At 64.8% G+C, this 115,343-nt stretch carries 101 protein-coding genes (2 of these 101 cut by a window edge); 79 read left to right on the top strand and 22 right to left on the bottom strand.

Translation table 11 applies throughout. The features are described 5' to 3' along the window. A protein-coding gene (locus ACEN9F_RS17380; protein WP_413421653.1) for an Ig-like domain-containing protein crosses the window boundary here: on the bottom strand, positions 1-3,171 show its 5' portion. 900 nt of this gene lie to the left of the window's left edge; 3,171 of the gene's 4,071 nt are visible here — the first part of the coding sequence; the start codon lies at positions 3,169-3,171; its stop codon lies beyond the left edge, outside the window. Between the two features lie 114 nt (positions 3,172-3,285). After that, positions 3,286-4,020, bottom strand: a complete 735-nt coding sequence (locus ACEN9F_RS17375) for a substrate-binding periplasmic protein (RefSeq protein ID WP_413421651.1) — start codon at positions 4,018-4,020, stop codon at positions 3,286-3,288. A 151-nt stretch (positions 4,021-4,171) separates the two neighbouring features. On the opposite strand from ACEN9F_RS17375, the gene ACEN9F_RS17370 reads away from it, so the two are divergent. Continuing rightward, entirely contained in the window at positions 4,172-5,092 is a 921-nt protein-coding gene (locus tag ACEN9F_RS17370; protein WP_413421649.1) for a hypothetical protein, read from the top strand. A gap of 127 nt (positions 5,093-5,219) precedes the next feature. Beyond that, complete coding sequence (panD, locus tag ACEN9F_RS17365; RefSeq protein ID WP_413421647.1) at positions 5,220-5,579, top strand: aspartate 1-decarboxylase; 360 nt, start codon at positions 5,220-5,222, stop codon at positions 5,577-5,579. Between the two features lie 41 nt (positions 5,580-5,620). On the opposite strand, the gene ACEN9F_RS17360 is transcribed toward panD, so the two are convergent. After that, the gene (locus ACEN9F_RS17360; RefSeq protein WP_413421645.1) at positions 5,621-6,244 is read right to left on the bottom strand and encodes a Crp/Fnr family transcriptional regulator; all 624 of its coding nucleotides are present in this window, start codon (positions 6,242-6,244) and stop codon (positions 5,621-5,623) included. Positions 6,245-6,474: 230 nt separating this feature from the next. On the opposite strand from ACEN9F_RS17360, the gene ACEN9F_RS17355 reads away from it, so the two are divergent. Then, the gene (locus ACEN9F_RS17355) at positions 6,475-8,097 is read left to right on the top strand and encodes a methyl-accepting chemotaxis protein (RefSeq protein WP_413421643.1); all 1,623 of its coding nucleotides are present in this window, start codon (positions 6,475-6,477) and stop codon (positions 8,095-8,097) included. Here the strand turns inward: ACEN9F_RS17355 and aqpZ are convergent. Both aqpZ and ACEN9F_RS17345 read right to left on the bottom strand, forming a co-directional pair. After that, the gene (gene aqpZ / locus ACEN9F_RS17350) at positions 8,094-8,786 is read right to left on the bottom strand and encodes an aquaporin Z (protein ID WP_413421641.1); all 693 of its coding nucleotides are present in this window, start codon (positions 8,784-8,786) and stop codon (positions 8,094-8,096) included. The two genes, ACEN9F_RS17355 and aqpZ, sit on opposite strands and share 4 nt — an antisense overlap. 79 nt (positions 8,787-8,865) lie before the next feature. Continuing rightward, positions 8,866-10,416 (bottom strand): response regulator, encoded by a 1,551-nt coding sequence (locus tag ACEN9F_RS17345; RefSeq protein WP_413421639.1) that lies wholly within the window; start codon positions 10,414-10,416, stop codon positions 8,866-8,868. A gap of 307 nt (positions 10,417-10,723) precedes the next feature. Here ACEN9F_RS17345 and ACEN9F_RS17340 point away from each other — a divergent pair, with 307 nt between their 5' ends. The 13 genes from ACEN9F_RS17340 (at position 10,724) to ACEN9F_RS17280 (ending at position 24,485) form a co-directional block, all read left to right on the top strand. Beyond that, positions 10,724-11,887, top strand: coding sequence for a methyl-accepting chemotaxis protein (locus ACEN9F_RS17340; protein WP_413421637.1), 1,164 nt, complete (start codon positions 10,724-10,726; stop codon positions 11,885-11,887). A gap of 9 nt (positions 11,888-11,896) precedes the next feature. Next, on the top strand, positions 11,897-12,265 hold the full coding sequence (locus ACEN9F_RS17335) for a response regulator (RefSeq protein WP_413421635.1): 369 nt from the start codon (positions 11,897-11,899) through the stop codon (positions 12,263-12,265). 18 nt (positions 12,266-12,283) lie between these two features. Then, entirely contained in the window at positions 12,284-12,580 is a 297-nt protein-coding gene (locus tag ACEN9F_RS17330) for an STAS domain-containing protein (RefSeq protein ID WP_413421633.1), read from the top strand. Positions 12,581-12,608: 28 nt separating this feature from the next. Then, positions 12,609-14,780 (top strand): chemotaxis protein CheW, encoded by a 2,172-nt coding sequence (locus ACEN9F_RS17325; RefSeq protein WP_413421631.1) that lies wholly within the window; start codon positions 12,609-12,611, stop codon positions 14,778-14,780. A gap of 15 nt (positions 14,781-14,795) precedes the next feature. Beyond that, positions 14,796-15,347 carry a chemotaxis protein CheW gene (locus ACEN9F_RS17320; protein WP_413421629.1) on the top strand — a complete coding sequence of 184 codons (552 nt, stop codon included), beginning with the start codon at positions 14,796-14,798 and terminating at the stop codon, positions 15,345-15,347. A 13-nt stretch (positions 15,348-15,360) separates the two neighbouring features. After that, positions 15,361-16,167 carry a CheR family methyltransferase gene (locus tag ACEN9F_RS17315; protein ID WP_413421627.1) on the top strand — a complete coding sequence of 269 codons (807 nt, stop codon included), beginning with the start codon at positions 15,361-15,363 and terminating at the stop codon, positions 16,165-16,167. Beyond that, a complete protein-coding gene (locus tag ACEN9F_RS17310; protein ID WP_413421626.1) occupies positions 16,164-16,706 on the top strand; it encodes a chemotaxis protein CheD in 543 nt (180 codons plus the stop codon). The genes ACEN9F_RS17315 and ACEN9F_RS17310 overlap by 4 nt, the downstream gene beginning before the upstream one ends. A 2-nt stretch (positions 16,707-16,708) precedes the next feature. Continuing rightward, entirely contained in the window at positions 16,709-17,782 is a 1,074-nt protein-coding gene (locus ACEN9F_RS17305; protein ID WP_413421624.1) for a protein-glutamate methylesterase/protein-glutamine glutaminase, read from the top strand. An 8-nt stretch (positions 17,783-17,790) separates the two neighbouring features. Beyond that, positions 17,791-19,068: an EAL domain-containing protein gene (locus tag ACEN9F_RS17300; RefSeq protein ID WP_413421622.1), complete on the top strand. Its 1,278-nt coding sequence runs from the start codon at positions 17,791-17,793 to the stop codon at positions 19,066-19,068. Between the two features lie 34 nt (positions 19,069-19,102). Continuing rightward, on the top strand, positions 19,103-20,686 hold the full coding sequence (locus ACEN9F_RS17295) for a methyl-accepting chemotaxis protein (RefSeq protein WP_413421620.1): 1,584 nt from the start codon (positions 19,103-19,105) through the stop codon (positions 20,684-20,686). Further along, on the top strand, positions 20,686-21,192 hold the full coding sequence (locus ACEN9F_RS17290; protein WP_413421618.1) for a chemotaxis protein CheW: 507 nt from the start codon (positions 20,686-20,688) through the stop codon (positions 21,190-21,192). Before ACEN9F_RS17295 ends, ACEN9F_RS17290 begins: the two co-directional genes overlap by 1 nt. 9 nt (positions 21,193-21,201) lie before the next feature. Next, the gene (locus tag ACEN9F_RS17285; protein WP_413421617.1) at positions 21,202-22,884 is read left to right on the top strand and encodes a methyl-accepting chemotaxis protein; all 1,683 of its coding nucleotides are present in this window, start codon (positions 21,202-21,204) and stop codon (positions 22,882-22,884) included. Positions 22,885-22,994: 110 nt separating this feature from the next. After that, positions 22,995-24,485, top strand: coding sequence for a methyl-accepting chemotaxis protein (locus ACEN9F_RS17280; protein ID WP_413421615.1), 1,491 nt, complete (start codon positions 22,995-22,997; stop codon positions 24,483-24,485). A gap of 6 nt (positions 24,486-24,491) precedes the next feature. Here ACEN9F_RS17280 and ACEN9F_RS17275 read toward each other — a convergent pair whose 3' ends face one another. After that, the gene (locus tag ACEN9F_RS17275) at positions 24,492-25,304 is read right to left on the bottom strand and encodes a class I SAM-dependent methyltransferase (RefSeq protein ID WP_413421613.1); all 813 of its coding nucleotides are present in this window, start codon (positions 25,302-25,304) and stop codon (positions 24,492-24,494) included. Positions 25,305-25,680: 376 nt separating this feature from the next. Here ACEN9F_RS17275 and ACEN9F_RS17270 point away from each other — a divergent pair, with 376 nt between their 5' ends. From ACEN9F_RS17270 to ACEN9F_RS17225, 10 genes are read left to right on the top strand one after another with little or no spacing between them, the layout of a single operon-like run. Continuing rightward, a complete protein-coding gene (locus ACEN9F_RS17270; protein WP_413421611.1) occupies positions 25,681-27,318 on the top strand; it encodes a TldD/PmbA family protein in 1,638 nt (545 codons plus the stop codon). 18 nt (positions 27,319-27,336) lie between these two features. Continuing rightward, the gene (locus tag ACEN9F_RS17265; protein ID WP_413421609.1) at positions 27,337-28,674 is read left to right on the top strand and encodes a TldD/PmbA family protein; all 1,338 of its coding nucleotides are present in this window, start codon (positions 27,337-27,339) and stop codon (positions 28,672-28,674) included. A gap of 57 nt (positions 28,675-28,731) precedes the next feature. Continuing rightward, positions 28,732-30,369 carry a TldD/PmbA family protein gene (locus ACEN9F_RS17260; protein WP_413421607.1) on the top strand — a complete coding sequence of 546 codons (1,638 nt, stop codon included), beginning with the start codon at positions 28,732-28,734 and terminating at the stop codon, positions 30,367-30,369. Positions 30,370-30,372: 3 nt separating this feature from the next. Next, on the top strand, positions 30,373-31,710 hold the full coding sequence (locus ACEN9F_RS17255) for a TldD/PmbA family protein (RefSeq protein WP_413421606.1): 1,338 nt from the start codon (positions 30,373-30,375) through the stop codon (positions 31,708-31,710). 21 nt (positions 31,711-31,731) lie between these two features. Next, complete coding sequence (locus tag ACEN9F_RS17250) at positions 31,732-32,352, top strand: DUF4159 domain-containing protein (RefSeq protein ID WP_413421604.1); 621 nt, start codon at positions 31,732-31,734, stop codon at positions 32,350-32,352. A gap of 5 nt (positions 32,353-32,357) precedes the next feature. Further along, on the top strand, positions 32,358-33,362 hold the full coding sequence (locus ACEN9F_RS17245; protein WP_413421602.1) for an AAA family ATPase: 1,005 nt from the start codon (positions 32,358-32,360) through the stop codon (positions 33,360-33,362). Next, entirely contained in the window at positions 33,362-34,279 is a 918-nt protein-coding gene (locus tag ACEN9F_RS17240) for a DUF58 domain-containing protein (RefSeq protein ID WP_413421601.1), read from the top strand. The genes ACEN9F_RS17245 and ACEN9F_RS17240 overlap by 1 nt, the downstream gene beginning before the upstream one ends. Further along, positions 34,276-35,385, top strand: coding sequence for a BatA domain-containing protein (locus ACEN9F_RS17235; protein ID WP_413421599.1), 1,110 nt, complete (start codon positions 34,276-34,278; stop codon positions 35,383-35,385). Before ACEN9F_RS17240 ends, ACEN9F_RS17235 begins: the two co-directional genes overlap by 4 nt. Beyond that, entirely contained in the window at positions 35,369-37,405 is a 2,037-nt protein-coding gene (locus ACEN9F_RS17230) for a DUF4175 family protein (protein WP_413421598.1), read from the top strand. The genes ACEN9F_RS17235 and ACEN9F_RS17230 overlap by 17 nt, the downstream gene beginning before the upstream one ends. Next, entirely contained in the window at positions 37,402-39,069 is a 1,668-nt protein-coding gene (locus ACEN9F_RS17225) for a hypothetical protein (RefSeq protein ID WP_413421596.1), read from the top strand. Before ACEN9F_RS17230 ends, ACEN9F_RS17225 begins: the two co-directional genes overlap by 4 nt. 72 nt (positions 39,070-39,141) lie before the next feature. On the opposite strand, the gene ACEN9F_RS17220 is transcribed toward ACEN9F_RS17225, so the two are convergent. Next, a complete protein-coding gene (locus ACEN9F_RS17220) occupies positions 39,142-41,844 on the bottom strand; it encodes a TonB-dependent receptor (RefSeq protein WP_413421594.1) in 2,703 nt (900 codons plus the stop codon). A gap of 202 nt (positions 41,845-42,046) precedes the next feature. Beyond that, positions 42,047-42,697 carry a pyridoxamine 5'-phosphate oxidase family protein gene (locus ACEN9F_RS17215; RefSeq protein WP_413421592.1) on the bottom strand — a complete coding sequence of 217 codons (651 nt, stop codon included), beginning with the start codon at positions 42,695-42,697 and terminating at the stop codon, positions 42,047-42,049. A 90-nt stretch (positions 42,698-42,787) separates the two neighbouring features. Between ACEN9F_RS17215 and ACEN9F_RS17210 the strand changes: the two genes are divergently transcribed. Further along, on the top strand, positions 42,788-44,290 hold the full coding sequence (locus ACEN9F_RS17210) for a PLP-dependent aminotransferase family protein (RefSeq protein ID WP_413421590.1): 1,503 nt from the start codon (positions 42,788-42,790) through the stop codon (positions 44,288-44,290). Between the two features lie 9 nt (positions 44,291-44,299). Here ACEN9F_RS17210 and ACEN9F_RS17205 read toward each other — a convergent pair whose 3' ends face one another. Next, positions 44,300-46,741: a TonB-dependent receptor plug domain-containing protein gene (locus ACEN9F_RS17205; RefSeq protein ID WP_413421588.1), complete on the bottom strand. Its 2,442-nt coding sequence runs from the start codon at positions 46,739-46,741 to the stop codon at positions 44,300-44,302. A 272-nt stretch (positions 46,742-47,013) separates the two neighbouring features. Continuing rightward, on the bottom strand, positions 47,014-47,772 hold the full coding sequence (locus ACEN9F_RS17200) for a spermidine synthase (protein WP_413421586.1): 759 nt from the start codon (positions 47,770-47,772) through the stop codon (positions 47,014-47,016). Between the two features lie 529 nt (positions 47,773-48,301). Here ACEN9F_RS17200 and ACEN9F_RS17195 point away from each other — a divergent pair. Further along, complete coding sequence (locus ACEN9F_RS17195; protein ID WP_413421584.1) at positions 48,302-49,006, top strand: hypothetical protein; 705 nt, start codon at positions 48,302-48,304, stop codon at positions 49,004-49,006. A gap of 86 nt (positions 49,007-49,092) precedes the next feature. Then, a complete protein-coding gene (locus ACEN9F_RS17190) occupies positions 49,093-49,440 on the top strand; it encodes a hypothetical protein (RefSeq protein WP_413421582.1) in 348 nt (115 codons plus the stop codon). Positions 49,441-49,579: 139 nt separating this feature from the next. Here ACEN9F_RS17190 and ACEN9F_RS17185 read toward each other — a convergent pair whose 3' ends face one another. The 6 genes from ACEN9F_RS17185 to ACEN9F_RS17160 are packed head-to-tail and all read right to left on the bottom strand — an operon-like array spanning position 49,580 to position 56,911. After that, positions 49,580-50,953 carry a sensor histidine kinase gene (locus ACEN9F_RS17185; RefSeq protein ID WP_413421580.1) on the bottom strand — a complete coding sequence of 458 codons (1,374 nt, stop codon included), beginning with the start codon at positions 50,951-50,953 and terminating at the stop codon, positions 49,580-49,582. Beyond that, positions 50,953-52,296 (bottom strand): sigma-54-dependent transcriptional regulator, encoded by a 1,344-nt coding sequence (locus tag ACEN9F_RS17180; RefSeq protein ID WP_413421578.1) that lies wholly within the window; start codon positions 52,294-52,296, stop codon positions 50,953-50,955. The genes ACEN9F_RS17185 and ACEN9F_RS17180 overlap by 1 nt, the downstream gene beginning before the upstream one ends. Positions 52,297-52,315: 19 nt before the next feature. Further along, a complete protein-coding gene (locus ACEN9F_RS17175) occupies positions 52,316-53,551 on the bottom strand; it encodes an ABC transporter permease (protein WP_413421576.1) in 1,236 nt (411 codons plus the stop codon). A gap of 12 nt (positions 53,552-53,563) precedes the next feature. Beyond that, positions 53,564-54,880: an ABC transporter permease gene (locus ACEN9F_RS17170; protein ID WP_413421574.1), complete on the bottom strand. Its 1,317-nt coding sequence runs from the start codon at positions 54,878-54,880 to the stop codon at positions 53,564-53,566. A gap of 10 nt (positions 54,881-54,890) precedes the next feature. Next, a complete protein-coding gene (locus ACEN9F_RS17165; protein WP_413421572.1) occupies positions 54,891-55,613 on the bottom strand; it encodes an ABC transporter ATP-binding protein in 723 nt (240 codons plus the stop codon). A gap of 29 nt (positions 55,614-55,642) precedes the next feature. After that, positions 55,643-56,911 carry an efflux RND transporter periplasmic adaptor subunit gene (locus ACEN9F_RS17160; protein WP_413421570.1) on the bottom strand — a complete coding sequence of 423 codons (1,269 nt, stop codon included), beginning with the start codon at positions 56,909-56,911 and terminating at the stop codon, positions 55,643-55,645. Positions 56,912-57,105: 194 nt separating this feature from the next. Here ACEN9F_RS17160 and ACEN9F_RS17155 point away from each other — a divergent pair, with 194 nt between their 5' ends. The 9 genes from ACEN9F_RS17155 (at position 57,106) to ACEN9F_RS17115 (ending at position 65,660) form a co-directional block, all read left to right on the top strand. Further along, entirely contained in the window at positions 57,106-58,680 is a 1,575-nt protein-coding gene (locus ACEN9F_RS17155) for a MutS-related protein (RefSeq protein WP_413421568.1), read from the top strand. 67 nt (positions 58,681-58,747) lie between these two features. Further along, on the top strand, positions 58,748-60,355 hold the full coding sequence (locus tag ACEN9F_RS17150) for a methyl-accepting chemotaxis protein (RefSeq protein ID WP_413421566.1): 1,608 nt from the start codon (positions 58,748-58,750) through the stop codon (positions 60,353-60,355). 55 nt (positions 60,356-60,410) lie between these two features. Beyond that, positions 60,411-60,938: a GbsR/MarR family transcriptional regulator gene (locus ACEN9F_RS17145; RefSeq protein ID WP_413421564.1), complete on the top strand. Its 528-nt coding sequence runs from the start codon at positions 60,411-60,413 to the stop codon at positions 60,936-60,938. A gap of 1 nt (position 60,939) precedes the next feature. After that, on the top strand, positions 60,940-61,347 hold the full coding sequence (locus ACEN9F_RS17140) for a thiol-disulfide oxidoreductase DCC family protein (protein ID WP_413421563.1): 408 nt from the start codon (positions 60,940-60,942) through the stop codon (positions 61,345-61,347). 46 nt (positions 61,348-61,393) lie between these two features. Next, a complete protein-coding gene (locus tag ACEN9F_RS17135) occupies positions 61,394-61,846 on the top strand; it encodes a cell division protein (RefSeq protein ID WP_413421561.1) in 453 nt (150 codons plus the stop codon). Continuing rightward, positions 61,843-62,463, top strand: a complete 621-nt coding sequence (locus ACEN9F_RS17130; RefSeq protein ID WP_413421559.1) for a DUF4166 domain-containing protein — start codon at positions 61,843-61,845, stop codon at positions 62,461-62,463. The genes ACEN9F_RS17135 and ACEN9F_RS17130 overlap by 4 nt, the downstream gene beginning before the upstream one ends. Beyond that, the gene (locus tag ACEN9F_RS17125) at positions 62,460-63,905 is read left to right on the top strand and encodes a TIGR01777 family oxidoreductase (RefSeq protein ID WP_413421557.1); all 1,446 of its coding nucleotides are present in this window, start codon (positions 62,460-62,462) and stop codon (positions 63,903-63,905) included. Before ACEN9F_RS17130 ends, ACEN9F_RS17125 begins: the two co-directional genes overlap by 4 nt. 14 nt (positions 63,906-63,919) lie before the next feature. Then, positions 63,920-65,191 carry an SDR family oxidoreductase gene (locus ACEN9F_RS17120; protein ID WP_413421555.1) on the top strand — a complete coding sequence of 424 codons (1,272 nt, stop codon included), beginning with the start codon at positions 63,920-63,922 and terminating at the stop codon, positions 65,189-65,191. Between the two features lie 4 nt (positions 65,192-65,195). Beyond that, positions 65,196-65,660 carry a DUF2269 family protein gene (locus ACEN9F_RS17115; RefSeq protein WP_413421553.1) on the top strand — a complete coding sequence of 155 codons (465 nt, stop codon included), beginning with the start codon at positions 65,196-65,198 and terminating at the stop codon, positions 65,658-65,660. Positions 65,661-65,683: 23 nt separating this feature from the next. Here the strand turns inward: ACEN9F_RS17115 and ACEN9F_RS17110 are convergent, their stop codons facing one another. Both ACEN9F_RS17110 and ACEN9F_RS17105 read right to left on the bottom strand, forming a co-directional pair. Next, positions 65,684-66,433 (bottom strand): carbon-nitrogen hydrolase family protein, encoded by a 750-nt coding sequence (locus ACEN9F_RS17110; RefSeq protein WP_413421551.1) that lies wholly within the window; start codon positions 66,431-66,433, stop codon positions 65,684-65,686. A gap of 11 nt (positions 66,434-66,444) precedes the next feature. Further along, complete coding sequence (locus ACEN9F_RS17105) at positions 66,445-68,376, bottom strand: phosphoethanolamine transferase (protein ID WP_413421549.1); 1,932 nt, start codon at positions 68,374-68,376, stop codon at positions 66,445-66,447. Between the two features lie 301 nt (positions 68,377-68,677). On the opposite strand from ACEN9F_RS17105, the gene rpsL reads away from it, so the two are divergent. The 6 genes from rpsL (at position 68,678) to ACEN9F_RS17075 (ending at position 74,072) form a co-directional block, all read left to right on the top strand. After that, positions 68,678-69,061, top strand: a complete 384-nt coding sequence (gene rpsL / locus ACEN9F_RS17100) for a 30S ribosomal protein S12 (protein WP_008444270.1) — start codon at positions 68,678-68,680, stop codon at positions 69,059-69,061. Positions 69,062-69,174: 113 nt separating this feature from the next. Beyond that, complete coding sequence (rpsG, locus tag ACEN9F_RS17095; RefSeq protein WP_008444271.1) at positions 69,175-69,645, top strand: 30S ribosomal protein S7; 471 nt, start codon at positions 69,175-69,177, stop codon at positions 69,643-69,645. Between the two features lie 114 nt (positions 69,646-69,759). Beyond that, positions 69,760-71,865: an elongation factor G gene (gene fusA / locus ACEN9F_RS17090; RefSeq protein ID WP_413421547.1), complete on the top strand. Its 2,106-nt coding sequence runs from the start codon at positions 69,760-69,762 to the stop codon at positions 71,863-71,865. A 72-nt stretch (positions 71,866-71,937) separates the two neighbouring features. Then, positions 71,938-73,128, top strand: coding sequence for an elongation factor Tu (gene tuf / locus ACEN9F_RS17085; RefSeq protein ID WP_413421545.1), 1,191 nt, complete (start codon positions 71,938-71,940; stop codon positions 73,126-73,128). A 126-nt stretch (positions 73,129-73,254) separates the two neighbouring features. Further along, positions 73,255-73,572, top strand: coding sequence for a 30S ribosomal protein S10 (rpsJ, locus tag ACEN9F_RS17080; protein WP_005663509.1), 318 nt, complete (start codon positions 73,255-73,257; stop codon positions 73,570-73,572). A gap of 119 nt (positions 73,573-73,691) precedes the next feature. Further along, positions 73,692-74,072 carry a hypothetical protein gene (locus ACEN9F_RS17075; protein ID WP_413421542.1) on the top strand — a complete coding sequence of 127 codons (381 nt, stop codon included), beginning with the start codon at positions 73,692-73,694 and terminating at the stop codon, positions 74,070-74,072. 9 nt (positions 74,073-74,081) lie between these two features. On the opposite strand, the gene ACEN9F_RS17070 is transcribed toward ACEN9F_RS17075, so the two are convergent. Further along, positions 74,082-75,356, bottom strand: coding sequence for an ROK family transcriptional regulator (locus ACEN9F_RS17070; protein WP_413421541.1), 1,275 nt, complete (start codon positions 75,354-75,356; stop codon positions 74,082-74,084). A 346-nt stretch (positions 75,357-75,702) separates the two neighbouring features. Between ACEN9F_RS17070 and ACEN9F_RS17065 the strand changes: the two genes are divergently transcribed. From ACEN9F_RS17065 to ACEN9F_RS17040, 6 genes are all read left to right on the top strand, one after another. Continuing rightward, positions 75,703-78,672: a TonB-dependent receptor gene (locus ACEN9F_RS17065; RefSeq protein WP_413421539.1), complete on the top strand. Its 2,970-nt coding sequence runs from the start codon at positions 75,703-75,705 to the stop codon at positions 78,670-78,672. 109 nt (positions 78,673-78,781) lie between these two features. Further along, a complete protein-coding gene (locus ACEN9F_RS17060; RefSeq protein WP_413421537.1) occupies positions 78,782-80,338 on the top strand; it encodes a tryptophan halogenase family protein in 1,557 nt (518 codons plus the stop codon). Between the two features lie 21 nt (positions 80,339-80,359). Beyond that, the gene (locus tag ACEN9F_RS17055) at positions 80,360-81,070 is read left to right on the top strand and encodes a SapC family protein (RefSeq protein ID WP_413421535.1); all 711 of its coding nucleotides are present in this window, start codon (positions 80,360-80,362) and stop codon (positions 81,068-81,070) included. Then, entirely contained in the window at positions 81,063-82,067 is a 1,005-nt protein-coding gene (locus ACEN9F_RS17050; protein ID WP_413421533.1) for a cupin-like domain-containing protein, read from the top strand. The genes ACEN9F_RS17055 and ACEN9F_RS17050 overlap by 8 nt, the downstream gene beginning before the upstream one ends. A gap of 10 nt (positions 82,068-82,077) precedes the next feature. Further along, positions 82,078-83,574, top strand: a complete 1,497-nt coding sequence (locus ACEN9F_RS17045) for a tryptophan halogenase family protein (RefSeq protein ID WP_413421531.1) — start codon at positions 82,078-82,080, stop codon at positions 83,572-83,574. Positions 83,575-83,619: 45 nt separating this feature from the next. Beyond that, positions 83,620-84,465 carry a DUF817 domain-containing protein gene (locus ACEN9F_RS17040; RefSeq protein WP_413421529.1) on the top strand — a complete coding sequence of 282 codons (846 nt, stop codon included), beginning with the start codon at positions 83,620-83,622 and terminating at the stop codon, positions 84,463-84,465. Between the two features lie 43 nt (positions 84,466-84,508). Here ACEN9F_RS17040 and ACEN9F_RS17035 read toward each other — a convergent pair whose 3' ends face one another. Next, complete coding sequence (locus tag ACEN9F_RS17035) at positions 84,509-96,607, bottom strand: Ig-like domain-containing protein (protein ID WP_413421527.1); 12,099 nt, start codon at positions 96,605-96,607, stop codon at positions 84,509-84,511. Between the two features lie 349 nt (positions 96,608-96,956). Between ACEN9F_RS17035 and rplC the strand changes: the two genes are divergently transcribed. From rplC to rplQ, 28 genes are all read left to right on the top strand, one after another. Beyond that, positions 96,957-97,613 carry a 50S ribosomal protein L3 gene (gene rplC, locus ACEN9F_RS17030; protein ID WP_090325842.1) on the top strand — a complete coding sequence of 219 codons (657 nt, stop codon included), beginning with the start codon at positions 96,957-96,959 and terminating at the stop codon, positions 97,611-97,613. 3 nt (positions 97,614-97,616) lie between these two features. Next, positions 97,617-98,237 carry a 50S ribosomal protein L4 gene (rplD, locus tag ACEN9F_RS17025; RefSeq protein WP_413421525.1) on the top strand — a complete coding sequence of 207 codons (621 nt, stop codon included), beginning with the start codon at positions 97,617-97,619 and terminating at the stop codon, positions 98,235-98,237. After that, complete coding sequence (gene rplW / locus ACEN9F_RS17020) at positions 98,234-98,548, top strand: 50S ribosomal protein L23 (protein WP_008444291.1); 315 nt, start codon at positions 98,234-98,236, stop codon at positions 98,546-98,548. The genes rplD and rplW overlap by 4 nt, the downstream gene beginning before the upstream one ends. Then, a complete protein-coding gene (rplB, locus tag ACEN9F_RS17015; RefSeq protein ID WP_008444293.1) occupies positions 98,548-99,375 on the top strand; it encodes a 50S ribosomal protein L2 in 828 nt (275 codons plus the stop codon). The genes rplW and rplB overlap by 1 nt, the downstream gene beginning before the upstream one ends. Before the next feature lie 10 nt (positions 99,376-99,385). Beyond that, positions 99,386-99,661 carry a 30S ribosomal protein S19 gene (gene rpsS / locus ACEN9F_RS17010; protein WP_008444295.1) on the top strand — a complete coding sequence of 92 codons (276 nt, stop codon included), beginning with the start codon at positions 99,386-99,388 and terminating at the stop codon, positions 99,659-99,661. Next, positions 99,658-99,990 (top strand): 50S ribosomal protein L22, encoded by a 333-nt coding sequence (gene rplV / locus ACEN9F_RS17005; protein WP_176362469.1) that lies wholly within the window; start codon positions 99,658-99,660, stop codon positions 99,988-99,990. The genes rpsS and rplV overlap by 4 nt, the downstream gene beginning before the upstream one ends. A 10-nt stretch (positions 99,991-100,000) precedes the next feature. Continuing rightward, a complete protein-coding gene (rpsC, locus tag ACEN9F_RS17000) occupies positions 100,001-100,807 on the top strand; it encodes a 30S ribosomal protein S3 (RefSeq protein WP_413421522.1) in 807 nt (268 codons plus the stop codon). Between the two features lie 2 nt (positions 100,808-100,809). Then, a complete protein-coding gene (gene rplP, locus ACEN9F_RS16995) occupies positions 100,810-101,229 on the top strand; it encodes a 50S ribosomal protein L16 (RefSeq protein WP_019923487.1) in 420 nt (139 codons plus the stop codon). Between the two features lie 12 nt (positions 101,230-101,241). Further along, the gene (gene rpmC / locus ACEN9F_RS16990; RefSeq protein WP_019923486.1) at positions 101,242-101,433 is read left to right on the top strand and encodes a 50S ribosomal protein L29; all 192 of its coding nucleotides are present in this window, start codon (positions 101,242-101,244) and stop codon (positions 101,431-101,433) included. Next, the gene (rpsQ, locus tag ACEN9F_RS16985; RefSeq protein WP_166097829.1) at positions 101,430-101,702 is read left to right on the top strand and encodes a 30S ribosomal protein S17; all 273 of its coding nucleotides are present in this window, start codon (positions 101,430-101,432) and stop codon (positions 101,700-101,702) included. Before rpmC ends, rpsQ begins: the two co-directional genes overlap by 4 nt. Before the next feature lie 265 nt (positions 101,703-101,967). Then, positions 101,968-102,336, top strand: coding sequence for a 50S ribosomal protein L14 (gene rplN, locus ACEN9F_RS16980; RefSeq protein ID WP_099789560.1), 369 nt, complete (start codon positions 101,968-101,970; stop codon positions 102,334-102,336). A gap of 9 nt (positions 102,337-102,345) precedes the next feature. After that, a complete protein-coding gene (rplX, locus tag ACEN9F_RS16975; RefSeq protein ID WP_209723690.1) occupies positions 102,346-102,660 on the top strand; it encodes a 50S ribosomal protein L24 in 315 nt (104 codons plus the stop codon). A 6-nt stretch (positions 102,661-102,666) separates the two neighbouring features. After that, positions 102,667-103,206 (top strand): 50S ribosomal protein L5, encoded by a 540-nt coding sequence (rplE, locus tag ACEN9F_RS16970; RefSeq protein WP_090325878.1) that lies wholly within the window; start codon positions 102,667-102,669, stop codon positions 103,204-103,206. A 7-nt stretch (positions 103,207-103,213) separates the two neighbouring features. Further along, the gene (gene rpsN, locus ACEN9F_RS16965; protein ID WP_056404282.1) at positions 103,214-103,519 is read left to right on the top strand and encodes a 30S ribosomal protein S14; all 306 of its coding nucleotides are present in this window, start codon (positions 103,214-103,216) and stop codon (positions 103,517-103,519) included. Positions 103,520-103,533: 14 nt separating this feature from the next. Further along, a complete protein-coding gene (gene rpsH / locus ACEN9F_RS16960; protein ID WP_008444325.1) occupies positions 103,534-103,929 on the top strand; it encodes a 30S ribosomal protein S8 in 396 nt (131 codons plus the stop codon). A gap of 10 nt (positions 103,930-103,939) precedes the next feature. Continuing rightward, positions 103,940-104,473 carry a 50S ribosomal protein L6 gene (gene rplF, locus ACEN9F_RS16955; protein WP_413421518.1) on the top strand — a complete coding sequence of 178 codons (534 nt, stop codon included), beginning with the start codon at positions 103,940-103,942 and terminating at the stop codon, positions 104,471-104,473. Between the two features lie 13 nt (positions 104,474-104,486). Further along, a complete protein-coding gene (gene rplR / locus ACEN9F_RS16950) occupies positions 104,487-104,849 on the top strand; it encodes a 50S ribosomal protein L18 (protein WP_090325886.1) in 363 nt (120 codons plus the stop codon). 9 nt (positions 104,850-104,858) lie between these two features. Beyond that, positions 104,859-105,377: a 30S ribosomal protein S5 gene (gene rpsE, locus ACEN9F_RS16945; RefSeq protein WP_413421515.1), complete on the top strand. Its 519-nt coding sequence runs from the start codon at positions 104,859-104,861 to the stop codon at positions 105,375-105,377. Between the two features lie 10 nt (positions 105,378-105,387). Beyond that, a complete protein-coding gene (gene rpmD, locus ACEN9F_RS16940) occupies positions 105,388-105,570 on the top strand; it encodes a 50S ribosomal protein L30 (protein WP_413421513.1) in 183 nt (60 codons plus the stop codon). A gap of 27 nt (positions 105,571-105,597) precedes the next feature. Further along, on the top strand, positions 105,598-106,029 hold the full coding sequence (gene rplO / locus ACEN9F_RS16935) for a 50S ribosomal protein L15 (RefSeq protein WP_166097815.1): 432 nt from the start codon (positions 105,598-105,600) through the stop codon (positions 106,027-106,029). A 32-nt stretch (positions 106,030-106,061) separates the two neighbouring features. Next, positions 106,062-107,396: a preprotein translocase subunit SecY gene (gene secY, locus ACEN9F_RS16930; RefSeq protein WP_413421511.1), complete on the top strand. Its 1,335-nt coding sequence runs from the start codon at positions 106,062-106,064 to the stop codon at positions 107,394-107,396. 21 nt (positions 107,397-107,417) lie between these two features. Beyond that, on the top strand, positions 107,418-107,636 hold the full coding sequence (gene infA / locus ACEN9F_RS16925; RefSeq protein WP_005663428.1) for a translation initiation factor IF-1: 219 nt from the start codon (positions 107,418-107,420) through the stop codon (positions 107,634-107,636). A gap of 32 nt (positions 107,637-107,668) precedes the next feature. Further along, positions 107,669-107,782 (top strand): 50S ribosomal protein L36, encoded by a 114-nt coding sequence (rpmJ, locus tag ACEN9F_RS16920; protein WP_005663407.1) that lies wholly within the window; start codon positions 107,669-107,671, stop codon positions 107,780-107,782. A 27-nt stretch (positions 107,783-107,809) separates the two neighbouring features. Next, complete coding sequence (gene rpsM / locus ACEN9F_RS16915; RefSeq protein ID WP_019923475.1) at positions 107,810-108,175, top strand: 30S ribosomal protein S13; 366 nt, start codon at positions 107,810-107,812, stop codon at positions 108,173-108,175. A 14-nt stretch (positions 108,176-108,189) separates the two neighbouring features. Further along, positions 108,190-108,594 (top strand): 30S ribosomal protein S11, encoded by a 405-nt coding sequence (gene rpsK / locus ACEN9F_RS16910; RefSeq protein ID WP_008444339.1) that lies wholly within the window; start codon positions 108,190-108,192, stop codon positions 108,592-108,594. Between the two features lie 239 nt (positions 108,595-108,833). Then, positions 108,834-109,457 carry a 30S ribosomal protein S4 gene (rpsD, locus tag ACEN9F_RS16905; RefSeq protein ID WP_176655254.1) on the top strand — a complete coding sequence of 208 codons (624 nt, stop codon included), beginning with the start codon at positions 108,834-108,836 and terminating at the stop codon, positions 109,455-109,457. Positions 109,458-109,568: 111 nt separating this feature from the next. Beyond that, positions 109,569-110,546: a DNA-directed RNA polymerase subunit alpha gene (locus tag ACEN9F_RS16900; protein WP_008444343.1), complete on the top strand. Its 978-nt coding sequence runs from the start codon at positions 109,569-109,571 to the stop codon at positions 110,544-110,546. A gap of 181 nt (positions 110,547-110,727) precedes the next feature. Beyond that, on the top strand, positions 110,728-111,126 hold the full coding sequence (gene rplQ, locus ACEN9F_RS16895; protein ID WP_413421507.1) for a 50S ribosomal protein L17: 399 nt from the start codon (positions 110,728-110,730) through the stop codon (positions 111,124-111,126). A 313-nt stretch (positions 111,127-111,439) separates the two neighbouring features. Here rplQ and ACEN9F_RS16890 read toward each other — a convergent pair whose 3' ends face one another. Further along, on the bottom strand, positions 111,440-113,110 hold the full coding sequence (locus ACEN9F_RS16890) for a M20/M25/M40 family metallo-hydrolase (RefSeq protein WP_413421505.1): 1,671 nt from the start codon (positions 113,108-113,110) through the stop codon (positions 111,440-111,442). Between the two features lie 135 nt (positions 113,111-113,245). Between ACEN9F_RS16890 and dsbD the strand changes: the two genes are divergently transcribed. Then, positions 113,246-115,159: a protein-disulfide reductase DsbD gene (gene dsbD / locus ACEN9F_RS16885; RefSeq protein WP_413421503.1), complete on the top strand. Its 1,914-nt coding sequence runs from the start codon at positions 113,246-113,248 to the stop codon at positions 115,157-115,159. A gap of 6 nt (positions 115,160-115,165) precedes the next feature. Here the strand turns inward: dsbD and ACEN9F_RS16880 are convergent, their stop codons facing one another. Next, a protein-coding gene (locus tag ACEN9F_RS16880; RefSeq protein WP_413421501.1) for a Spy/CpxP family protein refolding chaperone crosses the window boundary here: on the bottom strand, positions 115,166-115,343 show its end. It continues 311 nt past the right edge of the window; the window shows 178 of its 489 coding nt (coding positions 312-489); the start codon falls outside the window, past its right edge — the gene reads right to left on this strand; the stop codon is at positions 115,166-115,168.

The raw sequence follows: 115,343 nt of genomic DNA, 5'->3' as shown, positions 1-115,343 counted from the left end.
GGACTGCAGCCAGAAGTTCACGCCGCCCAGATCGGCAGTGCGGCCGAACGCGGCGGCGTACAGCGTGGCCAGCCCTTGCAGCATGGCGGCGCTGGCGCCGGTGAAGGCCAGCGCCGCCACGCTGTGGTCCAACTCGGCGGATGCCAGCGCTTCGGTGGCCTTGGCGTCGGCCAGCAGCGTCTGGTGCTGCGCGCCGACCTGGCCTTGCGCGTTGAGGTAGAAGGTCCATTGGCCGGCGTCGCTGCGCCCGCCCTGCACCACGTCGTCGCCGGCGCCACCGGCGAGCGTGTCGTTGCCGATACCGCCGAACACGATGTCGTTGCCGGTGCCGCCGTCGATGCGGTCGTTGCCGCCGGCGCTGCCGACGATGTCGTTGCCACCGCCACCGAACAGCACGTCGTCGTCCGGGCCCAGCAGGATGTTCTGGGCGCTGTTGTCGCCGACCACCACGTTCTGGCCCAGGCCGCCGCGCAGCGTGACCGGACCGGTCACCGCCGCGAAGTCGACGTTGTCGAGCTGGATGACGGTGCCGGCCGGCAGCTGGGTGGCGTCGATGATCAGGCCGACCACGCTGCCGCCGGCCGCGCCGCCGCTGATGATGATGGGCTGGCCCGGCGTGGCGCCCGGCGCGATCGTCAGCACCAGCGTCTTGACCGCCACCGGCGTGCCGTCGGCCAGCGCGTCCAGGAAGCCCTGGGCGGCCGTGCTCATGGCGCCGCTATCCGGCGAGCCCGTGCTGTGTATGCGCTGCAGCAGGTCTTGCCGCGCCTGGGTGTCGTTGAGCAGCAGGTTGGCGCCGCTGCTCTGGATGCCGGTACCGACCGGCAGGCTGACCAGCAGGTCGACCGCGCCGGCGCCGGCGCCCACGGTCAGCGGGATGTCGGCCAGGCCGGGGTGGGCCGAATGCGGGCCGTCGCTGACGGCGGTGATCAGCGGCACGTTGACCACGACGTTGTCCAGCCCGGTCACCGGGTCGCGCACGACCTGGGTCTGGACCTGGACGCCATCGATGGTGGTGACGCTGCCGGGCGGCGTGTCGTCCGGCAGCGGCGTGGTGCTGTTGGACGTGCTGCCGGCGCCGGCGTTGCCGGCCGTGTCCGTAATGCCGGCCTTGACGACGGTGACGACCACGCTGGCGCTGTTGACGGTGCTGGCGGCGGTGAAGGTGGCGGTCCAGGTGACGCCGCCATCGGAGGTGGCGACGGCCGACAGCGTGCCGCCGGCGACGGTGATGTCGGCGTTGTCGAAGCCGGAGACGGCCTCGGAGAACGCGAACGTCACCAGCGAGCTCTGGCCGCTGGTCAGCGTATTGTCGGCCAGCGTGACGGCCACCGTTGGCGCCACCGTGTCCACCGCGTAGTTGTTGGAGTCGGTCGTGCCGCTGCCGGCATTGCCGGCCGCATTGGCGAGGCCGGTGTTGTCCAGCGTGACCAGGTTGCTGCTGTCGGTGACGCTGGCGTCCGCTGTCAGCGTCGCGGTCCAGGTGATGTTGTCGCTGGTGGTGAGGTTGCTCAGCGTGCCGCCGGTCGCCGTCAGGTCTTCGCTGCCGAAGCCGCTGACCGCTTCCGAGAAGGTGATGGTCACGGTGCTGGCCTCGCCGGCCTTCAGCACGGTGTCGGCGACGACGATGGTGGCGGCCGGGCGCACGGTCTGCACCGTGTAGTTGGCGGACGCGGCGCCGCCGCCGGTGTTGCCGGCCGTATCGGTGTAGCTGGACGCGGCCAGCGCGACGGCGTTGGTGGCGTTGGCGATGTCGGCGGCCGGCGTGTAGGTCGCGGTCCAGGTGACGCCGCCGTCGCCGGTGGCGACGTTGGACAGCGTGCCGTTGTCGACGTTCAGGTCGGTGTTGTCGAAGCCGCCCACCGCCTCGGAGAAGGTGATGGTCACGGTGGTGCTCTGGCCGGCCAGCAGCGCGCTGCTGCCCAGCACCACGGTGGCGGTCGGCGCCACGGTGTCGACGGCGTAGTTGTTCGACTCGATGTAGCCGACGCCGGAATTGCTGGAAAAGTCCATCAGGTCGGCCAGGTTCAGCACGACCTTGTTGGTGGCGCTGGTGACGCCCGCCGTCGGCGTGAGCGTGGCGTACCAGGTGATGCCGCCGTCGTTGTTGGTGAAATTGCTGATCGTGCCGTTGTCGGCGCTCAGGGCGTGATTGATGTCGGCGAAGACGATGGGTTCCGAAAACGTCATCTTGACCTGGGCGCTGCCGCCGATGCGGAGATTGGTGTTGTCGACCTCGACGGTCGCGGTCGGCGTGACGACATCGACTTCGTAGTTGTTGGAGGTGGCGACGCCGGCGCCGGCGCTGCCGGCCGCGTTGGTGACGCCGCTCTTGTCCAGCGTGATGACGTTGCTGCTGTCGGTCCGGCCGGCGATCGGCGTCAGCGTCGCGGTCCAGGTGATGTTGTCGCTGGTGGCGAGGTTGCTCAGCGTGCCGTTGGGGGTGGCCAGGTCCTCGATGCCGAGGCCGCTCACGGCTTCGGAGAAGGTGATCGTCACCAGCGAATCGGTGTAGCCCGGCACCGTGCAGATGAAAATATTGTCCACCACCACGCTGGCGGTGGGGCGGACCGCGTCGACGATGAAGTTGGCCGAACTGGTGGCGCCGGCGTTGAGGTTGCCGGCGGCGTCGCTGACGCTGCCGCTGGTCAAGGTCAGCACGTTGCTGGTGTCGCGCACGTTGTTCGGCGTATAGGTCGCGGTCCAGGTGACGCCGTCGTCGGCCGTGGCCAGGTTGCTCAGCGCGCCGTTTTGCGCGGTCACGTCGCTGGCGGTGAAGCCGGTGACCGCTTCCGAGAAGGTGAAGGTCGCGGTGGCGGTCTGGTTGGCGTTCAGCGTGCCGCGGTCCAGGGCGATGGAGACGGTCGGCGGCACATTGTCGATTTCGTAGTTGTTCGATTGCGCCATCGAGCTGCCGGCATTGCCGGCGAGGTCGGTGAAGCCCGCGTAATCCACCGTCACGACGTTGCTGTGGGCGGTGACGGCGGCGTTCGGCGTCAGCGTGGCGGTCCAGGTGAGGTTGTCGCTGGTGGCCAGATTGCCCAGCGTGGCGTTGTCGGCCATCATGTCCTCCAGCCCGAAGCCGGCGACCGCTTCCGAGAAGCTGAAGGTCACGGTCGCTAGGTCGCCGGTTTTCAGCGCGCTGTCGCTGAGCGTAATGTCGAGATTCATGAGACTGCCTTATTGGGGGATGGGCGCAGAAAGGAGATTCCTCACGGCAATACTGCGTATTAGACAACATCCAAGGGGATTTGTATGTAGCGCGAACGTGCTACATGGGAGTCGCTAGCGGTAGCGCGCCAGGATCTGGTCGATGCTGCCGTCCTTGAGCATGGCGTCCAGCGCGCGCGTGACGTCGGCGAACGGCACCTTGCTGTTGCGGGACACCGCGCACTGGGTCTTGAAGGCGGCGAACACCAGCTCGGGCCGCAGCGGCAGGCTGGCGTCGGAGCGCTTCAGGTAGGCCAGCGTGGCTTCGCTGATGATGGTGTAGGGCACCGCGCCCTTGACCACCGACTGCAGGTTGTGCTCCATGCTGGGGGCGTCGACGCGGGCGAAGCGCTTGCCCAGCACCTGCTCGACGCGCGGATAGCGGTAGCCGGCCACGGTGCCGACGCGCTTGTCCCGCAGGTCCTTGAGCGAATGCAGGTGGGGCGCGTTGCCGTAGCCGACCACCATCTCGGCGTCCGGGAACAGCGGCTCGGTCCACAGGTAGTCGCCGTCGATCCACAGCGGCAGCACGTGGCACATGGCGTCGGCGCGGCCGCTGGTCAGCAGCGGCTGGACGGCGTCGGTGCCGGCGTTCAGGTAGCTGGCGCGGCGGCCCATGCGCTGGGCCAGCGCGTCGCCCATGTCCTTGAGGATGCCGCCGGCCAGCACGCCGTGCTCGAAGCGGACCATCGGCATCGTCGATTCCAGCGGCGCCAGCAGCACCAGCTCGGCCGGCGCGCCCTGGGCGGCGGCCAGCGGCAGCAAGGCGGTCAGCAGCGTGGACAGCGGAACGTGCAGGCGTTTGGGCATGGGTGGACGGTGCGGTGGGCGACGCCGCCATTATAGCGGGCGCCGCACTTTCCATCTGGCAAACGAGCGCTAGATGCGCGGATTAAGTCGTAGACTGGAATGGCGTCGATCTCATGCGTACGATCCGATACGTCTTAACCTGGAGCCCATCATGACACACACACTGGCAGCTGTATTTGAAACCCGTGCCGAGGCCAACCGAGCCAAGGACGAATTGATCCATAGCGGCTATGGCCGCGACACCATCACCGTCAGCGATTCCGGCAGCGTGGCCGGCACGCCGCGCATCAACGACGACGAGTCCATCCTCGGCAGCATCAAGCAGATGTTCAGCCAGCTGCTGGGACGCGAGCACGCGGACCGCCACGTCTATGCCGAGGCGCTCAACCGCGGCCACGTGGTGCTGACGGTGGAGACCTCCGGCATGGAGGCGGCCGACCGCGCCGCCGACATCGTCGAGGAATTCAACCCGATCGATATCGACGAACATGAAACCATGTGGCGCGCCAGCGGCTGGACCGGCGCCGAGGTGCTGCACGGCGGCGCCGGCGCGCCGCAGGCCGGCCCGGGGGCGCTGCAAAGCGCACCCGAGCAGCACGGCATCCGCCACCGCGAGGAAGCGGTGGATTTCGCCCGCTCCGAACAGGGCAAGCTGACGCCGGGCTCGATGCAGCGCGGCGACGCGGTGGCGCCGTCCATCGCCGAGGTCACCACGCCGATCTCGGAGCAGAGCACGGTGCAGCGCAGCGGCATGCGCATCTATCCGCGCGATCCCGGCCCGAACCAGGACAGCCTGCGGATCCTGCGCGGCGACGACGATGACGCCGACGTCGCGTATTTCCGCTCGCACTGGGAAAAAACCCTGTCCTACACCGGCGGCACCTACCAGGAGTTCGACCCGGCCTACCGCTACGGCGAGTCGATGGCGGGCAACCCCGGCTACCGCGACAAGCCGTGGGACGAGGCCGAGCCGGAACTGCGGTCGGCGTGGCAGTCCAGCTATCCGCAATCGAGCTGGGACAAGTTCAAGGCCGCCGTCAAAGCGGGCTGGGAGAAGGTGACCGGCGGCTAGCCCGCCGCATCAGAGATCTACGCCCTCGGGCCCGGCTAATGGTAGGATGGCGGCCTCGCGTCGCTGCCCGGCAGTGACCAGGATGCCAAGCTTGAATGATTACTATCGAGGGATGAACAAGATGTCTATGCAACGAGTTATGCTGCGCGCCAAGCTGCACCGGGTGACGGTGACGCAGGCGGATCTGAATTACGAGGGGTCCTGCGGTATCGACCTGGACCTGCTGGAAGCGGCCGATATCTGGCCGAACGAGCAGATCGAGCTGTACAACGTGAACAACGGCGAGCGTTTCGCCACCTACGCGATTCCGGGCCTGCGCGGCACCGGCGAGATTTCGCTGAACGGCGCGGCGGCCCGCAAGGCGCAGCTGGGCGACCTGCTGATCATCTGCACCTACGCGCCGATGACCGAGGCGCAGATCGCCGACTACCGGCCCAAGCTCGTGTTCGTCGACGGCAACAACAAGATCACCAGCGTCAAGAAGTAATCACAGCGGAAATAAAAAAAGCGCCCCACGGGGCGCTTTTTTTATTTCGAGGTGCCGCCGTCGTGGCGCAGCAGCTGCGACATGTATTGCGGCGTGATGCCGAGGAAGGACGCCACCACCTTCTGCGAGATGCGCTGCTCCAGCCCCGGATACTCGCGGCGGAAGGCGGTCAGCCGTCCCTGCGCCGGCGAGGCCGTCAAATACATGCGGCGGCTCTGGTCGATGATGCTGCGCTCGGCCGCGCGCAGGTAGTAGTCGCGCAGCTGCGTATGCTGGCTGTACAGCTCGCTGACATCGGCCCAGTCCAGGCGGTAGCCGTGGATCGCCGTCTCCGCCACCACGAAATTGACCGCGGGCTTGTCTTCGCGCGAGCGCAACAGGTCGTCGTGCGCGGCCGCCGGTTCGCCATCCATCAGGAAGTGCAGCGTGACTTCATTGCCGCTCTCGGTGATGAAGCCGGTGCGGGCGACGCCGCTCGACAGCCAGTACACGTGCTGGGCCGGGGTGCCGATGCGCTGCAGGTATTCGCCCTTGCGCATGCTGAAGGGCACGGCCAGCGGCGCCAGCAGGCGCGTCGCCTCGTCGTACATCTCGGGGGTGACGCCGTAGCGCTGGGCGACGACGTCCCGGTATTTTGCTCTGTGTTCTAGGAATGCGTGGGTCATGACGATGGTCTTCGGTGGTGCGGCTGGCCAAACCGGCAATGTTGTATTTTAAATCCCGGTATGAAAATGGCCGTACAAATGAAACCGAAGTGTAAACGTTTTCTCATGCACTGATGCGATATTTGTTGCAGATTAGAATGAAAAGCAAAATATATTTCAATCTTAAACAAGTTGAAGCGGGCGGTCGCTGGCGTTACTATGGTTAAACAATTCCCAGACCGGAGACCCTCATGAAGATTAGTGATCTCAGCATCGGCAGGCGTTTGTCCCTCGGCTTCGCCGTCATCCTCGCCATCCTCATCCTTAACACCGGCCTCGGCATCTACCGCCTGCAGGGCGTGGCCGAATCGACCCGCAGCATGATGGCCTTGCCGCTGGCGAAGGAGCGCCTGATCTCGGACTGGTACCGGATGGTGTATGCCGGCATACGCCGCACCACCGCCGTGGCCAAGAGCGCCGACCCGGCGCTGGCCACCTTCTTCGCCGAGGAGGCCAAGACCGCCACCGCCTTTTCCCAGGGCTTGATCAAGCAGATCGAGGACCTGTCCACCGACCAGGACAAGGCGCTGATGGCGGAGCTGGTGGAAACGCGCAAGGTCTACGTCGGCTCGCGCGACGGCCTGATGAAGGCCAAGGCGGCCGGCGACGCGGCCGAAGCCACGCGCCTGCTGGAGCAGGTGTACCTGCCGTCGGCCAAGGTGTATGAAGGCATGCTGCAACGGATACTGGACCACCAGCGCAAGGAGATCGACGCCGCCGCCGTGCGCATCGAGGCGGTGGCCAGCGACAGCCGCAACCTGCTGGCGCTGATGGCGCTGCTGGTGGTGGCGTTCGGCGTGGCCTTCGCCTGGTGGCTGACGGCCGGCATCACGCGGCCGATCAACGAGGCGGTGGCGCTGGCCGAGCGCGTCGCCGAGGGCGACCTGGTCGATCACAGCGTCCATGGCGCCGACGGCTACAGCAAGGATGAGCCGGGCAAGCTGCTGTTCGCGCTGCACCGCATGTCGAGCGGACTGGTGAGCATCGTCAGCGATGTGCGCGCGGGCACCGACACCATCGCCACCGCCTCGTCGCAGATCGCGGCGGGCAATCTCGACCTGTCTTCGCGCACCGAGCAGCAGGCCAGCTCGCTGGAGGAAACCGCGTCGTCGATGGAGCAGCTGACCAGCACCGTCAAGCAGAACGCCGAGAATGCGCGCCAGGCCAACCAGCTGGCGGCGAACGCCTCGGCGGTGGCGCAGCGCGGCGGCGCCGAAGTGTCGGACGTGGTGCAGACCATGGCCTCGATCGACCAATCGTCGAAGAAGATCGTCGACATCATCGGCGTCATCGACGGCATCGCGTTCCAGACCAACATCCTGGCGCTGAACGCGGCGGTGGAGGCGGCGCGCGCCGGCGAGCAGGGGCGCGGCTTCGCGGTGGTGGCGTCGGAGGTGCGCAGCCTGGCGCAGCGCTCGGCCAGCGCGGCCAAGGAAATCAAGGCGCTGATCGACGATTCGGTCGGCAAGGTGGCGGCCGGCACGCGGCTGGTGGGCCAGGCCGGCGGCACGATGGAGGAAGTGGTGGTCAGCATCCAGCGCGTGACCGCCATCATGGCCGAGATCAGCAGTGCCAGCAGCGAACAGACCACCGGCATCGAGCAGATCAATATGTCGATCACGCAGATGGACCATGTGACGCAGCAGAACGCCGCGCTGGTGGAACAGGCGGCGGCGGCGGCCGATGCGATGCAGGAGCAGGCCGCCAAGCTGGCCGACGCCGTCAGCATCTTCAAGCTGGGCGACGCCGCGCATCCAGCGCAGCGGCGGCCCGCGCTGCCGGCGCGCGGGCCGGCCAGGAAGCTGCTCGCTTAGACGGGGTCGGCCTTGCCGATGAAGCGGTAGATCGCCGCGCCCAGCAGCGCGCCGACGATGGGCGCGACCCAGAACAGCCACAGCTGGCCGAGCGCCCAGTCGCCCACATACAGCGCGACGCCGGTGCTGCGCGCCGGGTTGACCGAGGTGTTGGTGACCGGGATGGTGATCAGGTGGATCAGCGTCAGCGCGAAGCCGATCGGCAGCGGCGCGAAGCCCTTCGGCGCGCGGGCGTCGGTGGCGCCCAGGATCACCAGCAGGAACATCATGGTCATCACCACTTCCGCCACCAGCGCGGCGGTCAGCGAGTAGCCGCCCGGCGAGTGCGCGCCGTAGCCGTTGGAGGCGAAGCCGGCGCCGACGTCGAAGCCGGCCTTGCCGCTGGCGATCAGGTACAGCACGCCGCCGGCGACGATGGCGCCCAGCACCTGCGCGACGATGTAGGGCAGCAGCTGGTTGGCGGGGAAGCGGCCGCCGGCCCACAGGCCGACCGATACCGCCGGGTTCAGGTGGCAGCCCGAGATGTGGCCGATGGCGTAGGCCATGGTCAGCACCGTCAGGCCGAAGGCCAGCGAGACGCCGAGCAGGCCGATGCCGACGCCGGGAAAGGCCGCCGCCAGCACGGCGCTGCCGCAGCCGCCGAGGACCAGCCAGAAAGTACCGAAGAATTCCGCGCCATATTGTTTCATGCTGCCTCCGAGGTTGAATGCGAAATTTGCAATGTTAGCAATTTAGCGCGGACGGCGCGAAATGTCGAGTGACGGTTTTTCACGCCGCGGGCAGGCGCAGCAGCAGGCGGGTGCGCGCGCTGTCGTCCTGCGCGGCCAGCGTGCCGCCCTGTACCTCGGTCATCAGCCGCGCCGCGTACACCGGCAGCGCGCCGTCGCCGTCCGGGCGGTCGGCCGGACCTTGCAGGCAGGCCAGCTGCGCGGCCGGCAGCGCGCCGGCGTATTCGAGCGTCAGCGCCCAGTGGCTGTCTTCCAGCGTGGCGCCGAGCACGATCGAGGTGCCGGCCGGCGTGTTGGCGGCGGCGTTCAGCAGCAGGTGCTCGAACAGCGTGCGGCAGAAGCTGGCGTCGCCCAGCACCGTGACCCGCAGCGCCGGCAGGATCACCGGATGGGTGACGCTGCTGTCGGCCGCCGCGCGCTGCAGCAGCGGGTTGAGCTCGATCTTGTCGGCGGCCGGTTCGCTGGCGCCCTGCTCGATGCGGAACAGTCCCATCGACAGGCTGGCCTGGCGCATGGCGCGCCGCGCGGCCTGGTCCAGCGCCTGCAGCGTGGCGCGCTGCGCCAGGCCCAGCGCGGCGCCCGGATCGTCCAGCAGCTGCTCGCCGGCGGCGATCACTTCGGCCAGCGGCGTGCTGAGGTTGTAGCGCGCCAGGCGCTCGACTTCCTCGCGCAGCTGGGCGTTGCCGGCGACGGCGGCGTTCTGTTGCTTGAGCTCGGCCATCATGCCGGCCAGGCGCAGGTGGGTGCGCATGCGCGCCTTCAAGATCGCCGGGTCGACCGGCTTGGTGACGTAGTCGACCGCGCCCAGCTCGAGGCCGCCGACGATGTCGTCGGCCTGGTCCTTGGCCGACAGGAAAATCACCGGGATGTCGGCGGTGGCCGGGTCGGCCTTCAGGCGGCGGCACACTTCAAAGCCGTCCATCTCCGGCATCATGACGTCGAGCAGGATGATGTCGGGGCGGTGCAGCGGAATGATCTCGAGCGCCTTGCGGCCGGAGATCGCGACCTTGACGCCGTAGCCCTCGTCGGCCAGCATGCCGGCGATGACCTTGATGTTGGTGGCGATGTCGTCGACCACCAGCACCGTCGCTTCCTGGAGCCGTTCGTCGAGCGGGCGCTCCATGCCGATCAGCGGTGGCGGCGCCGACTGCATGGCGGCGGCGCGCATGCCGGCCGCGCGTTTGGCGGCGGCGTGGCCGCGGGTCTGGAACATCGCCTGCAGCTTGCTGTGGAAGGTGGCCAGGGTGAACGGCTTGATCAGGCAATCGGTGACGCCGGCCGCGGCCGCCGCGCGCAGGCCGTCGCGGTTGGCTTCGCTGGGCAGCAGCATGAACGGCAGTTCCTTGTCGGCCAGGTTGTCGCGCACCCAGCCCAGCAGCTGCAGGCCGTTCATGCCCGGCATGTCGAGGTCGGAGATGACGGCGGCGATCGGCCGCTCCTTGAGGATGCGGCAGGCTTCCTCGCCGCCGGCGGCCAGGAATACATTGTTCAGTCCGAGGTCGGCCAGGATGCCTTTGACCACGGAGCGCATTTGCTGGTTGTCGTCCACCACCAGCAAAGGCAGCGAGAGGTCGATATTCTTGACGGGCATAAGCGGATTCCAGCGTAAATAATCAGTGGGCAAGATTGCGGTTGCGCGGGTGCAACACGATACTAGCAAGATGGATGTCTCGTTGTACAGAGGAGCCCTTACGGCAGCACGCGCGGCGCGGCGTGCGTTCACCTATCTTAACTTTAAAAATTTCTCCTCAGAAGCAATTTACGGCGCTGTCGCATAAAACTCCAGATACAATTGATTCGCCGGCCACATTGTGGCGCGGGCTCTCTTTCTAGGATACAGTTGGACACCGGGGCGTGCTGGACAGCGCTGTCCCGAGACTATAGCGGGGTGGCGTCCAGTGAAAAACTTTACCGGCTTAGACAGCAAGATATTGGCGCCGTTCGGCTTGGCCGGCGCCGGCGCGTTGGGGACGATGGTGGCGGGTTGGAGCGCGTGGGGCTGGTACACGGTCCTGTGGTCGGCGCTGCTGCTGGCCGCCGCCGCATGGTGCGCGCGCGCGTCCGGCGCCGGCGCGCTCGGCGGCGCCGGCGACGCCGACATGATAGACAACTACCTGGCCGGCCGCGAGCGCTTCGGCGACGCCGTGCTGCCGATCTGGTGCCGCCATATCGAAAACTCGCGCACCCAGATGGAGGAGGCGGTGGCCGACCTGGCCGGGCGCTTCTCCAGCATCGTCGACAAGCTCGACAACGCGGTGCACGTCTCCAGCATGGACAGCAAGGGCGGCAGCTCGATGCCCGAGGTGTTCGCGCGCAGCGAGCAGCAACTGGGCTCGGTGGTGACGTCGATGAAATCGGCGATGTCGTCCAAGCAGGCCATGCTGGCGCAGATCAAGGACCTGGAACGCTTCACGCGCGAGCTGCGCGACATGGCCGAAGGCGTGGCCAGCATCGCCGCGCAAACCAATCTGCTGGCGCTGAACGCCGCCATCGAGGCGGCGCGCGCCGGCCCCGCCGGACGCGGCTTCGCGGTGGTGGCGCAGGAAGTGCGCAACCTGTCGAGCCGCTCGGCCGAGACCGGCCGCAACATCTCCAACCGCGTCGGCCTGATCAGCAGCGCCATCCTGGCGGCCAGCCAGGCCGCCGAACAATCGAGCGAGGCGGAAGACAAATCGATGCAGTCGGCCGAGGGCATGATCGAGTCGGTGCTGGGCAAGTTCCGCAGCATGACCGACGCCCTGGTGCAATCGTCGGACCTGCTCAAGCAGGAGAGCATCGGCATCCAGGGCGAGGTCGGCGAGGCGCTGGTGCAGCTGCAGTTCCAGGACCGCGTCAGCCAGGTGATGGCGCATGTGCGCGAGAACATGGAGCTGCTGCCGTCGCTGCTGCGCGACAACCGCGACCGCTACCACGCCGACCAGGTGCTGGAGCCGCTCGATCCCGACCTGCTGCTGCACGAGCTGCAGAAGACCTATGCGATGGCCGAGGAACACGCGGTGCACGGCGGCTCCAGGCACGCCGCGCCGGCCGCCACCGAAGCCGACGAGATTACTTTTTTCTGAGGATAAGACATGGCAAAAACCATTATGGTGGTCGATGATTCGGCTTCTCTGCGTCAGGTGGTCGGCATCGCGCTCAAGGGCGCCGGCTACGAGGTGATCGAAGGCCGCGACGGCGTCGATGCGCTGTCCAAGTGCACCGGCCAGAAAATTCACCTGGTGGTCTGCGACGTCAACATGCCCAATATGGACGGCATCACCTTCGTCAAGCAGTTCAAGCAGCTGCCGCTGTACAAATTCACGCCGGTCATCATGCTCACCACCGAATCGCAGGAGAGCAAGAAGGAAGAGGGCAAGGCGGCCGGCGCCAAGGCGTGGGTGGTCAAGCCCTTCAAGCCGGAAGTGCTGCTGGGCGCCGTCGCCAAGCTGGTCCTGCCATAAAATCCCACGGAGGCTGCGATGTCGGACCAAGTCACACGCATTGCCATTGACGGCGAGATGACCATCTACCGCGCCGCCGATCTGAAAATCACGGTGCTGGAGGCGCTGCGCAAGACGCGCGTGCTGGAGATCGACCTGTCGGGCATCACCGAACTCGATACCGCCGGCCTGCAGGTGCTGATGCTGGCCAAGCAGGCCGCCGCCGCCGACCAGCGCGAGCTGCGGCTGCTGCGGCACAGTCCCGCCGTGATGGAGATCTTCCAGATGCTGGACCTGGTCGCCTTCTTCGGCGACGCCGTACTGATACACGACTAGACCAACGATCGACCGCCGAGGGCAAGCCATGAACCTGGACGAAGCGCTACAGACTTTTATCACCGAAAGCCGCGAACTGCTGGAAGAGATGGAGAACGCGCTGCTCAACGTCGACGTCGCCGGCGACCAGAGCGAAGCGATCAACGCCATCTTCCGCGCCGCCCACACCATCAAGGGGTCGGCGGGGTTGTTCAGCCTGGACCACATCGTCGCCTTCACCCACGTGGTCGAGAGCCTGCTGGACGAGGTGCGCGACGGCCGCGTGGTGCTCAACGACGAGATGATCGTGCTGCTGCTGTCGTGCTGCGACTACCTGTCCGGCATGACAGACGCGCTGGCGGCGGGCCGGCTGGAAGCCGATCCCGATACCGCGCCGGAAGGCGAGATGCTGCTGCAGCAGCTGCGCCGCCATATGGACGGCGGCGCGCACGGGGCGGCGCCCGCCGCGGCGGCCTCGCTGGCGGTGCACGCGGAGCCGGGCGTCGAGCGCATCGACCAGGAACGCGGCGACAGCGACTACTGGCACATCTCGCTGCGCTTCGGGCGCGGCGTGCTGCAGAACGGGATGGATCCGATCGCCTTCCTGCGCTACCTGGCCAAGCTGGGCCGGGTGGTCGGCATCGCCACCGTGCCCGACGCGCTGCCGGCCGCCGAGGAGATGGACGCGGAGCTGTGCTACCTGGGCTTCGAGATCGCCTTCGACAGCAGCGCCGACCGCGACGCCATCGCCGGCGTGTTCGAGTTCGTGCAGGACGATTGCGAGATCCGCATCATCCCGCCGCACAGCCGGGTCTCGCAATACGTCGACCTGATCCGCGCCTTGCCGGAGCAGGCGGCGCGCCTGGGCGAGATCCTGGTGCGTTGCGGCAGCGTCACCCAGCAGGAGCTGGACGGCGCGCTGCAGCAGCAGTCGTCCGACAAAGAGGAGGACGCGCCGCAGCAGCAGCTGGGCAGCATCCTGGTCGGCGGCGGCAACGTGCCGCCGGTGGTGGTGGAGGCCGCGCTGGCCAAGCAGAAGCAGGTCAGCGAGCAGAAGGCGCAGGAGAGCCGCTCGATCCGCGTCGATTCCGACAAGCTCGATCGCCTGATCGACCTGGTGGGCGAATTGATCATCGCCGGCGCCCGCGCCAGCATGATCGGCCAGCATATCCAGAACACCGAGCTGCTGGAGTGCACCTCGACCCTGACCGGGCTGGTGGAGGACGTGCGCGACGCCGCGCTGGAACTGCGCATGGTGAAGATCGGCGCGACCTTCAACCGCTTCCAGCGCGTGGTGCACGACGTCGCGCGCGAGCTGGGCAAGGACATCGGCCTGATCGTCGACGGCGAGGATTCGGAGCTGGACAAGACCGTGGTGGAGAAGATCGGCGATCCGCTGATGCACCTGGTGCGCAACGCCATGGACCACGGCATCGAGCCGGCCGAGGTGCGGGTGGCCAACGGCAAGCAGGCCAAGGGCATGATCAAGCTGAACGCCTTCCACGAATCGGGCAGCATCGTGATCGAGGTGAGCGACGACGGCGGCGGCCTGCGCAAGGAAAAGATCCTGGCCAAGGCGGTCGAGCGCGGGCTGGTGGACGCCGACCGCAAGCTGACCGACAGCGAAATCTACAACCTGATTTTCGAAGCCGGCTTTTCGACGGCGGAGAAGATCACCAACCTGTCCGGGCGCGGCGTCGGCATGGATGTCGTCAAGCGCAACATCACGGCGCTGCGCGGCAGCGTCGACGTCACCAGCAAGGAGGGCGCCGGCACCACCGTCACGGTGCGCCTGCCGCTGACGCTGGCCATCATCGACGGCTTCCTGGTGCAGGTGGGCGGCTCGGTGTTCGTGATCCCGCTGGACATGATCGAGGAATGCATCGAGTACGCCACCGAGCCGGGGCAGGACTATTGCAACCTGCGGGGCCAGGTGCTGCCCTTCATCCGCCTGCGCGAGCTGTTCCGCATCGAGGGCGCGGCCACGCGGCGCGAGAGCATCGTGGTGCTGAAGTTCGGCAACCACCGCGCCGGGCTGGTGGTCGATACGCTGCTGGGCGAATTCCAGACCGTCATCAAGCCGCTCAGCCCCCTGTTCAGCGAAGTCAAATGCATCAGCGGTTCGACCATCCTCGGCAGCGGCGAAGTGGCGCTGATCCTGGACGTGGCGGCGTTGATGCACACCGTCGGCGGCAAAGGCGCCGTGGCGCTGGCCGCCTAGATTACCGGAGAGACCATGAGCACAGTCGCCAACAATGTCGTGACCTACGGTAGCAGCGCCATCGTCGCGCTGCAGAGCGGGGCCGCGCTGCCCAGCCAGTTCCTGACCTTCATGCTGGGCGAGGACCAGTACGCGGTCGGCATCCTGCACATCAAGGAGATCATCGAGTACGGCAGCCTGGCCACGGTGCCGATGATGCCGGACTGCGTGCGCGGCGTGATCAACCTGCGCGGCGCGGTGGTGCCGGTGATGGACCTGTCGGCGCGCTTCGGCCGCGCCCCCAGCACCATCAGCAAGCGCAGCTGCGTGGTCATCGTCGAAGTCGCGGGCGAGGACGGCGACGGCAAGCAGGTGCTGGGCATGCTGGTGGACGCGGTCAACGCGGTGGTGGAGATCGCCGCCGGCGATATCGAGCCGCCGCCGTCGTTCGGCACCCGCATCCGTCCCGACTTCATCGCCGGGATCGGCAAATTCAACGGCAAGTTCGTGATCCTGCTCGACATCGAGCATGTGCTGTCGAGCGAGGAAATCGTCGAGATGGCGCGCGGCACCGCGGCCGTCGCGTAGGGAGCTGCGCATCATGCCGGTAGCGACCATCACCGACCGCGAATTTTCGCAGTTCCAGCGCTTCATCTACGACGCGGCGGGCATCTTCATGGCCAACGGCAAGCAGGCGCTGGTCAGCGGCCGCCTGGCCAAGCGGCTGGCGCACTATCAGCTCGACAGCTACGGCGACTACCTGCGGCTGCTGGAGAGCCGCGCCCAGCCGGCCGAGCTGCAGGTGGCGGTCGACCTGCTGACCACCAACGAGACCTATTTCTTCCGCGAGCCCAAGCACTTCACGCTGCTGCGCGACCTGGCGCAGGACGCGCGCGACAAGGGCAAGACGCTGCGCGTGTGGAGCGCGGCCAGCTCCAGCGGCGAGGAACCGTACAGCATCGCCATGGTGCTGGCCGACGTGCTGGGCGAGGCCGCCTGGGAAGTGCTGGGCACCGACATCAGCACCCGGGTGCTGGAGCGCGCCCGCACCGGCCACTATCCGATGGAGCGCGCCAGCCAGATGCCGCCGGCCTACCTGAAGAAGTTCTGCCTCAAGGGCCAGGGCAGCGAGGCCGGCACCATGCTGATCGAGCGCTCGCTGCGCCAGCGGGTGCAGTTCCAGCACCTGAACCTGAACCAGCCCTTGCCCAAGGTCGGCAGCTTCGACGTGATCTTCCTGCGCAACGTGATGATCTACTTTAACCTGGAGACCAAGCGCCAGGTGGTGGCGCGCCTGCTGGCGCAGCTGCGCCCCGGCGGCTACTTCCTGATCGGCCACTCCGAAACGCTGAACGACATCAACGACACGCTGGTCGCGGTGGCGCCATCGATCTACCGCAAAGCATGACGGCGACGCTGACCATGGCCGACTCCAAGATCATCGATATTTTTCTGATGCCGGGCGATTACTTCGTCGGCGACGAGCAGTATCGGGTGCGCACGCTGCTGGGGTCCTGCGTCTCGATCACGCTGTGGCATCCGGCCATGCGCATCGGCGCCATGTCGCACTTCCTGCTGCCGGGCCACGGCCGCCGCAAGAACGACCGCCTGGAGGACAAGCCCGGCATGTACGGCGCCGACGCCATGCGGCTGCTGCTGGAGGGGATGGAGCGGCACGGCGTGCCGCTGATCCAGTGCCAGGGCAAGATCTTCGGCGGCGGCGCCATGTTCCCCCGCAACGGCAAGGTGCGCGACATCGGCATGCAGAACGGCGACTATGCGCGCAGCATGCTGCAGCAGCACGGCATACACGTGGTGTCCGAGAGCCTGTTTGGCGAGGGGCATCGCCAACTCATCTTCACCATCCGCAGCGGCGAGGTATTGAGCCGCCAGGTTCCGCCTGAGCCCAAGGTGGAACGCAGAAGCAACGCAGGAGCAAGGGATTAGGCATGAGTGGAATTAACGTCATGATCGTCGACGATTCGGCCGTGGTGCGGCAGGTGCTGAGCGGCCTGCTGAACGCGACGCCCGGCATCACCGTCACCCACGCGGTCGCCAATCCGCTGCTGGCGATGGAGCGCATGAAGGTGCAATGGCCGGACGTGATCGTGCTCGATGTCGAGATGCCGAAGATGGACGGCATCACCTTCCTGCGCAAGATCATGAGCGAGCGGCCGACGCCGGTGGTGATCTGCTCGACGCTGACCGAGAAGGGCGCGCAGACCTCGGTCGAGGCGCTGACCGCCGGCGCGGTGGCCATCATCACCAAGCCGCGGCTGGACCTCAAGCAGTTCCTGCACGACAGCGCGGACGAACTGGTGTCGGCGGTGCGGGCGGCGGCCGGCGCCCACGTGGGCAAGCTGGTCAACCGGCCGGCGCCGCCGCCGGTCACCGTCAAGCTGAACGCCGACGCCGTGCTGCCGCCGGCCGACTACAAGCCGATGACCGCCACCACCGAGCGGGTGGTGGCGATCGGCACCTCGACCGGCGGCACGCAGGCGCTGGAAGAGGTGCTGACGTCGCTGCCGCGCGTCTCGCCCGGCATCGTGGTGGTGCAGCACATGCCGGAGAAATTCACCGCCGCCTTCGCCGCGCGGCTCGACAGCGTGTGCCAGGTGCGCGTCAAGGAAGCGGCCAACAACGACCGCGTGCTGCAGGGGCAGGTGCTGATCGCGCCCGGCGGCAAGCACATGCTGCTGCGCCGCACCGGCGCCCAGTACTTCGTCGAGGTGGTGGACGGCCCGCTGGTCAACCGCCACCGGCCGTCGGTCGACGTGCTGTTCCGCTCCGCCGCGCGCGCGGCCGGCGCCAACGCGCTGGGCGTGATCATGACCGGCATGGGCGACGACGGCGCCGCCGGCCTGCTGGAGATGCTCAAGGCCGGCGCCCGCACCGTGGCGCAGGACGAGGCCAGCTGTGTGGTGTATGGCATGCCGAAAGAAGCCGTCAAGCGCGGCGGGGTCGAGAAATCGGTGCCGCTGAACGCGATCTACCGCGAAATCCTGCAGCAGCTCTCCTACTGACCGACATCATGCACACGCCGCCGTTCTCCGCCGCCGCCGTCGCCGACGCCCACGCCGCCCCGCTGTGGGCCGGCCGCCGCGTGCTGGTGGTGGAGGACAGCGCGGTGCAGCGCAACTACCTGGTCGGCCTGCTGCGCCAGCTCGGCTTCGGCGAGATACTGGAGGCGGGCGACGGCAACGAAGCCTTGCGGGTGCTGGAGGGCTTGCAGGGCGACCCGATGTTCCTGGTGCTGACCGACCTGGAAATGCCGGGCATGGACGGCATCGAGCTGACCTGCCAGCTGCGCGAGCGCGACCTGACGGAAAACCTGATCGTGGTCAGCGCGCGCGATCCGCGCCTGCTGGAGATCATCGAGAGCATGGGCTGCGAGGACGCTTCCATCGGCCTGCTGGGCACCCTGCTCAAGCCGGTGCAGCTGGAGCCCTTGACCCAGCTGCTGTCGAAGGCGGGCAAGGTCGCCAAGCCGCGCGGCGCCGGCCCGCAGATCGCCCAGTCTTCATTGGAGGAACTGGCGCAGGCGCTGGAGCGCGGCGAGTTCCTGCCTTACTTCCAGCCCAAGGTCTCCATGCAGAACGGCCAGCTGAAGGGCGTGGAGGCGCTGGCGCGCTGGCAGCATCCGCAGCGCGGGCTGCTGTCGCCGTTGCATTTCATCGACGCGCTGGAGGGTTCGCCGCTGATGGCGGACTTCACGCTGTCCATCGTGCAGCAGATACTGCAGCGCATCCTCGACTGGCATCGGGCCGGCCTGCCGCCGCTGACGGTGTCGATCAACCTGTCGGCCGACAACCTGTCCGACCGCGGCTTCATCGACCGGTTGACGGCGCTGGTGCTGGCCTCCGGCGTCACGCCCGCCACGCTGGTGTGGGAAGTGACCGAGACCAGCGTGATGCGCCAGCTGTCGCAATCGCTGACCAATATGGGGCGCCTGCGGCTGATGGGCTTCGGCCTGGCGATGGACGATTTCGGCATCGGCTATTCATCGATGCAGCAGTTCGCGCGCTGCCCGTTCACGGAACTGAAGATAGACCGCGCCTTCGTCAACGGCGCGGCGCAATGGCCGAACCGCCACATGGTGCTGAAAAGCGCGCTGGACCTGGGCCAGAGCCTGGGCGTGGCCACCGTGGCCGAGGGGGTGGAGACGGTCGAGGACTGGAAGCTGCTGCGGGACCTGGGCTGCGACATGGCGCAAGGCTATCTGCTGGCCAAGCCCATGCCGGCCGGGGATCTGGTGGGGTGGATCAGGCAGGACAGGCGCAGGTTGCGCGCACTGGCGGGCGAAGAGTAACTATAAAAAAAAGTTTTATCACTGGGGAGTCGGCATGTTTTCAGCTTTGAAGGTCAGGACCAAGATATTGATGTTGCTGGCGGTTGCGTTGCTGGCGTTGGCGGTGGTGGTGCTGATCGCTTTTTCCGGATTGAAGACGCAAGGGGAGATGCTGTCCGAGATCGGCAAGAACCGCCTGCCGTCGGTGCAGGCCTTGCAAACCATCAGCGAGGGCCAGACGGCGCTGCGCTCGTCCAGCCGCGCCATCGACGCGATGGCGCTGTACCCGGACGACATCGACGGCATCGCCCACGAGATCAAGCGCAAGCAGGAGGCCTGGAGCCGCATCGACAAGGCCTGGGCGATCTACGATCCGCTGCCGCAGGCGGCCGAGGAGGCATCGGTCTGGAAGACCTTCGTCAAGCAATGGGATGCGTGGAAGCAGCGCGACGCCGCCCTGACCGAGCTGGCGGGCAAGATCGCGCGGGCCGACAGCGCCAAACGCAAGGAGCTGTTCACCCTCCTGCACAACAGCATCAAGGATAACCGCACCGCTTTCCACGACGCCGAGGAAAGCCTCAACAAGCTGGTCGCGTTGAACACCCAGTACGGCGAAGACGCGGTGAAGAGCGCCGATGTCTCGTCGGCGCGCGCGCTCAGCACCATGTACATCACGGCCGGCGTCGCGCTGGCGCTGCTGGTGGTGATCGGCCTGTTCATCCTGAACGGCATCATGAAGCAGCTGGGCGGCGATCCCGGCTATGCGGCGCAGATCGTGCGCCTGGTGGCGGACGGCGACCTGAGCGTGGAGGTGGTGCTGAAAACCGGCGACACCAGCAGCCTGCTGGCGGCGATGCAGGGCATGATCGAGAAGCTGTCGCACGTGGTGCAGGAAGTGAACAACGGCGCCGAGGCGCTGGCCAGCGCTTCCGAGGAAGTCAGCGCGACGGCGCAGTCGCTGTCGCAGGCGGCCAGCGAGCAGGCCGCCGGCACCGAGCAGACCAGCGCCTCGGTCGAGCAGATGACGGCGTCGATTTCGCAGAACACGGAAAACGCCAAGGTCACCGACGGCATCGCCGGCAAGGCGGCCAAGGAGGCGGCCGAGGGCGGCGAGGCGGTCAAGTCGACGGTGGCGGCGATGCAGCAGATCGCCAAGAAGATCAGCATCATCGACGACATCGCCTACCAGACCAACCTGCTGGCGCTGAACGCGGCGATCGAGGCGGCGCGCGCGGGCGAGCATGGCAAGGGCTTCGCGGTGGTGGCGGCCGAGGTGCGCAAGCTGGCCGAGCGCAGCCAGGTGGCGGCGCAGGAGATCGAGCAGGTCGCCAGCAGCAGCGTGCAGCTGGCCGAGAAGGCCGGCCGCCTGCTGGACGAGATGGTGCCGAACATCCGCCGCACCTCCAACCTGGTGCAGGAGATCACGGCGGCGTCGGAAGAGCAGTCGGCCGGCGTGGGGCAGATCAATTCGGCCGTCACGCAGCTGAGCCAGACCACGCAGCAGAACGCGTCCAGTTCCGAGGAGCTGGCGGCGACCGCCGAGGAGATGAGCGGCCAGGCCGAGCAGCTGCAGCAGACCATGTCCTTCTTCAAGCTGGCAGGCGCATCGAATTTCGTCCATTCCAAAGCGAGGCGGTGATGAACACATTGACGGTATCCGAGCCGCGGCAGATATCTGCTGCGCCGGCGCAGTTCCTCAGTTTCATGCTGGGACAGGATATGTTCGCGATCGGCATCCTGGCGGTGCGCGAGATACTGGAATACGCGGGCGTGACGCCGGTGCCGCAGATGCCGCCGTCCATCAGCGGCGTGATCAACCTGCGCGGCACGGCGGTGCCGGTGCTGGACCTGGCGCGCCGGCTGGAGCGCGAGCCGTCCGCGCTCAGCAAGCGCACCTGCATCATCGTGGTGGAGGTGGACGGCGCGGACGGCCCTTTCGTGATCGGCATCCTGGTCGATGCGGTCAACGCGGTGCTCGACATTCCGGCCGCCGACATCGAGCCGGCGCCCAGCTTCGGCGCGCAGGTCAAGGCCGACCTGCTGCACGGCATAGGCAAGGTCAATGGCCGCTTCGTGCTGCTGCTGAACGTGCAGCACGTGGTCTCGGCCATCCATCTGACAGAACTCGTAGCGCAATTCCCTTAGGAGATAACCATGTTCGCAAATATAACAGTCAGGGCCAAGATCCTGACGCTGATCGCCGTCGCCGTGCTGGCGCTGCTGCTGGTGGTGGTGATCGCCTTCCAGGGATTGAAAAAACAAGGCGAAATGTTGTCCGAGATCGGCAAGAACCGCATGCCGTCGGTGCAGGCGCTGATGGCGATCAACGAGGGCAAGACCGGCATCCGCTCGTCCAACCGCGCTGCCGATGCGGGCGCGCTGACGCCCGATAACATCGCGGACATCGCGCAGCAGATCAAGCGCCGCGCGGAGATCTTCGCCGGCATCGACAAGGCGTGGAAAATCTACGACCCGCTGCCGCAGACCAGCGAGGAGGCGGTGGTGTGGAAGCAGTTTGTCAAGGAGTGGGACGCCTGGAAGCAGAAGGACGCGGAGTTCGGCAACCTGCTGGTGCAGATCCAGGGCGCGGAACAGGCCAAGCGCAAGGAGCTGTTCGTCGCCCTGCATACCCGCCTGACGGACAACCGGGACGCCTTCCACGCCGTGGAGAGCAGCCTGGACAAGCTGGTCGACATGAACACCAAGTACGGCGACGACGCGGTGCGCGAGGCGGATGCGTCCTCCGCCGCCGCGACCAACAGCATGTACGTGGCGTCGGCCGTGGCGCTGGCGCTGCTGGTGGCGCTGGGCCTGCTGATCCTGCACGGCATCCTCAAGCAGCTGGGCGGCGATCCGGGTTATGCGGCGGAGATCGTGCGCCTGGTGGCCGACGGCGACCTGCGCACCGAGGTCGAGCTGAAGCCGGGCGACACCACCAGCCTGCTGGCGGCGATGAAGGGCATGATCGACAAGCTGTCGCAGGTGGTGGAGGAAGTCAACAGCGGCGCCGAGTCGCTGGCCAGCGCTTCCGAGGAAGTCAGCGCGACGGCGCAGTCGCTGTCGCAGGCGGCCAGCGAGCAGGCCGCCGGCACCGAAGAGACCAGCGCCTCGGTCGAGCAGATGACGGCGTCGATTTCGCAGAACACGGAAAACGCCAAGGTCACCGACGGCATCGCCAGCAAGGCGGCCAAGGAGGCGGCCGAGGGCGGCGAGGCGGTCAAGTCGACGGTGGCGGCGATGCAGCAGATCGCCAAGAAGATCAGCATCATCGACGACATCGCCTACCAGACCAACCTGCTGGCGCTGAACGCGGCGATCGAGGCGGCGCGCGCCGGCGAGCATGGCAAGGGCTTCGCGGTGGTGGCGGCCGAGGTGCGCAAGCTGGCCGAGCGCAGCCAGGTGGCGGCGCAGGAGATCGAGCAGGTCGCCAGCAGCAGCGTGCAGCTGGCCGAGAAGGCCGGCCAGCTGCTGGACGAGATGGTGCCGAACATCCGCCGCACCTCCAACCTGGTGCAGGAGATCACGGCGGCGTCGGAAGAGCAGTCGGCCGGCGTGGGGCAGATCAATTCGGCCGTCACGCAGCTGAGCCAGACCACGCAGCAGAACGCGTCCAGTTCCGAGGAGCTGGCGGCGACCGCCGAGGAGATGAGCGGCCAGGCCGAGCAGCTGCAGCAGACCATGGCCTTCTTCAAGCTGGCCGGCGGCTCGCGCAGCGTGCGCCCGGCGCCGGTGATACGCAAGCCGGCCAAGTCCGCGCGGCTGGCGGGCGGCGTCGCGGCCAGCCGCCGCATGTCTGAAATGAGCGATCCCGACGAGTCGCACTTTGTGAAATTCTGACGTAGGCTGGACGCCACACTACGGCCGGATAGTGAGTATTGGTGAGAATTGTGGGGCGATATTGGTTCACAATGATTCGTGATCCCCGCCTCCTCAAGGAGTAATCGCTCATGCTGAATCAGATGAAAATGGAGACCCGGCTGCACGCCGGTTTCGGCGCCATCGTGCTGCTTGTGGTCCTGCTGGGCATCATCGCCTTCGCCAAGCTGACGTCGCTGCATGAGCACTGGACCGACTTTGAAACCGTCACGCTGGCGCGCAAGAACGCCGTGCTGGAAGGCGTGACGGCGCACGGCCACGCGGTGCGCCACTTCAAGAACTACGTGCTGCGCGGCGGCGACAACAACGCCAAGTTCCGCGCCGACCTGGCCGAAATCGACAAGGAGATGGCGGCCTACCGGGCCGCCGGCGGCTTGAGCGCCGAGGAGCAGACCCTGCTCGGCGATGTCATGACCGGCACCAAGAGTTATGGCGACAGCATGACCGAGCTGGAGGCCATGCGCGAGAAGGGCATGACCGTGCTGGAGATGGACAAGGCCATCAAGGGCGCCGACGAGGCCATCGCCACCGCCTTCCGCAAGCTGCTCAAGGTGAACGACGCCGAGACCAGGAAAGAATCGGCGGCCATGACCGAGGTGACCGACTCCGCCAAGCAGATGATACTGGCGGTGGACGTGGTCATCGCCGTCCTCGGTTGCGTGCTGGCGGTATGGCTGGCGCGCAGCCTGTCGGGCATCGTGCGCGAGGTGCAGATGGTGGTGAGCAGCCTGGCCGGCGCCTCGCAGGAGGTCAGCGCCACCGCGCAGTCGCTGTCGCAGGCGTCCAGCGAGCAGGCGGCGGGGGTGGAGGAGACCAGCGCCTCGATCGAGCAGATGACGGCCTCGATCGCGCAGAACACCGAGAACGCCAAGATCACCGACGGCATCGCCACCCAGGCCGCGCTGGAGGCGGCGCGCGGCGGCGAGGTGGTGAAGGCGACGGCGGCGGCGATGAAGCAGATCGCCAGCAAGATCAGCATCATCGACGACATCGCCTACCAGACCAACCTGCTGGCGCTGAACGCGGCCATCGAGGCGGCGCGCGCGCACGAACACGGCAAGGGTTTCGCGGTGGTGGCGGCCGAGGTGCGCAAGCTGGCCGAGCGCAGCCAGGTGGCGGCGCAGGAGATCAGCAAGGTGGCCTCCGACAGCGTCGACCTGGCCGAGCAGGCCGGCGTGATGTTCGACGCGCTGGCGCCGAATATCCGCAAGACCTCGGACCTGGTGCAGGAGATCGCGGCGGCCTCGGAAGAACAGAGCTCCGGCGTGCGGCAGATTAACGGCGCGGTGATCCAGCTGAGCCAGACCACGCAGGTGAACGCGGCCAGCTCGGAAGAACTGGCGGCGACCTCGGAAGAGATGAGCGCCCAGGCCGAGCAGCTGGGGCGCCTGATGGCGGTGTTCAAGCAGTACGCGGTCGACGACGGCCGGCCGGCGGTGCGGCGCGCGGCGCCGCCGCTGAGACCCGTGGCCGCCAGCGCCGCCGCGGCACCGCGCGCGGCGCGCAACCTGAACCTGGCGCCCGGCGGCTCGCCGGACGAGACCAAGTTCACGCGCTTTTGAAAGCGCCTACGGCTTGACGAACTTCAGCGTCATGCGGTCGCTCTCGCCGATGGCCTGGTACTTGGCGCGGTCCTCGTCCTTGTTGGTATAGGTCGGCGGCAGCGCCCACACGCCGCCCTTGTGGTCGGCGGTGTCCTTGGCGTTGGCGTTGACTTCCGACCTGGCGGCCAGCTTGAAGCCGGCCGCTTCGGCCAGGCCGATCACATACTTCTCATGCATATAGCCGGTGCTGGCCTCCGCGTCCTGCGTCTTCGAGGCCGGCAGGCGGTGCTCCTCGACGCCGAACACGCCGCCCGGCTTCAGCGCCGTGTAGACGCTGCCGAACAGCTCCTTGAGCTTGTCCGGGCCGATCGGTATCCAGTTGTGGATGTTGCGGAAGGTGAGCACCATGTCGACGCTGTTCGGCGGCGCCAGTTCGTATTTGCGCGGCGGCGAGAACACGCCCAGCGCCACCTTGTTGTACACCTCGGGCTTGGCGTTCAGGCGCGCGATGAAGCGCTCGGCGCCCTTGCGTTCGCCCTCGCTCGGCGACGCCAGGTCGTTGCCGGCGGTGATCAGCTTGCCGTGCTCGCGCAGGTAGGGCGCCAGGATCTCGGTGTACCAGCCGCCGCCCGGCGTCAGCTCCACCACCGTCATGGTCGGCTTGATGCCGAAGAAGCTCAAGGTCTCGTAGGGATGGCGATACACGTCGCGCTCCACATTGGCCGGCGTGCGCGACTTGGCGGCGACGGCCGCCTTCAGCGCGTCGTCCGCGTGGGCGGCGCCGGTCGCGCCGAGCAGCATGGTGGTGGCCAGTACGGCCAGTGCGTATCGTTTCATGCGGTATCTCCAGAGGGTTGTTTGGTGACGCGATCATCGGCCAAGCTTGCAAAGAGGTCAAGCGAAATGGCACACGCCGCACCGCCGCAGTGCGCCCGTGCGCTGCGGACACCCGGCGGACACTTTTCGGACACGTAAGCGGACACTTCGGACACCAAAAATCAAGGTTTACATGACGATTTCCGATGGCACACATTTTGCCTATCCCGTTCCTTAATCCGGCGCTAATATATTGCTAAAACCAAGGAAACGGCGACGGATATTCAGGTGTAACGTAAAGTAACAAGCAGTACGGTGGTAGTTCAAGCAATAAGAGCAAATAAAAAGCAGAACCCTGGGCGCCTGGCCCACAACAAGCCTTACGTTTGGAGATACGATGGAACGACGTGGATTCCTCAATATTAGTAGTCTGGCCCTGGGCACGATGCTGCTGCCCGCATTCGGCCGCGCAATCGCCGCGGAAGAGTTGCTCAAGCCGGTCGCCGTGCAGTTCAAAAAAATGCTGGCCGATACCGCGATGACCGCGGCCACGCAAGCCGGCGCGTCGTATTGCGACGTGCGCGTCGGGCGCTACCTGAACCAGTTCATCACCACCCGCGATTTGAACGTCGAGAACGTGACCAACACGGAATCGGCCGGCGTCGGCGTGCGCGTGATCGCCGGCGGCGCCTACGGTTTCGCCGCCACCAACGACATGACGCCGGACGGCGTGGCCGCCGCGGCGCGCCAGGCGGTCGCCATCGCCAAGGCCAACGCCAAGCTGCAGACCGAGCCCGTGATCCTGGCGCCGGTCAAGGGCGTCGGCGAAGTGTCGTGGGCCACGCCCATCATCAAGGACTGGCGCACCGTCGCCATCAAGGAGAAGGCCGACCTGCTGATCGCCGCCAACAAGGCCGGCATGGAGGGCGGCGCCAGCTTCATGCAATCGCTGCTGTTCCAGGTCAACCAGCAGAAGTACTTCGCCTCCACCGACGGCTCCTACATCGACCAGGACATCCACCGCATGTGGATGCCGTTCTTCGCCACCGCCGTCGACCAGAAGACCAACAAGTTCCGTTCGCGCCAGGGCCTGTCGGCGCCGGTCGGCATGGGTTATGAATATCTGGACGCGCGCAAGGAAGACAAGATCCAGGCGGCGGGCGGCGTGACCACGCTGTACACCAAATCGTATGACCTGATCGAAGACGCGCGCCTGGCCGGCAAGCAGGCCAAGGCCAAGCTGACCGCCAAGTCGGTCGAGCCGGGCAAGTACGACCTGGTGCTGACGCCGGAACACCTGTGGCTGACCATCCACGAGTCGGTCGGCCACCCGACCGAGCTCGATCGCGTGCTGGGCTACGAGGCCAACTACGCCGGCACCAGCTTCGCCACGCTGGACAAGTGGCAGTCGAAGAAATTCAAGTACGGTTCGGACCTGGTCAACATCGTCGCCGACAAGACCACCCCGGGTTCGCTGGGCGCGGTCGGCTACGACGACGAAGGCGTCAAGTGCAAGAACTGGGACATCATCAAGGACGGCATCCTGGTCAACTACCAGGCCACCCGCGATCAGGCCCACATCATCGGCGAAAAAGAATCGCACGGCTGCTCGTATGCGGACAACTGGGCCAACGTGCAGTTCCAGCGCATGCCGAACGTCTCGCTCAAGGCGGGCAAGAAGAAGCTGACGCCGGACGAAATGATCAAGGACGTCAAGAAGGGCATCTACATCGTCGGCGACGGTTCCTTCTCGATCGACCAGCAACGCTACAACTTCCAGTTCGGCGGCCAGCTGTTCTACGAAATCAAGAACGGCAAGATCGGCCAGCAGCTGGAGGACGTGGCGTATCAATCGAATACCCAGGAGTTCTGGAACGCCTGCGTCGGCATCTGCGACGAGCGCGATTGGCGCATGGGCGGCTCCTTCTTTGACGGCAAAGGCCAGCCGCCGCAGGTGTCCATCGTTTCGCACGGTGCATCCACGACGCGCTTCAACGGCATCAACGTCATCAACACGGCCCGCAAGATCGGCTAAGCCTGGAGAGAGAAGAATATGAAATTCCTGAGTCAAGAAGAGACCAAGCGCATTACCGACAAGGTGCTGTCCCTGTCCAAGGGCGACCAGTGCGAAGTGACCATCAACGGCAGCCGCAAGGGCAATATCCGCTATGCGCGCAACGCCGTGTCGACCGCCGGCCTGATCGAAGATACGCAGCTGTCGGTGTCCGTCGCCTTCGGCAAGAAGCAGGGCACGGCCGCCATCAACGAGTTCGACGACAAGTCGCTGGAAAAAGCCGTGCGCCGCGCGGAAGACCTGGCCCGCCTGGCGCCGGAAAATCCGGAGTTCATGGCGACGCCGACCAAGCAGGAATACAAGGCCACCCAGACCTTCTTCCAGAAGACCGCCGACATCGATCCCGAATTCCGCGCCCAGGTCGCGGCCTACAGCATCGAGAACAGCAAGAAGAACAAGCTGGTGGCGGCGGGCTTCTTCACCGACAGCACGCAGTTCACCGCCATCGCCAATTCCAACGGCGTGTTCGGCTACCAGCAGGACACGGGCCTGGACTTCACCGTGACCGTGCGCACCGAAGACGGCCGCGGCTCCGGCTGGGCCAAGCGCAGCGTCGGCGATGTCAGCAAGTTCGACGCCCGCTCGGCATCCGACGTGGCGATTGAAAAAGCACTGCGCTCGGTGGAAGCCAAGGCGCTGGAACCGGGCCGCTACACGGTGATCCTGGAGCCGGCCGCGACCTCCGACGTGCTGGCCTATATGTTCAACAGCTTCGACGCCCGCTCGGCCGACGAGGGCCGCAGCTTCCTGTCGAAGAAGGGCGGCGGCAACCGCCTGGGCGAGAAGCTGTTCGACGAGCAGGTCAACGTCTGGGCCGACCCGTGGGACAAGGACGTCGCGGTGCTGCCGTGGGACGGCGGCAGCATGCTGGCGCGCGAACGCCAGGACATCATCAAGGGCGGCAAGATCGCCAACCTGGACTACTCGCTGTTCTGGGCCAAGAAGCAGGGCAAGCGCGCCATCGGCACGCCGGGCAACATCATCATGGCCGGCACCAGCAAGTCGACCGAGGAGCTGATCGCCAATACCAAGAAGGGCATCTTGGTGACCCGCACCTGGTACATCCGCATGGTCGATCCGCAATCGGTGCTGCTGACCGGCTTGACCCGCGACGGCACCTTCTACATCGAGAACGGCAAGATCAAGCATCCGATCAAGAATTTCCGCTTCAACGAGAGCCCGGTGTCGATGCTGAACAACATCGAGGAAATCGGCAAGCCGGAGATCCTGTCCGGTGACGAGTCGCAGTTCCAGCTGCTGATTCCGGCGATGAAGGTACGCGACTTCAACTTCACGTCGCTGTCGGACGCGGTGTAAAGTCCCAAGGGGCCGGGAAGCAGTTTCCGGCCCCGTTTTATTTTTTCAGGAGCTAAAGTGGAACGACGTTCATTTCTAAAAATCGGCGCGGCCGCCGGCGGCAGCATGCTGATCCCGGTGTTCGGCAACGCCATCGCGGCCGAAGAGCTGCTCAACCCCATGGCCGTGCAGTTCAAGAAGGCCCTGGCCGACGCCGCCATGAACGCGGCCACCAAGGCCGGCGCCACGTATTGCGACGTGCGCATCGGCCGCTACCTGAACCAGTTCATCACCACCCGTGACATGAACGTGGAAAACATCGTCAATACCGAATCCTCCGGCGTCGGCGTGCGCGTGATCGCCAACGGCGCCTACGGCTTCTGCTCGACCAATGTGATGAACCCCGACTCGGTGGCCGACGCCGCGCGCCAGGCCGTCGCCATCGCGCGCGCCAACGCCAAGCTGCAGGCCGAACCCGTGGTGCTGGCGCCGGTCAAGGGCGTGGGCGAAGTGGCGTGGGCCACGCCGTTCAAGAAAGACTGGCGCACGGTGCCGATCAAGGAAAAGGCGGAGATGCTGCTGGCCGCGAACCGGGCCGGCCTGGACGCGGGCGCCAGCTTCATGGCGGCCAACCTGTTCCAGGTCAACCAGCAGAAGTATTTCGCTTCCACCGACGGCTCGTATATCGACCAGGACGTGCATCGCCTGTGGTCGCCGCTGACCGCCACCGCCGTCGACAAGACCGCCAACCGCTTCCGCACCCGCGACGGCCTGTCGTCGCCGGTCAGCATGGGCTATGAGTTCTTCGAGGCCAAGGCCGAGAACAAGATCAAGGCCGCCGGCGGCGTGACCACGCTGTACAAGGGCGCCTACGACATCATCGAGGATGCGCGCACCGCCGGCCGCCAGGCGCGCGAGAAGCTGAGCGCGAAGTCGGTCGAGCCGGGCAAGTACGACCTGGTGCTGTCGCCGGAACACCTGTTCCTGACCATCCACGAATCGGTCGGCCACGCCACCGAGCTGGATCGCGTGCTGGGCTACGAGGCCAACTACGCCGGCACCAGCTTCGCCACGCTGGACAAGTGGAAATCGAAGAAATTCAAGTACGGCTCGGACATCGTCAACTTCGTCGCCGACAAGACCACCCCGGGCTCGCTGGGCTGCGTCGGCTACGACGACGAGGGCGTGGCCTCCAAGCGCTGGGACATCATCAAGGACGGCATCCTGGTCAACTACCAGGCCACGCGCGACCAGGCCGCCGTCATCGGCGAGAAGGAATCGCATGGCTGCTCGTACGCGGACAGCTGGAGCAGCGTGCAGTTCCAGCGTATGCCCAACGTCTCGCTGGCGGCCGGCAAGAAGCAGCTGACGCCGGACGAGATGATCAAGGACGTCAAGAAGGGCATCTACATCCTGGGCCGCGGCTCGTTCTCGATCGACCAGCAGCGCTACAACTTCCAGTTCGGCGGCCAGCTGTACTTCGAGATCAAGAACGGCAAGATCACCAATCCGCTGGAGGACGTGGCCTACCAGTCCAACACGCAGGAGTTCTGGAACGCCTGCACCGCGCTGTGCGATGAACGCGACTGGCGCATGGGCGGCTCCTTCTTCGACGGCAAAGGCCAGCCTAGCCAGGTCAGCGCGGTGTCGCACGGTTCGCCGACGACCCGCTTCAACGGCATCAACGTGATCAACACTGCTCGCAAGATTGGATAAACAATGAAGATGCTGAACCAGGAAGAAGCAAAACGCATTTGCGACAAGGTGATGTCGCTGTCCAAGGCCGACGAATGCCGCGTGCAGCTGAGCGGCAGCCGCAACGGCAATATCCGCTACGCGCGCAACGCCGTCTCCACCGCCGGCCTGATCGAGAATACGCAGCTGACCGTGAGCGTCGCCTTCGGCAAGCGCCAGGGCACCGCGTCGATCAATGAGTTCGACGACAAGTCGCTGGAAAAGGCCGTGCGCCGCGCGGAAGACGTGGCGCGCCTGGCGCCGGAGAACCCGGAGTTCCAGCCGGCGATCAAGAAGCAGGAGTACAAAGGCTCGGCGACCTACAGCGAAGCCACGGCCGCCATCGATCCCGAGTACCGCGCCGAAGTCGCGTCCATCAGCATCAACTCCGCGCGCAAGCAGGGGCTGGTCGCGGCGGGCTTCTTCAGCGATACCACCGGCTTCGAGACGGTGGCCAACTCGAACGGCGTGTTCGGCTACCAGACGCTGAGCAACCTGGGCTTCACCGTGACCACGCGCACCGAAGACGGCCGGGGTTCCGGCTGGGTGACCCGCTCCGCCAACGATGCGAAGAAGTTCGACGCGCGCGAAGCGTCCGAGATCGCCATCGAGAAGGCGCTGAAATCGGTGGAAGCCAAGGCGCTGGAGCCGGGCCGCTACACCGTGATCCTGGAGCCGGCGGCGACCTCGGAAATCATCGGCCGCATGTTCGGCGCCTTCGATGCGCGCCAGGCCGACGAGGGCCGCAGCTTCCTGTCGAAAAAGGGCGGCGGCAACCGCCTGGGCGAGAAGCTGTTCGACGAGCAGGTCAACCTGTGGGCCGATCCGTGGAATCCGGACGTGCCGGTGCTGGCCTGGGATAACCAGTCGATGCTGGCGCGCGAGCGCACCGATGTCATCAAGGGCGGCAAGATCGAGTCGCTGGACTACACCCGCTACTGGGCGGAGAAGCAGGGCAAACGCGCCTTCGGCCGCCACGGCAACATGATCATGGCGGGCGGCGGCAAGTCGACCGAGGAGCTGATCGCCAGCACCAAGAAGGGCATCCTGGTGACCCGCACCTGGTACATCCGCATGGTAGATCCGCAATCGCTGCTGCTGACCGGATTGACGCGCGACGGCACCTTCTACATCGAGAACGGCAAGATCAAGCATCCGGTGAAGAACTTCCGCTTCAACGAAAGCCCGGTGACGATGCTGAACAATATCGAGGAGCTGGGCAAGCCGGTCGTCATCGGCGGCGACGAAGTGCGCTTCCAGATGCTGATTCCGCCGATGAAGGTCCGCGACTTCAACTTCACGTCGCTGTCGGACGCGGTGTAAGGACAAGGTTAAGGAACCCCGGTGGCCAACTACGATTTCTATTTCACGCGCCTGACGTACGAGTCGGGCGACTGGGATGTCGATATCCGCATGCCGAGCAACGTGCTCAACTCGCTGGTCGAATACACGACCTTGCGGGTTGATCCCGTCGAGCGCATCGTCGCGCTGTCCGATCCGAAGATGCTGGAGGCGCCGTTCTGCTATTTCGCCGGCCACAAGCTGGTGCAGTTCACGGCGGCCGAGCGCAAGAACCTGGAGCGCTACATCAAGGGCGGCGGCTTTTTGTTCGTGGACGACTGCAACCACGATATCGACGGGCTGTTCGCGAAATCGTTCGAGGCCGAAATCGCCCGCATCTTCGGGCCGAAGGCGCTGCACAAGATCCCGAACAACCATCCGGTGTATTCGAGCTTCTTCAAGTTCGACGGTCCGCCGAACACCGGGGTGGAGCTGAACGGCTGGGGCGACGACCTGGTGCACGACTACCTGAAGGCGGTCGAGGTCGGCGGCCGCGTGCGGCTTTTGTATAGCAACAAGGACTATGGCTGCGAGTGGGACTATGACTTCCGCAACAAGCGTTTCCTGGTCATCGACAACACCCGCTTTGCGGTCAATATTATTCAATATGCGTTGGGAGCTTAATTACTATGCCTGCTGATGGTGCAATCGCCTGGAGCGAAAATGAAATCGGCGCCTTGAGCGCCAAGGTGGCTGCGCTGAAGGCGAGCATGTCGAAGGTCATCATCGGCCAGGAGAACGTGATCGATTCGCTGATCATCTGCCTGCTGGCCGGCGGCCATGCGCTGGTCGAGGGCGTGCCGGGGCTGGGCAAGACATTGCTGGTGAAGTCGCTGTCGCAGGCGACGGAGCTGGACTTTCACCGCGTGCAGTTCACGCCGGACCTGATGCCGTCGGATATCGTCGGCACCGAGATCCTGGAAGAGGACCATGCGACGCGCAAGCGCGAGTTCCGCTTCCAGCAAGGGCCGGTGTTCACGCAGGTGCTGCTGGCCGACGAGATCAACCGCGCGCCGCCGAAGACCCAGTCCGCATTGCTGGAGGCGATGCAGGAGCGCAGCGTCACCTTCGCGGGCCAGACGCACAAGCTGCCCAAGCCTTTCTTCGTGCTGGCGACGCAGAACCCGATCGAGCAGGCCGGCACCTACCCGCTGCCGGAGGCGCAGCTGGACCGCTTCCTGCTGCGTATCGACGTGGTCTATCCGACCGAGGAAGAGGAGATCGCGATGGTCTCCGCCACCACGCACGCTGGCTTGAAGGATGCGGAGCCGGTGATGGATGTGGCGACCCTGCTGCGCCTGCAGCAGCTGGTGCGCGATATCGAGATCGGCGATCACCTTTTGAAGTATGCGACGCGCCTGGTGCGCGCCACCCGCCCGGCGCTGACGACGGTGCCGGCGGTGAAGAAGCATGTGGGCTGGGGCGCGGGTCCGCGCGCGGGCCAGGCGCTGGTGCTGGCTTCCAAGGCGCGCGCGCTGATGCATAACCGCCTGGCGGTCACGCGCGAGGATATCGGCGAGATGCTGCTGCCGGTGCTGGCGCACCGCGTGCTGCGCAACTTCGAGGCGGAAGCGGATGGCGTGGCGATCGCCGACATCCTGCTGGCGCTGCGCGAGCATATTCGTCCAGAATAATGCAGGTATCCGAGAAGGCTGCGGCGACGGCCGCCATGACCGCGATGATGGCCCAGACCAAGGATCTGGACCTGGTGATCCGTCACGTGCTGGCGGGGCTCGGCCATGGCCTGCACGCGGGCCGCGAGCGCGGCGCCGGCGTGGAGTTTTCCGAGTACCGCGCCTATGCGCCGGGCGACGAGTGGCGCCGCGTCGACTGGAAGCTGCTGGCGCGCGCCGACCGCTATTTCGTCCGCGAGGCGGAGCGGGACAGCCACGTCGCCACCTGGCTGTGGCTGGACGCGACGGCGTCGATGGCGGAGCCCAGCCGCGAGATCAACGGCATCGACAAGCTGTGGTTCGCGCGCACCGTGCTGGCGTGCGTGGCGGCGATCGCGCAGCGGCAGGGCGATGCGTTCGGACTGGTGGTGTGCAGCGGCGGCAAGGTCGAGTTCACACAGGCCACGCGCGGGCCGCGCCAGTTGCAGCGGGTGCTGGCGCAGCTGGCGAAGGTCAAGCCGGACGGCGTGCTGCCCAATGCGGAGGTGCTGAAGGCGAATCTGCACTTTGCGCGCTCGCCAAGCCTGATCTTTGCGGCCAGCGATTTTCTCGACTGGCCATCGCCGCTGAGCGAGGCCCTGCTGCGCCTGCGGAACCTGCGCCACGATGTGCGCTTGCTGACCTTGCGCACACAGGCCGAGGTGGATGCCACCTTCAAATCCGGGGCCGGATACCGCGACCCCGAACAGAACGACGGCCTGCACCGCATGAGCAACGCCGACCGCGAAAGCTACAAGCAGCAAAGCCGCGCGCATTTCGATGGCGTGGCGACCAGCTGTCGTCAGAATAATATCGTCCAGTACGAGGCATGCATCGAGCAGCCGCTGCACGCGGTGTTGCGCAGCTGGCTGCGGTTGGCGGGAGCACGGGCGAAATGATGTTGAGTTCTTATCCGTTTTGGTGGCTTGCGCTGCCGGTATTGCTGCTGCCGGTCTGGTGGCATCGCCAGAAGCGCCAGCGCCTGAAGGCCGAGCCGCTGGCCAGCGCGCGTTTCCTGCCGGCCGCCGCTCCGGAGCAACTGCGCGTCTGGCAATGGCGCGACCACATCCTGCTGCTGGTGCGCTGCCTGATGCTGCTCGCGCTGATCGCGTGGCTGGCCGCGACCATCTTCCCATGGCGCGGCGATACCGTGCTGCTGGACGCCGGCGCCGACAAGGCGTGGGCGGAGCGGCAGATCGCCGCCGCCGGCCTTGCCGCCGCACCGCGCGTCGAGCTGCCGGCCGACGCGCTGCAATGGCTGCGGCAGAACGAGCGCGATTGGCGCGCGGACGCGAAACTATTGATCGTCGCCCGCGCGAGCCAGGTCGCGATGCCGGCCCGCATGCCGCAATTCAGCCATCAGGTAGAACTACGCACGGAACTGGCCGGCGCGCCGGCCGTCGCCGCGCCGGCCGGGCATCGCATCGCGCTGGCCGCCTCACAGGAGCGCGCCGCGCCGTGGCGTGCGCTGTTCTCCGCCTTTGACCGTGCCGGCGATGGCGCCGGTCGCTACTTGCTCGCCGCCGAACCGGCGGCGGGCACCGAGTTGATCGTCTGGGACACGCCGGACGCCGCGCCGCCCGCCAATTGGCGCGCGCCGCAATGGTGGGTCGCTTCCGCTACGCCGGCCAGCGTGCCGGCCGCCATGCCGGCCGCCGCACGGACTGTCGCACGCGCCGCACCGGCCGCCTTCCCCGAGCTGGCGAACGCTTCAACGCTGATGATCAACGGCCTCGTGCTCAAGTACGCCGACAGCCCGCGCGGCCGCCTGTGGAGCTCCGACGCCTTCCCGCCGCGTGACGCCGACAGCGCCCGCGCCCTCTACGAAACCTGGCGGTTGCTGCAGGCCGCCCCGGCGCCAGCCTATCCGGCGCCATCGCAAACTTTCAGCGCCGCTCGCGCCCTGCCTGCCATCGCCGACGCCAAACCCGCCGCCTGGCTCATGCTCGTCCTGCTGGCGCTCTTCATCTTGGAACGGATACTGACTCATGCCCGGCGAAACTGACCATCTGCGCGGCCGCCTGTGGAGCGCGGTCATGCGCCGCCGCGCCCCGTACTGGCTGGCCGCGCTCGCACCGTTGGCCATCGCCGCCGCAATGCTGCCGGCCGCGCGCACGCTGGCGCTGGCCGCCATGCTCCCATGGGCCATCTGGCTCGCCATCGATATCCATCAATGGCGCAAGCGCATCGATACTCAATGGACGTCGTGGCTGAACGCCGCCATCCCCGCACTGGAGGACAGCAGCACGCTGCTCGCCGCCGACGCACCAACGCCAATCGCCAGGCTCCAGCAGCAGCGCCTGCACGCCCGCCTGGCCAGCGTACTGACGGAAGACGACTACCGCGGCATCGCCCGCACCCGCGTGCGCTTCGGCGTGCTGCCGCTCGCGCTCAGCATCGTGGCCGCCGGCGCCGCATGGGGCTATCACGGCCGGCAAGCCGCCAGCCCGGCGCCCGCCGCAACCGCGCAGGCCAACAAGGCCATCGTCGACGGCGAAGTCTATCTGCGCGTCGCACCGCCGGCCTACACCGGCGTCGCCGCATTCGACACCGGCGCGCGCGACATCCAGGTTCCGCAATTCTCCGAAGTGCGCTGGTGCGTCCGCAAACCGGCCGGCACGCAGCCGACAGTCGAGTTGGGCGACGGACAAACGCTCATCGTCGTCAAGGACTGCGCCGTCAAGCGCGTCGAAGAATCGCTGTTCTGGCGCGCACGCGGCACGGGCGGCACGCGCTACAACATCCGCGTCACACCGGACCACGCGCCTGAAATCACCATTGTCCAGCCGACCGAATTGATCCACCTGATGCGGAAGGATGTGACGGCCGTGCAGCTGGCCGTCGCGGCACGCGACGACTACGCCATCGTCCGCGCCAGCCTGCATATGACGCTGGCGCGCGGCAGCGGCGAGAACGTCCGCTTCACCGACCGCGAAGTGCCGCTGCCGCAATCGTCCGACCCGAAAAGCCGCAACTGGAAAAAGCAGTGGACGCTGGCGGAACTGGGCATGGAGCCCGGCGACGAACTGTACTTCTTCGTGCGCGCCACCGACAACGCGCCGAACAAGCCGCACACGACCCAATCGCCGACCTACACGCTGCGCCTGCCCGGACCTGAAGCGGAAAGCCTGGACTCGACCGCGCTGCCGTCCATGGTCAAGCCGGAGAACTTGCGCAGCCAGCGCCAGATCATCATCGACACCGAGCAGCTGCTGGCCGACCTGCACGCGCATCCGGACATGGCGGCGGCCACGCTGCGTTCGCGCAGCGAAGGCATCGCTGCCGACCAGTCCGCGCTGCGGCTGCGTTACGGCCAGTTCCTCGGCGAGGAATCCAGCCTGTTCGGCGACGAGCATGAGCACGAACACGAGGAGCACCATGGCGGCGGCGAAAAGCAGGGCAGCGAAATCGCGGTCATGAAAGAGTTCGGCCACGCGCACGACCAGGAGGACAACGCCACCATCTTCGATCCGCAAACCAAGGCCGTCCTGAAGCGCGCCCTGTCCGCCATGTGGGATGCGGAAAAATCGTTGCGCGCCATCGCGCCCAAGGGCGCGCTGCCGCCCGAGTACAAGGCGCTGGAAGCGATCAAGGAACTGCAGGCCGCCGAACGCGTCTACCTGCACCGCACCGCCTTCGTGCCGCCGGCGCTGAAGGAAGAGAAGCGCATGAGCGGCGATATCGTCGGCGTGATGAGCTACAAGCGCGCGCAAGGCGCCGCCGGCGACAGCGTCCCCGCCGAAGTGCGCGAACTGGTGCAGGCGCTGGCGCAGGATGGCGCGTTGCCGGCCTTGTGGAGCAAGTCGGCGCGCGACGCCATCGGCGCCCGCATCGCCGATCAGGAACAGAAACTCAGCGCCCAGCGCGCGGTGCAGGATGTGCTGGACGGCTGCGTGGCCTGCCGCGGCGAACTGCGCGCCTGGCTGCGCGGAACGTTGACCGATGCGCCGGTGCTGCTGCAGGCGCGGCCTTCGGCGGACAGCCCGTTCCGTCAGGCCTGGAGCGGCAAGGAGCAGTCGAAATGATGATGTCTACGGATTTCGCGGCGATAGCGCCGCCACTGGCCGCCTTGGCCGCCGGCGCGGCAAGCGCCGCGCTATATGGGCGCAAGCGCAAATGGACCAACGCCGCGTTGGCCGGCGTGGCCGGCGCCGCGCTGGCCCTGGCGATCGCCGACCTGCGGCAACCGGTCGCCGGCGCCGATGCGCTGGCGATCGACACCGGCACAACGGGCCAGCTTACCGATGCCGACCGGCTGGCGATTCCGCGCGCCGGCGCGATAGCATTGAGCGGCGACGGCCTGCGCAAAGCCGAATGGCGCGACCTTCCCGCGCGTCCGCTGCAATGGACGCCCGCCGCCGCCGATCTGCTGTGGCTCGATTTCCCGCGCTCGATGTCGCTGGGCCGTATCTTCACCCTGACGGTGCGCCGCGCGCAGGCGCAAGCCGGATGGCGCCTGCAACTGCTGGCCGAGAACAAGCAGGTGCTGGCGGATTCCGGTGCGGCCGCCGCGGGCAATGCGCCGCCGACGGCACAACTGTCCGTGCAATGGCTGCCGCCGGTCGCGGAGAACATGGTGCTGCAGGCGCGCCTGCTCGACGCCGCCGGCAAGACCATCGCGCAAGGCCCGATACCGCTGCAGGTCCAGGATGCGGTACCGCTGCAGATACAAGGGCGCTTCGATGCGCCATCGTTCGATGCCGGCGCGCTGAATCAACTGCTGTCCGACGGCAGCGCGATCATGGATTGGAGCGTCACACTCGGCAAAGCCATCGCCCGCAGCGAAACCGCGCGCGAGCCGTTGATCGCGCCCAACGCGATGTTCGTCGATGCGGCCTATGTCGAGCACCTGTCGCCATCCGCGCGCGCCGCATTGCTGGCGCAGACCGGGCAGGGCGTGCCGCTGGTGATCCTGGGCGGTAACGCCGCCGATGCGCCGATGTGGCGGCGCGAGTTGGGCTTGCCGCTGCATCCGCAATCGCCGACGACGGAAAAGGAAGATGTGCGCCAGTTCAGCGTCGCCGGCGCATCGCTGGCGATGCCGCCCGCCACGCTGAACCCTGCCGACAACGCCGGCGAACTGTGGTCGGTGCTGGCGCGTGACGGCAAGAAGCAGCCGTGGCTCTGGCAACGCGACCTGCGGCAGGGGCGCGTGATCTGGATCGGCGTATCGGACTGGCACCGCTATGCGATCAGCGCGCCGCAGGCCCTGACCTTGTGGTGGCAGGCGGCGATGGACAAGATCGCGCTGGCCAGCGTGCGGAAGGCCAACTGGCAGCTGCCAGACGTCATGCCGCTGCAAGGACTGCGCAGCGAAGTGTGCGTGCAAGGCGCCAAGGCCGGCGCGGCGTTGCAAGTGGAGGGCGGCCCGGCGCTGTCCTTGCAGGCGCGGATGGACAAGGCCGAGGCGTACTGCGGCGCGTGGTGGCCGCAGCGCGCTGGCTGGACGAAATTCAGCGCCGGCGGTGTTGAGGCACCGGCGCTGGCCTATGTCTACGATGTGAAGGATTGGCCTGCATGGCAGCGGGCCTTGCGGCGCGACGCCACCGCGCAGTACGCGGCGCGCGCCACGGTCGGTACCGGTGCGGTCGCGGCGGCGGAACGGCCGTTGCCGGTCGCCCCGTTCGCGCTTGTGTTCGCCCTCTGCATGCTGGGCCTGTGGTATCGCGAATCCGAACAGCGCCGCTAAAAAAGACCCTGCAGCCTTGGCCGCAGGGTCAAAGCCGGCCTGATACCCCGGCCGGCGTCCTTGGAACGTAACCTAGAACTTGTAGTTCATCCCGAACAGGACCGTGCGACCGTATTTCGCATACTCCAGCTGGCGTTCCTTGCTGTTGGCGTAGGTCTCATACGCCTCGTTGGTCAGGTTGTTCACCTGCAGCAGGATGCCCAGTCCCTTGTAGGTGCCGTCGTTGAAGGTATAGCCGATCTGGAAATCGACCGGATGGTCGCCGACCACATAACGCAGCTGGCGGTCGCCGGCGAAGTTGCCGATCTCACCCACATAGTCCGAACGGCGGCGCGTGCTCACGCGGGTCGAGAAACCCGATTTTTCGTAGTACAGCGTCACGTTGGTGACATTGCGCGACAGGCCTGGCAGCTGCAGCTTGCCGATGGTCGAGTTGACTTCCTTGATGTCGATGCCGCTCTCGGTGTACGAGCTGCTGGCCAGCAGGCCGAAGCCGTCCAGCGCCGGCGTCACCATTTCCAGCGGCAGCGACACGGTCAGCTCGGCGCCCTTCAGCATGCCGCCGTTGCCGTTGTACGAGGTGCTGTACTGGCCCATGTTGGTGATGGCGATGGTACCTGGCGTGTACTGCGAGAAATCGCGCGTCTCGGAGAAGTTATAGATGTAGGTGTCGAGCTTTTTGTAGAAGCCCGCCAGCGCCACGTAGCCCTTCTTGGCGAAGTATTTTTCCCACGAGATGTCGAAGGCCTTGGCGCGCCACGGATCGAGACGCGCGTTGCCGCCGCTGCCGCTCGGCAGGCGGGTGCCGGTATCGACGGTGAAGTTGAAGCCGGCGTTCAGCTGGTCGACGCGCGGACGGGCGATCTGCTTGGCCAGCGAGACGCGCAGCGTCTGGTCGTTGGCCAGGCCGAAGGCCAGGTTCATACTCGGCAGCACGTCGTTGTAGGTCTTGCCGTCTTCGATAGGATGGGCTGCGCCGGTCGCGTCGGCATACAGCGATTCCGACGACTGGTCGGTGCGCAGCAGCTGCGCGCCGAAGTTGCCGCGCACGGTCACGTCGCCCCACTGGCTGTCGATGTTGGCGCGGGCGTAGCCGGTGGTGATTTTTTCCGTCACGTCCCAGGCGCGGCTGATGGTGCCGGCGTTGTTGGCCAGGCTGTAGTTGATCGGATCGAAGTACTTGGCGATCACGCCCGGCACGTTCCACGACGGGACGATGCCGGCGCCGGCGAAGCCCAGGTTGACCGGCGTGTACAGCAGGTCGCTGGAGATGGTCGGATTGCCGGTGGCGAACAGCTGGCCGGATGGCTGGCGCTTGGTCTTGGTGCGGTCGCTGTAGTTGATACCGACGTCGATGCCGCCCAGGTAGCTGTCCAGCGACTCGGGCACCGGCAGCTTGGCGGCCAGCTTGAAGCTCTTCAGCGTGTCCTTCAGGTGCGGCGAGTAGGTGCTGCCGTAGCCATAGATGGAGTTACCGGTATAGAGCTTGGTCGGATCGCTGTAATTGAGGGTGCCGGCGATGGTGGCGAAGTTACCCGGCTTCCAGCCCACCGTCATCAGCGGATCGTTGAAGGCGCCGCCCGTCGCGCTTTGCAGCTGCAGGTTGTTCTCAAGGTAGGTCTCGTCGCGCTTGGCCTGCGAGTAGTTGGCGTCGGCCAGCAGCGACCAGCTGCCGAAGTTGAATTTGTTGGCCCAGCCGGCGGTGCGGATCTCGTCCTTGCGGTTGTTGTACTGGCCGCGCACCAGCGGGTAGGCGCCGGTGGCGGTACCGCCCAGCAGCGTGCCGTTGGAGATGTTGGTGCTGCTGTAGTTGAAGCCAGCCGGGTTGTTGCTGCCGTTGTAGCCGCCCAGGTTGACCTCGAACTGGTTGTTGGTGTCGACCTGCTTGAACTCGGAGGCGAAGACGTCGAGGGTACTGGTCCACTGCTTGGACGGGCGGTATTCCAGCACGCCGATCAGGCCCGTGCGCTTGAGCGTGCCGCTCTTGGCCAGCGCCTTGACGCCGGCGGTGACATAGGTGCCGGCCGGGACGCCGGACACGGTGCTGCGGTCGAACGGTTCGTAGGTGCCGGTCTCGTTGTCGAGGATGGGCGACTCCAGGCTGGCGATGCCGAGCGCCACGCCGACCGTGCGGTTGGCGAATTGGTCGATGTAGCTGGCGCTGACGCGGTGGCCGGTGTCCTTGGCGTTGGCGATCTTGCCCAGCGAGTTTTTCTCGCCGCGCACGTTGAACGACAGCGTGCGGCCGGGGAAGGTCAGCGGGCGCACGGTCTGCATGTCGATGGTGCCCGACAGGCCCTGGCCGACCAGGCTCGCGTCCGGCGTCTTGTAGACCGTGACGGCGCTCAGCAGCTCGGACGGATACTGGTCGAATTCCACGCTGCGGTTGTCGCCGGTGCTGACCTGTTCGCGGCCGTTGAGCAGCGTGGTGGCGAAGTCCGGCGACAGGCCGCGGATGCTGATCACCTGCGCGCGGCCGGCGACGCGCTGCGCCGCCAGGCCCGGCAGGCGGGCGATCGATTCGGCGATGCTGGTGTCCGGCAGTTTGCCGATGTCTTCGGCGGAGATGGTTTCGACGATCGAGGTCGAATCCTTCTTGACCGAGATGGCGTCTTCGATGCCGCGCCGGATGCCCGACACGACGACGGTCGATACCGGCGCGTCGGAGGCCTGCGGCGTGGTGCCGGTCTGGGCGTGCAGCGGCGCTGCCAGCGCCGACATCAGGATGGCGCAGGCGGCCGCCACGGGGGTAAGGGTAAGGTTGTCCAACTTCATGCGGGTGTCTCCTAGTGTTTTCGAAGGTAGTCGTTCAAGTGGCGTTCTGATGACGCCTGAGAACTATCTTGTATTAAAACTAGAAAACAAGTCAAACGAACTTTGGTGTTTTTACATCACGAAAGCTCCAGCTTAGGCGTTTGCCAGGGGCGGATGCGCTTTCGTGTTGTATTTTGGCCATTCAAACTGTAGGTAAACTACATCATCTTGCCCAGGCGACGACATAAGGGGGCGCCTCCACCGTGCAACCGCTGTCGCGCTGCGGCGTCAGCGGCGTGCGGGCCCACGGCAGCACGCCGGCCCATGCCGGCCAGCCCAGGTCTTCCTCGTCGTCGTTGGGCGCGCCGGTGCGCATCTTGCAGGCCGCCTCGTCGAGCGTGATGCGCAGCACCGTGGTCGCCGCGTATTCCTTGTCGGAGCCCGGGCGGACCTCGGCCTGGCGGCCGGGGGCCAGCTTCTCCATGAACGCTTCCATCGCGTGCCGCGCCGCCTGCCCCTCGACCGCCTCGAAGCGGCCATAGATCATCGCCGAGCGGTAGTTCATCGAATGGCTGAACGCCGAGCGCGCCATCACCAGCCCATCGAGATGGGTGATGGTCACGCAGCAGCCGCTGTCCAGCAGGCGCTTGATCATGCGGCTGCCATTGGAGCCGTGGATGTACAGGTAGGCGCCTTCGCGCCAGCAGGCGGTCGGGATGCAGTGCGCGCCGTGGTCGTCGCTGAAGGCGACATGGCACAGGTAGGCGTCGTCGATGATCGCGTGCAGCGTGGCGGTGTCGTAGTGCGCATTGCTCGCGCCACGGCGCACGCGGGTGCGGGTGCTCGGTGCGGCGGGGGAAACTGGTTCGGTCATGATCTCCATCCAAAAAGTTTGAAGCCACAATATAATGGGATGCTGGCCCCTTAAACAGGTCCAACAATAATTGATTTCATGGAGCCACGAATGGATCTCGCCCTGCTGATTGCCGGCTACACCACGGAGCACGGCCATCGCGGCTGGCCGCGCCAGCGCCTGCTGCACGAATGCCTGCGCCATGCGATCCGCAACGGCACGCTGGCGGCGGGCACGCGCCTGGCCGCCTCGCGCGCGCTGGCCGAGGAACTGGGCCTGGCCCGCAACACCGTGCTGTACGCCTACGAGCAACTGGCCAGCGAAGGTTTCGTCAGCACCGACCGGCGCGGTACCGTGGTCGCCGCGCTGGCCGCCGCGCCGGAGCGCAAGCCGGCCAGGCGGGCAGCCTCGGCGCCGCAGCCGGGCTTGTCGCGCCGCGCGCAAGCGCTGCGGCCGGTGCCGGGACCGGCCGACCGCATGGGCGCCTTCGTGCCCGGTGTGCCGGCGCTCGATCACTTCCCGCTGACGCTGTGGCGCCGCATGCTGGAGCGCGCGCTGCGCTCGATGACGGTGGCGCAGCTCAACTATGGCGATACGGCCGGCGAGCCGCTGCTGCGCGAAGCCATCGCCGACCACTTGCGGGCCTCGCGCGGCGTGGTGTGCGAGGCCGGCCAGGTGTTCATCACCGACGGCACGCAGAGCAGCCTCGATCTGTGCATGCAGGCGCTGGCGGACGCCGGCGATACGATCTGGATCGAGAACCCCGGCTACGGCGGCGCCATGGCTGCGGCGCGCGCGGCGGACCTGGTGGTGGCCGGCATCGAGGTCGACGACGACGGCATCGCGCCGGCGGCGCAGGATTGGCTGCTGCGGCCGCCGCGCCTGATCTACACCACGCCGTCGCACCAGTATCCGGTCGGCAGCGTGTTGAGCCTGCGCCGCCGCCTGGCGCTGATCGAGGCCGCGCGCGGCGCCGGCGCCCTGATCGTCGAGGACGACTACGACAGCGAATTCCGCCACGACGGCGCGCCGCTGTCGGCGATGCAGGGGCTAGCGCCGGAGGCGCCGGTGGTCTACCTGGGCACCTTCAGCAAGACCATGTTCCCGTCGCTGCGGATCGGCTTCGTGGTGGTGCCGTCGGCCTTGGCCGAGCCGTTCGCGCAGATGCGGGCGCAGTCGTTCTCGCGCGGGCGGGTGGCCGAGCAGCTGGCGCTGGCCGAGTTCCTGCGCAGCGGCCAGTTCGCGCTGCACCTGCGCCGCATGCGCAGGCTGTACCGGCAGCGGCGCGACGCGCTGGTGGCGGCGCTGGAGCGGCATCTGGGATCGGTGGCCACGGTGCACGGCGGTTCGGCCGGCATGCATCTGTCGCTGCGCTTCAAGGATGGGCGCGTGGACGATGTGGCGGTGGTGCGGCAGGCGCTGGAGCACGGCATCCTGGTCAATGCGCTGAGCAAGCATGACACGCAAGGGGAGTCGGGCTGGAAGGGACTGATGCTCGGCTACGCACAAGTGCCGGCCGGGCAGATGGAGGGCCTGGTCAAACAGTTGGCGGCGATCGTGCACCTTGCGGCCTACGCCGCCAACCGTTCAAGCCCCAAGCGGCGGGCCGCTTAGGGGGAGTGCTTAAAACGCGGTATCGACGCGCACGTACATCGAGCGGCCGTTGACGCCGATCGGGCAGGTTTCCCAGCAGCGGGTGAAGCCCAGTTTCGGGAAGTCGCCGCCGTTGGTCCACTCCGACGGCAGCTGGTCGAACACGTTGTTGACGCCGACGCTGAGGAAGGTGCGCTTGCTGAAGCCATAGCGTACCGACGCGTCGACCAGCCAGCGCGCATCCCACTTCTGCAGCGGGCTGAAGTTCTCGGCATAGACTTCGCCGTAGTAGTTGGCGCGGGTGTTCAGGTTCCACGCGCCCGCCGTGTAGTCGGCCGCGACCACGTGGTGCTTGCGCGGCTGGCCGTGTTCGATCAGCGTCACCTGCGATTTGTCGAACAGCTTCTCGCCGCTCAGCACCGTCGACGTCGAGTGGCGCTTGGTCACCTCGGTCTTGTTGAAGCCCAGCTGGCCCGACAGCACCAGCGTCGATGCGGCGAACTTGCTGGAATGCTCAGCCACGATGTCCAGGCCGCGGGTGCGGGTGTCGACGGCGTTGGTGAAGAACTGCGCCTGGCCGACGCCCAGCGGCTTCAGGATGTTGGCGATCGGGCCGCCGCCGGCTTCCGGTGCGATCTCGCTGGAGAAGACGATGCGGTCCTTGATCTTGATCTGGTACAGGTCGGCCGTCAGCGACATATTCTTCGCTGGACGGAACACCGCGCCGATGCTGCCGCTGGTCGAGGTTTCTTCTTTCAGCGGCGCGATGCCGAAGGCCTGGGTCACGGCGCTGCCCTGGCGCGCGGTCAGCGTCTCGGTCAGCACGCCGTTGTTCAGGTTGGTCGACACGGAGCTGTAGAACTCCTGCTGCACGCTCGGTGCGCGGAAGCCGGTGGACAGGCTGCCGCGGAAGCCGATCTGCTTGGTCGGGTCGAAACGGGCGCTCAGCTTGCCGGTGACGGTGCTGCCGAAGTCCGAGTATTTTTCATAGCGCACGGCGCCGGCCAGCGTCAGGTTGTCGACCGGCTTGTGCTCGGCGTCCAGGAACAGCGCGATGTTGTGGCGGCCCTCGTCGACCGCGGTGGCGGGCGTGTAGCCAGGGAAGCCCTGGATGCCGGACGACGCGGTGGCGCCGCTCGGCGTCTTGATCGCGATGGCCGGGTTGTTGGTGCGGCCGTATTGGTAAGAGACCGGATCGCCGGCGATGATCTGGTAGTTGTCCTGGCGGTACTCGAAGCCGGTGGCCAGGAAGATGCTGCCGTCGCCGAACTTGACCGGGCCCTTGATGTCGGCGTTGAAGGTGGTCTGCGAGAATTTCAGCGTGCCGGTGTCGGCTTCGCGCGGCGATTCGGCGTAGATGCCGCCGCCCGGTTTAGGCTCGTACCAGTAGCTGGTGTTCAGGCTGTTCGATTCGTGGAAGGCCAGTTCGCTGTTGCCCTGGTTGATGCTGATGTCGGCCTTCCAGTCGTTGGCCAGGTCGCGGCGATAGCCGAAGGCGAACGAGGCGTCCTTGATGTCGGTGTGGATCGCCGGCAGGAAGCCGTTCGGGTACACGGAGGGCACGGTGCGGTCGTCGCCGGCCGAGCGGAAGAAGCCGAAGGAATCGCTCTTGCGCTTGGACAGGCCGCCGAAGGCGTAGAACTCGCTGGCCTTGTCGATCGGCAGCGCGGCGTTCCACCAGAAGTAGCCGTCCTTGGTGTTGCTGTCGCCGATGTGCTGGGTCACGCGCGGCGGATTGACGCGCAGCGAATCCGGGCCGGCGCGGTTGGTCTCGCCGCGCTTGCGGGCTTCGACGGTCAGGTTGACGAAACCGCCGTCCTGGCCCAGCGCGAAGCCGGTGTTGGCGCTGCCCGAGTACAGGTCGCCGTCGCCTTCGGAGGTGGTGCCCAGCACGCCGCTCAGCGAGGTTTCGTTGACCTGCGATTTCAGCACGATGTTGATCACGCCGGCGATGGCGTCCGAGCCGTATTGGGCGGCGGCGCCGTCGCGCAGCACTTCGATGTGGTGGATCGCGGCCAGCGGAATGGCGTTGATGTCGGTACCGGCCGAGCCGCGTCCGATGGTTTGCTGGACGTTGACCAGCGCCTGCTGGTGGCGGCGCTTACCGTTGATCAGCACCAGCACCTGGTCCGGGCCGAGCGAACGCAGGGTCGCGGGGCGGATGCTGTCGGTGCCGTCGCTGATGAAGGTCGACGAGAAATTGAACGACGGGTCCAGCGTTTGCAGCAGCTTGCCCAGTTCCAGCGGACCGGCGGTCTGCATGTCCTTGAGGCTGATCAGGCCGACCGGCGCCGAGGTGTCCAGCGCGGTCTTGGCGACCGAGCGCGAGCCCAGCACCACCACGGTTTGTTCATGCGGCAGGACGTTGGCTTCGGCGTCCGCCTGCGGCGTTTGCGCGTGGCCCTGGCCCGCAGCCAACAGCAGGATAGCGCTGGCAAGCAGGGTACGTTTGAATTGCGGTGCTCTTGTCATATTTTCTCTCTTGGTGTTTTGTACGGCTGCGGGTAGCGCCGTTGAGAAAATACTATCTTGGGGTCTCCAGGAGGGGCAACGCGGCTCGCACCACTTTGTTGCGAATTATGCACATTTGCTAATATTTCGTGCTTTGTATCGCAATGTATCGTAATCTGGCCGACCGCCGTGATTGGCCGTGCCGCAAACCGGTGCAAAAGTGTGGTGCGCACGCATCGGTATGATGCAGGCGCATATCGATAGCCGAAAAACGCACTTGGCCAGTGCGCGGACTATTGCTGGTCCAGCATCCAGCCTTTGAGGCCGTTGACCCAGGATTTGGCCGGCAGGTTCAGGCTTTTCTTGATCGCGCCGGCGCGCTCGTACAGCACGCTGAAGTCCAGCACCGGCGACTGCTTGAAGGCGATGACGACGATGTTCGCGTCGTGCACTTCGGGCAGCCAGACCACCGCGTCGAACACCATTTCCATCGCCTGCAGGTTCTTGTCGTAGTTGGAGAAGTCGCCGAAGACGTTGGTGGTCATGATGCCGCCGTCGCGCAGCACGTCGGCGCAGCCCTGGTAGAACTCGGGCGAGTCCAGCACCGGGCCGCGCGCCTCCTCGTCGTACAGGTCCACCTGCAGGATGTCGACCGTGTCGTGGTTGGCCGGGTCCAGCACGAAATCCATCGCGTTCATTTCCATCACGTTCAGGCGGGCGTCGTTGGACGGCAGGCCGAACTGCGCGCCGCACATGGCGATCACGTTGGGATTGAGTTCGACGGCGGTGACGCGGGCCTCGGGCAGGCGGCGGTAGCAGAACTTGGTCAGCGCGGCGCTGCCCAGGCCCAGCTGGACGACGTGCCGCGGGCTGTCGTTAAACAGCAGCCACATCATCATCATCTGGATGTATTCGAGCTCGATGTTGTCCGGCTTGGCGATGCGCATCGCGCCCTGCACCCAGGAGGTGCCGAGGTGCAGGCTGCGCACGCCCTGGAATTCGGTGATGGTGGCCGGCGGGTGGCCGGGCTGGTCGAAACGTATTTTAGTCATGCCACAGTTTATCAGCCGGACGGAGCTGCGCCAAATGAGGGCGGTCGCAGTCAGCCAATGGAGCACGCCATATCAGCGATTCTGAAAGGCGATTTACTAGCATCAACAGCCATTGCTACATATCAAAAAGCTTCTTTGAGGCCGTGACATCATCTGCAACCAATGCTGTCGAAGGCTGCTGAACGCCGGCCGTCTATGCGATATAGATCCGCTGCTGAAATGGAGCGACTGTGGAAAGCGATAACGAATTCTTCAGCGTCCTGGGACTGGCCAAGGAACTGGTCACCAGCAACCGGCCTTGCGGCTGCGGCCTCGACCTGCCGGGAGGCCTCAACGACGACATGCTGCTGCCGCAGTGCGTGTTCGGCGTCGGAGACGCTGTGCGGCGGGATCGAATACCGCATCCGTCTGCGGCATCGCCGAGGCCAAGGGGCTGCGAGAATCGAGTCGATAGTGTCGGGACATTGTAAGTTGGAGTTCCCCGATGTGGGACACACTAGCGAAGTATCGGTATGAGCTTGGAGACCAAATGACCAAAACCGATCAAACACCTGTGCGACTGAAGGCAGGCATTACAGTCCCGGCTGAGAAACTTACAACGATACAGTTGGTGTCGCCTAGTGTCGAGCTCCTGATTGGAGGGGCATACAAGGCCGCTGATGGCATGCATACCTATGGACATATGGCTCTTAGAGTTAGCATAACGAAAGAAGAAAAAATTTATGACTTTGGCCGCTATGGTAAAACAGGAGGCGATTTCAGCGCAGAGGGCGAGGGCATCCTCAGAGTCTGGAATAACTTCAACTCGTACATTGCTGGTGAAAACTCCTATGGGCGTTCAACGAAGGGTTTCTCATACAGCGTCCCAGTAGATCAAGCCTCAAAAATTTTTTCGTATTACGCATCGCTAACCGCCGTGGCAACTAGGCGCCGTTCGAAACATCCAAATGCTGAAGAATTCAAGTTAACCAAGGACTATCATGGGATATCCAATAACTGCGCAACTATGTCGCTTGCGGGTGCACGTATTGCCTTGCCCGGCATTGATGCGAACAGCTCTATGTACAACGCGGGTAGGGGTATGAGTGACTTGGAGAAGGTCGCCGCCCGCGGATCGAACTTTGGTTTTTGGCCACCTCAAATTTTCATGCCCGCCGATGTTCAGGTGATGTTGGAAACCGAGAAGAAATACGTCCCGAAGAAAACGGTAATCTACGGGATAGCGAAAAAATGAGAAGAATTTCGCTTGTTCCTTTAGTTCTGGTTGCACTCATAGCCACATTTTTTGGCATTCTACTTTCAGAAAGAGGAGTTATCCATATGAACAGCAAGAAAGCAGTCCGCTTGGAAGAGCCCCTTCTCATTGAAGGAGAACAGCAGAACAGCTATTCGTTGCTACCCGCCGGCACAGTGATGTACTACGATAAAAGCTGGAACGAAGGTCATAGCACGTATCATGTCTACTTTCACTTTAAAGGTGAGTTCAAGTCAGTATCCGCGGATAGCGAAGGCATCGACCCCATTTGGTTGCGGACAATTGACAGTGATGAGTTGCCTAAGCTGATGTCCGACTATCCCGTCAGCAGGGATGAACTCACCGACATACTGAAAGCTAAGCGCGCGACGAAACAAGATTTAGTGCAAATCCTCCGTGATTGGAAAGACTGAGACTCAAGTGGCAACAGAGGAATATTCACCAGCTCTTGTTCCTTAGCCAAGGCGCGCCTAGTACTGTGTGCGAGCGGACGGTACAACGGCTGGTTGCTTCCTGGCTTTCATAGAGCTAAGTGCAAGAGCGCCCTGACGCTCAGCTGGATGCTCCGCTTATCGGCAGCAGCATGGTCACCGTCAGCCCGCCGCCGTCGCGGTTGGCCAGCGTGATGCGGCCGCCGTGGGCTTCGGCGATCTCGCGCGCCAGCGCCAGGCCCAGGCCCGTGCCGCTGCGCTTGGTCGAGTAGAACGGCACCAGCGCGTTGGTCAGCACCGTGTCGCTCATGCCGGGGCCGCGGTCCTGCACGTCGATGCGCACCGCGCCGTGCAGGCGCCGCACCTCCAGGCTGACCTGGTCGGCCGCCGATCCCGACTCGTGCGCGTTCTTCAGCAGGTTGAGCAGCGCCTGTTCCAGCTGGGCCGGATCGAAGGCGCATGGCTCGGCCGGCGGCTCGCCCGCCAGCGTGAAGCCGACCTGCTCGTGCAGCTGCGCCAGGAAGGCCGGCCACGCCTGCGCCTCCAGGCGCGGCGTCGGCAGCTTGGCGAAGCTGGCGTAGCCGAGGATGAAACTCTCCAGGTGCCGCGTGCGCTCCTCGATGGTGGCGAGGATCTGCGGCAGCCGCTCGGTCTGGCCGCGCCGCACCAGCTCCGCGCCGGAATGCGCCAGCGAGGTCAGCGGCGCCAGCGAATTGTTCAGCTCATGGCTGATGACGCGGATGACTTTTTTCCAGGTCTGCACCTCCTGCCGGCGCAGCTCCATCGTCAGCTGGCGCAGCAACAGCAGCTCGTGCTTGCGGCCGTTCAGGTTGAAGCTGCGGCGCGCCAGGTGGTAGACCTCTTCCTCGTCGATCTCGGTGCCCGCCTCCTTGGTGGTGAACAGGCCGTCGCCGCCGCGCGCCAGCGCTTCCAGCAGCGCCGGCGAGGCGTGCGCCAGCACGTCGTCCAGCCGGTGGCCTTCCAGCTTGCGGCCTTCGTTGAGCAGCTGGCGCGCGGCGACGTTGGCGTACACCACCGGCCCGGATTCGCTGACCAGCAGCATGGCCACCGGCGTGTTCTGCACCATCGTGTCGAGCAGCAGTTCGCGCTGCACCAGGTCCAGGCGCTGCTGGCGCAGCACGTCGCCCAGCGCGTTGTGGGCGGCCACCAGGTCGCTCAGTTCATCGTTCTGCGGCCAGTGCAGGCTGAAGGAAAAATCGCCGTCCTTGTAGCTGGTGACGGTGCCGGTCAGCGCGCGGAACAGCGACAGCATGTGCTCCAGTTGCGCGCGTATCGTGATGATGGAGATCGGCAGCACGCACAGCAGGCATATCGCCAGCACCAGGCCCGGATTGTCGGGAAAGAAGCGGGTCAGCGCCAGTGCGATCAGGATGCCGACGGTGAGCAGCGTGCCCACCATCGCCGTCCAGCGCGTGAGCAGCGAAAGGCGCAGGCCTGTGGCGCGCGGGCTGGCCGGCTTGCGATGCGCGTCCATCAGGAGCGGGCGATGCCCAGCCGTTCCATGCGGCGGTACAGCGCCTGGCGTGACAGCCCGAGTTCGGCCGCCGCCTGCGCCACCACGCCGCCGGCGCGGGTCAGGGCCAGGCCGATGGCGTCGCGGTCTGGTTCGCGGCCGGCGTCTTCCAGCGGGCCGGCCGTGGCGGCGGCAGGCAGGCCCAGATCGCCCACCTTGATGATGTCGCCGGTGGCCAGCAGGCCGGCGCGCACCATGACGTTTTTCAGTTCGCGCACGTTGCCGGGCCACGGGTGCGCCAGCAGCGCCGCCTGCGCGATCGGGTGCAGATGCTTGTCCGGGCCGAGGAAGTGCTGCGCCAGCGGCAGGATGTCCATGGTCCGCGCGGCCAGCGGCGGCAGCCGCAGCTCGATCACGTTGAGGCGGTAGAACAGGTCCTCGCGGAAGCTGCCGGCCCGTATCATCGCCTGCAGGTCGGCGTTGGTGGCGCTGACCACACGCACCTTGACCTGGCGCTCGCGGTTGGAGCCGAGCCGCTCGAAGCGGCCGGTCTCCAGCACCCGCAGCAGTTTCATTTGCCCGGCCAGCGGCAGGTTGCCGATTTCGTCGAGGAACAGCGTGCCGCCGTCGGCCGCCTCGAACTTGCCCTCGCGCGCCTTGGAGGCGCCGGTGTAGGCGCCGGCGTCGGCGCCGAACAGTTCAGCCTCGATCAGCTCCGACGGGATGGCGCCGCAATTGAGCACCACGAACGGGCCGTCGCGCACCGAGGAATTGGCCTGGATGATTTCGGCGATGCGTTCCTTGCCGGTGCCGTTCGGACCGGAAATCAGCACCGGCACGTCGGCCCGCGCCACCTGGCAGGCCAGGTGCACCACGCGCTCGGTGGCCGGGTCCTGCCACACCATGCCGCGCAGGTCGTAGCCGCGTTCCAGTTCGCGGCGCTGGCGCAGCTCCGTCTGCAGCCGCTGCTGCAAGGCGCGCTTGGCCTGTCCCAGTTCGATCAGGTTGTTGACGGTGGCGATCAGGCGGTTGTCGTCCCACGGCTTGGCCAGGTAGTCGGCGGCGCCGGCCTTGACCAGGTCGACCGCCGCGTCCAGGTGGGTCCAGGCGGTGAGCAGGATCACCGGCAGGTCCGGATGCTTTTCGCGGATGGCGCGGAACAGCGCCGTGCCTTCCTCGCCGGAGGTGGTGTCGGCGCTGAAGTTCATGTCCTGGATCACCAGGTCGACGTTCTGGCGCGCCAGCAGCGCCAGGCCGGCTTCGGGCGAGGCGGCGCGCATCGCGTCGATGTCGTGCAGCGAGAACAGCACTTCGAGCGCGATGGCGACGGCCGAATTATCGTCAATTATCAGTACGGTAGGCATGCCGCTAGCATAACATCCCTCACGCACTGCGGGTGGCGGTGGCGGGCGAGATGCTGGCCGCGCGCCAGGCCGGTCCGTACACCGCGATCACGCCCAGCGCCCAGAACACGCCGGCTCCCGCCAGCAGGTAGCCGGCCGGCAGGCGCGCCATTTCCAGCTGGCTGACCAGCAGCTGGTTCAGGCCCAGCGCCAGCAGCACCCCGGCGGCCACGCCGGCGCTGGTGATCATGACGTTCTCGGTGATGAAGTAGCGCAGGATGTCCATGCGGCGGGCGCCCAGCGCGCGCCGCACGCCGATCTGCTTGCGGCGCTGCGTGACCCACAGGCTGGCCATGCCGACGATGCCGCTCGAGGTGATCAGCAGCAGCAGCACGCTGACCGTCACCAGCATCCAGGCCAGCGCGTTGTCGGCGCGGTAGCGGCTGGTGCGGAACTCGTTCATGGTCTTGATGCGCACGATCACCGGCGTCGGCGAGGCGGCGCGCACCGCCGCTTCGGCTTCCTTGATCACGCGGTCCAGCTGGCCCGGCTCGGCGCGCAGCGTGTAGTTGTCGGAGCGGCCGCCGGTGACGCGCACCGGCAGCATGATCGTCAGTTCGCCGGTATCGGCGATTTGCGCGCCGGGCGTCTGCAATTTTTCGATCACGCCGATCACGCGCACTTCGCGCGCCGTTTCGCCGGTGCCGAAGTAGACGGTCTTGCCGACGAAGCTGGCGCTGCCCGGCCACATTTTCTCGCCCAGCTTGCGGCTGATGATGGCGGTCTTGGTGAACTCGTTGCTGGTGTTGCCGTCGATTTCCAGCACGTCGCCGGGCAGGAAGTCGCGGCCCTCGACGATCTGCAGGCCCCAGGTCTTGACCAGCGAATCGGCGGTGCGGTAGGTGCTGGCCTGGGCGGTGGAGTTGACCTGCTTGCGGTCGACCGACAGGCCGGTGTAGTTGCCCGAGCGCGACAGCGGCATCTGCGAGGTGCTGGCCACCGACAGCACGCCCGGCACGGCGCGCAGCGTGGCGGTCTGGCGGTACTGGCCGGCCAGCTGCTCTTCGTGCCCGCCCCGCTGCAGCGGGCGGATCTGCAGGGCGAACACGTCCTGCTCGTTGGCGAGGCCGCTGGTGCGGGCCGACACGGCCTGGCGCACCTGCACGATGTGCAGCGCGTTGGCCAGGATGGCCAGGCTCAGCGCGACCTGCACGGCGACCAGGACAGGGCCGGTTTTGTTGCGCAACAGCGCGGAGAGGATGGGACGGATTTCCATGATGACTCTCTCTTATTGTGATTTGAGTTGCAGGGCCGGCGTGACCTGGCAGGCGCGCCAGGTCGGCAGCAGGCCGGCCAGCACGGCCGAGGCCACGGCCATCGCGAAGGTCGTCAGCAGCATGATCCAGTCCATGTGGGCGACCACGCTCAGCGCCTTGGACTGCATGGCGATCAGCGCCAGCGCGCCGAAGGCCAGCAGCAGGCCGAGCGCGCCGCCGACCAGGCCGACCACCGTGGTCTCGATCAGGAACTGGTGGAAGATCTCGCGGCGCGAGGCGCCCAGCGCGCGGCGGATGCCGACCTCGGAGGCGCGCACCGAGAACTTGGCCAGCAGCAGGCCGATGGTGTTGACCAGGCACAGGACCAGGAAGCCGAAGGCCAGCCAGGCCGACAGCTTCCTGTCGTTGCCGACCACCTTCATGTGGTCCAGCCATTCGCGCACGTTGTACAGCATGTTGGGGGCGTTGCGCTTCAGGCGCCCCAGCTTGCGCTGTTCGATGGCGTAGCTGTCGAGGAAGCTTTGCAGTTCGGCGCGGTCGCCGGCGGTGCGGGTCTCGATCCAGCCCTGGATCCAGGTGCACTCCGAATCGAGGAAGGACTGGAAGCCGGGGGCGACGTCGCTGGTGCAGCTGGTGCTGCCGTTGCGCTGGAATTCGTGGCGGATGGCGCTGGAGAACGGGATGAACAGTTCATCCTCGTCGTCGAACGCGCCTTCGTCGTTGCCGATGATGCGGTGGAAGCGCGGCACCACGGTCCAGGTGTCGAGCACGCCGACGATCTGGTACTGGAAGCCGGACACCGTCATGCGCTGGCCGACCGGGTCGGTGTCGCCGTACAGCTTTTCGGACAGCTTGCGGCTCAGGACAATCACGTCGGCGCCGGCCTTGTCGTCGGCCGGGGTCCAGCCCTGGCCGTGCAGGAACGGGGCGTCGGCCATGTTGAAGAAATCGCCGGTCGGCGCCAGGCCTTGCGCGGTGAACGCGCCGATGTCCTTGCGCGCCGGCTCGATCGGCAGGGCCACGCCGTAGATGATGGTGCGGCGTTCGCCGGCCTTGCTGTTGAGCAGATTGGTGGCGTCGCGGTAGCTGAGCTGGTTGTCGTTCGGTTCGTCGCCGGGCTTGTAGCCTTCGGTCGGGCCGTTGTCGAACAGCGGCACGAACAGGCGGTCGCTCTTTTGCGGGATCGGGTCGCCCGACATCACGTGCAGGATGGTCAGCGTGGCGACGCTGGCGGCCACGCCGACGGCCAGGGTCAGCACCATCAGCGCGGTCAGGGCCGGGTTGCGGCGCAGGCTGCGCACTCCCAGCAGGAAGTAGTATTGGAACATGCGGGGCTCCTTACGCGACATGGGACTTGCCGTCGGCGTTGGCGTCGAACAAGGACGGCGACTTGCGCACCAGGTCCGACACCTGGCCGTCGATGATGTGGACGTTGCGCTGGGTGCGCACCGCCAGTTCCGGATCGTGGGTCACCATCAGGATGGTGGTGCCCTGGGCGTTGATCTCCTCCAGCAGCTCCATCACGCCGCGCGCCATCTGCGTATCGAGGTTGCCGGTCGGTTCATCGGCCAGCAGCAGTTTCGGCGAGCCGGCCAGCGCGCGCGCGATCGCCACGCGCTGCTGCTGGCCGCCGGACAGTTCCGCCGGGTAGTGCCGCATGCGCGAGGCCAGGCCGACCTTGGCCAGCGCGTCCTCGATGCGCTCCTTGCGCTCGGCGGCGTTGAAGCCGCGGTAGCGCAGCGGCACGTCGACGTTGTCGAACAGCGACAGGTCGGGGATCAGGTTGAAGCCCTGGAAGATGAAGCCCAGCTTCTCGTTGCGCAGGCGCGAGCGGGCGTTGTCGTCCATGCCCTTGACGTTGACGCCGTCGAGGATGTACTCGCCGTCGGTGAACTCTTCCAGCAGGCCGGCGATGTTGAGGAAGCTGGTCTTGCCGGAGCCGGAAGGACCGGTCACGGTGACGAACTCGCCCTGCTTGACGTTGATCTCGAAGCCGCGCAGCGCGTGGGTTTCGATCATGTGGGTGCGATAGACTTTGCTCAGGTTATTCATGCGCAGCATGGAAGGCCTCTTCAGGAAAAGTGATTGGGTTACTGGTTGATCGAGACGCGTTCGGCGTTCTCGAAGGTTTCGGTGCCGGCGATGACGACCTTGTCGCCTTGTTTCAGGCCGCCGAGGATCTCCACCGCGGAGACGCTGGTGGCGCCCATCTTGATCGGGGTACGGATGGCGATGCCGTCGCGGACCACGTAGGCGAAGCGGCCGCCCTCGGACTCCACGAACGGGCCGCGCTGCACCATCAGCACATTGGGTTTCTCGTCGATCAGCAGGCGCGCCGTGACGCGCTGGCTCTGGCGCAGGCCGGGCGGCTGCTCGCCGTTGAAGCGTACGCGCGCCAGCACCTGGTTCTTCACCACCTCCGGCGACAGCGCGGCCAGCTTGCCGGTGGCGGTGGCGGTGCCGACGTTGACTTCCGCCGTCATGCCCAGGCCGATGTCGGCGACGTAGGTCTCCGGCACCTCCAGTTCCACTTCGAGGCGCGACAGGTCGACCAGCGTCATCAAGGGCGTATTGGCCGGCACCACGCTGCGGTTGGCCACCGACAGCGTGCCGATGAAACCGTCGACCGGCGCCCGCACGGTCAGCTCGTCGACGCGGCGCTGGGCGTTGGACAGGGTGCTGCGCTGCTGGTCCAGCTGCTTGATCTTGGACTCCAGCTCCAGCGCCACGTTGTCGCCTTCCAGGCCGGCCGCCTGCTCCGCGTGCCTGGCGCGGATCTCGGCCGAGTTCAGCGCGTCCTTGGCTTTCTGGTATTCGATCTTGGCGATGATGCCTTCGTTGGAGACGGCGTCGTAGCGCTCCAGCGTGCGCTGGGCCGACAGGCGGTCGATCTCCGCGGTGTCGGCGTCGCGCCGCGCCAGCAGCTTCTGCTTGCGGGCCAGGATGCGCTGGCGCGCCACGTCGGCTTCGATCTGGGCGTAGGCGGCCTGCTCGCGCTTGAGCGCATCGGACAGGTCGGGCGATTCCAGCACCGCCAGGATGTCGCCCTTCTTGACCGTGTCGCCGGCGTTGACCTTCAGCGTGACGGTGGCCAGCGAGGCGGCGTACAGCGTCGGGCTGATGGCGGCGACGATGCGGCCGTTGACGGCGGCGTCGCGTATCAGCGTGCCGCGTCCCACTTCGGCGATGCGCAGGCGCGACATGCTGACCGAGTGGCCGCTGCCGCTCCAGGTGTGCAGCAGGTAGTAGCCGACGGCCACCAGCGCGAGGGCGCCGGCGGCGATGACGATGCGGCGCTTGGCGGCGTGCCCCTTGGGCGCGGTGATGGCGGCGTCTTGACTTGAGGTATCGCGGATCATGGGTCGGTAAAGAGTGAAAAGATGGGCAACTCCATGCAGAAAGCGTGCCAATGCTTAAGTGTTTGATTTGATTGGGTATAAACAGCCGTGTCCGCTGTCCGCGACTGTCCGCGTGTCCGCCGCCGCGTCCGCCTGGCTTGATATTCTGGCAATCGTGACCATGTGCGGGGCTGTCGCCATCACCTGGGTTGTCCATGTCCCTGCTTGCCTTGCTGCTGCCTGCCGAAACACCTGTCGAGGACTATCCCTTCGTGCCCAGCGATGTCGCGCTGTATCACCGGACCTTGGGCGGCGGCGACGCGCTCGATGCGCAGACCTGGGACGACATGCTGCTGCAGCCGTACAGCGCGCAGCTGGCAAAGGAGACCAGCATCTTCGGCCAGCAGGAGCTGCACCGGCGGCTGCATGCGGACGGCGACGCCGGCGCGCCCGCGGCGTCGGCTGTCCGTGTCCGCGCGCTGATGGCGGACGCCGGACAGCGGCAACTGCTGCACAAGACCTGCCACAGCCTGCGCCGCGGCGACCGCGAAATCAGCGAGCATCTGTTTGGCGCCGAGGCGCCATCCAAGCCGCGCTGGGTGCCGCTGCTGCGCTGGCTGCCGGTGGCGTTCCTGCTGTGCGCCGTGCTGGCGCTGGTCACCGGCTGGATGCCGTTGTGGGGCGTGGTGGTGGCGCTGTGGCTGCTGCTGATGGGCGTGCAGATGCGCTTCCGCGACGACGCCGAGGCATGGTTCCGCATCCATCATTCCGTGCAGCAGATGCTGCGCACGCATTCGCTGCTGGCCAGGCTGGATGCACCGCTGGCCGCGCCGTTCCGCGCGGACGCCGCGCGCGCCGGCAAGATCAACCGCGCCATCGGCCAGTCGCTGACGCGCAACCTGCCCGGCGTGCGCGAATACGCGGACTGGCTGTGGCAGATGAATATCCGCGACTACTTCAACAGCCGCGAGGTGGTGCGCCTCGACGCCGAATTCCTGCGCCACAGCTTCCGCATGGTCGCCGCGCTGGAGGCCGACGTGGCGCTGGCGCGGCATCTGGCGCAGGCGCCGCGCCATTGCTGGGCGGAGCGGGGCGATGCGCAGTGCGGCGACCTCGCGCTGACGCAAGTGGTGCATCCGCTGCTGGCCGATGCGGCGCCGCTGTCGTTTGCGCTGGGGCGGCAGGGCGCCTTCATCTCCGGGCAGAACGGCATCGGCAAGAGCACCTTGCTGCGCACGGTGGGGTTGAACCTGATCGTCGCCCGGGCCTTCGGCTTCTGCTACGCGGACAGCGCGGTCACGCCGGCGCTGGCGGTCTATTCCAGCATGCAGAGCGAGGATGCGCTGGAAGGCGGCGAGAGCCTGTACATCGCCGAACTGCGGCGCGCGCGCGAGCTGCTGGCGCTGGCCGAACGCGCGCCGGCCATCTTCATCATCGACGAGATCTTCCGCGGCACCAACCACCTCGAATCGATATCGGCGGCGACGGCGGTGCTGCACACGCTGTCGGCGTCGGGCAAGGTCATCGTCTCCTCGCACAACCTGGTGCTGGCGCCGTTGCTGGCGGACTGCCTGGCGCCGCTGTGCGTCGGCAGCGTCGATGGCCGGCTGCGGCTGGCGCCGGGCGTGCTGAAGGAAACCAACGGCATCGCGCTGCTGGGCGCGCGCGGCTTCGACGAGGCCATCTCGGCCAAGGCCAACCGCGTGTTCGCATGGCTCAGCGACTACATGGCCCATCCCGCCGATTGCGCTGACATGCGCGACAGTCTCCGCTCATCGTCTTTTGTATAGGACATTTCCAGCCTGTTCAGGTTAGAATGATTGCTCTAATGCAATTATTCTAAAGGGAGGATAGGGTATGACCAACGTCACCGTGCGCGCCAGCCTGTTGGGAGTGCTGTTGCTGTTCACCGCGATGCTGCTGGCCGGGGCGGGCCTGGGCATTTATGCGATACATCAATCCAACCAGTCGATCGCGCTGGTACACGAGGTCAGTAGCCAGGTCATCCTGATCAATGACTCGTACAAGGACACGACCCGGGTGCGGACCGCGCTGACCCGCGGCTATTCCGCGCTGAGGGAAAACGGCACCCAGGAAGCCAAGGACACGGCGCTGGCGTCGTCCAAAAAGTCGCGCCAGAAAGCCGCTGACTTCCTGGCCACGTTCCAGAAGGAGCCGGCCTACGAGGGGCAGGATCTGGAAATGAAGAAAACGCTGATCGATGCCGGCAATGCCTTGTTCGTGGTGCTGGACAAGGCCTACGACGCGCTGGCCAAGGATGACGCCGCGTCCTACTCGGAGATCAATGTCAAGGAGCTGACGCCGGCCGGCGCGGCCTTCTCCGCGGCGCTGGAAAAATTCCAGAAGCGCAGCGATGACCAGATCAATGAGCTGCTGGACCGGCGTGCGCGCGACTACCGGATCGTCATGTGGCTGGTCGCCATCGGCCTGCTGGGCGCGGCGGGCCTGGTGATCGGCGTCCACCTGCTGCTGAAGAAAATCGTGCTGTCGCCGCTGGAGCGCGCCGTCGCGCTGCTGGACCAGGTGGCGCGCGGCGACTTGACCGCGCAAATCAAGGCCTCCGGCGACAATGAAATCGCCCGCCTGCTGCTGGCGATCCAGCGCATGCAGCGGGACCTGATGTCGACGGTGTCGCGCGTGCGCCGTGGGGCGGAGTTGATCAACACCGGCTCTCAGGAGCTGGCCGCAGGGAATATGGAACTGTCCTCGCGCACCGAGACGCAGGCCAGCTCGCTGGAGGAAACCGCCGCCTCGATCGAGGAGCTGGCCAGCACCGTCAAGCAGAACTCGGACAACGCCCAGCATGCGCGCAGCCTGGTCGAAGGCGCTTCGGGCACGGCCGCGCACGGCGGCCAGGTGATGCGGCAGGTCGTCGCGACCATGACCGACATTAACGACGCCTCGCGCAAGATTGTCGATATCACCGGCGTCATCGACGGCATCGCCTTCCAGACCAATATCCTGGCGCTGAACGCCGCCGTCGAAGCCGCGCGGGCCGGCGAGCAGGGGCGGGGTTTTGCGGTGGTCGCCTCCGAGGTGCGCAACCTGGCGCAGCGCTCGGCCGCCGCGGCCAAGGAGATCAAGGGCTTGATCGACAACTCGGTCGAGAAAATCCAGCTGGGGACCGACCTGGTGCAGCAGGCCGGTACCACCATGAGCACGCTGGTCGGCGACGTCCACCAGGTCACCCAGATCGTCGGCGAGATCGCCGTCGCCAGCCGCGAGCAAAGCGAGGGCATCGACCAGGTCAACCAGGCCATCGCCCAGATGGACCAGGTCACGCAGCAGAACGCCGCGCTGGTCGAGGAAGCCGCCGCCGCGACGCAATCGCTGCAGGACCAGGCCGGCCAATTGGCGCAAACGGTCAGCATCTTCAAGATCGACGACAGCCAGGCCGGCCGCCCGGCCGGCGGCGTCACCCGCGGCCGTCTCGCGCTTGCTTGACTTTAATCCGTTGGAGTTCTATTATTTCTGTAACGACAGAAATGAAAGAATTCCAATGACCCTCGCGCCGACCATCCAGAAATACATCCTGCACTGGGGCGAGATGGGTACGCGCTGGGGCGTCAACCGCACGGTGGCGCAGATCCACGCGCTGCTGTTCCTGTCCAACCAGCCGCTGCCGGCCGAGGACATCGCCGAGACCCTGACCGTGGCGCGTTCCAACGTCAGCAACAGCCTGAAAGAGCTGCAAAGCTGGGGGCTGGTGCGGATCACCCACATCGCCGGCGACCGCCGCGACCACTTCGTCGCCTTGCAGGACGTGTGGGAAATCTTCCGCGTCATCGTCGAGGAGCGCAAGAAGCGCGAGATCGACCCCACCCTGGCCGTGCTGCGCGAATGCGCGCTGGAAGCGGAGCACGATCCGGCGCTGGAGCAGGCCACCAAGGTCAAGATGGACCAGGTGCTGGATTTCCTGGAAATGCTGACCGCCACCTACGGCGACTACAAGCACCTGCCGCCGGCCACCATGCAGCGCTTCCTCAAGATGGGCGGCAAGGTGGCCCGTCTGATGGGGGGAGACTGACATGAGCGGTGCCGAACTGACGCTGTATTACGACGGCCGCTGCGGCTTCTGCCGCACGGAGATGTCGCGCCTGCGCCGCTGGGACGGCGCTGGCCGCCTGCGCTTTACCGACATCGCGGCGCCGGACTTTTCGCCATTGCCGGTGGGGGCAAGCATGCAGGCGTTGAATACGGAGATGCATGCGCTGAGCGCCGATGGGCGTCTGCTGGTGGGCATCGACAGCCTGCTGGCCGCCTACACGCTGGTGGGGCGCGGCTGGATGGTGGCGCCGCTGCGCTGGCGCGCGTTGCGGCCGGTGTTTTCCGCCATGTACCGCAGCTTCGCGCGCAACCGCTATCTTATCTCCCGCCTGTTGGGCAGGTCCGTGTGCGCCGAGGGCGTGTGCACCGGCAGGCATCCATTTGGCTAAAAATTTCACTTTGTATTTCTGTTTTTACAGAAATAAAGGAAAAATCATGACGACAAGAATATGGCTGGTGCGTTGGATCTATGGGGTGGTGGCCGCGCATCTGGTGGTTGGCGTGCTGCTGCCCTTGTATGCCGGGGAAGCCGTCGCCGACGGCTATCGTCGTGGCATCGAAGATTTCTTCTTCGATGCGGAGGCGCCGCCTGCGGCCAGGGCGCTGCAGGTCTGGTGGCTGTCGCTGTTCGGGCCGACGGTGCAGGCGGCGGCGATCTGGATGGCCGGCCTGGCCGTGATGGGCGACAAGCAGAAAAACGCTTTCGCATGGGCCATGCTGATCCTCGGACTGCTGGTATGGGCGCCGCAGGACATGCTGATTTCGGCGCGCGCGCACTGCTGGATCAACCTGTGGATCGACGCCTTCGCGCTGGCGGTGATGCTGCCGCCGCTGCTCTGGCTGTGCAAGCTCGACCTGGGACTGAAGACTGGAAAGGCGACGTCATGATGATGCCCTCGGAAGGTGAGCTTTTCAAGAAAATCCTGGGACCGGCATGGCGCCGGCTGCATCCCGATATCCAGGCGCGCTTCGGCAAGAATCCACTGCCCGGCAAGCCGCTGCACTACCGTGGCCGCCTGACGGAGCTGACCTGCTCCGGGGTGGGAAAGGTGCTGGGCTACCTGGCCATGCCCTTGATTAAGGGCGCGCTGATGCCGTACAACGACGCCGACTTCCCGGTCGACATACAGGTCTATTCGAAGCCCGATTGCGCCTCGATTTTCAAGCAACGCATCTATCGGCTCAACGGCCGCGACCCGGTGATGTTCACTTCGTTCATGGCCGAAGGCAGCAAGGGCGAGGTGCTCGAGTACGTCGGCATGGGTCTGGGCATGAAGCTGGTACTGGATGTTCGGGACGGCAATCTGCATTTTGAAAGCGATGGATACTTCTGGGACCTGTTCGGCGTGCGCATCCCGCTGCCGGGCGTACTCACCCCGGGCAAGACCTTCCTGTGCCACCGCAATAACAGCGCCAACCAGTTCGACATCCGCATCGAGATCCGGCACGTCCTGTTTGGGACGACCTTCACACAAGCAGGGGTATTCCACGAGGTGACGGCATGAACACGCATTTACTGGCCTTGCAGTTGATGGCTTTCCAGGGTTGCCTCGGCGCCTTCGATACGCTTTACCACCACGAGCTGACGGAAGCGCTGCCCGGGCGTGCCAGCGCGCGGCGCGAATTGTCCATCCATGCGGTGCGGTCATTGATCTACAGCGCGCTGTTCCTGGGCCTCGCCGGCTGGGCGTTCCACGGCGGATGGGCGCTGGTGCTGCTGTTGGTCTTTGCGGTTGAAATCGTACTGACGCTGTGGGATTTCGTCGTCGAAGACCGTACGCGCCTGTTGCCGGCGACCGAGCGCGTCACGCATACGGTGCTGGCGATGAACGGCGGTGCGTTCATCGCGCTGCTGGCGCTGAATACGCCGCAGTGGGCGGCGATGCCGGCGGCGTTGGTCTGGCAGCCGCACGGCGCGTTGAGCGTGTTCCTCGCGGCATGCGGCGTCGGCGTGGCCTTGTCCGGCATGCGCGATGCATGGGCTGCGCGGACGATCGGCAAGCTGGCCGCGCGCGATATCGCTGCGGCGGTGCGTTTCGCCGATACGGAGCGCGGTTTCCTGGTCACCGGCGCCACCGGTTTCATCGGCCAGAGGCTGGTGCGCGCCTTGCTGCGCGATGGTCACCGCGTTACCGTGCTGACCCGCCAGGCGCGCCAGGCGGCCTGGATGTTCGACGGCCGCGTGGAGTGCGTGACGAGCATGGACCAGTTGCCGACTTCACGCCGGATCGATGTGGTCATCAACCTGGCCGGCGCGCGCATCCTGGGCTGGCGCTGGACGGCTGCGCGCCGCGCCGCCTTGCACAAGAGCCGTGTCGAGCTGACGCGCAGGGTGGTGGCGTGGATCGCGGCGGCGGAAGACAAGCCGGCCTTGATGTTGTCGGCATCGGCGATCGGCTACTACGGCATTCAACGGCGCGGCGACGACACGCCGCTGACCGAGACGCATGGCGCTCAGGCGATGTTCATGTCCGACCTGTGCCGCGAGTGGGAGCAGGCCGCGCAAGGCGCCGCTGCGCACGGCGTCGGCGTGGCCTGCATGCGCTTCGGGCTGGTGCTGGGAACGCAGGGCGCGCTGCCGATGATGCTGTTGCCGGTCAAGCTGGGGCTGGGCGGCCCCTTGGGCGGCGGCACGCAATGGCTGTCCTGGATCCACGTGGACGACCTGATCGGCGGCATCGCCCACCTGTGCCGGACAGGCGGTTCGGGCATCTACAATTTCACGGCGCCGGAGAGTCTCTCGCAGGCGCAGTTCAGCCGCGTCGCCGCCAAGGTGCTGCGGCGCCCCTATGGTTTCCCGACGCCGGGCTGGCCGATGCGGCTGATGTTGGGCGAGCAGGCCGACCTGCTGCTCGAAGGCCAGCGCGTCGCGCCGGAGCGCCTGAAGAGCAGCGGGTTCGCATTCCGCTACCCGCATCTGGAAGACGCGCTGCGTAGCCTGGCATAACTCAAGGAGATGGTATGAAAGTGCTGGTACTGGGAGCTACTGGACTGATCGGCCGCCATGCGCTGCGCGCGTTACGTGCAGCCGGCCGCACGGCGATCGGCGCCAGCCGCCATCGTCCGCCCGATGAGCGTGCCGCTGACTGGTTGGAACTCGACTTCGGCAGCATGACGCGGGAGCAGGACTGGCTGCCGTTGCTGTCCGGCTTCGATGCGGTGGTCAATTGTGTCGGCATCATCCGCGAAGAGCGCGAGGGCGATTTCGACCGCCTGCATCGCACCGCGCCGATGGCGGTGTTTGCGGCTTGCGAGCGGCTGGGCGTGCGGCGGGTGGTGCAAGTGTCGGCGCTGGGCAGCCATCCAGATGCGGCCACCGGGTACTGGCGCAGCAAGGGTGCGGCCGAAGTGGATCTGATGGCGCGCGGCTTGAGCTCGACGATTGTCCGGCCATCGCTGGTGTACGGCGACGACGGCGTCAGCAGCGCGGTGTTCCGCATGCTGGCGACTTTGCCGGTGTTGATGATGCCGATGGCGCAGGGGGCCAAAGTGCAAGCGATCCATGTCGACGACCTGGCGGCGGTGCTGGTCAAGCTGGTGATGGCGGAAAGCGTGCCGCGCGAGCTGGCGGTGGTCGGCCCGCGGGTGACGACGATGGCCGGCTATCTCGGCGCCTTGCGTGACGGGATGAAGGCGCCGCCGGCGCTGGTGCTGGACTTGCCGATGCCGGTGGCGCGGATAATCGCTCACGCGGCGGTGCTGAATCCATCCAGCCCGCTGACGCCGGAGTCGTTGCTGATGCTTGAGCAAAGCGCGGATGGCAGCAACACTGCAGACGCCGCAGCGGCCGCCGCCATGCTCGGCCGGCCGATGCGCGATCCTGCGCGGTTCGCGCGGCCGGATCATCGCATCGTCGCGGCGTGGGCTTGGGGGCGAATGCTGGCCACCGTTGCGATGGCCGTGCTGTGGCTGACCACTGCTTACGTTTCGTGGTTCGCCTGGCCGCACGCGGACAGCATGGCGTGGTTGGCCGCCTGCGGCGTGCCGGCCGGTTGGCTGGAGCATGTGCTGCTCTCGGCCAGCGTACTGGATGCTGCGATCGGCGTGTTGCTGTTGTTGCGTCCGCGCCGCTGGCTGTGGGCAGCGCAGCTGGCGCTGGTGGGCGGCTACACGGCGGTCATGAGCGCGTGCCTGCCCGGCTTCTGGCTGCATCCGTTCGGACCGTTGAGCAAGAACCTGCCGCTGCTGGCGCTGATGCTGGTGATGTGGCGCTTGAGCCCCAGGAAAGGATAAGACGATGGACTACCTTGCAATCAAATGGCTGCACATCCTGTCGGCCACGCTGATGTTCGGCACCGGCTTCGGCACGGCGTTTTATATGTTCTTCGTAAATCGCAGCGGCGACGTGCCGGCGATCGCGGTCGTCACGCGGCTCGTGGCCAAGGCGGATTGGTGGTTCACCACGCCGTCGGTGATCATCCAGCCGCTGTCGGGGTTGTGGATGATCCACCTGGCGGGTTTTCCGATGTCGTCGCAGTGGATCGTGTGGTCGATCGCGCTGTACGCGCTGGCGGGGATCTGCTGGCTGCCGGTTGTCTGGCTGCAGCTTAAGATGCGCGACATGGCTGCCGAAGCAGCGCGCACCGGCCAGCCGCTGCCCGGCCGCTACTGGCGCTACGAAAAAATCTGGACCGCGCTGGGCTTCCCGGCCTTCGCCGCGCTGCTGGTGGTGTATTGGCTGATGGTGCACAAGCCGGCCTAGTGCCAATCCGCGCAGTCCAAGAACTATAGAGCAGGCGTGACCTGGCCGCTCCAGCCATTGTGCTCCCGTGCGATGACGAGGCAGTTGCCGGGCCCTTCGGCTTGCACCAGCAGGCTGCCGCCCGGAGCCCAGAAGGCGCTGCGGCCGGCGGCTTCGTAACCGCCGGATGGCGCGGCGTGATTGGCGATCATGACGCCCATGCCGAAGTCCGCTGCGTAGCTTTGCAACTTGGCCGCATCGGCCGCGTAGCCGCCTTTGGAAATCAATACGCCTGCAAGATAGACCGAGGCGCCAGCTTCCGCCGCGGCAGCCGCATGGGCGTGGCGGGTGGTGTCGGCGCAGATGCCTTGCGCGTAGCGGTGGCCTTTCAGCGCGCGGCAGTGCGCGCCGATGGCGCCGGGTTGCGCGTAGCGCTCTTCACCGTCATGCAGGTATTGCTTGCGATAGATGGTGACCGTGCCGTCCGGCGCGAACTCGAAGCTGGCGATAAACGGCGATGCCGCGCCGTCGTCGCTGATCGGCGCGCCGACGATGATCGTCATGCCGGTTGCCGACGCGGCTGCGCGGATAGCCTTCAGTCTCCCATCGTCCGGCGTCAGCAGGCAGTCGCGCAGCAGCGGCAGCTCGTAGCCGCACAGCGATAGCTCGGGAAACAGCAGCAGCTCCACGCCCTCCGCCCGCGCGGCCTCGATAAATTGCAGATGCGTGCGGACATTGGCCTCGATGTCTCCCGCGATGGACGGCGACTGCGCCGCCGCGATACAGATGCTCATGCAGATACTCCTTATTTTTCCTGCTTGAGGGGCTTGCCTTTGTCCATCACCTCGCGGCAGTCGCCTTTGAATTTGGCATTGTCATAGTTGCTCCAGCCGTAGCTGTCGACATAGCGCTTGTGCTGCTTGAATTGCTTGTTGATGAAACTCCATTCCAGCTTTTCGTCTTCGTACTGGATGTCGCCCAGGTCCAGCAGCGTGTGGAAGATGTTTTCCGTCGCCAGCCGCGCCTTGCGGTGGCGGATCAGCTGCCGGATCTTTTCCGGATAGCGTTCCTTGTATTCGTCCGAGTACCAGACCAGCGCCGGTACGTGGAATTCGTATTGCGTGTTGTGGCCGTGGAAGGCGAGGTTGCATGTGCCGTCGTACAGCGTCTGGCCATGGTCGGCGACATACACCATCGAGGTCAGCTGCTGCGTGCCCTTCAATTGGCCGATCACCTGCGACAGGAACCAGTCCGTGTACAGGATGGAGTTGTCGTAGCTGTTGTTGAGCTGCGGCTTGATCTTGGTGTCGGTGTAGACCGGCTTGTCGACGCCGAACAGCGACGGCTGCCAGCGATCGAAATCCTTCGGGTAGCGCTGGCTGTAGTTCCAGTGGTTGCCCAGCGTGTGCAGCACGATCAGCTTTTTCGGCGCCGGGTCGGCGATCGCGTGCTGCAGCGGCTCCAGCAAGATCTGGTCGAAGTTGGAGTTGTTGGTGAAGCCACCCAGGTTCATGAACTGGATCACGTCCGCTTCCTTGGCGAACACCGACACCGGCGTGTCGAACTGGCCGAACGAGATCTGGTTCGATAGCCAGTAGGTCTTGAAGCCCGCTTCCTTGTAGGCGGTGAGGAAGGATTTTTCCGAGAAGCCGTCTTTCAGGCTTTGCATCGACGGCTTGCGCGAGATGATGACCGGCACCGACAGCCGCGTGGCCGAGACCGCCGTGATCACGTCCGGCAAGGTCACCAGGTTGGCTTCCTGCTTGAGCAGCGGGTTGGTGTCGCGCGCGTAGCCGTTGACGCTCCAGCGGTCGTAGCGCGACGATTCGCCGATCACCATGATGACGATCTCCGGGCGGTCGTTGTGCTCCGGCTGGTGCGCCTTGAAGCTGAAGCTGTTGCTGCGTTGCCCCAGTTCGGCCAGGTAGCGGCGCTCTTTGTAGAAGTCGATGCCGCGCGCCGTCAGGCCGAACGGCCAGGAGGAGGCGAGGTCGTCGAAGCCGAGCGGCGAGCGCGTCCACCACGGCATGGCGGCCCAGTGCCAGCCGCTGCGGTTGGCGCCCTCGACGGCGGCGTGCTCGGGCGGGACATCTTCTTCGGCGTCCTCTTCCTCCTCGGCGTCGGCGGCCGATGCGCTCAAGCCCATGTGGCTGAGGGCGGAACTGATGGCGGAGCCGAACGCCGATCCGGCCGGCTTGGCCGCGGCGGACGCCTTGGCGGCCTTGGGCGCCGGCTTGGCGCGCACGCCGAATTCCCAGCCATAGGTCCAGAAACCGGCCAGCACCACTAATAGAGAGAGCACGATCCAGCGCGACTTGCCGCGCCAGGCCAGTTCCGGACTGCGGCGGGCGGCGATCTGCAGCGCGATCCACCAGGCGATCACGCCCAGCATCACCGCGCCCATCAGCCATACCTTCCTGCCGAGGAATTCCATCGCTTCCTTGGGGCTGGTCTCGGCGATGATGCCCAGGTGGTGGGTGGAGATGCCCTGGCCGTAGTACATGAACAGATAGATCTCGGTCGGCAGCGCCAGGCAGGCCGGAAGCAGCAGCCAGTGGAACCAGGCCGGGCGCTGCAGCACGCCCCACACCGTCGCCCAGGCCAGCAGCTCGACCGCCAGCACATGCGCGAGCTCCGGCACTTGCCTTCCTAGCAAAATTGGCACGCAGGGAACAAGTGACAGCAGCAGGTAGCTTGCGAGGACAAACACGGGGGCGGGGCGCAACAGGGATCGCATAAGGACGGACTGAAAGAAATTGATGCTATTATCAAGTCTTTCTTGCACTTGCAGCGAGTTTTTGCAGGCCGCCTTACAGGCCGTGCCGGCCGCATGCTGCCGCGAAATAGATTGACTGGCGCCCCAACCACGTCTATACTCGCGAGTTCTCAATTTATTCTGCGCATCGTATACGCTGTTTCAAGCCGCTCCCCGCGAGTGGCTATTCGCGCCTCCTTTGCCGCCGTAGATAGAGACTAGGTTTTAGTCCCCGGACAACCGTCCGGGTGTTCAACGTTGTAATTTAGTTGGGTTTAGAACGATGCCAACCATCAATCAACTGATTCGCAATCCACGCGTCGCCCTGACCGTGAAAAGCAAATCGCCGGCGCTGGAAAACAGCCCGCAAAAGCGTGGCGTGTGCACTCGCGTGTACACCACCACTCCTAAGAAGCCTAACTCGGCTTTGCGTAAAGTCGCCAAAGTGCGTCTGACCAACGGTTTCGAAGTCATTTCGTACATCGGCGGCGAAGGCCACAATCTGCAAGAGCACAGCGTTGTTCTGCTGCGCGGCGGTCGTGTCAAAGACTTGCCGGGTGTGCGTTACCACATGGTTCGCGGTGCACTGGATACCCAGGGCGTTAAAGACCGTAAGCAAGCTCGCTCGAAATACGGTACCAAGCGCGCTAAACAAGCCAAGAAGTAATTGCAAATTAACTGAGTTGAGCCGGTCGCGAGACCGAGTAAGTGGGAGACTTTGATGGTCTGCCGCGAGTGTCCAAGCAGGTGACACTCAACTGAAGATAGGAAGGAATTAACATGCCACGTCGTCGTGAAGTACCCAAGCGCGAGATCCTGCCGGATCCAAAATTCGGCAACACGGATGTCGCCAAGTTCGTGAACGTTCTGATGCTGTCCGGTAAAAAATCGGTCGCTGAAAACATCATCTACGGTGCCTTCGAGCACATCGCCGCTAAATCCGGCAAAGACCCGCTGGAAGTGTTCGCTACCGCGATCAACAACGCCAAGCCGCTGGTTGAAGTGAAATCCCGTCGCGTCGGTGGTGCAAACTACCAGGTGCCGGTTGAAGTCCGTCCAGTGCGTCGTATGGCTCTGTCCATGCGCTGGCTGCGCGAAGCTGCGAACAAGCGCAGCGAAAAATCCATGCCACAACGCCTCGGCGGTGAGCTGATGGAAGCGGCTGAAGGCCGCGGCGGTGCGATGAAGAAGCGTGACGAAGTCCACCGTATGGCTGAAGCGAACAAGGCGTTCTCGCACTTCCGCTTCTAATAAAATCGGCCAGGCCCTTCGCGGTCTGGTTGTTATCTGTTGTTCGAGGCCGGGCTCATTTTTGTCAGCAAAAATGGCGCTCGGTTTTGTCCATTCAAAGATTTAGGAATAATTATGGCCCGCAAGACCCCCATCGAGCGCTACCGCAATATCGGTATCTCCGCTCACATCGATGCAGGTAAGACCACCACCACCGAACGCGTTCTGTTCTACACGGGCGTGAACCACAAGATCGGTGAAGTTCACGATGGCGCCGCCACCATGGACTGGATGGAACAGGAACAAGAGCGCGGTATCACCATTACCTCGGCTGCGACCACCTGCTTCTGGAAAGGCATGGCTAACAACTTCCCAGAACACCACATCAACATCATCGATACCCCAGGCCACGTCGACTTCACCATCGAAGTGGAACGTTCGATGCGCGTTCTGGACGGCGCTTGCATGGTTTACTGCGCAGTGGGCGGTGTACAGCCACAGTCGGAAACCGTATGGCGTCAGGCCAACAAGTACAAAGTGCCACGTCTGGCCTTCGTCAACAAGATGGACCGTACCGGCGCCAACTTCTTCAAGGTCTACGAGCAGATGCGCGCTCGCCTGAAGGCGAACCCGGTCCTGATCCAGATCCCGATCGGCGCTGAAGACACCTTCAAGGGCGTGATCGATCTGGTCAAGATGAAAGCGATCCTGTGGGACGACGCGTCGCAAGGCATGAAGTTCGACTACGTCGACATTCCTGCGGAACTGGCAGCGTCGGCCGCCGAGTGGCGCGAGAAGATGGTCGAAGTCGCTGCCGAAGCGTCGGAAGACCTGATGAACAAGTACCTGGAAGAGGGCGACCTGTCCGAAGCCGAGATCAAGAAAGCGCTGCGCGAACGCACCATCGCTTCCGAGATCGTGCCGATGATGTGCGGTACCGCCTTTAAAAACAAGGGCGTACAGGCCATGCTGGACGCGGTCATCGAATACCTGCCGTCGCCACTGGACATCGACGACGTCGGCGGTACCGACGAGGACGAACAGCCGACCACCCGTAAAGCATCGGACGACGAGAAGTTCTCGGCGCTGGCTTTCAAGATCATGACCGACCCGTTCGTCGGCCAGCTGGCCTTCTTCCGCGTGTACTCGGGCGCCATCAATTCGGGCGACACCGTGTACAACTCGGTCAAAGGCCGTAAAGAGCGTCTGGGTCGTATTCTGCAGATGCACGCCAACCAGCGCGAAGAGATCAAAGAAGTGCGCGCCGGCGACATCGCCGCCGCCGTTGGCCTGAAAGACGTGACCACGGGCGAAACCCTGTGCGATCCGACCTCGATCATCATTCTGGAACGCATGGTCTTCCCCGAGCCGGTGATTCAACAGGCCGTGGAACCAAAAACCAAGGCCGACCAGGAAAAAATGGGTCTGGCACTGAACCGTCTGGCTCAGGAAGATCCGTCGTTCCGCGTCAAGACCGACGAAGAGTCGGGCCAGACCATCATCGGTGGTATGGGCGAGCTGCACCTGGAAATTATCGTTGACCGCATGAAGCGCGAATTCGGCGTCGAAGCAACCGTCGGCAAGCCACAGGTTGCCTACCGCGAAACGATCCGCAAGGCCTGCGAAGAATCCGAAGGCAAGTTCGTCAAGCAGTCGGGCGGTCGTGGTCAATACGGTCACGTGGTGCTGAAGATCGAACCGCAAGAACCGGGCAAGGGCTTCGAATTCGTTGACGCCATCAAGGGCGGCACGGTTCCACGCGAATACATCCCTGCGGTTGAGAAGGGTGTGCGCGGCACGCTGAACACCGGTGTTCTGGCCGGCTACCCAGTGGTCGACGTCAAGGTCACGCTGTTCTTCGGTTCGTACCACGATGTGGACTCGAACGAAAACGCGTTCCAGATGGCCGCTTCGATGGCATTCAAGGAAGGCTGCCGCAAAGCGTCGCCAGTCATCCTGGAGCCAATGATGGCGGTGGAAGTGGAAACGCCGGAAGACTACGCCGGTACCGTGATGGGCGACCTGTCGTCCCGCCGCGGCATGGTGCAGGGCATGGACGAGATCCCAGGCGGCGGTGGCAAGATCATCAAAGCTGAAGTGCCGCTGTCGGAAATGTTCGGTTACTCGACCACCCTGCGTTCCGCAACGCAAGGTCGCGCTACCTACACGATGGAATTCAAGCACTACTCGGAAGCGCCTAAGCACGTTATCGACGCGATCGTCACTGCTAAAGCTAAGTAATTTTTGTATTTTTTGCGGCCGGGGAGGATCCCCTGGCCGCATATTTAAAACATTGTTCTAAGGAAGAATAAAATGGCAAAAGGTAAATTCGAACGGACTAAGCCGCACGTCAACGTTGGCACCATCGGTCACGTTGATCACGGCAAGACCACCCTGACCGCTGCGATCGCAACTGTTCTGTCGAAAAAATTCGGCGGCGAAGCTAAAGCATACGACCAGATCGATGCGGCACCAGAAGAAAAAGCACGCGGCATCACCATCAACACCGCCCACGTCGAGTACGAAACCGCAGCGCGCCACTACGCGCACGTTGACTGCCCAGGCCACGCCGACTACATCAAAAACATGATCACCGGCGCGGCACAGATGGACGGCGCGATCCTGGTTTGCTCCGCAGCCGACGGCCCGATGCCACAGACCCGCGAGCACATCCTGCTGGCGCGTCAGGTTGGCGTTCCATACATCGTCGTGTTCCTGAACAAGTGCGACCTGGTCGACGACGAAGAGCTGCTGGAACTGGTTGAAATGGAAGTGCGCGAGCTGCTGTCGAAATACGAGTTCCCAGGCGACGACCTGCCGATCATCAAAGGTTCGGCACGTAAGGCACTGGACGGCGACACCGGTCCTCTGGGCGAGCAAGCCATCATGGCCCTGGCCGACGCACTGGATTCCTACATCCCTACGCCAGAGCGCGCAGTGGACGGCGCCTTCCTGATGCCAGTGGAAGACGTGTTCTCGATCTCGGGTCGCGGCACCGTCGTTACCGGTCGCGTTGAGCGCGGTATCGTCAAGGTCGGCGAAGAGATCGAAATCGTCGGCATCACCGACACCGTCAAAACCACTTGCACCGGCGTGGAAATGTTCCGCAAGCTGCTGGACCAGGGTCAGGCAGGCGACAACGTCGGTCTGCTGCTGCGCGGCACCAAGCGTGAAGACGTACAGCGTGGTCAGGTTCTGGCGAAGCCAGGCTCGATCAAGCCGCACAACCACTTCACCGGCGAGATCTATGTCCTGTCGAAAGACGAAGGCGGCCGTCACACCCCGTTCTTCAACAACTATCGTCCACAGTTCTACTTCCGTACGACTGACGTGACCGGTTCGATCGAACTGCCAGCGGACAAAGAAATGGTTATGCCAGGCGACAACGTGTCGATCACCGTCAAGCTGATCAACCCGATCGCGATGGAAGAAGGTCTGCGCTTCGCGATCCGCGAAGGTGGCCGTACCGTTGGTGCAGGCGTTGTAGCGAAGATCCTGGCTTAATTTTTAAGCTGGATTGAAACCGGGCCGATATGGTGTGATACCATATCGGCCCAGTCGTACCAAACTCGTTCTTTTAAACATTGCTGGCGCTACATAGTTGCCAGTTCGCTCTTTTGAGGAATTATCATGTCCGCACCAAACCAGAAAATCCGCATTCGCCTGAAAGCTTTCGACTACAAGCTGATCGACCAGTCCGCACTGGAAATCGTTGACACCGCTAAGCGCACCGGCGCCGTTGTCAAGGGCCCAGTCCCATTGCCAACCCGCATCCAGCGTTTCGACGTTCTGCGTTCGCCACACGTCAACAAGACCTCGCGCGACCAGTTCGAAATCCGCACCCACCAGCGCCTGATGGACATCGTCGACCCAACCGACAAGACCGTTGACGCACTGATGAAGCTGGACCTGCCAGCTGGCGTCGATGTCGAAATCAAACTGCAGTAATCGATTTTAAGTGGGCAGCTTCGGCTGCCGGCTGATGATGGGGCCGGACGTGCAAGCGTCCGGCCCCGTTTTTTTTGCGGCGATTGCCATTTCAATCGCTCTGCCGTATCGTCGGGGGCATGACCTATACCTACAGCCGCCGTCTTGCCCTGGTGTTCGGCCTCTTGCTGCCGATCGCCGAAACCGTGCGCCGCTGGCACCAGATCAGCGCCGGCACGCATATCCTGTTCTGGCTGGACGACGTCCTGCTCGGCAGCCTGCTGTTGTACGCGGCCTGGCGCAGCCGCATCAACGCCGCCGACGGCCAGCGCTTCCTGTCCGCGGCATGGGGTTGCGCGCTGGGCATGGGCTACTTCAGTTTCTTCGGCAAGCTGCTCGATCCGGCCCGCGCCGAACCCGGCCCCTTGCCGGGCGTGTGGGTCGAGGTCATCGTCGGCGCCGGACTGCTGCTGTCCGTCATGGCCCTGATCGGCAGCCTGCGCAAATTGCCGCCGGCCTGAACGAACGGTTCAGCTCCAGGCCCAGAAGCCGGCCGTCAGCGCCGGCGGCAGCTCGGCCACCTTGCTGCCGCCGCGGCGGGCGACGCCCTGGCCGACGAACGGCCGCATCAGATAATGGCGCGCCATGGCGGCGCCGCCGATGGCGATGGCGTTGGCGCCGAAGTGCGGCGTGCGGATGGTCGGCGCCGGCAGCAGCGTGGCGCTGGCGCAGTCGAGCAGCACCTTGCGGCCCGGCTCGATGAAGCGGTCGCCCAGGCGCAGCGCGGCGCCGCCGATGACGATGCACATCGGGTCGAACGCCACCCACAGGTTATTCAACAGCACGCCGAGGTTGCGGCCCGCCGCCTCGACCGCCTTGCAGGCCGCCGGCTCGCCGGCCTCCGATTGCGCGAACAGCTGTTCCAGCTGCTCCGGGCCGGCGTTGCCCAGCTTGCCATACACCTCGTCCATCAGGGCCTGCAGGCCGATCAGCGCGTCGGCGCAGCCGCGCCGTCCGCACGAGCACGGCGGTCCGCCCTGCTGCAGGATGGTGTGGCCGACCTCGCCCGCGAAACCGTACAAGCCGGTCAGCAGGCGGCCGTTGACGATGATGCCGGCGCCGACGCCGTAGCCGATGCTCAGGTAGATCAGCGGGTCGGCGCCGATCTGGCCGGAAAACTCCAGCTCGGCCAGCGCCGCCACGTTCGCTTCGTTCTGGATGAACAGCGGCAGGTCCGACAGCGCGGTGCCGGCGAAGTGCGCGCGCATCTGGCTGGCCACGTCGACATTGCGCCAGCCCAGGTGGGGCGCGTAGTGCAGCACGCCGGTGGCGTCGTCGACCACGCCGTGCAGGCCGATGCCCACGCCCAGCATGGTGCGGCCGGCCAGCTCGCCGCCGGCCTGCGTCATTTCGATCAGCGCGTCCGCCATCAGGCCGATGCAGGCCGCGGTGTCGGCGGCGTCGGTGTAGGGGATGGCGCGCTCGGCCAGCACCTTGCCCAGCAGATCGGTGGCGACCACGCGCGCCGCGCCGATGCCCAGGTCGGCGCCCAGCAGCGCCAGGCGGGTGCCGTCGATGTGCAGCGGCGTGGCGCGGCGGCCCAGCGCGCCGGTGGCGCGCAGCTCGCTTTCGCCGAGCCAGCCCTCGTCCATCAGTTCGCGCACCAGCAGGCTGACGGTGGACTTGGTCAGGCCGACCTTCTCGGCCAGCGCCGCGCGCGACAAGCCCGGCTCGCTGCACAGCTGGCGCACCAGGGCCATGCGATTGATTTGCTTGAGTAGCTGCTGGTCGCCGGCGACGATCATAGGTCACGTTCTTGAGTATGGGGTCTCGGGATCATACACGAACGCCGTAACATCGACTATCAGTCGCTCAGGCCGGACGTCCGGCGGCCGCGCGCCCGCATGTGGTGCGTCCTTACAACATCGCCCAAATTCGGTGCGGCTAATTCGTTCGATCAATTGACGAATGTATTTTTTTCTCATATCCTGAGTTTGCCTTATCCATTTGTCATTCGATTTCATTAAGTCGAACAGTCTTGCCGCAGTTGTTTGTTGTGCCACCACTTCCGACCTTGCCTCGACGTGCTCGATCAGTGTCGGAGAAATATAAATACAAATAAGATGAACAGGAGATGAAGTGCATAAAAATATGAAAACGATTTCAGGAAATCCGCTGAGCCGCCGCCGGTTGATCAGCCTGGCGGTGGCGGGCGCTTGCGCCAGCTTCTCGCCAGCCTACGCTCAGGACGCGGTCAAGGCCGCCGAGGAGCCGGTCGATGCCCCTAAAGTGGTCGTGACCGGTATCCGCGCCAGTATGCAGTCGACGCTGAACCTGAAGCGCAATTCCGACGGCGTGGTCGACGGCATCGTCGCCGACGACATCGGTAAGTTCCCGGACACCAACCTGGCCGAGTCGCTGCAGCGCATTTCCGGCGTCTCGATCGACCGCAGCAACGGCGAAGGGCAGAAAGTCACCGTCCGCGGCGTCGGCCCCGACCTGAACATGGTGCTGCTGAACGGCCGCCAGATGCCGACCTCGAACCTGGGCGACCTGTCCGGCCGCGCCTTCGACTTCTCCAACCTGGCCTCGGAATCGATCTCGCAGATCCAGGTCTACAAGACCAGCCGCGCCGACACCCCGCCGGGCGGCATCGGCGCCACCATCAACATCATGACCGCGCGGCCGTTCGACCGTCCGGGCCTGCAGGCCAGCGTCGGCATCAAGGGCGTGTACGACACCTCGAACAAGCACCTGCCGGACGAGGACAAGGCATCGAACTCGCTGACGCCCGAAGTCTCCGGCATCTACAGCAACACCTTCGCCGACGGCATGTTCGGCGTGGCGGTGTCGGGCAGCTACCAAGAGCGCAACATGGGCGTCAACACGGCCGGCATCACCAACGGCTGGCGCGGCCCGTTCCGCGGCGACGAAAACAACTGGGGCACGATTCCGCAGCCGGGCACGACCGGTTCGGGCGACATCACCAACCGTCCGAAGCCGGGCGACGTGTACTCGGTGCCGCAGAACATTTCCTACTTCATGAAGGGCATGCAGCGCCAGCGCACCAACGGCCAGCTGACCCTGCAGTTCAAGCCGGTCAAGGAACTGGTCACCACGCTGGACTACACCTACTCGCAGAACAAGATCCAGACCAAGTCGCACGAGCTGAGCGCCTGGTTCAACATGGGTCCGTCGGTGAGCTCGTGGACCGGCGGCCCGATCGCTTCGCCGATCTTCTACCAGGAAAACGTCACGGCGCAGGATATCGCCATGAACGGCGGCGACTACGCCACCAAGTCGGAAAACAAGTCGCTGGGCTTCAACGCGGCATGGAAACCGAACGCCGACCTGAAGTTCATCTTCGACGCGCACCACTCGACCGCCGAATCGATGAAAGACAGCCCGTTCGGCTCGGCCAACAACCTGGCCACCGTCAGCTTCAGCCGCGGCAACACCCGCGTGGACTTCTCGCATGAGATGCCGGTGCTGAGCATCCAGGGCGCCGACTTCATCAAAGCACCGATGCAGGTGTCCGGCTCCTGGTTCCAGGAAGGCTACCAGAAGATGAAGATCGACCAGGCCCAGGCCAGCGGCAGCTGGAAGGTGGCCGATAGCTCGAACCTGAACTTCGGCCTGGCGGCGACCAAGGTCAACAACCGTTCGGCCTTCCAGCAGGTGCAGAGCGATAGCTGGGGCGGAGCCACCAAGGCCTCCGACTATCCGCAGTCGCTGTTCAAGGCCGACGACCTGCGCAAGTACTTCGGCAAGATGGACGGCGTGGACGATCCGGCACTGTTCAACCAGATCCACACCTTCAACTTCGCCGCGGTCCGCCAGGTGGTCTCGGACGCCACCGGCAAGCCGGCGCTGTACATGCCTAGCCTGGCCAATCCGGACTACGACCGCCGCACCGAGGAGAAATCCAAGTCGGCCTACGTGCAGCTGTCGACCGAGTGGGATACGGCGATTCCTATGCATACCGGCATCGGCCTGCGCTTCGAGAAGACCGACGTGCTGTCGACCGCGCTGTCGCAGACGCCGAGCGAGATACGCTGGGTGTCGCAGAACGAATTCCCGGTCACCTTCGCCGGCAAGGCGTTCACCTCGCAGAGCGGCAAGTACAACAACGTGCTGCCTAGCGTGGACTGGGATGCCGACCTGCGTTCGGACTTCAAGGTGCGCGCCAGCTACGGCGAAACCATCGGCCGGCCGCGCTACGACCAGATCCAGGGCGGCACCACCATCGGCGCCACGGCGAACGTCAACGGCGACAGCGCATCGACCGGCAACCCGGCGCTGAAACCGGTCAAGTCCAAGAACCTGGACCTGTCGGCCGAATGGTATTACAACCAGCGCAGCCTGGTCTCGCTCGGCCTGTTCAATAAAAAGCTGAACAACTACGCCGGACAGTCGGTGACCGACATCCCGCAGGCCGGCCTGCACACGCCGGTGGGCGGCAAGTACTGGAACGCGGCGCTGGCTGGCGGCTGTATCGTCACCGACACCGCCTGTATCCGTAACTTCATCTTCAAGAACTTCAACGGCCAGCCCGGCGTGGCACGCGGGCCGGACAACGAGAAAGGTGAAATCACCGGCACCATCACCGGCCAGTCGTTCGATCCGGTCATCAATTTCCAGACCACCAGCTACGTCAATGCCAAGTCGGCCAACGTGCATGGCGCGGAAATCAACTGGCAGCATATGTTCGGCAGCAGCGGCTTCGGCGTGCAGGCCAACTACACCTACGTGAAGGCTGGACTGGCATTCAACAACGCCAGCGCCGGCGACCAGTTCGCGCTGGTGGGCCTGAGCAACTCGGCCAACCTGGTCGGCATTTACGAGGACAACAAATGGAGCATCCGCGCGGCCTATAACTGGCGCGGAGAGTTCCTGTCGTCCACCACCGACCTCGCGGGCGCCAATCCGCAGTACGTGGAACCGTACGGCCAGGTCGACTTGAGCGTCGGTTATGCGATCAACAAGAACCTGAGCGTGCAGTTCGAGGCGATCAACCTGACCGACGAGTTGCAGCGGGTCCATGGCCGCACCGATATGATGGTGCTCAGCCTGGCGCAGTCCGGCCCCCGCTACATGCTGTCGGCCCGCTATAAGTTCTGATCTCTGAAGTACTAGAGGGGGAGGGGCGGGTCGTGCCGCCCCGACACTTTCAGCAGGCCGTGCCGTTCCGGCGGCCTGTTTTTTTTTGAGAGAACAGGATCAGTACGCAATGAGTACGCAAGAGCTACAACACATTGTGATTGTCGGCGGGGGCTCGGCCGGCTGGCTGAGCGCCGGCGTCATCGCCGCCGAGCACGCGGCCCATCCCGGCGCGCGGCTGCGCGTGACGCTGCTGGAATCGCCCGACGTGGCGCCGATCGGCGTCGGCGAGGGCACCTGGCCCAGCATGCGCGATACGCTGTCCCGCATCGGCGTCTCCGAAACCGACTTCTTCCGCGAATGCGACGCTTCCTTCAAGCAGGGCTCGCGCTTCAACCGCTGGGTCGACGACAGCGAGGACGACCACTATTTCCATCCCTTCGTCGTGCCGCAGGGCTACGGCGAAGCCAACCTGGCGGCGCGCTGGCGGCAGGTCCGCCCCGACGCCGCCTTTGCCGACCTGGTCAGCTTCCAGCCGCAGCTGTGCTTGCACGGCCGGGCGCCCAAGCAGGCCGTCACGCCGGAATACGCGGCCGTGTCCAACTACGGCTACCACCTCGACGCCGGCAAGTTCGGCGTGTTCCTGCGCCGGCACTGCACCGAGCGCCTGGGCGTGAGGCGGATCGTCGACCATGTGACGGCGGTGCACTCGCATGAGAACGGCGACATCGCCTCGCTGCAGACGCGGCTGAACGGCGCCATCGAGGCCGACCTGTTCATCGACTGCACCGGCGCGCAATCGCTGCTGCTGGGCCAGCACTACGGCGTGCCCTTGCTGTCGCAGCAGCACATCCTGTTCAACGACAGCGCGATGGCCTTGCAGCAAGCCTATCCCGACGATAACAGCCCGATCGCCTCGCAGACGCTGTCGACCGCGCAGGCGCATGGCTGGATCTGGGACATCGGCCTGCCGACCCGGCGCGGCATCGGCTATGTGTATTCCAGCGCGCACGCCACCGACGAGCAGGCCGAGCGCGCGCTGCACGCCTATGTGCGCCAGACCGGCGGCCCGCAGGACTTGCCGACGCCGCGCAAGCTGTCGTTCCAGCCCGGCTATCGCGAGCACTCCTGGCACCGCAACTGCGTGGCCATCGGCCAGTCGGCCGGCTTCCTCGAACCGCTGGAGGCGTCCGCGCTGGCGATGGTCGAGCTGTCGGCGGCGATGCTGGCCGACGCCATGCCGGCCAACCGCGCCGCCATGGAGCTCGCCGCGCAGCGCTTCAACGACAGCTTCCGCTACCGCTGGGAACGGGTGATCGATTTCCTCAAGCTGCACTATGTGCTCAGCAAGCGCGACGATACCAGCTACTGGCGCGACAACCGCGCCGCCGCCTCGATCCCGCCGCGCCTGCGGGAGCTGCTGGCATTGTGGCGGCACCAGCCGCCGTCGCGCTACGACCTGCAGCGCATCGAGGAGGTATTCCCGGCCGCCAGCTATCAGTACGTGTTGTACGGCATGGGCTTCGACACCGACTACGGCGACGGCCGCCGCCGCTCCGACCTGCCCGCGCTGGCCGACGCCTATTTCCGCGAAGCGCAGGAGCTGACCCGCAAGATGCTGGCCGGCCTGCCCGGCAACCGCGAACTGATTACCCACATCAAGCGCCACGGCCTGCCGCAGCGCTGATCACAACCGACACGACTTCCCATGACCCATATCGTAATGCTCAACAACGTCGACCATCAGGCCCTGCGCGTCATCACCGAGCGCGGTGCCCGGTACGGCGACAACGTCATGACCTGCGCCACCTTCCCGGCCGAGTTCCGCGACTTGCAGGCGCACTATCCGATCGTGTTCCGCCAGATCGACGATGCCGCCGGTTTCGAGCCGGTGGCGCTGCTCGGTTTCCAGGAGGGCGAGAACCTCTACCTGGGCCCGCAGGGCTGGGATGCCGGCTATGTGCCGCTGGCGATCGAGCGCCTGCCGTTCCTGATCGGCCGCTCCGGCGAGCAGCTCAACGTCCATGTCGACCTCGACAGTCCGCGCCTGAGCCGCAGCGCCGGCGAGGCGCTGTTCCTGGCGTTCGGCGGCGTCACGCCCTATCTGGAGCGCACCACCTCGATGCTGCTGCACATCCACGAAGGCTTGCAGAGCACGCCGGCCCTGATCGCCGCGCTGCGCGAGCATGACTTGCTGGAATCGTTCGTCGCCGACATCGCGCTGGAGGACGGCTCGCAGAACCGCCTGTACGGCTTCCACACCATCAACGAGGACAAGCTGCTGCACCTGTCCGGCACCGCGCTGGAAAGCCTGAACCGCGCCGGCCACCTGCAATCGATCTACATGGCGATGGCCTCGCTGTCCAACTTCCGTGGCCTGATCGAGCGCAAGCAGCGCGCCATCGCCGCCCATGGTTAAGCCGATACGCGAAATCACAGGGGTCGGCCCGCGCCAGCTGGGCGACGCGCTGCTGACCTCGACCGAACCGCTGATCCTGCGCGGCCTGGCCGCCGACTGGCCGCTGGTCAAGGCCGGCCGGACGTCGCAGCGGGCGGCCAGCGACTACCTGCGCCGCCACTATCGCGGCGAGAAGGTGGTGGCCATGCTGGGCGCGCCGGACATCGACGGGCGCTTCTTCTACAACGAAGACCTCAGCGGCTTCAACTTCGCCAACGTGCGCACCGGCCTCGGCGGCGTGCTGGACGAGCTGGAGGCGCACCGCGAGGACCAGCGGCCACCGGCCATCTACGTCGGCTCGACCGAGGTCGACCTGGCGCTGCCGGGACTGCGCGCCGAGAACGATCTCGACCTCGGCGGGCGCCAGCCCTACGTCAGCATCTGGCTGGGCAACCAGACCCGCATCGCCGCCCACTATGACTTGCCGGACAACATCGCCTGCGTGGCGGCCGGGCGCCGCCGCTTTACGCTGTTCCCGCCCGGGCAGCTGAGCAACCTGTACATCGGCCCGCTCGACTTCACGCCGGCCGGGCAGCCCATCAGCCTGGTGGACCTGCAGCGGCCCGACTTCGAGCGCTTCCCGCGCTTCGCCGATGCGCTGGAGCAGGCCCGGTCGGCCGAGCTGGATGCGGGCGACGCCATCTTCATCCCCTCGATGTGGTGGCATCACGTCGAGGCGCTGACGCCGTTCAACGTGCTGGTCAACTACTGGTGGCGGCAGTCGCCGGGCCACATGGATACGCCGACCACCACGCTGATGCTGGCGCTGATGACCATGCGCGACCTGCCGCCGGACCAGCGCGCGGCGTGGCGGGAACAGTTCCGCCACTACGTCTTCGACAGCGACGGCAGCGAGGCGGCGCACATCCCTCCGGCCGCGCGGCGGGTGCTGGCGCCGCTCGACGACGCCAGCGCGCGCGCGCTGCGCAGCCAGATCCTCAACCGCATGAACCGCTAAGGAAACCAACATGGATGCATCGAACAAACCAGTCCGCCGCGTGGTCATCGCCGGCGGCGGCACGGCCGGCTGGATGGCCGCCGCCGCCCTGTCCAAGACGCTGGGCAAGGTCATCGACCTGACCCTGATCGAGTCCGACGAGATCGGCACGGTCGGCGTCGGCGAAGCCACCATTCCGACCATGATCACCTTCCACAACCTGCTGGAGCTGAACGAGGCCGAATTCATGGCGGCCACGCAAGCCACCTTCAAGCTGGGCATCAGCTTTGAAAACTGGCGCGACGTCAAGCAGGACTACATCCACTCCTTCGGCACCACCGGCACCGACCACTGGACGGCGGGCTTCCAGCACTTCTGGCGCAAGGGCGTGGCGCGCGGCGTGGCCGGCGACTACGGCGACTATTGCCGCGAACTGAAGGCCTCGCAGCTGGGCCGCTTCGCCCACCTGCCGGACAACGGCATGAACTACGCCTACCACCTGGACGCCGGCCTGTACGCCAAGTTCCTGCGCAAGTTCAGCGAGCCGCTGGGCGCCAGGCGCGTCGAGGGCAAGATCGTCGCGGTCAACCGCGATGCGGAAAGCGGCCACATCCAGTCGCTGACCTTGGCCGACGGCGCGCGGATCGAAGGTGACCTGTTCATCGACTGCTCCGGCTTCCGCGGGCTGCTGATCGGCGAGACGCTGGGCGTCGAATATGAAGACTGGTCGCACTGGCTGTTCTGCGACAGCGCGCTGGCGGTGCAGACCGCGTCGACCGGCGCGGTGCCGCCGCTGACGCGCTCGATCGCGCACGACGCCGGCTGGCAATGGCGCATTCCGCTGCAGCACCGCGTCGGCAACGGCATGGTGTATTCCAGCCGTCACACCGACGACGACACGGCGCGCGCCACGCTGATGTCCAACCTGGCCGGCGAACCGTTGATGCAGCCGCGCCCGATCCGCTTCACGCCGGGACAGCGGCGCCAGACCTGGGTCGGCAACTGCGTGGCGATCGGCTTGTCCAGCGGCTTCCTGGAACCGATCGAATCGACCAGCATCCACCTGATCCAGCGCGGCCTGATCCGCCTGCTGCAGATGTTCCCCGGCGCCGGCATCTGCCAGAGCGACATCGACGAATACAACCAGCAGACCGCGACCGAAGTGGCACACATCCGCGACTTCATCATCCTGCACTACCACGTGACCAACCGCGAAGACACGCAGTTCTGGCGCGACTGCCGCGCGCTGGACGTGCCGGCCTCGCTGCGCCACCGCATCGAGCTGTTCCACGAGACGGGCCGGGTGTTCCGCGAGCAGAACGAGCTGTTCGCGGAAAATTCGTGGATCCAGGTGATGCTGGGGCAGGGCATCCTGCCGCAGCGCTACCACCCGATCGCCGACCGCATGGGCGACCAGGAGCTGGCGCAGTTCCTCAACGGCATCAAGTCGTCGGTGAACGCGGTGGTCGCCCAGCTGCCGTCGCACCCGGACTATATCCGCCAGTATTGCCGGGCGCCGCAGCTATAAGTTACCAGGCTGGACACTAGGGACGCGGGCCGGTAGAGTGGAACCATGCTCGCGACCTTAGACACCCATTTGCTGGACGGCAGCGCCCGTCCCGGCCTGCGCGGACCGGCGCGCTTCCTGATGGAATTCTGGTATTTCGGCATCAAGGAGGCGCGCGCCTGCCTGTTTGTCGCGCTGTTCTTTGCCTCGGTGTTCCTGGTGCCGCGCGCCGGCCTGTTCGGCGTGCCGCGCTATGACGTGCTGCTGGTGGCCGCGCTCGGCATCCAGGCGTGGATGGTGTGGTCCGGGCTGGAGACCTGGGATGAGCTGAAGGCGGTCAGCCTGTTCCACGTGGTCGGCTTCGCGCTGGAGGTGTTCAAGACCTCGGGCGCCATCCAGTCGTGGAGCTACCCGGACTTCGCCTATACCAAGCTGTTCGGCGTGCCGCTGTTCTCCGGCTTCATGTATGCGGCGGTCGGCAGCTATATCATCCAGGCGTGGCGCCTGCTGGATTTGCATATCAGGCATCACCCGCCGCACTGGATGGCGGCGCTGATCGCCTTGCTTATCTATGCCAACTTCTTTACCCATCACTATATCGGCGACTACCGCTGGTACCTGGCGGCCTGCGCGCTGGGCCTGTACGCCCGCACCACCGTCGTGTTCCGGCCGCTGGACCGTGCGCGCAGCATGCCGCTGCTGCTGGGCTTTGTGCTGACCGGCTTCTTCATCTGGCTGGCGGAAAACATCAGCACCTTCTGGGGCATCTGGCGCTACCCGAACCAGATGGGGGCCTGGTCGGCGGTCCACGTCAGCAAATGGAGCTCGTGGTCGCTGCTGGTGATCATGACCTTCACCATCGTCGCCAACCTGAAACACGTCAAGGCCCGCATCCACATCCCCGCGCAGTGAGCCGCGCAGCGGCGGCGCTGTCCAGCCGGCGCCGCCGCCCCGCTTAGCCGACCAGGACGATGTCGGCGGCGGTCAGCACGGTCACGCCAACCAGCGTCACCGCATGCCCCTCGCCCAGGTCGATCACCGTGTTGCCGCCATCGACATGGCTGTGCGCCAGCACGTCGGCCGCGGTGGTGAAGGTCAGGCCGTTCAAGGCGCGCTGCAGCAGCAGATGGTCGCCCTCGGCGCTGGAGAAGTTCAGCACCTTGAGCTGGTCCGCCTGCTGGTTCAGCACGAACTGGTCGGCGCCGCTCGTGCCCTGCAGCGTCACCACGACGGCATCGGTGGCGATGTGCTGCGCCGCCATGACGGTGCCGCCGGACGTCTTGGCGACGCCGGTTGCCGCGACGATGGTGCTGGCGGTGTTTTCGGCGGCCGTGATGACGGTGCTGTTGTCCGAGGTCACCCCGTCCAGATAGTTGGTCACCACCGTGCTCGCGCCATTGATGTAGTTGGCGTTTTGCACGGTGCTCATCTGATCCGTGAAGTATTGGGCGACCAGGGTTTTGTTGAGGGTCGTGGCGATGTCGGAATTTTGCGCGCTATCCGCCATATTCCACACCAGGCTGGCGCGCGTCAGGTCGGCCCCCGTGGTCAGTCGCGCGACCCAGTAATCGATCTCTGATTGGGCGACGCCCGCCCCGTCGCGGCCGAACAGGTTGTGGTACACGGCCCTGACCACGGCTTCATCGCTCAGACCGCCCCAGGTGTTGAGGTACTCCGGCGACCCGACAAATTCCGCGCCCATGGCGTCCAATGCCGCCTTGCGATCCGGGGCCGACATGTTGGCGATCAGCGCCAGCTTGCCACTCAAGCCGCCCTGGTCGGCGGGGCGGTTGAAGTAGCCGACATACATTTGCTGAATTTCATGGCTGTAGTCGCTGTCCGTCACCGGGTTCAGTTTCACCCAGACGTCGCCGACGCCGCCGTCCGCGACGGTGTACTGGTAGTGTCCCAGGCCGTGGGCCGTCGAGCCAGCGGTAAAGACCACGTTGCTGCCGCTGAGGGACGCCGTGCCGCCGCTGATGTTGGTCAGCGATATGATCGAGCTTGGTGGGGACGAATCGATATCGGTGTCGTTGGACAACAGCGTGGCCTTGGTCGCGCTTGCCGCGCCGTGCTCGATACCGTTGACGACGTCGCTCTGCGGCGTGGACTGGTCGTCGACCGACGTGACCGTGGCCGTGAAACTGGTGGTCGCCGTCATGCCGCCCGGATCCCTCACCGTGACGGAGACGCTGGTCGTGCCATACCAATCGGCGTCCGGATTGAAGACAACGGTGCGGTTGGCGCCGCTGCCGGCGAAGCTGACGGTTCCATGGGCGGAACTGCCGCTCAGCGTCAGTGCGCCCGGATCGCTCTCGCTGTCGCCGACGGTGAATGACAGCGCCGTCGAACGGATGTCTTCCTTGGTCGTCACATTGGCGATGGACGAGATGGTCGGTGCGGTATTGGTGTCAATGGTAAATACCACGCTGGCGCCGACGTTGCCGGCCTTGTCGGTGGCTTGTACCGTGACGTCGTGCGCACCCGGGGTCAGCAGCGCGCTGTTCGGCATGGTGATGACGCCGTTGCTGTCGATGGCGAACAGGTTGCCCGGATTGGACAGCAGGGCGTAGGTGGCGCCGCTGCCGGCACCGCTGACCGTGACGCCGACCGTGCTGTTGGCGGCCGCGCCCGTATTGGCGAAATTGGCGTTGGCGTTGCCATCGGTGAGTACCGGCGCCACGGTATCGATGGTGACGCTCAAGGTGGCGCCGGTGGCGGCGTTGCCGGCCAGGTCGGTGGCCTTGGTGATGATGCTGTGGACGCCATCCGCCAGCGTGGTGCTGGTGAACGACCAGGTGCCGTCCGCGCCGGCCAGCGTCGAGCCGAGCAGCTTGGTGCCGTCGTAGACGCTGACGGTGGCCCCGGCATCGGCCGTGCCGGTGAAGACCGGCTGCGCGACATTCGTCACGTTGTCGGTATTGACGTTGCTGTCCGAGGCGTCGGCCAGATTGGCCGCGCTGACCGCCAGCTTGGTGTCGATGGTCACGTCCAGCGCCGCCGATGGCGCGGAGAGATTGCCCGCCAGATCGACCGTGCTGGCGGTCAGGTGGTGCACGGTATCGGTCAGGGTGCCGGTGACGTAGCTCCATACGCCGGAAGCGTTGGCGGTCGCCGTGCCGAGCTTGACGCCACCGTCGAACACGGAGACCACCGCGCCGGCGGCCGCGTTGCCGGTGATGGTAGGCGTGGCCAGGTTGGTGATGTTGTCGGTGCTCGACACGCCCTTGTCGGATGCGGTCGCCAAGTCCAGGCCGGACGGCGAGTCCGGCGCGGTGGCGTCGATGGTCACGTTCAGCACGGCGGTCTTGGCCGAGCTGTTGCCGGCGGCGTCGGTCGCCTGCGCGCTCAAGCCGTGCACGCCATCGGCCAGTGGCTGGCTCAGCGTGATCTGCCAGACGCCGCTGGCATTGGCCACGCCGCTGCCGACCAGCGTCGTACCGTCGTACAGCGAGACGTTGGCGTTGGCTTCGGCCTTGCCCGACAGCGTAGGCAGCACGACGTTGGTGAGGTTGTCGGTGCTGGAGCTGCCGCTGTCGGAGGTCGCCAGCAGGTCGAGCAGGGTAGGCAGGGCCGGGGCTGTGGTGTCGATGGTGATCGCCAGCGCCGCCGACGCCGCCGACAGGTTGCCGGCGGCGTCGGTGGCCTTGACCGTCAGGCTGTGCGCACCCGCCGCCAGGGCGCTGGAGGTGATGCTCCAGGCGCCTGCGTTGTCGGCCACGGCGGTGCCCACTTGCGTGCTACCGTCGAACAGCGCCACGGTGGCGCCGGCTTCGGCCGTGCCGCTCAGCGTCGGCGTGGTGTCGTTGGTGATGCCGTCCGTGCTGGAGCTGCCGGTGTCGGACAATGGATCGAGCACCGGTGCGCCCGGCGTCGCCGGCGCGACCGTGTCGATGGTCACCACCAGTTCGCCCGACAATGTCGATACGTTGCCCGCCACATCAGTGGCGCTGGCGGTCAGGTGATGCACGCCGTCGCTCAGTTTGCTGCTGGCGATGGTCCAGACGCCGGAGCTGCTGGCCACGACCGAACCGAGCTTGGTATCGCCGTCATACAGTGTGACGGTGGAACCCGCTTCGGCCGTGCCGGTCACGCTAGGCGTGGCCAGGTTGGTCAGGTTGTCGGTGTTGGACACGCCCTTGTCGGACGCGGCCACCAGGTCGAGTGCGGCCGGCGCGAGCGGCGCGGCCGTGTCGATGGTGACGCTGAGCGCGGTGGACTTGACCGACAGGTTGCCGGCGATGTCGGTGGCTTGCGCGGTCAGGCCGTGCACGCCGTCGGCCAGCGGCTGGGTGACGGCGATCTGCCAGTTGCCGCTGGCGTCGGCCAGGGCGGTGCCGATCAGCGTCGCGCCATCGAACAGCGAGACGCTGGCGTTGGCTTCGGCCTTGCCGGAGATGGTCGGCAGCACGACGTTGCTGATGTTGTCGCTGCTGGACGCGCCGGCGTCGAAGGCGGTCAGCAGGTCGACCGCGGTCGGCGCGGCGGGCGCGCTGGTGTCGATGGTGATCGTCAGCGCCGGCGAGGCGGCGGAGACGTTGCCGGCGAGGTCGGTGGCCTTGACGGTCAGGCTGTGGGCACCCGCCGCCAGCGCGCTGGCGGTGATGCTCCAGGCGCCTTCGGTGTTGGCCACGGCGGTGCCCACTTGCGTGGCGCCGTCGAACAGCGCCACGGTGGCGCCGGCTTCGGCGGTGCCGCTGACGGTCGGCGTGGTGTCGTTGGTGATACCGTCCGTATTGGAACGGCCGCTGTCGGATGCGGCGTCGAGCACGGGCACGCCAGGCGCCGCCGGCGCGACCGTATCGATGGTCACGACCAGCTCGGCCGAAGGCGCCGAGACGTTGCCCGCCGGGTCGACGGTAACGGCGGTCAGGTGATGCACGCCGTCGGCTAGCGTGCTGGTGACGATGCTCCAGACGCCGGAGGTGTTGGCGACGGCGGTGCCGACCTTGATGTCGCCGTCATACAGGTTGACAGTGGCGCTGACGGCCGAGGTGCCGCCGATGGTCGGCGTGGCCAGGTTGGTGATGTTGTCGCTGGTCGACACGCCCTTGTCGGACGCGGTCGCCAGGTCCAGCGCGGCCGGCGCGGCCAGCGGGGTGGTGTCGATGGTGACGCTGAGCGCGGTGGACTTGACCGACAGGTTGCCGGCGACATCGGTGGCTTGCGCGGTCAGGCTGTGTACGCCGTCGGCCAGTGCCTGCGTCGACGTGATCTGCCAGTTGCCGCTGGCATCGGCCAGGCCGGTGCCGATCAGCGTGGCGCCGTCGAACAGCGAGACACTGGCGTTGGCCTCGGCCTTGCCGGCGATGGTTGGCAGGACGACGTTGGTGAGGTTGTCGGTGCTGGAGATGCCGCTGTCGGAGGCGGTGACCAGATCGAGCGCGCTTGGCGCCACGCCCGCGATATCGACGGTGAGCGCCAGCGCCGGCGAGGCGGCGCTGATGTTGCCGGCGACGTCGGTGGCGGTCACCGTCAGGCTGTGCACGCCCGCCGCCAGCGCGCTGGCGGTGAGGCTCCAGGCGCCCTCGGCGTTGGCCACGGTGGTGCCCACTTGCGTGGCGCCGTCGAACACTTTCACGGTGGCGCCGGCTTCGGCGGTGCCGCTCAGCGTCGGCGTGGTGTCGTTGGTGATGCCGTCGGCGTTGGAGTTGCCGCTGTCGGACAATGGATCGAGCACGGGCACGCCCGGCGCCGCCGGCGCGACCGTATCGATGGTCACCACCAGCTCGGCCGAAGGTGCCGAGACGTTGCCCGCCGGGTCGACGGTAACGGCGGTCAGGTGATGCACGCCGTCGGCCAGCGTGCTGGTGACGATGCTCCAGACGCCGGAGGTGTTGGCGACGGCGGTGCCGACCTTGATGTCGCCGTCATACAGGTTGACAGTGGCGCTGACGGCCGAGGTGCCGCCGATGGTCGGCGTGGCCAGGTTGGTGATGTTGTCGCTGGTCGACACGCCCTTGTCGGACGCGGTCGCCAGATCCAGCGCGGCCGGCGCGGCCAGCGGCGTCGTGTCGATGGTGACGCTGAGCGCGGTGGACTTGACCGACAGGTTGCCGGCGACATCGGTGGCTTGCGCGGTCAGGCTGTGTACGCCGTCGGCCAGTGCCTGCGTCGACGTGATCTGCCAGTTGCCGCTGGCGTCGGCCAGGCCGGTGCCGATCAGCGTGGTGCCGTCGAACAGCGAGACGCTGGCGTTGGCTTCGGCCTTGCCGGCGATGGTCGGCAGCACGACATTGGTGAGGTTGTCGGTGCTGGAGATGCCGCTGTCGGAGGCGGTGACCAGATCGAGCGCGCTTGGCGCCACGCCCGCGATATCGACGGTGAGCGCCAGCGCCGGCGAGGCGGCGCTGATGTTGCCGGCGACGTCGGTGGCGGTCACCGTCAGGCTGTGCACGCCCGCCGCCAACGCGCTGGTGGTGAGGCTCCAGGCGCCCTCGGCGTTGGCCACGGTGGTGCCCACTTGCGTGGCGCCGTCGAACACTTTCACGGTGGCGCCGGCTTCGGCGGTGCCGCTCAGCGTCGGCGTGGTGTCGTTGGTGATGCCGTCGGCGTTGGAGTTGCCGCTGTCGGACAATGGATCGAGCACGGGCACGCCCGGCGCCGCCGGCGCGACCGTATCGATGGTCACCACCAGCTCGGCCGAAGGCGCCGAGACGTTGCCCGCCGGGTCGACGGTAACGGCGGTCAGGTGGTGCACGCCGTCGGCCAGCGTGCTGGTGACGATGCTCCAGACGCCGGAGGTGTTGGCGACGGCGGTGCCGACCTTGACGTCGCCGTCGTACAGGTTGACGGTGGCGCTGGCGGCCGAGGTGCCGCCGATGGTCGGCGTGGCCAGGTTGGTGATGTTGTCGCTGGTCGACACGCCCTTGTCGGACGCGGTCGCCAGGTCCAGCGCGGCCGGCGCGGCCAGCGGGGTGGTGTCGATGGTGACGCTGAGCGCGGTGGACTTGACCGACAGGTTGCCGGCGACGTCGGTGGCTTGCGCGGTCAGGCTGTGTACGCCGTCGGCCAGTGCCTGCGTCGACGTGATCTGCCAGTTGCCGCCGGCGTCGGCCAGGCCGGTGCCGATCAGCGTGGTGCCGTCGAACAGCGAGACGCTGGCGTTGGCTTCGGCCTTGCCGGCGATGGTCGGCAGCACGACGTTGGTAAGGTTGTCGGTGCTGGAGATGCCGCTGTCGGAGGCGGTGACCAGATCGAGCGCGCTCGGTGTGGTCGACGAGGTGTCGACGGTGATCGCCAGCACCGGCGAAGCGGCGGAGACGTTGCCTGCCACATCGGTGGCCTTGACCGTCAGGCTGTGCGCGCCCGCCGCCAGCGCGCTGGAGGTAATGCTCCAGGTGCCTTCGGCGTTGGCCACGGCGGTGCCCACTTGCGTGGTGCCGTCGTACAGCTTGACGGTGGCGCCGGCTTCGGCGGTGCCGCTCACGGTCGGCGTGGTGTCGTTGGTGATGCCGTCCGCAGTGGAGTTGCCGCTGTCGGAAGCGGCGCTGAGCAGCGGCACGCCAGGCGCCGCCGGCGCGACGGTATCGATCGTCACCACCAGCTCGGCCGATGGCGGGGACAGGTTGCCCGCCGGATCGACGGTGCGCGCGGTCAGGTGGTGCACGCCGTCGGCCAGCGTGCCGGTGACGACGCTCCAGACGCCGGTATCGACATCGGCGGTCATCGTTTTGATCAAGGTGTCGCCGTCATACAGGTTGACGGTGGCGCCGGCGGTGGCGTTGCCGGAGATGGTGGGCGTGGCCACGTTGGTGATGTTGTCGCTGGTCGATACGCCCTTGTCGGACGCGGTCGCCAGGTCCAGCGCGGTTGGCGCGGCCAGCGGCGTGGTGTCGATGGTGACGCTGAGCGCGCTGGACTTGGCCGACAGGTTGCCCGCCGCGTCGGTGGCTTGGGCGGTCAGGCTGTGGGTGCCGTCGGTCAGCGGCTGCGTCGCCGTGATCTGCCAGTTGCCGCTGGCGTCGACCACGGTGGTGCCGATCAGGGTGGTGCCGTCGAACAGCGAGACGCTGGAGTTGGCCTCGGCCTTGCCGGCGATGGTCGGCAGCACGACGTTGGTAAGGTTGTCGGTGCTGGAGGCGCCGCTGTCGGAGGCGGTGACCAGATCGAGCGCGCTTGGCGCCACGGCCGCGATATCGACCGTGACCGTCAGCGCCGGCGAGGCGGCGCTGATGTTGCCGGCGACATCGGTGGCGGTGGCGGTCAGGCTGTGCACGCCCGCCGCCAGCGCGCTGGTGGTGAGGCTCCAGACGCCGTCGGCGTTGGCGACGACGGTGCCCACCTGCGTGACGCCGTCGAACACTTTCACGGTGGCGCCGGCTTCGGCGGTGCCGCTCAGCGTCGGCGTGGTGTCCTTGGTGAGTCCGTCCGTGCTGGAGCTGCCGCTGTCGGACAATGGATCGAGCACCGGCACGGCCGGCGCCGCCGGCGCTGCGGTGTCGATGGTCACCAGCAGTTCGGTGGACGGCGCCGAGAGGTTGCCCGCCGGGTCGACGGTGCGCGCGGTCAGGTGGTGCACGCCGTCGGCCAGCGTGCTGCTGGCGATGCTCCAGACGCCAGAAGTGTTGGCGACGGCGGTGCCGACCAGCGTGTCGCCGTCATACAGGTTGACGGTGGCGCTGGCGGCCGAGGTGCCGCCGATGGTCGGCGTGGCCAGGTTGGTGATGTTGTCGCTGGTCGACACGCCCTTGTCGGACGCGGTGGCCAGGTCCAGCGCGGCCGGCGCGGCCAGCGGGGTGGTGTCGATGGTGATGCTGAGCGCGGTGGACTTGACCGACAGGTTGCCTGCCGCATCGGCGGCCTGGGCGGTCAGGCTGTGCACGCCGTTGGCCAGCGCTTGCGTGACCGTGATCTGCCAGTTGCCGCTGGCGTCGGCCAGGCCGGTGCCGATCAGGGTGGTGCCGTCGAACAGCGAGACGCTGGCGTTGGCCTCGGCCTTGCCGGTGATGGTCGGCAGCACGACGTTGGTGAGGTTGTCGACGTTGGAGACGCCGCTGTCGGACGCGGTCAGCAGGTCGGGCGCGCCCGGCGCCGCCGGCGCGCTGGTGTCGATGGTGAGCGCCAGCGCCGGCGAGGCGGCGGAGACGTTGCCGGCGAGGTCGGTGGCCTTGACCGTCAGGCTGTGCGCGCCCGCCGCCAGCGCGCTGGTGGTGATGCTCCAGGCGCCTGCGGTGTCGGCCACGGCGGTGCCGACCTGGGTGGCGCCGTCGTACAGTTTGACGGTGGCGCCGGCTTCGGCGGTGCCGCTGACGGTCGGCGTGGTGTCGTTGGTGATGCCGTCCGTGTTGGAGCGGCCGCTGTCGGACGCGGCGTCGAGCGCCGGCGCGCCAGGCGTGGCCGGGGCTGCGGTGTCGATGGTGATCACCAGCGGGGCCGACAGCGGCGAGGCGTTGCCCGCCACATCGATCGCGCCGGCGGTCAGGCTGTGCACGCCGTCGGCCAGCGCGCTGGTGCTGACGCTCCAGGCGCCCGCCGCGTTGGCGGTGGTGGTGGCGACCACGGTGTCGCCGTCATACAGCGCCACGGTGGCGTTGGCGGCGGCCGTGCCGGTGATCAGCGGGGTGGTGACGTTGGTCAGTTTATCGGTGCTCGAGGCGCCGCTGTCGGAGGCGGGCGCCAGGACCGGCGTGCCCGGCGCGGTCAGCGTGGCGTTGGTGACCGTGACGACCAGCGTCTCGGACGCGGCCGAGATGTTGCCGGCGACGTCGGTGGCCTTGACGGTCAGGTTGTGCGGGCCGTTGGCCAGCGGCTGCGCGACGGTGATCTGCCAGTTGCCGGCGGCGTCGGCCACGGTGCTGCCCACCACGGTGGCGCCGTCGTACAGCGACACGCTGGCGTTGGCTTCGGCCTGGCCGGCCAGCGTCGGCAGCACGACATTGGTGATGTTGTCGGTGTCGGAGACGCCATGGTCGGAGCTGGCCAGCAGGTCGGGTTTGCCCGGTGTGGCCGGCGCGCTCTTGTCGATGGTCAGCGTCAGCGCCGGCGAGGCGGCGGAGACATTGCCGGCCAGGTCGGTGGCGGTGACCGTCAGGTTGTACACGCCGTTGTCGAAGCTCTTGTCGCTGATGCGCCAGACGCCGTTGGCATCGGCCACGGTGCTGGCCAGCTGCAGGGCGCCGTTGAACAGCGTCACGGTGGCGCCGGCCTCGGCGGTGCCGCTCAGGACGGGCGCGGCGGCGTTGGTGATGCCGTCCGTGTTGGACTGGCCGCTGTCGGACTGCGTCTCCAGCACCGGCGCGCCGGGCGCCGCCGGCGCCGCTGTATCGATGGTCACCACCAGCGCGGCCGAGGGTTGCGAGACCACGCCGGTCAGGGCGCTGGTGCTGGCGGTCAGGTGGTGCACGCCGTCGGCCAGCGCGCTGCTGGTGATGCTCCAGGCGCCGTTGGCGTCGGCCACGGCGGTGCCCAGCTTGGTGTCGCCTTCGAACAGGCTGACCGTGGCGCCGGCTTCGGCCTTGCCGCTCACGACCGGTGCCGTCACGCTGGTGACGTTGTCGCTGTTCGACAGGCCGAGGTCGGATTCGGCGTTCAAGTCCAGGTCGGTCGGCGTGACCGGCACCCGGGTGTCGACGGTGACGTCGAGCGCCGGCGACCTGGCCGAGACGTTGCCGGCGGCGTCGGTGGCTTGCGCGGTCAGGCTGTGCACGCCGTTCGACAGGGCGGCGGTGACGCCGATCTGCCAGTTGCCGGCGGCGTCGGCGACGCCGCTGCCGACCAGCGTGTCGCCGTCGTACAGCGACACGCGCGTGCCCGCTTCGGCGCTGCCGGCAAGCACCGGCAGGGTGGCGCTGGTGATGTTGTCGGTGTCGGAGGTGCCGCTGTCGGAGCCGGCCAGCAGGTCGGGCCTGGACGGCGCGTCGGGGGCGAGGCTGTCGATGGTCAGCACCAGCGCCGGCGAGGCGGCCGAGACGTTGCCGGCGGCGTCGGTGAGCTTGACCGTCAGGCTGTGCACGCCGTCGGCCAGGGGCGAGGTGGTGGCGCTCCAGGCGCCCTGGGCATTGGCGACGGCGCTGCCCACTTGCAGCGCGCCGTCGAACAGCGCCACGGTGGCGCCGGCTTCGGCGCTGCCGCTCAGTTGCGGCGTGGCGACCTTGGTCAGGCCGTCGCTGGCCGACAGGCCGCTGTCGGATTGCGGCGCCAGCAGCGGGGCGGCGAGGGCTGGCGGCGCCTGGGTGTCGATGGTGATCGCCAGTGCGGCCGACAGCGGCGACACGGTGCCGGTCAGCGAGCTGGTGCTGGCGGTCAGGTAGTGCACGCCGTCGGCCAGCGCGCTGCTGGTGATGCTCCAGGCGCCGCTGGCGTCGGCCACGGCGGTGCCCAGCTTGGTGTCGCCTTCGAACAGGGTGACCGAGGCGCCGGCTTCGGCCTTGCCTGTCACGGTCGGCGCCGTCACGTTGGTGAGATTGTCGCTGTCGGATGCGCCGCTGTCGTCGCCGCTGCGCAAATCCAGGTCGGTCGGCGCCACCGCGGCCCGGGTGTCGATGGTGATGTTGAGCACGGGCGACCTGGCCGAGACGTTGCCGGCCGTGTCGGTCGCTTGCACGGTCAGGCCGTGCACGCCGTTCGACAGGGCGGCGGTGACGCCGATCTGCCAGTTGCCGGCGGCGTCGGCGACGCCGCTGCCGACCAGCGTGTCACCGTCGTACAGCGACACGCGCGCGCCCGCTTCGGCGCTGCCGGTGAGCACCGGCAGGGTGACGTTGGTGATGTCGTCGCTGTCCGAGCTGCCGCTGTCGGAGCCGGCCAGCAGGTCCGGCCTGGACGGCGCGTCGGGGGCGAGACTGTCGATGGTCAGCACCAGCGCCGGCGAGGCGGGCGAGACGTTGCCGGCGGCGTCGATGGCCTTGACCGTCAGGTTGTGCACACCGTCGGCCAGGGTCGAGGTGGTGGTGCTCCAGACGCCCTGGGCATTGGCGACGGCGCTGCCCACTTGCTGCTCGCCATCGAACAGCGCGACGGTGGCGCCGGCTTCGGCGCTGCCGCTCAGCTGCGGCGTGGCGACGCTGGTGATGCCGTCCGCGTGCGACAGGCCGCTGTCGGACTGCGTGGCCAGCAACGGTGCGCCGGGCACCAGCGGCGCCTTGGTGTCGATGGTGACCAGCAGCGTGCCCGATTGCGCGGCCGTGTTGCCGGCGACATCGGTGATCTTGACCGTCAGGGTGTGGGCGCCGTCGGTGAACGGCGCGGTGGCGATGCTCCAGTTGCCTTGGGCGTCGGCCACCGCGGTGCCGATCTGGGTCTGGCCGTCGGACAAGACGACGGTGGCGCCCGCCTCGGTGGTGCCGGTGACGAGCGGGGCCGCGTTGCTGGTGACGCCGTCGCCCGTGTTCGCGCCGGTATCGGACGCGCTGTCCAGTTTCAGCGCCAGCACCTGCGGCCTTTCCCGGTCCACCGTGACCTGCAGCGCGGCCGATGGCGCCGACTGGTTGCCGGCGATATCGGTGACCACGGCGGTCAGGCTGTGCTGGCCGTTGCCGAGCAGGACGTTGACCGCCTGCCAGTTGCCCAGGGCGTCCGCGACGCCGCTGCCGACCTTGACCGTTCCATCGTACAGGCTGATGGCCGAGCCGGCGGGGGCGGTGCCGCTGAAGCGCAGCGTCGGCAGGTTGGTGATCTGGTCGCTGTTGGAGAGGCCGCTGTCGAAGCTGGCCAGCAGCACCGGCGCCGACGGCGCCACGGCATGGGTGATGATCTGGATCACTTGCGTCGGCGAGGTGGCCACCACATTGCCGTCCGGATCCGTGAGCACCAGGCTCATGGCGTGCGCGCCGTCGCCCAGCGTCTCGCTGGCGATGGCCCAGGAGCCGCCCTCCAGCACCGCCGAACCCACGCTGACCGCGCCGTCGAACAGGGTCATGGTGTAGCCCTGCGCCGATTCCAGCTCCGCCACCGTGTCGGCAAAGACCGGATTGGTCACCCGGGTCACATTGTCGATGCTGCTGACGCCGGAGTCGGAGATCGAGGTCATGGCCGGCGCGTCCAGCGTGATGGACAGGTTGTCGGCGGCGGTGGGGTTCAGGGATGCGGCAACGGCGGTGCTGGTGGTCGACATAGGTGCTCTCTATTTAGGGAAGGATGGACACCGGCGAAGCGCCGAATTATCCACAGGAAACTTTCAATATGGAACTAATAATTACCATAAAGATTAGCATATTGATTTTGTAATTTCCTATGGGAAATTCTAAATTTAACTATTATTTTTTGTAATTAACAAAAAGCCCGGCGCGGCCGCCCCGGGCGGCGGTGGAAAACTGCGACATACCTCCAACTAAGTTGTTGCGTCAACCCCTTTTTCGCGCTACACTAGCCGGCTTCGGTATGGATTCATCTTTTTATTGGTCCGTACTAATTTTGTAGTTCAACATATCCCCGCCCAATCGTAGGTGGGAATTGGAGAAAAAATGAGCCTTGGCCTTCTCGGTCGCAAGGTTGGCATGATGCGCATCTTCACGGATGAAGGGGATTCGATCCCTGTCACCGTGTTGGACGTATCGAACAACCGTGTTGCGCAAATCAAAACTCCTGAAACTGATGGTTATTCCGCAGTTCAGGTCGCATTCGGTCAACGTCGCGCTTCCCGCGTAACGAAGGCTGTTGCTGGTCACCACGCTAAAGCTGGTGTTGAAGCCGGTACTCTGTTGAAAGAGTTCCGCGTCGACGCTACCAAAGCTGCTGAACTGAAAGCTGGCGACGTTGTTGCCGCTTCGCTGTTCGAAGTCGGTCAAAAGATCGACGTGCAAGGTGTCACGATCGGTAAAGGCTATGCCGGTACCATCAAGCGTCACCACTTTGCTTCGGGTCGCGCGACCCACGGTAACTCCCGTTCGCACAACGTTCCAGGTTCCATCGGTATGGCGCAAGATCCAGGCCGCGTGTTCCCTGGTAAGCGCATGACCGGTCACCTCGGTGACGTCACCCGCACCGTGCAGAACCTCGAAATCGCTCGTATCGACGCCGACCGTCAGCTGCTGCTGGTCAAAGGTGCGATCCCTGGCGCCAAAAACGGCCAGGTTGTGGTTTCGCCTGCTGTCAAAGTTAAAGCAAAGAAGGGAGCTTAAACGATGGAACTCAAGCTCTTGAACGCTCAAGGTCAAGCCGCCTCTAACGTCGCCGCCGCCGATACCATTTTCGGTCGTGACTACAACGAAGCCCTGATCCACCAAGTCGTCGTTGCTTACCAAGCCAATGCTCGCAGCGGCAACCGTAAACAAAAAGACCGTGAAGAAGTCCACCACACGACCAAGAAGCCATGGCGCCAAAAAGGTACCGGCCGCGCTCGTGCTGGTATGTCGTCGTCGCCACTGTGGCGCGGCGGTGGTCGCATCTTCCCGAACTCGCCTGACGAGAACTTCACCCACAAAGTGAACAAGAAGATGTATCGCGCAGGTATCTGCTCGATCCTGTCCCAGCTGGCGCGCGAAGAGCGCCTGGTGGTTGTCGAAGACTTCGCTATCGAAGCGCCAAAGACCAAGCTGCTGTCGCAAAAGCTGACCGGCATGGGCTTTGACTCGGTACTGATCATCACCGACGTCGCCAACGAAAACCTGGAACTGGCATCGCGCAACCTGCCTAACGTCCTGGTTGTTGAACCGCGTCACGCAGATCCAATGTCCCTGGTGTTCTACAAGAAGATCGTGGTCACCAAGGCTGCACTGGCCAAGATTGAGGAGATGCTGGCATGAGCGCATTGAAATTTAGCGAAGAGCGCCTGATGAAGGTGCTGCTGGCTCCGGTCATTTCCGAAAAAGCGACCATGGTCGCGGAAAAGAACGAACAGATCGTGTTCCGTGTAACCACCGACGCGACCAAGCCGGAAATCAAGGCCGCTGTTGAACTGCTGTTCAAAGTGGAAGTGGAATCGGTGCAGACCGTCAACCGCGAAGGTAAGCAGAAGCGTTCCGGTGCCCACACCGGCCGCCGCAACCATACCAAGCGTGCTTTCGTGTGCCTGAAACCTGGCCAGGAAATCAATTTCTCCGAGGAGGCTAAATAATGGCACTCGTTAAGATGAAGCCAACCTCCCCAGGCCGTCGCGGCATGGTGAAAGTTGTGAACCCGGACCTGTACAAAGGTCGTCCGTTCGCAGCCCTGGTTGAGAAAAAATCGAAAACTGCTGGTCGTAACAACAACGGCCACATCACCACCCGCCACATCGGCGGCGGTCATAAGCAGCACTATCGCCTGATCGACTTCAAGCGTCAGAAGGATGGCATTCCAGCGAAAGTGGAACGGATCGAATACGATCCTAACCGCACCGCGAATATCGCCCTGCTGTGCTACGCCGACGGCGAGCGCCAGTACATCATCGCCACCAAAGGCATGAGCGTCGGCGACACCGTGATGAACGGTTCGGAAGCGCCGATCAAGTCGGGCAACTGCCTGCCGATCCGCAACATCCCGGTCGGTACCGTCATGCACTGCGTCGAAATGCTGCCAGGTAAGGGTGCCCAGATGGCCCGTACCGCCGGCGCCGGCGTGGTCCTGATGGCCCGCGAAGGCACCTACGCTCAAGTGCGCCTGCGCTCGGGTGAAGTGCGTCGCGTGCACATCGAGTGCCGTGCCACCGTGGGTGAAGTCGGCAATGCCGAACACAGCCTGCGTAAAATCGGTAAGGCCGGCGCCATGCGCTGGCGCGGTGTTCGTCCTACCGTTCGCGGTGTGGTCATGAACCCGGTCGATCACCCGCACGGTGGTGGTGAAGGTAAAACTGCAGCTGGTCGTCATCCAGTGTCGCCTTGGGGCCAACAGACTAAGGGTAAGAAGACCCGCAGCAACAAGCGTACTTCTTCCATGATCGTCTCGCGCCGCGGCAAGAAATAAGGGGTAGCACATGACTCGTTCATTGAAAAAAGGGCCGTTCTGTGACGCCCACCTGGTGAAAAAAGTCGAAGCCGCGCAAGCTGCCAAAGACAAAAAGCCAATCAAAACCTGGTCCCGTCGTTCGACCATCATGCCTGACTTCATCGGCCTGACGATCGCTGTTCACAACGGCAAGCTGCACGTGCCGGTGTACGTCTCCGAGAACATGGTTGGTCACAAGCTCGGTGAATTCGCGCTGACCCGCACGTTCAAGGGCCATGCCGCTGACAAGAAGGCGAAGAAATAATGGAAACCAAAGCTATCCTCAAGGGTGTGCGCCTGTCGGATCAAAAAGGTCGCCTCGTGGCCGACCAGATCCGCGGCAAGAAAGTTGACGCTGCACTCAACATTCTGCAATTCAGCCCAAAAAAGGGCGCGACCATCATCAAGAAAGTGCTGGAGTCGGCTATCGCCAACGCCGAGCACAATGATGGCGCCGACATCGACGAACTGTTCGTGAAAACGATCTACGTCGAAAAGGGTCCGATCCTGAAGCGCTTCACTGCACGCGCTAAAGGCCGGGGTGATCGCATTTCGAAACAATCGTGTCACATTTACGTGACCGTAGGCAACTAAGGAGCCAAAGATGGGTCAAAAAATTCATCCAACCGGCTTCCGTCTGTCGGTTACCCGTAACTGGGCATCGCGTTGGTACGCAGGCAACAGCAACTTCGCTGCCATGCTCAACGAAGATTTGAAAGCACGCGCCTACCTGAAAACCAAGCTGAAGAACGCTTCGGTCGGCCGCATCGTCATCGAGCGTCCTGCCAAGAACGCGCGCTTCACGATCTACAGCTCGCGTCCGGGCGTGGTCATTGGTAAAAAAGGCGAAGACATCGAAGTACTGAAGTCGGCGCTGACCAAGATCATGGGCGTGCCGGTGCACGTCAACATCGAAGAAATCCGCAAGCCGGAAATCGACTCGCAGCTGATCGCCGATTCGATCGCCCAGCAGCTGGAAAAGCGCATCATGTTCCGCCGCGCGATGAAGCGTGCGATGCAAAACGCCATGCGTCTGGGTGCCCTGGGCATCAAGATCATGTCGTCGGGTCGTCTGAACGGTATCGAAATCGCTCGTAAAGAGTGGTATCGCGAAGGCCGTGTGCCACTGCACACCCTGCGCGCCGACATCGACTACGGCACCAGCGAAGCTTCGACCACCTACGGCATCATCGGTGTCAAGGTATGGGTATACAAGGGTGACCGCGCGCCGAACGGCGACGCACCAGTCATCGATACCCCACCAGACGAGAAGAAGCCACGTGGCCCACGTCGTGACGACGGCAAACCAGCTGGCCGTCCGCGTCCAGCCGGTGCCGGTGCCAAACCAGCCGCTCCAGGTGCAGCACGTGTGCGCAGCGCCGCCAAGCCGGCCGAGAAAGCAGGAGAATAATCATGCTGCAACCAGCACGCAGAAAGTATCGTAAAGAGCAGAAAGGCCGTAACACCGGCATTTCGCATGGCACCGGCACTTCGGTGTCGTTCGGTGAGTTCGGCCTGAAAGCCGTTGCCCGTGGTCGTATCACGGCACGTCAGATCGAAGCCGCACGTCGCGCCATGACCCGTCACATCAAACGTGGCGGCCGTATCTGGATCCGCGTTTTCCCGGACAAGCCGATTTCGAACAAGCCTGCCGAAGTCCGTATGGGTAACGGTAAGGGTAATCCGGAATACTACGTCGCTGAAATCCGTCCGGGCAAAGTCCTGTACGAAATGGACGGCGTCGCAGAAGAACTGGCGCGCGAAGCATTCCGCCTGGCCGCTGCCAAACTGCCGCTGGCGACCACGTTCGTGGTCCGTCAAGTCGGCCAATAACAGGAGTGAAATATGAAAGCATCTGAACTCCGCGGCAAAGACCAGGTAGCTCTGCAAAAAGAGCTGAATGACCTGTTGAAGGCACAGTTCGGCCTGCGCATGCAAATCGCAACGCAGCAGCTGAGCAACACTTCGCAGCTCAAGAAGGTACGTCGCGATATCGCACGTGTAAAAACGGTAATGAACACCAAGGAAGCCAAATGACCGAAACAGTGAACAAGCCGCTCAAGCGCACGCTGATCGGTAAAGTGGTGTCCGACAAGATGGACAAAACCGTTACCGTTCTGATCGAACGTCACGTCAAGCATCCTTTGTACGGCAAGATCATCGTGCGCTCGAACAAGTATCACGCGCACGACGAGACCAACCAGGTGAAAGCCGGTGACACGGTGGAAATCGTGGAAGGTCGTCCGATCTCCAAGACGAAGGCATGGACCGTGACGCGCGTGGTGCAAGCCGCGCAAATCGTTTAATTGAAGTTGCTCGCCTCCGGTCTTCGGGCCGGGGGCGATTTTCAATTAGTTCTTGCAAGCCCGCAAATTGTATGTAATACTTGCGGGCTTCGTTCATGTAACGCCGCAAAGTGTCTGGCCACAGACGCTGAACCGTGCGGTCGGTCGCAGTACGAAGGTCAAGCACCCAAACAGTGCGCTCTGCTTGAGCACACTGGCGGGACCAAGACTGACCGCAGGTCCGCATTGTGTGGATTCTTCGGCTTAAGTTGGGAAAGAGAATACTATGATTCAAACTGAAAGCCGGCTCGAAGTGGCCGACAATACCGGTGCCAAAGAAGTCATGTGCATCAAGGTATTGGGCGGCTCCAAGCGCCGTTATGCTGGCATCGGCGACGTGATCAAGGTAACCATCAAGGTTGCCGCGCCACGTGGTCGTGTCAAAAAAGGTGAAATTTATAACGCCGTGGTAGTGCGCACCGCTAAAGGTGTTCGCCGCCAAGACGGTTCCCTGGTGAAGTTCGACGGCAATGCCGCCGTACTGTTGAACGCCAAGCTGGAACCGATCGGTACCCGTATTTTTGGACCAGTGACGCGCGAGCTGCGCACTGAAAAGTTCATGAAGATCGTGTCCCTGGCACCGGAAGTCCTGTAAGGAGTCGTAATGGATAAGATTCGTAAAAACGACGAAGTCATCGTTCTGACCGGGAAAGACAAGGGCAAGCGTGGCGTCGTTTCGCGTCGTGTAGATGCGGAGCACGTGGTTGTTGAGGGTGTCAACGTCGCCAAAAAAGCGACCAAGCCTAACCCAATGACTGGCGTACAAGGTGGTATCGTCGACAAGACTATGCCGATTCACGTGTCCAACGTTGCGTTGTTCAATGCAGCGTCTGGCAAGGCAGACCGCGTAGGTTTCAAAGAAGTGGACGGCAAAAAAGTCCGCGTCTTTAAATCGTCCGGCGAAGTAGTGAAGGCTTAAGAAATCATGGCACGTCTCCAAGAGTTCTATAAAGATAAAGTCGTCGCTGACCTGACCGCGAAATTCGGTTACAAGTCGGTGATGGAAGTACCACGCCTGACCAAGATCACCCTGAACATGGGTGTCGGTGAGGCAATCGCGGACAAGAAAGTCCTCGAACACGCCGTCGGCGACCTGACCAAGATCGCCGGCCAAAAGCCGGTGACCACCAAGTCGCGCAAAGCTATCGCGGGTTTCAAAATCCGTGAAGGCTACCCGATCGGTACCATGGTCACCCTGCGCGGCGCTCGCATGTACGAGTTCCTGGATCGCTTCATCACCGTGGCCCTGCCGCGCGTGCGCGATTTCCGTGGTGTCAATGGTCGTTCGTTCGATGGCCGCGGCAACTACAACATCGGTGTCAAAGAGCAGATCATCTTCCCGGAAATCGAGTACGACAAGATCGATGCGCTGCGTGGTATGAACATTTCGATCACCACCACCGCCAAGACCGACGACGAAGCGAAAGCTCTGCTCGCCGCCTTTAAATTCCCGTTCAGGAACTAAGAAGATCATGGCAAAACTCGCACTGATTAACCGTGAGCAGAAACGCGTGGACCTGGCGAACAAATTCGCCGCCAAGCGCGCTTCGCTGAAGGCCATCATCGACGACCAGTCGAAGACCGAAGAAGAACGTTACGAAGCGCGCCTGAAACTGCAAGCGCTGCCACGTAACTCGGCTCCGACCCGCCAGCGTAACCGCTGCGCCGTCACCGGTCGTCCACGCGGCACCTTCCGTAAATTCGGTCTGGGCCGTATCAAGCTCCGTGAATTCGCCATGCGTGGCGAGATCCCGGGTATGACTAAAGCAAGCTGGTAATAGGAGAATATGCAATGAGTATGAGCGATCCTATCGCCGATATGCTGACCCGCATTCGTAACGCCCAGGGCGTGCAAAAAACGACCGTGGCCATGCCATCGTCGAAAGTCAAAATTGCGATTGCCAACGTCCTCAAGGACGAGGGTTACATTGAAGATTTCGCGGTTGCCGAAGCTGGTGGCAAAGCGGAACTGAAAATCGGTTTGAAGTATTATGTTGGCCGTCCCGTCATTGAGCGCCTTGAGCGCGTGTCCCGTCCGGGCCTGCGCGTCTACAAGGGCAAAGACGAGATCCCTACTGTGATGAATGGCTTGGGTGTGGCGATCGTGTCGACTCCGCAAGGCGTCATGACGGACCGCAAAGCACGCGCTACCGGTGTCGGCGGCGAAGTTATTTGCTACGTCGCATAAGGAGTTAGACATGTCTCGTGTAGCTAAAATGCCAATCGCTGTGCCAGCTGGCGCTGATGTCGCCATCTCCGCACAGGCGATCACTGTCAAGGGCCCGCTGGGCGTCTTGACCCAGGCCCTGAACGGCCAGGTCAAAGTGGAAAACAATGCAGGAACCCTGAGCTTCGTCGCCGCCAATGACAGCCGCGAAGCCAATGCCATGTCCGGTACGCTGCGCGCGCTGGTCAACAACATGGTCACCGGCGTGACCAAGGGTTTCGAGAAAAAGCTGAACCTGGTCGGTGTGGGTTACAAGGCGCAAGCGCAAGGCGACAAGCTGAACCTGTCGCTGGGCTTCTCGCACCCTGTCGTGCACGCCATGCCAGCCGGCGTCACCTGCGCCACCGCAACGCCGACGGAGATCATCATCAAAGGGATCGACCGTCAGCAAGTGGGCCAAGTGGCTGCTGAAGTTCGCGCTTACCGCTCCCCAGAGCCTTACAAGGGCAAGGGCGTTCGCTATGCGGACGAAGTGGTTAAGATTAAAGAAACCAAGAAGAAGTAACTAGGGGCTGACGATGGACAAGAAAGAATCACGTCTGCGCCGCGGACGCCAAACCCGGATCAAGATCGCGCAACAGAAAGTGAACCGCCTGTCGGTACACCGCACCAATCTGCATATCTACGCGAACCTGATCTCGCCGGATGCCAAAGTACTGGTATCGGCGTCCACGGCAGAAGTCGAAGTGCGCAACGAACTGGCTGGCAAATCGGGCAAGGGCGGCAACGCTGCTGCTGCCGCGATCGTCGGCAAGCGCGTCGCAGAAAAAGCACTGAAAGCAGGGATTACCGAAGTCGCGTTCGACCGCTCCGGTTTCCGTTACCACGGCCGTGTGAAGGCGCTGGCAGAAGCCGCGCGCGAAGCCGGTCTGAAGTTCTAAGGAACGATCATGGCAAAAATGCAAGCAAAAATGGCAAGCGACAAGCCGGATGACGGCATGCGCGAAAAAATGATCGCGATCAACCGCGTGACCAAAGTGGTCAAGGGTGGTCGTATCATGGGTTTCGCCGCGCTGACCGTGGTTGGTGACGGCGATGGCCGCATCGGCATGGGCAAGGGCAAGTCGAAGGAAGTACCGGTCGGTGTGCAGAAGGCAATGGAAGAAGCCCGCCGCAACCTGATCAAGGTACCACTGAAAAACGGCACGCTGCATCACACCGTCTACGGCCGTCACGGCGCGTCGAAAGTGATGATGAACCCAGCTAAACCGGGTACGGGCGTCATCGCCGGCGGCGCAATGCGCGCGATCTTCGAAGTAATGGGCGTGACGGACGTGGTGGCGAAATCCACCGGCTCGTCGAACCCTTACAACCTGGTGCGCGCCACGCTCGACGGCCTGGCAAAAATGAGCACTGCTTCCGACATCGCCGCCAAGCGCGGCAAGTCGGTCGAAGAGATCCTGGGCTAAGGTGAACGACATGACAACTAAAACCGTCAAAGTACAATTGGTCAAGGGCTTGATCGGCACGCGTGTGGATCACCGTGCCACCGTCCGCGGTCTGGGTCTGCGTCGCGTCAACTCGGTCGCCGAGCTGGAAGACACCCCATCCGTGCGCGGCATGATCAACAAAGTCTCGTACCTCGTTAAAGTAGTTGCGTAAGCCCCCGGGCTTACACACGGAGAAATCATGGAACTGAATACCATACAACCAGCCGATGGCGCTAAGCACTACAAGCGTCGCGTCGGCCGCGGTATCGGCTCCGGTCTGGGTAAAACCTCGGGCCGTGGTCACAAGGGTCAAAAATCGCGTTCGGGCGGCTTCCACAAAGTCGGTTTCGAAGGCGGTCAGATGCCTCTGCAACGCCGTCTGCCTAAGCGCGGTTTCAAGTCGCTCAACGCCACCTTCAAAGCTGAAGTGCGCCTGTCCGACCTGAACAAACTGGCGGTCGGCGATGTCGACATCCTGGTGCTGAAGCAAGCTGGCGTACTGAGCGTGCTGGCACGCGACGTGCGCGTCATTCTGTCCGGCGAGATCACCAAAGCGGTGAACCTCAAAGGCCTGAAAGTGACCGCTGGCGCGAAAGCCGCCATCGAAGCAGCCGGCGGCTCGGTAGCCTGAGTTGACCGCTAACAGCTTGATCGGAGCGAAAATTGGCGACTAATCCACAATTGGCTAAAAGTGCAGCAGCTGGTTTCCCTTGGGGCCGGCTCTGGTTCTTGCTTGGCGCATTGGTGGTTTATCGTATCGGCGCTCACATCCCGGTTCCCGGGATCGATCCGGTACAATTGGCCTCGCTGTTCAAGTCGCAAGAGGGCGGCATCCTGGGCATGTTGAACATGTTCAGCGGTGGCGCTCTGGCGCGCTTCACAGTCTTTGCGCTGGGTATCACGCCTTACATCTCGGCCTCGATCATCATGCAACTGGTGTCGATCGTCTCGCCGCAGATGGAAGCGCTCAAAAAAGAAGGCGAAGCTGGCCGCCGCAAGATCACCCAGTACACCCGGTATTTCACGGTGGTGCTGGCAACGTTCCAGGCGTTGGCCATCGCAGTCGCACTGGAGTCGCAGCAAGGTCTGGTGCTGGATCCAGGCTATGCATTCCGTTTCGTGACGGTCGTTACGCTGTTGACCGGAACCATGTTCGTGATGTGGTTGGGCGAGCAGATTACCGAGCGCGGTCTCGGTAACGGCATCTCGATCATCATCTTCGCGGGTATCGCCGCCGGCTTGCCGGGCGCACTGGGAGGCCTGGCCTCGTCGGTGGGCAACGGTTCGATCGGCGCCCTGTCCGCGATCATCATCATGATCCTGGTGGTGGCGGTGACGTTCCTGGTGGTCTTCGTGGAACGTGGCCAACGCAAGATTCTGGTGAACTACGCGAAACGCCAGGTGGGTAACAAGATTTACGGTGGACAAACGTCGCACCTGCCATTGAAGCTGAATATGGCCGGCGTGATCCCACCGATCTTCGCTTCGTCGATTATCTTGTTCCCGGCAACGATCGTGGGCTGGTTCACGCAGGGCGCCGATACGGCCAACCCGGCGGTCCGGTTCCTGAAAGATTTGGCAGCATCGATGGGGCCAGGCGAGCCCATCCACGCACTGTTGTACGCCATTGCGATCGTGTTTTTCTGTTTCTTCTATACAGCGCTGGTCTTCAACAGCAAGGAAACAGCGGATAACTTGAAGAAGAGCGGGGCCTTTGTGCCAGGGATACGTCCCGGTGAGCAGACTGCCCGTTACATCGACAAGATCCTGACACGTTTGACACTGGCTGGCGCCATCTACATCACTTTGGTGTGTTTGTTGCCGGAATTCATGGTCGCTGAGTGGAAAGTACCATTCTATTTCGGCGGTACTTCTCTGTTGATTATTGTGGTTGTTACCATGGATTTCATGGCGCAAGTACAAAACTACGTGATGTCGCAGCAATATGAATCGCTGCTGCGCAAAGCAAACTTCAAGGGCGGAATTCCGACGCGATAAGCGCGGTTTCAAACATACCGAATGGCAAAAGACGACGTCATACAGATGCAGGGCGAGATTCTTGAGAATCTCCCAAATGCAACATTTCGAGTAAAGCTGGAAAACGGACACGTGGTGCTCGGGCATATTTCGGGTAAAATGCGGATGAACTATATCCGCATTCTTCCTGGCGACAAGGTGACGGTAGAGCTGACACCTTACGATCTGTCCCGTGCCCGCATCGTGTTCCGGACCAAGTAACTTAAATAATCGAACCAAGAAGAGAGTGCAAAATGAAAGTTAACGCCTCAGTCAAGCGGATCTGCCGCAACTGCAAGATCATCAAGCGCAAGGGCGTCGTTCGCGTAATCTGCGTCGAACCGCGTCACAAGCAGCGTCAAGGTTAATAACCGTTATTTATCGAGGAATAACGAATGGCACGTATTGCAGGGGTTAATATCCCAAATCATCAGCACACCGTTATCGGCCTGACGGCCATCTACGGTGTAGGCCGCCCACGCGCAAAGTTCATCTGCGCCGCGACGGGTATTGCGACCGACAAAAAGGTCAAGGATCTGGACGACAGCGAACTGGAAAAGCTGCGCGATGAAGTAGCAAAATTCATCGTCGAGGGCGATCTGCGCCGCGAACTGTCCATGAACATCAAGCGTTTGATGGATCTGGGTTGCTACCGCGGTATGCGTCACCGTAAGGGCCTGCCGGTCCGCGGTCAGCGCACCCGCACCAATGCGCGTACCCGCAAGGGCCCGCGCAAAGCCGCTCAATCGCTCAAGAAATAATCTAGGGAAATCACATGGCTAAGCAACAAAGCAGCGCAGCAGCAGCGCGCGTACGCAAGAAGGTCAAGAAGAACGTTGCCGAAGGTATCGCACACGTTCACGCTTCCTTCAACAACACCATCATTACCATCACCGACCGTCAGGGCAACGCTCTGTCGTGGGCAACTTCCGGTGGTGCTGGCTTCAAGGGTTCGCGTAAATCGACCCCGTTCGCAGCGCAGGTTGCGGCCGAAGCAGCTGGTAAAGTCGCGGTGGAATGCGGCGTGAAGAACCTGGAAGTGCGCATCAAGGGCCCTGGTCCTGGTCGCGAATCCGCAGTGCGCGCACTGAACAACCTGGGCATCAAGATCACCGAGATCCAGGACGTTACCCCAGTACCGCACAACGGCTGCCGTCCTCCAAAACGTCGTCGTATCTAATAGTCCGGTCGGCGGCGAAGTTCGCTTCGCCTCCTTCCGACTGTCAGAAATCGCTGGAGCAGAAAGCCGGAAACGGTTATACTGCCCGGCTGTTGTCGCCTGTCGAACACCGTTCGATGGGTTATTTGTTTTTCAGCCACCGTCTGGCCCACCCTGAGGATCAGACTAGCGCCTAACCGCATCGCCGGGCATCGTACCGCATGTGGCTGGGGCGTTATTATTTATAAAAAGGAAGCATCGTGGCACGTTATATCGGACCTAAAGCAAAACTCTCCCGTCGTGAAGGTACTGACCTGTTCCTGAAGAGCGCACGTCGCTCGCTGGACAGCAAGTGCAAACTGGACGTCAAACCAGGCCAACACGGCGTGAAATCGGGTGCCCGCACCTCGGACTACGGCAATCAACTGCGCGAAAAGCAAAAAGTCAAGCGTATGTACGGCGTGCTGGAACGTCAGTTCCGTCGCTACTTCGCGGAAGCCGACCGTCGCAAAGGCAACACCGGCGAAACCCTGCTGAAGCTGCTGGAAACCCGCCTGGACAACGTCGCATACCGCATGGGCTTCGGCTCGACCCGCGCTGAAGCGCGTCAGCTGGTATCGCACAAAGCGTTCACCGTGAACGGCCAAGTGGTCAACATCGCTTCGTACGTGGTCAAAGTCGGCGACGTCATCGCCGTCCGCGAAAAGTCGAAGAAACAAGTGCGTATCGTTGAAGCGCTGTCGCTGGCTGAACAAGTCGGCATGCCAGCTTGGGTGTCGGTTGACTCCAAGAAAATGGAAGGCACTTTCAAGTCCCTGCCAGAGCGTAACGAAATCGCCAACGACGTCAACGAATCGCTGATCGTCGAGCTGTACTCGCGTTAATCTGTAGTCTAAGCAGCAAAAAAACCCGCCCACTCGCTCGAGTGGGCGTTTTCACTAATGCCATCAGCCTTATCGGCCTAACGCGCCGAGGGTATTGAAAAGGACATTTACATGCAAAACAGTTTGTTGAAGCCACGTATTATCGATGTAGAGGCGCTCGGCGCCGGCCACGCTAAAGTCGTGATGGAGCCGTTCGAACGCGGCTATGGCCATACGTTGGGTAATGCGCTGCGCCGCGTACTGCTGTCGTCGATGGTGGGCTACGCGCCGACCGAAGTGACGATCGCTGGCGTTGTACACGAATATTCGTCCCTGGACGGCGTACAAGAAGACGTCGTCGACCTGCTGCTGAACCTGAAGGGCGTGGTCTTCAAAGTCCACAACCGTGACTCCGTCACCCTGACCCTGAAAAAAGAAGGCGAAGGCGCCATCCTGGCTTCGGACATCGATCTGCCACACGACGTGGAACTGATCAATCCGGACCACGTGATCGCTCACCTGACCGCCGGCGGCAAGCTGGACATGCAGATCAAAGTCGAAAAAGGCCGCGGCTATGTGCCGGGTAACGTTCGCCGCCTGTCCGAAGACACCAACAAGACCATCGGCCGCATCATTCTGGATGCGTCGTTCTCGCCAGTGCGCCGCGTTTCCTACTTCGTCGAGTCCGCTCGCGTGGAACAGCGTACCGACCTGGACAAGCTGATCATCAACATCGAAACCAACGGCGTCATCTCGCCGGAAGAAGCGATCCGTCAATCGGCGCGCGTGCTGGTCGATCAACTGAACGTGTTTGCTGCCCTGGAAGGCACCGAAGCCGCTGCCGAAGCGCCATCGCGCGCACCGCTGGTCGATCCTATCCTGCTGCGTCCAGTGGACGACCTGGAGCTGACCGTACGTTCGGCCAACTGCCTGAAAGCGGAAAACATCTACTACATCGGCGACCTGATCCAGCGTTCGGAAAACGAACTGCTGAAGACGCCGAACCTGGGCCGCAAGTCCCTGAACGAAATCAAGGAAGTTCTGGCATCCCGCGGTCTGACCCTGGGCATGAAGCTGGAAAACTGGCCGCCTGCAGGCCTGGAAAAATAACAGCTTGGGCGACAGTGCTGGACATCGCGCAGCGATGTTCTGCCCTGTTGCCAACTGATCAGCATTTTGCTGCACCCGCCTGGCACATGTTGTGTCGGGCGTATATCCCTAGAACCGGTCCGCGCTCCTGGCAACTGGAGCGATCGAAGAACTCGGATTTAAACACCTGAAAGGAAGTACCATGCGTCACCGTCACGGCCTCCGTAAACTGAATCGTACCTCGTCCCACCGTCTGGCAATGCTGCGCAACATGACCGTTTCCCTGCTGCGTCATGAAGCCATCAAAACCACGCTGCCTAAGGCAAAAGAACTGCGCCGCGTGATCGAGCCGATCCTGACCCTGGGCAAAGTCGATACCCTGGCAAACAAGCGTCTGGCATTCTCCCGTCTGCGCGATCGTGAAATGGTTCTGAAGCTGTTCGCAGAACTGGGCCCACGTTACGCAAACCGCAACGGCGGCTACCTGCGCATCCTGAAAATGGGTTTCCGTGTTGGCGACAACGCTCCAATGGCTTATGTTGAGCTGATGGACCGTCCAGAAGTCACCGACATCGACGCAGCTCCAACCGCAGAAGAGTAATCTTCGCAGTTTTAGCTAGTCTAATAAAAAAGCCAGGCTCTGCCTGGCTTTTTTTATTCTCGGGAATATTGAATCAGCTCCGCCTTATTTAATTTAAAACTCCGGACCTCAACGCTAGCGATAGTATTATCGCTCTTCATTTCGATAAGGTTTATATCGACGTCCTGTCTCAGCACATGCCAATTTTTGGCATGTGCGCGCCATTTTTGAGCACGAGCTCATAGGCGCGCATGGACGTCGCTGGACTGAGGAGGGCGGAAGGATGACGGCGGCGAGTGGAGCTTGCCTTCCACCCGCCGCTCTGGCGGATTGATTACTTCAGGCGCTGGTCGCCGGCGGCTTTGAATTCCGAACCGGCATTCCATGTCGGCGTTATTCCCTGCGCGATATCCAGGCCGACCTGGAACAGCAATTGAATATCCTGCACGCCGCCGCTGAAGTCCCAGTTATTTCGGAAGCTGTCCGTCGGCTGGTGATAATCGTGCGTGAAATAATTATCCACGACTTCGCGCGCATAGGTATCCGGTTTATCCAGATAACGGCTGCGGGCCTTGGTATATAAAACCGGTACGCCGGCGCGTGCGAATTCCAATTGATCCGCGCGATAGAAACTGCCCAATTCCGGGCGGGAATCATTCTCCATTGCCCGGCCCTGGGTTTTGGCATATTTAGCCAATAATCCATCGATACTGGAATGCCCCGACGTGACATTCTCAATCTGCGCGGTCCGGCCAAAAGCGTTAATGCCGTCGATATTAATATTGGCGACGGTGTTCTTTAATGGATACAGCGGATTGCTCGCATAATATTTGGCGCCCAATAACCCGCGTTCTTCCGCTGTCGTCGCCACAAACAGGATCGAACGCTTCGGTGCTTGCGGCAGCGCCTTGTATGCTTTTGCCAACTCCAGCAGCGCGGCGACGCCGGAGGCGTTGTCCAGCGCGCCGTGGTAAATCTGCTTGCTGCGCTCGCCCGGCAGGCGCTCGTCGATGCCCAGGTGATCCCAGTGCGCGCTGTAGATCACGTATTCATTCTTCAACTTGGGATCGCTGCCCTCGATCCTGGCCACCACGTTGTTCGAGTTCACCACCCGCGCAGCATTGTCAATTTTGAAATCGGCCGTGCCCTTCAGGCTGACCGGCCGGAAGTCCTTGGTGATGGCCTGTTTTTTAAGCGTATCGAAATCGTAGCCGGCCGCCGCCATCATGGCCTTGGCCTGGTCCAGCTGGATCCAGCCGGGGATCGCCGGCGCGTCCGGATCGTCGCCCTGGCGCAGCAGGCTGAAGAACTCGCCATTGCCGCCGCTGCGTACCACTTCCCATGGATAGGCCGCCGGCTTTGTTTCATGAATGATCATGGCCGCCGCCGCGCCCAGCTTGGCGGCGATCTCGTACTTGTACGTCCAGCGGCCGTAGTAGGTCATGGCCTTGCCCTTGAACATGGACGGATCCAGCTCGGCCGGATTGTTCGGGTTCGGAACGGCCGGATCGTTAATCAGCATCAGGATGGTCTTGCCGCGCACATCGACGCCTTTATAGTCGTCCCAGCCATATTCCGGCGCCTGCACGCCGTAGCCGACAAATACAATCTCGGAGTTGGCAACGTTGACGCTGGCCGGCTGGCTGGTCGAATGCGCAACATAGTCATCCGGGAAACTCAGCGCCACACTCTTGCCGGCGATGGTGTAGCTGAAGCTTGGCGTCGGCGTCAGGCCGCGCATCGGCACCGGCTGTATCCAGCTGCCGTTCGGATTGCCCGGTTTCAGCCCCAGCTTCTTGAATTCCTGCTGCAGATAGGCCACCGTCTTCACCTCGCCGGGCGAGCCGGGCGCGCGGCCTTCGAATTCGTCGGACGCCAGCGTCTTGATATGGGCCAGCAAATCCTTTTCGGAGACGGCCGCCAGCGCCTTGGCGGGGGCTTGCGCGAAAGCGGGGATGACGGCCAGGGCCAGGGTGGTGAGCAGCAGCGGACGGATAGTGGACATCGGAACACTCCATGGACGGGAAAGGGGGAGTTTCGCATAAAACAGGGGCTTTAAGGCCCGGCTCAGGCGGGAAACGCACCGCCGGTGTACTATGCCTGTTGCTCCAATGACTACTCCTGCCGATAGAAGGTTTTCATGTATCGTATTGTCCGTTTTTTTGCACCGCTGCTGACCCTGATGGCGCTGCTGCTGGCCTCTCCCGCACGTGCCGACGACGTCTTCCTCGACCCGTCCGAAGCTTTCAAGTTCACGGCGAAAATGGTCGATGGCCACACCATTTCGGTCAATTTCCAGATCGCCGACGGCTACTATATGTACCGCGAGCGCTTCAAGTTCAGCGCCACCGGCGCCAAGCTCGGCACGCCGGCCATCCCGCCGGGCAAGGTGCATTACGACGAGACCTTCGCCAAGGATGTCGAGACCTATCGCAAGAGCGTCACCATCACGATACCGGTCGAAGTCAACGGCCCGTTCACGCTGCTGGCCGGCGGCCAGGGCTGCTCGGAAAAAGGGCTGTGCTACGCGCCGCAGGATTACAAGGCCGCGCTGACCGGTAGCGGCTCGGTACCGTTGCCGGCCGCTGCGGTCGCCACGCCAGCCGCTGTCGCAGCTGCAGCCACACCGACCGCGGCCGCCGCAAGCGCCAAGCCGGTCGCGGCCATCGGCGAAGGCAAGCCCGCCGCCGTCAGCCCCGGCGTCAATATTTACACCGTGCCAACACCAACCGCCACCGACACCACGCCGCCGGCACCGCCGGTGGCCGCCGCCGCCGCGCCCGCCGCCGACGACGCCGGCCGCCTGGAAGCCGCTTTAAAGAGCGGCAAGCTGCTGGTCATCCTGCCGCTGTTCGCCTTGCTGGGCCTGGGCCTGTCGTTCACGCCGTGCGTGCTGCCGATGGTGCCCATCCTGTCTTCGATCATCGTCGGCGAGGGCGACACCGGCAATCGCCGTCGTGGCCTGCTGCTCTCGGTCACCTACGCCCTGGGCATGGCCATCGTCTACACCGCGCTGGGCGTGGCCGCCGGTTTGGCCGGCGAAGGCCTGGCCGGCGCGCTGCAAAATCCTTGGGTGCTGGGCACCTTCGCGCTGTTGATGGCGCTGCTGTCGCTGTCCATGTTCGGTTTCTACGAACTGCAAGTGCCGGCTGCGCTGCAAAGCAAACTGAGCACCGTCTCCAACCGCCAATCGTCCGGCAAACTGGCCGGCGTGTTCGTCATGGGCGCGATCTCGGCGCTGATCGTCGGCCCGTGCGTGGCGGCGCCGCTGGCGGCCGCGCTGGTCTACATCAGCCAGTCGCGCGATGTCGTCATCGGCGGCAGCGCGCTGTTCGCGATGGCGGTCGGCATGAGCGTGCCGCTGATCCTGGTCGGCGTCTCGGCCGGCGCCTTGCTGCCGAAGGCCGGCATGTGGATGGACGCGGTCAAGCGCTTCTTCGGCGTGTTGATGCTGGCGGTCGGCTGGTGGCTGGTGTCGCCGGTGCTGCCGGGCGCGGTGCAGATGATGGGCTGGGCCGCGCTGTTCGTCGGCTATGGCATGTATCTGCTGATGCATTCCGGCCAGTGGGTGGCCAAGTCGGTCGGTGTGGTGTTTGCCGTGCTGGGCGTGGCCCAGTTGGTCGGCGTGGTCAGCGGCGGACGCGATCCGCTGGCGCCGCTGGCGCACCTGGCCGGCGGCAAGGCTGCGCATGAGGCGCAGCTGGCCTTCCAGCGCGTCAAGACCGTGCAGCAACTCGACGCGGTGCTGGCGCAAACCGGCGGCAAGACCGCGATGCTGGATTTTTACGCCGACTGGTGCGTGTCCTGCAAGGAAATGGAGAAACTGACCTTCGTCGATCCCAAGGTGCGCGCCAAGCTGGCCAACACCTTGCTGCTGCAGGTGGACGTGACCGCTAACGACGCCGACGACAAAGCCATGCTGAAACGCTTCGGCCTGTTCGGCCCGCCCGGCATCATCCTGTTCGACCAGCAGGGCAAGGAAATCGCCGGCGCCCGCGTGATCGGCTTCCAGGATGCGGCGAAGTTCGCCGCATCCCTGTCCCGGCTCAACTAAGCCGGCTTAGCCGTGGTGGCCGCCCCAGCCGCCGCGATGGCCGCGCGGGCCGCCGCCGTGCTTGCCGCCCATGGTGCGGTCATCGAAGGTCGCCTTCTGCTCCGGCGTCAGCTGCGAATAGAACGCGGTCAGCGCGCTCAGGTGCGCTTCCATCTTGGCCTGGCGCTGTTTGCTGAAGTCCAGC

The organism is Duganella sp. CT11-25, assembly GCF_047302815.1.
GTDB lineage: Bacteria > Pseudomonadota > Gammaproteobacteria > Burkholderiales > Burkholderiaceae_D > Rugamonas.
This window is presented reverse-complemented; position numbering and strand designations above follow the sequence as displayed.

Coding starts and splice junctions, on each gene's coding strand:
- rpsH (WP_008444325.1), top strand. CDS start 103,534: ATGAGTATGAGCGATCCTATCGCCGATATGCTGACCCGCATTCGTAAC.
- rplB (WP_008444293.1), top strand. CDS start 98,548: ATGGCACTCGTTAAGATGAAGCCAACCTCCCCAGGCCGTCGCGGCATG.
- ACEN9F_RS17200 (WP_413421586.1), bottom strand. CDS start 47,772: ATGACTAAAATACGTTTCGACCAGCCCGGCCACCCGCCGGCCACCATC.
- ACEN9F_RS17230 (WP_413421598.1), top strand. CDS start 35,369: ATGCCCGGCGAAACTGACCATCTGCGCGGCCGCCTGTGGAGCGCGGTC.
- ACEN9F_RS17135 (WP_413421561.1), top strand. CDS start 61,394: ATGACGACAAGAATATGGCTGGTGCGTTGGATCTATGGGGTGGTGGCC.
- ACEN9F_RS17170 (WP_413421574.1), bottom strand. CDS start 54,880: ATGTTCCAATACTACTTCCTGCTGGGAGTGCGCAGCCTGCGCCGCAAC.
- rplD (WP_413421525.1), top strand. CDS start 97,617: ATGGAACTCAAGCTCTTGAACGCTCAAGGTCAAGCCGCCTCTAACGTC.
- rpsJ (WP_005663509.1), top strand. CDS start 73,255: ATGTCCGCACCAAACCAGAAAATCCGCATTCGCCTGAAAGCTTTCGAC.
- ACEN9F_RS17065 (WP_413421539.1), top strand. CDS start 75,703: ATGAAAACGATTTCAGGAAATCCGCTGAGCCGCCGCCGGTTGATCAGC.
- ACEN9F_RS17105 (WP_413421549.1), bottom strand. CDS start 68,376: ATGCGATCCCTGTTGCGCCCCGCCCCCGTGTTTGTCCTCGCAAGCTAC.
- rpmC (WP_019923486.1), top strand. CDS start 101,242: ATGAAAGCATCTGAACTCCGCGGCAAAGACCAGGTAGCTCTGCAAAAA.
- ACEN9F_RS17185 (WP_413421580.1), bottom strand. CDS start 50,953: ATGGACGCGCATCGCAAGCCGGCCAGCCCGCGCGCCACAGGCCTGCGC.
- ACEN9F_RS17335 (WP_413421635.1), top strand. CDS start 11,897: ATGGCAAAAACCATTATGGTGGTCGATGATTCGGCTTCTCTGCGTCAG.
- ACEN9F_RS17290 (WP_413421618.1), top strand. CDS start 20,686: ATGAACACATTGACGGTATCCGAGCCGCGGCAGATATCTGCTGCGCCG.
- ACEN9F_RS17120 (WP_413421555.1), top strand. CDS start 63,920: ATGAAAGTGCTGGTACTGGGAGCTACTGGACTGATCGGCCGCCATGCG.
- ACEN9F_RS17220 (WP_413421594.1), bottom strand. CDS start 41,844: ATGAAGTTGGACAACCTTACCCTTACCCCCGTGGCGGCCGCCTGCGCC.
- ACEN9F_RS17280 (WP_413421615.1), top strand. CDS start 22,995: ATGCTGAATCAGATGAAAATGGAGACCCGGCTGCACGCCGGTTTCGGC.
- ACEN9F_RS17115 (WP_413421553.1), top strand. CDS start 65,196: ATGGACTACCTTGCAATCAAATGGCTGCACATCCTGTCGGCCACGCTG.
- ACEN9F_RS17045 (WP_413421531.1), top strand. CDS start 82,078: ATGGATGCATCGAACAAACCAGTCCGCCGCGTGGTCATCGCCGGCGGC.
- ACEN9F_RS17055 (WP_413421535.1), top strand. CDS start 80,360: ATGACCCATATCGTAATGCTCAACAACGTCGACCATCAGGCCCTGCGC.
- ACEN9F_RS17240 (WP_413421601.1), top strand. CDS start 33,362: ATGCAGGTATCCGAGAAGGCTGCGGCGACGGCCGCCATGACCGCGATG.
- tuf (WP_413421545.1), top strand. CDS start 71,938: ATGGCAAAAGGTAAATTCGAACGGACTAAGCCGCACGTCAACGTTGGC.
- rpsG (WP_008444271.1), top strand. CDS start 69,175: ATGCCACGTCGTCGTGAAGTACCCAAGCGCGAGATCCTGCCGGATCCA.
- ACEN9F_RS17320 (WP_413421629.1), top strand. CDS start 14,796: ATGAGCACAGTCGCCAACAATGTCGTGACCTACGGTAGCAGCGCCATC.
- rplF (WP_413421518.1), top strand. CDS start 103,940: ATGTCTCGTGTAGCTAAAATGCCAATCGCTGTGCCAGCTGGCGCTGAT.
- ACEN9F_RS17160 (WP_413421570.1), bottom strand. CDS start 56,911: ATGATCCGCGATACCTCAAGTCAAGACGCCGCCATCACCGCGCCCAAG.
- ACEN9F_RS17310 (WP_413421626.1), top strand. CDS start 16,164: ATGACGGCGACGCTGACCATGGCCGACTCCAAGATCATCGATATTTTT.
- ACEN9F_RS17295 (WP_413421620.1), top strand. CDS start 19,103: ATGTTTTCAGCTTTGAAGGTCAGGACCAAGATATTGATGTTGCTGGCG.
- ACEN9F_RS17300 (WP_413421622.1), top strand. CDS start 17,791: ATGCACACGCCGCCGTTCTCCGCCGCCGCCGTCGCCGACGCCCACGCC.
- rpsK (WP_008444339.1), top strand. CDS start 108,190: ATGGCTAAGCAACAAAGCAGCGCAGCAGCAGCGCGCGTACGCAAGAAG.
- ACEN9F_RS17210 (WP_413421590.1), top strand. CDS start 42,788: ATGGATCTCGCCCTGCTGATTGCCGGCTACACCACGGAGCACGGCCAT.
- ACEN9F_RS17155 (WP_413421568.1), top strand. CDS start 57,106: ATGTCCCTGCTTGCCTTGCTGCTGCCTGCCGAAACACCTGTCGAGGAC.
- rpsC (WP_413421522.1), top strand. CDS start 100,001: ATGGGTCAAAAAATTCATCCAACCGGCTTCCGTCTGTCGGTTACCCGT.
- ACEN9F_RS17370 (WP_413421649.1), top strand. CDS start 4,172: ATGACACACACACTGGCAGCTGTATTTGAAACCCGTGCCGAGGCCAAC.
- ACEN9F_RS17125 (WP_413421557.1), top strand. CDS start 62,460: ATGAACACGCATTTACTGGCCTTGCAGTTGATGGCTTTCCAGGGTTGC.
- ACEN9F_RS17325 (WP_413421631.1), top strand. CDS start 12,609: ATGAACCTGGACGAAGCGCTACAGACTTTTATCACCGAAAGCCGCGAA.
- panD (WP_413421647.1), top strand. CDS start 5,220: ATGCAACGAGTTATGCTGCGCGCCAAGCTGCACCGGGTGACGGTGACG.
- rpsN (WP_056404282.1), top strand. CDS start 103,214: ATGGCAAAACTCGCACTGATTAACCGTGAGCAGAAACGCGTGGACCTG.
- ACEN9F_RS17245 (WP_413421602.1), top strand. CDS start 32,358: ATGCCTGCTGATGGTGCAATCGCCTGGAGCGAAAATGAAATCGGCGCC.
- ACEN9F_RS17145 (WP_413421564.1), top strand. CDS start 60,411: ATGACCCTCGCGCCGACCATCCAGAAATACATCCTGCACTGGGGCGAG.
- rplC (WP_090325842.1), top strand. CDS start 96,957: ATGAGCCTTGGCCTTCTCGGTCGCAAGGTTGGCATGATGCGCATCTTC.
- ACEN9F_RS17195 (WP_413421584.1), top strand. CDS start 48,302: ATGACCAAAACCGATCAAACACCTGTGCGACTGAAGGCAGGCATTACA.
- ACEN9F_RS17040 (WP_413421529.1), top strand. CDS start 83,620: ATGCTCGCGACCTTAGACACCCATTTGCTGGACGGCAGCGCCCGTCCC.
- ACEN9F_RS17190 (WP_413421582.1), top strand. CDS start 49,093: ATGAACAGCAAGAAAGCAGTCCGCTTGGAAGAGCCCCTTCTCATTGAA.
- rplP (WP_019923487.1), top strand. CDS start 100,810: ATGCTGCAACCAGCACGCAGAAAGTATCGTAAAGAGCAGAAAGGCCGT.
- infA (WP_005663428.1), top strand. CDS start 107,418: ATGGCAAAAGACGACGTCATACAGATGCAGGGCGAGATTCTTGAGAAT.
- ACEN9F_RS17060 (WP_413421537.1), top strand. CDS start 78,782: ATGAGTACGCAAGAGCTACAACACATTGTGATTGTCGGCGGGGGCTCG.
- ACEN9F_RS17235 (WP_413421599.1), top strand. CDS start 34,276: ATGATGTTGAGTTCTTATCCGTTTTGGTGGCTTGCGCTGCCGGTATTG.
- ACEN9F_RS17315 (WP_413421627.1), top strand. CDS start 15,361: ATGCCGGTAGCGACCATCACCGACCGCGAATTTTCGCAGTTCCAGCGC.
- ACEN9F_RS17330 (WP_413421633.1), top strand. CDS start 12,284: ATGTCGGACCAAGTCACACGCATTGCCATTGACGGCGAGATGACCATC.
- ACEN9F_RS17255 (WP_413421606.1), top strand. CDS start 30,373: ATGAAGATGCTGAACCAGGAAGAAGCAAAACGCATTTGCGACAAGGTG.
- ACEN9F_RS17075 (WP_413421542.1), top strand. CDS start 73,692: ATGACCTATACCTACAGCCGCCGTCTTGCCCTGGTGTTCGGCCTCTTG.
- rplR (WP_090325886.1), top strand. CDS start 104,487: ATGGACAAGAAAGAATCACGTCTGCGCCGCGGACGCCAAACCCGGATC.
- rpsE (WP_413421515.1), top strand. CDS start 104,859: ATGGCAAAAATGCAAGCAAAAATGGCAAGCGACAAGCCGGATGACGGC.
- rplO (WP_166097815.1), top strand. CDS start 105,598: ATGGAACTGAATACCATACAACCAGCCGATGGCGCTAAGCACTACAAG.
- ACEN9F_RS17355 (WP_413421643.1), top strand. CDS start 6,475: ATGAAGATTAGTGATCTCAGCATCGGCAGGCGTTTGTCCCTCGGCTTC.
- ACEN9F_RS17150 (WP_413421566.1), top strand. CDS start 58,748: ATGACCAACGTCACCGTGCGCGCCAGCCTGTTGGGAGTGCTGTTGCTG.
- ACEN9F_RS17265 (WP_413421609.1), top strand. CDS start 27,337: ATGAAATTCCTGAGTCAAGAAGAGACCAAGCGCATTACCGACAAGGTG.
- rpsQ (WP_166097829.1), top strand. CDS start 101,430: ATGACCGAAACAGTGAACAAGCCGCTCAAGCGCACGCTGATCGGTAAA.
- ACEN9F_RS17175 (WP_413421576.1), bottom strand. CDS start 53,551: ATGGAAATCCGTCCCATCCTCTCCGCGCTGTTGCGCAACAAAACCGGC.
- rplW (WP_008444291.1), top strand. CDS start 98,234: ATGAGCGCATTGAAATTTAGCGAAGAGCGCCTGATGAAGGTGCTGCTG.
- rplE (WP_090325878.1), top strand. CDS start 102,667: ATGGCACGTCTCCAAGAGTTCTATAAAGATAAAGTCGTCGCTGACCTG.
- dsbD (WP_413421503.1), top strand. CDS start 113,246: ATGTATCGTATTGTCCGTTTTTTTGCACCGCTGCTGACCCTGATGGCG.
- ACEN9F_RS17305 (WP_413421624.1), top strand. CDS start 16,709: ATGAGTGGAATTAACGTCATGATCGTCGACGATTCGGCCGTGGTGCGG.
- ACEN9F_RS17270 (WP_413421611.1), top strand. CDS start 25,681: ATGGAACGACGTGGATTCCTCAATATTAGTAGTCTGGCCCTGGGCACG.
- ACEN9F_RS16900 (WP_008444343.1), top strand. CDS start 109,569: ATGCAAAACAGTTTGTTGAAGCCACGTATTATCGATGTAGAGGCGCTC.
- ACEN9F_RS17050 (WP_413421533.1), top strand. CDS start 81,063: ATGGTTAAGCCGATACGCGAAATCACAGGGGTCGGCCCGCGCCAGCTG.
- ACEN9F_RS17165 (WP_413421572.1), bottom strand. CDS start 55,613: ATGCTGCGCATGAATAACCTGAGCAAAGTCTATCGCACCCACATGATC.
- rpmD (WP_413421513.1), top strand. CDS start 105,388: ATGACAACTAAAACCGTCAAAGTACAATTGGTCAAGGGCTTGATCGGC.
- ACEN9F_RS17130 (WP_413421559.1), top strand. CDS start 61,843: ATGATGATGCCCTCGGAAGGTGAGCTTTTCAAGAAAATCCTGGGACCG.
- ACEN9F_RS16890 (WP_413421505.1), bottom strand. CDS start 113,110: ATGTCCACTATCCGTCCGCTGCTGCTCACCACCCTGGCCCTGGCCGTC.
- rpsL (WP_008444270.1), top strand. CDS start 68,678: ATGCCAACCATCAATCAACTGATTCGCAATCCACGCGTCGCCCTGACC.
- rplQ (WP_413421507.1), top strand. CDS start 110,728: ATGCGTCACCGTCACGGCCTCCGTAAACTGAATCGTACCTCGTCCCAC.
- ACEN9F_RS17375 (WP_413421651.1), bottom strand. CDS start 4,020: ATGCCCAAACGCCTGCACGTTCCGCTGTCCACGCTGCTGACCGCCTTG.
- ACEN9F_RS17285 (WP_413421617.1), top strand. CDS start 21,202: ATGTTCGCAAATATAACAGTCAGGGCCAAGATCCTGACGCTGATCGCC.
- ACEN9F_RS17345 (WP_413421639.1), bottom strand. CDS start 10,416: ATGCCCGTCAAGAATATCGACCTCTCGCTGCCTTTGCTGGTGGTGGAC.
- ACEN9F_RS17360 (WP_413421645.1), bottom strand. CDS start 6,244: ATGACCCACGCATTCCTAGAACACAGAGCAAAATACCGGGACGTCGTC.
- ACEN9F_RS17035 (WP_413421527.1), bottom strand. CDS start 96,607: ATGTCGACCACCAGCACCGCCGTTGCCGCATCCCTGAACCCCACCGCC.
- ACEN9F_RS17110 (WP_413421551.1), bottom strand. CDS start 66,433: ATGAGCATCTGTATCGCGGCGGCGCAGTCGCCGTCCATCGCGGGAGAC.
- ACEN9F_RS17215 (WP_413421592.1), bottom strand. CDS start 42,697: ATGACCGAACCAGTTTCCCCCGCCGCACCGAGCACCCGCACCCGCGTG.
- fusA (WP_413421547.1), top strand. CDS start 69,760: ATGGCCCGCAAGACCCCCATCGAGCGCTACCGCAATATCGGTATCTCC.
- rplN (WP_099789560.1), top strand. CDS start 101,968: ATGATTCAAACTGAAAGCCGGCTCGAAGTGGCCGACAATACCGGTGCC.
- ACEN9F_RS17070 (WP_413421541.1), bottom strand. CDS start 75,356: ATGATCGTCGCCGGCGACCAGCAGCTACTCAAGCAAATCAATCGCATG.
- rpsM (WP_019923475.1), top strand. CDS start 107,810: ATGGCACGTATTGCAGGGGTTAATATCCCAAATCATCAGCACACCGTT.
- ACEN9F_RS17140 (WP_413421563.1), top strand. CDS start 60,940: ATGAGCGGTGCCGAACTGACGCTGTATTACGACGGCCGCTGCGGCTTC.
- ACEN9F_RS17225 (WP_413421596.1), top strand. CDS start 37,402: ATGATGATGTCTACGGATTTCGCGGCGATAGCGCCGCCACTGGCCGCC.
- ACEN9F_RS17205 (WP_413421588.1), bottom strand. CDS start 46,741: ATGACAAGAGCACCGCAATTCAAACGTACCCTGCTTGCCAGCGCTATC.
- ACEN9F_RS17275 (WP_413421613.1), bottom strand. CDS start 25,304: ATGAAACGATACGCACTGGCCGTACTGGCCACCACCATGCTGCTCGGC.
- rpmJ (WP_005663407.1), top strand. CDS start 107,669: ATGAAAGTTAACGCCTCAGTCAAGCGGATCTGCCGCAACTGCAAGATC.
- rpsS (WP_008444295.1), top strand. CDS start 99,386: ATGACTCGTTCATTGAAAAAAGGGCCGTTCTGTGACGCCCACCTGGTG.
- rplX (WP_209723690.1), top strand. CDS start 102,346: ATGGATAAGATTCGTAAAAACGACGAAGTCATCGTTCTGACCGGGAAA.
- aqpZ (WP_413421641.1), bottom strand. CDS start 8,786: ATGAAACAATATGGCGCGGAATTCTTCGGTACTTTCTGGCTGGTCCTC.
- ACEN9F_RS17180 (WP_413421578.1), bottom strand. CDS start 52,296: ATGCCTACCGTACTGATAATTGACGATAATTCGGCCGTCGCCATCGCG.